General features: G+C 70.1%; 128 protein-coding genes and 5 pseudogenes (2 of these 133 cut by a window edge). 73 read left to right on the forward strand and 60 right to left on the reverse strand.

What is annotated here, in order from left to right:
* The 4 genes in view from OHS71_RS08945 to OHS71_RS08960 are tightly spaced (at most 42 nt apart) and all read right to left on the reverse strand, a layout consistent with a single transcriptional unit that may run on beyond the window.
* Positions 1 to 636, reverse strand: partial view of an amidase family protein gene (locus tag OHS71_RS08945; protein ID WP_328478594.1) — the start only. Its footprint begins 777 nt before the window's first position; the window shows 636 of its 1,413 coding nt (coding positions 1-636); it begins with the start codon at positions 634 to 636; its stop codon lies beyond the left edge, outside the window.
* On the reverse strand, positions 633 to 1,841 hold the full coding sequence (locus tag OHS71_RS08950) for an MAB_1171c family putative transporter (protein ID WP_328478596.1): 1,209 nt from the start codon (positions 1,839 to 1,841) through the stop codon (positions 633 to 635). The genes OHS71_RS08945 and OHS71_RS08950 overlap by 4 nt, the downstream gene beginning before the upstream one ends.
* A complete protein-coding gene (locus OHS71_RS08955; protein WP_328478598.1) occupies positions 1,838 to 2,350 on the reverse strand; it encodes a hypothetical protein in 513 nt (170 codons plus the stop codon). The genes OHS71_RS08950 and OHS71_RS08955 overlap by 4 nt, the downstream gene beginning before the upstream one ends.
* 42 nt (positions 2,351 to 2,392) lie before the next feature.
* Positions 2,393 to 2,833 (reverse strand): XRE family transcriptional regulator, encoded by a 441-nt coding sequence (locus OHS71_RS08960; protein ID WP_328478600.1) that lies wholly within the window; start codon positions 2,831 to 2,833, stop codon positions 2,393 to 2,395.
* A gap of 1,161 nt (positions 2,834 to 3,994) precedes the next feature.
* On the opposite strand from OHS71_RS08960, the gene OHS71_RS08965 reads away from it, so the two are divergent.
* The 10 genes from OHS71_RS08965 (at position 3,995) to OHS71_RS09010 (ending at position 12,293) form a co-directional block, all read left to right on the forward strand.
* Positions 3,995 to 4,900, forward strand: coding sequence for a helix-turn-helix domain-containing protein (locus OHS71_RS08965; protein WP_328478602.1), 906 nt, complete (start codon positions 3,995 to 3,997; stop codon positions 4,898 to 4,900).
* 5 nt (positions 4,901 to 4,905) lie between these two features.
* Entirely contained in the window at positions 4,906 to 5,598 is a 693-nt protein-coding gene (locus tag OHS71_RS08970) for a zinc finger domain-containing protein (protein ID WP_328478604.1), read from the forward strand.
* Positions 5,599 to 5,744: 146 nt separating this feature from the next.
* Positions 5,745 to 6,380: a WhiB family transcriptional regulator gene (locus tag OHS71_RS08975; RefSeq protein WP_328478606.1), complete on the forward strand. Its 636-nt coding sequence runs from the start codon at positions 5,745 to 5,747 to the stop codon at positions 6,378 to 6,380.
* Positions 6,377 to 8,083, forward strand: a complete 1,707-nt coding sequence (locus OHS71_RS08980) for a hypothetical protein (protein ID WP_328478608.1) — start codon at positions 6,377 to 6,379, stop codon at positions 8,081 to 8,083. The genes OHS71_RS08975 and OHS71_RS08980 overlap by 4 nt, the downstream gene beginning before the upstream one ends.
* Positions 8,080 to 8,271 (forward strand): hypothetical protein, encoded by a 192-nt coding sequence (locus OHS71_RS08985; protein ID WP_328478610.1) that lies wholly within the window; start codon positions 8,080 to 8,082, stop codon positions 8,269 to 8,271. The genes OHS71_RS08980 and OHS71_RS08985 overlap by 4 nt, the downstream gene beginning before the upstream one ends.
* Before the next feature lie 120 nt (positions 8,272 to 8,391).
* Entirely contained in the window at positions 8,392 to 8,607 is a 216-nt protein-coding gene (locus OHS71_RS08990; RefSeq protein ID WP_328478612.1) for a hypothetical protein, read from the forward strand.
* A gap of 128 nt (positions 8,608 to 8,735) precedes the next feature.
* Positions 8,736 to 9,266, forward strand: coding sequence for a plasmid mobilization protein (locus OHS71_RS08995; RefSeq protein WP_328478614.1), 531 nt, complete (start codon positions 8,736 to 8,738; stop codon positions 9,264 to 9,266).
* Positions 9,263 to 10,987: a relaxase/mobilization nuclease domain-containing protein gene (locus OHS71_RS09000; RefSeq protein WP_328478616.1), complete on the forward strand. Its 1,725-nt coding sequence runs from the start codon at positions 9,263 to 9,265 to the stop codon at positions 10,985 to 10,987. Before OHS71_RS08995 ends, OHS71_RS09000 begins: the two co-directional genes overlap by 4 nt.
* Positions 10,988 to 11,069: 82 nt before the next feature.
* Entirely contained in the window at positions 11,070 to 11,507 is a 438-nt protein-coding gene (locus OHS71_RS09005; RefSeq protein WP_328478618.1) for a hypothetical protein, read from the forward strand.
* Positions 11,508 to 11,600: 93 nt separating this feature from the next.
* Entirely contained in the window at positions 11,601 to 12,293 is a 693-nt protein-coding gene (locus tag OHS71_RS09010) for a hypothetical protein (protein ID WP_328478620.1), read from the forward strand.
* Between the two features lie 78 nt (positions 12,294 to 12,371).
* Here the strand turns inward: OHS71_RS09010 and OHS71_RS09015 are convergent, their stop codons facing one another.
* From OHS71_RS09015 to OHS71_RS09040, 6 genes are all read right to left on the reverse strand, one after another.
* On the reverse strand, positions 12,372 to 12,869 hold the full coding sequence (locus tag OHS71_RS09015) for a hypothetical protein (protein WP_328478622.1): 498 nt from the start codon (positions 12,867 to 12,869) through the stop codon (positions 12,372 to 12,374).
* 107 nt (positions 12,870 to 12,976) lie between these two features.
* A complete protein-coding gene (locus tag OHS71_RS09020) occupies positions 12,977 to 13,444 on the reverse strand; it encodes a hypothetical protein (RefSeq protein ID WP_328478624.1) in 468 nt (155 codons plus the stop codon).
* 181 nt (positions 13,445 to 13,625) lie between these two features.
* Positions 13,626 to 14,312 (reverse strand): DUF317 domain-containing protein, encoded by a 687-nt coding sequence (locus OHS71_RS09025; protein ID WP_328478626.1) that lies wholly within the window; start codon positions 14,310 to 14,312, stop codon positions 13,626 to 13,628.
* A gap of 78 nt (positions 14,313 to 14,390) precedes the next feature.
* The gene (locus OHS71_RS09030) at positions 14,391 to 14,672 is read right to left on the reverse strand and encodes a hypothetical protein (protein WP_328484449.1); all 282 of its coding nucleotides are present in this window, start codon (positions 14,670 to 14,672) and stop codon (positions 14,391 to 14,393) included.
* 104 nt (positions 14,673 to 14,776) lie between these two features.
* Positions 14,777 to 15,148 carry a DUF317 domain-containing protein gene (locus OHS71_RS09035; RefSeq protein WP_328478628.1) on the reverse strand — a complete coding sequence of 124 codons (372 nt, stop codon included), beginning with the start codon at positions 15,146 to 15,148 and terminating at the stop codon, positions 14,777 to 14,779.
* A gap of 382 nt (positions 15,149 to 15,530) precedes the next feature.
* Entirely contained in the window at positions 15,531 to 15,791 is a 261-nt protein-coding gene (locus OHS71_RS09040) for a hypothetical protein (RefSeq protein WP_328478630.1), read from the reverse strand.
* Positions 15,792 to 15,868: 77 nt separating this feature from the next.
* Between OHS71_RS09040 and OHS71_RS09045 the strand changes: the two genes are divergently transcribed.
* The 4 genes from OHS71_RS09045 (at position 15,869) to OHS71_RS09060 (ending at position 21,845) form a co-directional block, all read left to right on the forward strand.
* On the forward strand, positions 15,869 to 16,000 hold the full coding sequence (locus tag OHS71_RS09045) for a hypothetical protein (protein WP_328478632.1): 132 nt from the start codon (positions 15,869 to 15,871) through the stop codon (positions 15,998 to 16,000).
* Positions 16,001 to 16,510: 510 nt separating this feature from the next.
* Positions 16,511 to 17,176, forward strand: a complete 666-nt coding sequence (locus tag OHS71_RS09050) for a hypothetical protein (protein WP_328478634.1) — start codon at positions 16,511 to 16,513, stop codon at positions 17,174 to 17,176.
* A gap of 27 nt (positions 17,177 to 17,203) precedes the next feature.
* Entirely contained in the window at positions 17,204 to 18,703 is a 1,500-nt protein-coding gene (locus tag OHS71_RS09055) for a DNA polymerase Y family protein (protein ID WP_328478636.1), read from the forward strand.
* The gene (locus tag OHS71_RS09060) at positions 18,696 to 21,845 is read left to right on the forward strand and encodes an error-prone DNA polymerase (RefSeq protein WP_328478638.1); all 3,150 of its coding nucleotides are present in this window, start codon (positions 18,696 to 18,698) and stop codon (positions 21,843 to 21,845) included. The genes OHS71_RS09055 and OHS71_RS09060 overlap by 8 nt, the downstream gene beginning before the upstream one ends.
* A 63-nt stretch (positions 21,846 to 21,908) precedes the next feature.
* Here the strand turns inward: OHS71_RS09060 and OHS71_RS09065 are convergent, their stop codons facing one another.
* From OHS71_RS09065 to OHS71_RS09085, 5 genes are all read right to left on the reverse strand, one after another.
* Positions 21,909 to 22,229 (reverse strand): GFA family protein, encoded by a 321-nt coding sequence (locus tag OHS71_RS09065; protein ID WP_328484450.1) that lies wholly within the window; start codon positions 22,227 to 22,229, stop codon positions 21,909 to 21,911.
* A 91-nt stretch (positions 22,230 to 22,320) separates the two neighbouring features.
* Positions 22,321 to 22,470: a hypothetical protein gene (locus OHS71_RS09070; RefSeq protein WP_328478640.1), complete on the reverse strand. Its 150-nt coding sequence runs from the start codon at positions 22,468 to 22,470 to the stop codon at positions 22,321 to 22,323.
* A 59-nt stretch (positions 22,471 to 22,529) separates the two neighbouring features.
* Positions 22,530 to 23,735, reverse strand: a complete 1,206-nt coding sequence (locus tag OHS71_RS09075) for an MFS transporter (RefSeq protein WP_328478642.1) — start codon at positions 23,733 to 23,735, stop codon at positions 22,530 to 22,532.
* A 7-nt stretch (positions 23,736 to 23,742) separates the two neighbouring features.
* Positions 23,743 to 24,210, reverse strand: coding sequence for an ArsI/CadI family heavy metal resistance metalloenzyme (locus OHS71_RS09080; protein WP_328478644.1), 468 nt, complete (start codon positions 24,208 to 24,210; stop codon positions 23,743 to 23,745).
* 27 nt (positions 24,211 to 24,237) lie between these two features.
* Positions 24,238 to 25,611, reverse strand: coding sequence for an NAD(P)-binding domain-containing protein (locus OHS71_RS09085; protein ID WP_328478646.1), 1,374 nt, complete (start codon positions 25,609 to 25,611; stop codon positions 24,238 to 24,240).
* 108 nt (positions 25,612 to 25,719) lie between these two features.
* On the opposite strand from OHS71_RS09085, the gene OHS71_RS09090 reads away from it, so the two are divergent.
* Positions 25,720 to 26,781, forward strand: a complete 1,062-nt coding sequence (locus OHS71_RS09090; RefSeq protein WP_328478648.1) for a flavin-containing monooxygenase — start codon at positions 25,720 to 25,722, stop codon at positions 26,779 to 26,781.
* Between the two features lie 48 nt (positions 26,782 to 26,829).
* Positions 26,830 to 27,207 (forward strand): ArsR/SmtB family transcription factor, encoded by a 378-nt coding sequence (locus tag OHS71_RS09095; protein ID WP_328478650.1) that lies wholly within the window; start codon positions 26,830 to 26,832, stop codon positions 27,205 to 27,207.
* A gap of 21 nt (positions 27,208 to 27,228) precedes the next feature.
* On the opposite strand, the gene OHS71_RS09100 is transcribed toward OHS71_RS09095, so the two are convergent.
* The 4 genes from OHS71_RS09100 to OHS71_RS09115 all read right to left on the reverse strand — a co-directional run bounded on the left by OHS71_RS09100 (position 27,229) and on the right by OHS71_RS09115 (position 30,680).
* Positions 27,229 to 28,467, reverse strand: a complete 1,239-nt coding sequence (locus tag OHS71_RS09100) for an MFS transporter (RefSeq protein WP_328478652.1) — start codon at positions 28,465 to 28,467, stop codon at positions 27,229 to 27,231.
* A 67-nt stretch (positions 28,468 to 28,534) separates the two neighbouring features.
* On the reverse strand, positions 28,535 to 29,602 hold the full coding sequence (locus OHS71_RS09105) for an ArsO family NAD(P)H-dependent flavin-containing monooxygenase (protein ID WP_328478654.1): 1,068 nt from the start codon (positions 29,600 to 29,602) through the stop codon (positions 28,535 to 28,537).
* Entirely contained in the window at positions 29,599 to 30,375 is a 777-nt protein-coding gene (locus OHS71_RS09110) for an MIP/aquaporin family protein (protein WP_328478656.1), read from the reverse strand. Before OHS71_RS09110 ends, OHS71_RS09105 begins: the two co-directional genes overlap by 4 nt.
* Positions 30,372 to 30,680, reverse strand: a complete 309-nt coding sequence (locus OHS71_RS09115) for an ArsR/SmtB family transcription factor (protein ID WP_328478658.1) — start codon at positions 30,678 to 30,680, stop codon at positions 30,372 to 30,374. Before OHS71_RS09115 ends, OHS71_RS09110 begins: the two co-directional genes overlap by 4 nt.
* A gap of 91 nt (positions 30,681 to 30,771) precedes the next feature.
* Here OHS71_RS09115 and OHS71_RS09120 point away from each other — a divergent pair, with 91 nt between their 5' ends.
* The 6 genes from OHS71_RS09120 to OHS71_RS09145 all read left to right on the forward strand — a co-directional run bounded on the left by OHS71_RS09120 (position 30,772) and on the right by OHS71_RS09145 (position 35,444).
* Complete coding sequence (locus OHS71_RS09120; RefSeq protein WP_328478660.1) at positions 30,772 to 31,185, forward strand: arsenate reductase ArsC; 414 nt, start codon at positions 30,772 to 30,774, stop codon at positions 31,183 to 31,185.
* The gene (gene trxB / locus OHS71_RS09125) at positions 31,182 to 32,165 is read left to right on the forward strand and encodes a thioredoxin-disulfide reductase (RefSeq protein WP_328478662.1); all 984 of its coding nucleotides are present in this window, start codon (positions 31,182 to 31,184) and stop codon (positions 32,163 to 32,165) included. Before OHS71_RS09120 ends, trxB begins: the two co-directional genes overlap by 4 nt.
* A gap of 20 nt (positions 32,166 to 32,185) precedes the next feature.
* Positions 32,186 to 32,509 (forward strand): thioredoxin, encoded by a 324-nt coding sequence (gene trxA, locus OHS71_RS09130; protein ID WP_328478664.1) that lies wholly within the window; start codon positions 32,186 to 32,188, stop codon positions 32,507 to 32,509.
* Between the two features lie 83 nt (positions 32,510 to 32,592).
* Positions 32,593 to 34,038 (forward strand): FAD-dependent oxidoreductase, encoded by a 1,446-nt coding sequence (locus tag OHS71_RS09135; protein ID WP_328478666.1) that lies wholly within the window; start codon positions 32,593 to 32,595, stop codon positions 34,036 to 34,038.
* Positions 34,039 to 34,093: 55 nt separating this feature from the next.
* Entirely contained in the window at positions 34,094 to 34,789 is a 696-nt protein-coding gene (locus tag OHS71_RS09140; protein WP_328478668.1) for an arsenate reductase/protein-tyrosine-phosphatase family protein, read from the forward strand.
* On the forward strand, positions 34,782 to 35,444 hold the full coding sequence (locus OHS71_RS09145; protein ID WP_328478670.1) for an arsenate reductase ArsC: 663 nt from the start codon (positions 34,782 to 34,784) through the stop codon (positions 35,442 to 35,444). The genes OHS71_RS09140 and OHS71_RS09145 overlap by 8 nt, the downstream gene beginning before the upstream one ends.
* Positions 35,445 to 35,647: 203 nt before the next feature.
* Here the strand turns inward: OHS71_RS09145 and OHS71_RS09150 are convergent, their stop codons facing one another.
* The 21 genes from OHS71_RS09150 to OHS71_RS09250 form a co-directional block, all read right to left on the reverse strand.
* The gene (locus OHS71_RS09150) at positions 35,648 to 35,812 is read right to left on the reverse strand and encodes a hypothetical protein (protein ID WP_328478672.1); all 165 of its coding nucleotides are present in this window, start codon (positions 35,810 to 35,812) and stop codon (positions 35,648 to 35,650) included.
* A gap of 128 nt (positions 35,813 to 35,940) precedes the next feature.
* Entirely contained in the window at positions 35,941 to 36,240 is a 300-nt protein-coding gene (locus OHS71_RS09155; RefSeq protein ID WP_328478673.1) for a hypothetical protein, read from the reverse strand.
* A 486-nt stretch (positions 36,241 to 36,726) separates the two neighbouring features.
* Positions 36,727 to 37,605, reverse strand: coding sequence for a hypothetical protein (locus OHS71_RS09160; protein ID WP_328478675.1), 879 nt, complete (start codon positions 37,603 to 37,605; stop codon positions 36,727 to 36,729).
* Positions 37,606 to 38,022: 417 nt separating this feature from the next.
* Positions 38,023 to 38,895 carry a DUF317 domain-containing protein gene (locus tag OHS71_RS09165; protein ID WP_328478677.1) on the reverse strand — a complete coding sequence of 291 codons (873 nt, stop codon included), beginning with the start codon at positions 38,893 to 38,895 and terminating at the stop codon, positions 38,023 to 38,025.
* A gap of 45 nt (positions 38,896 to 38,940) precedes the next feature.
* Complete coding sequence (locus tag OHS71_RS09170; RefSeq protein WP_328478679.1) at positions 38,941 to 39,594, reverse strand: HAD family hydrolase; 654 nt, start codon at positions 39,592 to 39,594, stop codon at positions 38,941 to 38,943.
* Positions 39,591 to 40,754 (reverse strand): MFS transporter, encoded by a 1,164-nt coding sequence (locus OHS71_RS09175; protein WP_328478681.1) that lies wholly within the window; start codon positions 40,752 to 40,754, stop codon positions 39,591 to 39,593. Before OHS71_RS09175 ends, OHS71_RS09170 begins: the two co-directional genes overlap by 4 nt.
* Complete coding sequence (locus OHS71_RS09180; protein ID WP_328484451.1) at positions 40,751 to 41,971, reverse strand: ATP-grasp domain-containing protein; 1,221 nt, start codon at positions 41,969 to 41,971, stop codon at positions 40,751 to 40,753. Before OHS71_RS09180 ends, OHS71_RS09175 begins: the two co-directional genes overlap by 4 nt.
* 234 nt (positions 41,972 to 42,205) lie before the next feature.
* Positions 42,206 to 43,444 (reverse strand): MFS transporter, encoded by a 1,239-nt coding sequence (locus OHS71_RS09185; protein WP_328478683.1) that lies wholly within the window; start codon positions 43,442 to 43,444, stop codon positions 42,206 to 42,208.
* Positions 43,441 to 43,956: a hypothetical protein gene (locus OHS71_RS09190; protein ID WP_328478685.1), complete on the reverse strand. Its 516-nt coding sequence runs from the start codon at positions 43,954 to 43,956 to the stop codon at positions 43,441 to 43,443. The genes OHS71_RS09185 and OHS71_RS09190 overlap by 4 nt, the downstream gene beginning before the upstream one ends.
* Positions 43,953 to 44,843: a winged helix-turn-helix transcriptional regulator gene (locus tag OHS71_RS09195; protein ID WP_328478687.1), complete on the reverse strand. Its 891-nt coding sequence runs from the start codon at positions 44,841 to 44,843 to the stop codon at positions 43,953 to 43,955. Before OHS71_RS09195 ends, OHS71_RS09190 begins: the two co-directional genes overlap by 4 nt.
* 30 nt (positions 44,844 to 44,873) lie before the next feature.
* Positions 44,874 to 45,296, reverse strand: a complete 423-nt coding sequence (locus OHS71_RS09200; protein WP_328478689.1) for a hypothetical protein — start codon at positions 45,294 to 45,296, stop codon at positions 44,874 to 44,876.
* A gap of 11 nt (positions 45,297 to 45,307) precedes the next feature.
* On the reverse strand, positions 45,308 to 45,751 hold the full coding sequence (locus tag OHS71_RS09205; protein WP_328478691.1) for a hypothetical protein: 444 nt from the start codon (positions 45,749 to 45,751) through the stop codon (positions 45,308 to 45,310).
* Entirely contained in the window at positions 45,748 to 46,203 is a 456-nt protein-coding gene (locus OHS71_RS09210) for a hypothetical protein (RefSeq protein WP_328478693.1), read from the reverse strand. Before OHS71_RS09210 ends, OHS71_RS09205 begins: the two co-directional genes overlap by 4 nt.
* A 117-nt stretch (positions 46,204 to 46,320) precedes the next feature.
* Positions 46,321 to 46,647, reverse strand: coding sequence for an SH3 domain-containing protein (locus OHS71_RS09215; protein ID WP_328478695.1), 327 nt, complete (start codon positions 46,645 to 46,647; stop codon positions 46,321 to 46,323).
* Between the two features lie 198 nt (positions 46,648 to 46,845).
* On the reverse strand, positions 46,846 to 47,568 hold the full coding sequence (locus OHS71_RS09220) for a hypothetical protein (protein ID WP_328478697.1): 723 nt from the start codon (positions 47,566 to 47,568) through the stop codon (positions 46,846 to 46,848).
* Positions 47,569 to 47,624: 56 nt separating this feature from the next.
* Positions 47,625 to 48,314 (reverse strand): hypothetical protein, encoded by a 690-nt coding sequence (locus OHS71_RS09225; protein ID WP_328478699.1) that lies wholly within the window; start codon positions 48,312 to 48,314, stop codon positions 47,625 to 47,627.
* Positions 48,311 to 48,784 (reverse strand): GNAT family N-acetyltransferase, encoded by a 474-nt coding sequence (locus tag OHS71_RS09230; protein ID WP_328478701.1) that lies wholly within the window; start codon positions 48,782 to 48,784, stop codon positions 48,311 to 48,313. Before OHS71_RS09230 ends, OHS71_RS09225 begins: the two co-directional genes overlap by 4 nt.
* Positions 48,785 to 48,813: 29 nt before the next feature.
* A complete protein-coding gene (locus OHS71_RS09235) occupies positions 48,814 to 49,530 on the reverse strand; it encodes a DUF3631 domain-containing protein (RefSeq protein WP_328478703.1) in 717 nt (238 codons plus the stop codon).
* The gene (locus tag OHS71_RS09240) at positions 49,527 to 50,012 is read right to left on the reverse strand and encodes a hypothetical protein (protein WP_328478705.1); all 486 of its coding nucleotides are present in this window, start codon (positions 50,010 to 50,012) and stop codon (positions 49,527 to 49,529) included. Before OHS71_RS09240 ends, OHS71_RS09235 begins: the two co-directional genes overlap by 4 nt.
* Positions 50,009 to 50,623: a DUF4913 domain-containing protein gene (locus OHS71_RS09245; protein ID WP_328484452.1), complete on the reverse strand. Its 615-nt coding sequence runs from the start codon at positions 50,621 to 50,623 to the stop codon at positions 50,009 to 50,011. Before OHS71_RS09245 ends, OHS71_RS09240 begins: the two co-directional genes overlap by 4 nt.
* Before the next feature lie 206 nt (positions 50,624 to 50,829).
* On the reverse strand, positions 50,830 to 51,585 hold the full coding sequence (locus tag OHS71_RS09250; protein WP_328478707.1) for a DNA-methyltransferase: 756 nt from the start codon (positions 51,583 to 51,585) through the stop codon (positions 50,830 to 50,832).
* 525 nt (positions 51,586 to 52,110) lie between these two features.
* Here OHS71_RS09250 and OHS71_RS09255 point away from each other — a divergent pair.
* The 33 genes from OHS71_RS09255 to OHS71_RS09415 all read left to right on the forward strand — a co-directional run bounded on the left by OHS71_RS09255 (position 52,111) and on the right by OHS71_RS09415 (position 77,681).
* Positions 52,111 to 53,226 carry a C40 family peptidase gene (locus tag OHS71_RS09255; RefSeq protein ID WP_328478710.1) on the forward strand — a complete coding sequence of 372 codons (1,116 nt, stop codon included), beginning with the start codon at positions 52,111 to 52,113 and terminating at the stop codon, positions 53,224 to 53,226.
* Positions 53,227 to 53,367: 141 nt separating this feature from the next.
* Positions 53,368 to 53,733, forward strand: coding sequence for a hypothetical protein (locus OHS71_RS09260; RefSeq protein ID WP_328478712.1), 366 nt, complete (start codon positions 53,368 to 53,370; stop codon positions 53,731 to 53,733).
* A 254-nt stretch (positions 53,734 to 53,987) separates the two neighbouring features.
* Positions 53,988 to 54,296 (forward strand): DUF6112 family protein, encoded by a 309-nt coding sequence (locus tag OHS71_RS09265; RefSeq protein WP_033530972.1) that lies wholly within the window; start codon positions 53,988 to 53,990, stop codon positions 54,294 to 54,296.
* Positions 54,296 to 54,982: a hypothetical protein gene (locus OHS71_RS09270; protein WP_328478714.1), complete on the forward strand. Its 687-nt coding sequence runs from the start codon at positions 54,296 to 54,298 to the stop codon at positions 54,980 to 54,982. Before OHS71_RS09265 ends, OHS71_RS09270 begins: the two co-directional genes overlap by 1 nt.
* A gap of 39 nt (positions 54,983 to 55,021) precedes the next feature.
* Entirely contained in the window at positions 55,022 to 56,389 is a 1,368-nt protein-coding gene (locus tag OHS71_RS09275; protein ID WP_328478716.1) for an SCO6881 family protein, read from the forward strand.
* A gap of 86 nt (positions 56,390 to 56,475) precedes the next feature.
* Complete coding sequence (locus OHS71_RS09280) at positions 56,476 to 57,948, forward strand: SCO6880 family protein (RefSeq protein ID WP_328478718.1); 1,473 nt, start codon at positions 56,476 to 56,478, stop codon at positions 57,946 to 57,948.
* A gap of 58 nt (positions 57,949 to 58,006) precedes the next feature.
* Positions 58,007 to 58,477, forward strand: a complete 471-nt coding sequence (locus tag OHS71_RS09285) for a DUF6238 family protein (protein ID WP_328478720.1) — start codon at positions 58,007 to 58,009, stop codon at positions 58,475 to 58,477.
* Between the two features lie 23 nt (positions 58,478 to 58,500).
* Positions 58,501 to 59,040, forward strand: a complete 540-nt coding sequence (locus OHS71_RS09290) for a hypothetical protein (protein WP_328478722.1) — start codon at positions 58,501 to 58,503, stop codon at positions 59,038 to 59,040.
* A 45-nt stretch (positions 59,041 to 59,085) separates the two neighbouring features.
* Positions 59,086 to 60,600, forward strand: coding sequence for an ATP-binding protein (locus OHS71_RS09295; RefSeq protein WP_328478724.1), 1,515 nt, complete (start codon positions 59,086 to 59,088; stop codon positions 60,598 to 60,600).
* A gap of 173 nt (positions 60,601 to 60,773) precedes the next feature.
* Positions 60,774 to 61,268: a hypothetical protein gene (locus tag OHS71_RS09300; RefSeq protein ID WP_328478726.1), complete on the forward strand. Its 495-nt coding sequence runs from the start codon at positions 60,774 to 60,776 to the stop codon at positions 61,266 to 61,268.
* A gap of 247 nt (positions 61,269 to 61,515) precedes the next feature.
* On the forward strand, positions 61,516 to 62,034 hold the full coding sequence (locus OHS71_RS09305; protein WP_328478728.1) for a hypothetical protein: 519 nt from the start codon (positions 61,516 to 61,518) through the stop codon (positions 62,032 to 62,034).
* Between the two features lie 51 nt (positions 62,035 to 62,085).
* Positions 62,086 to 62,538: a hypothetical protein gene (locus OHS71_RS09310; RefSeq protein ID WP_328478730.1), complete on the forward strand. Its 453-nt coding sequence runs from the start codon at positions 62,086 to 62,088 to the stop codon at positions 62,536 to 62,538.
* Positions 62,535 to 62,885, forward strand: a complete 351-nt coding sequence (locus OHS71_RS09315; RefSeq protein ID WP_328478736.1) for a hypothetical protein — start codon at positions 62,535 to 62,537, stop codon at positions 62,883 to 62,885. Before OHS71_RS09310 ends, OHS71_RS09315 begins: the two co-directional genes overlap by 4 nt.
* Positions 62,886 to 63,232: 347 nt before the next feature.
* Positions 63,233 to 63,730 (forward strand): hypothetical protein, encoded by a 498-nt coding sequence (locus OHS71_RS09320; RefSeq protein WP_328478738.1) that lies wholly within the window; start codon positions 63,233 to 63,235, stop codon positions 63,728 to 63,730.
* A gap of 109 nt (positions 63,731 to 63,839) precedes the next feature.
* On the forward strand, positions 63,840 to 64,262 hold the full coding sequence (locus OHS71_RS09325; RefSeq protein ID WP_328478740.1) for a hypothetical protein: 423 nt from the start codon (positions 63,840 to 63,842) through the stop codon (positions 64,260 to 64,262).
* Positions 64,259 to 65,029 (forward strand): hypothetical protein, encoded by a 771-nt coding sequence (locus OHS71_RS09330; RefSeq protein ID WP_328478742.1) that lies wholly within the window; start codon positions 64,259 to 64,261, stop codon positions 65,027 to 65,029. The genes OHS71_RS09325 and OHS71_RS09330 overlap by 4 nt, the downstream gene beginning before the upstream one ends.
* Entirely contained in the window at positions 65,026 to 65,931 is a 906-nt protein-coding gene (locus tag OHS71_RS09335) for a hypothetical protein (protein WP_328478743.1), read from the forward strand. The genes OHS71_RS09330 and OHS71_RS09335 overlap by 4 nt, the downstream gene beginning before the upstream one ends.
* A 22-nt stretch (positions 65,932 to 65,953) precedes the next feature.
* A complete protein-coding gene (locus OHS71_RS09340; RefSeq protein ID WP_328478745.1) occupies positions 65,954 to 66,664 on the forward strand; it encodes a hypothetical protein in 711 nt (236 codons plus the stop codon).
* A 29-nt stretch (positions 66,665 to 66,693) separates the two neighbouring features.
* Positions 66,694 to 67,452 carry a hypothetical protein gene (locus tag OHS71_RS09345; RefSeq protein WP_328478747.1) on the forward strand — a complete coding sequence of 253 codons (759 nt, stop codon included), beginning with the start codon at positions 66,694 to 66,696 and terminating at the stop codon, positions 67,450 to 67,452.
* 44 nt (positions 67,453 to 67,496) lie between these two features.
* Positions 67,497 to 68,117, forward strand: coding sequence for a hypothetical protein (locus tag OHS71_RS09350; RefSeq protein ID WP_328478749.1), 621 nt, complete (start codon positions 67,497 to 67,499; stop codon positions 68,115 to 68,117).
* A 20-nt stretch (positions 68,118 to 68,137) separates the two neighbouring features.
* Positions 68,138 to 68,560: a hypothetical protein gene (locus tag OHS71_RS09355; protein WP_328478751.1), complete on the forward strand. Its 423-nt coding sequence runs from the start codon at positions 68,138 to 68,140 to the stop codon at positions 68,558 to 68,560.
* A gap of 25 nt (positions 68,561 to 68,585) precedes the next feature.
* On the forward strand, positions 68,586 to 68,957 hold the full coding sequence (locus tag OHS71_RS09360; RefSeq protein WP_328478753.1) for a hypothetical protein: 372 nt from the start codon (positions 68,586 to 68,588) through the stop codon (positions 68,955 to 68,957).
* 306 nt (positions 68,958 to 69,263) lie between these two features.
* Positions 69,264 to 69,656, forward strand: coding sequence for a hypothetical protein (locus tag OHS71_RS09365; protein WP_326759176.1), 393 nt, complete (start codon positions 69,264 to 69,266; stop codon positions 69,654 to 69,656).
* Positions 69,653 to 70,459: a DUF317 domain-containing protein gene (locus tag OHS71_RS09370; RefSeq protein ID WP_328478756.1), complete on the forward strand. Its 807-nt coding sequence runs from the start codon at positions 69,653 to 69,655 to the stop codon at positions 70,457 to 70,459. The genes OHS71_RS09365 and OHS71_RS09370 overlap by 4 nt, the downstream gene beginning before the upstream one ends.
* Before the next feature lie 163 nt (positions 70,460 to 70,622).
* Positions 70,623 to 70,976, forward strand: a complete 354-nt coding sequence (locus OHS71_RS09375) for a hypothetical protein (RefSeq protein ID WP_328478757.1) — start codon at positions 70,623 to 70,625, stop codon at positions 70,974 to 70,976.
* Positions 70,973 to 71,791 carry a DUF317 domain-containing protein gene (locus OHS71_RS09380; protein ID WP_328478758.1) on the forward strand — a complete coding sequence of 273 codons (819 nt, stop codon included), beginning with the start codon at positions 70,973 to 70,975 and terminating at the stop codon, positions 71,789 to 71,791. The genes OHS71_RS09375 and OHS71_RS09380 overlap by 4 nt, the downstream gene beginning before the upstream one ends.
* Positions 71,792 to 71,859: 68 nt before the next feature.
* Positions 71,860 to 72,468: a hypothetical protein gene (locus OHS71_RS09385; protein ID WP_328478759.1), complete on the forward strand. Its 609-nt coding sequence runs from the start codon at positions 71,860 to 71,862 to the stop codon at positions 72,466 to 72,468.
* Complete coding sequence (locus OHS71_RS09390) at positions 72,465 to 72,986, forward strand: DUF317 domain-containing protein (protein ID WP_328478760.1); 522 nt, start codon at positions 72,465 to 72,467, stop codon at positions 72,984 to 72,986. The genes OHS71_RS09385 and OHS71_RS09390 overlap by 4 nt, the downstream gene beginning before the upstream one ends.
* A 48-nt stretch (positions 72,987 to 73,034) precedes the next feature.
* Positions 73,035 to 74,831: a type IV secretory system conjugative DNA transfer family protein gene (locus tag OHS71_RS09395; protein WP_328478761.1), complete on the forward strand. Its 1,797-nt coding sequence runs from the start codon at positions 73,035 to 73,037 to the stop codon at positions 74,829 to 74,831.
* A 114-nt stretch (positions 74,832 to 74,945) separates the two neighbouring features.
* Positions 74,946 to 75,110, forward strand: coding sequence for a hypothetical protein (locus OHS71_RS09400; RefSeq protein WP_328478762.1), 165 nt, complete (start codon positions 74,946 to 74,948; stop codon positions 75,108 to 75,110).
* On the forward strand, positions 75,107 to 75,292 hold the full coding sequence (locus tag OHS71_RS09405) for a hypothetical protein (protein ID WP_328478763.1): 186 nt from the start codon (positions 75,107 to 75,109) through the stop codon (positions 75,290 to 75,292). The genes OHS71_RS09400 and OHS71_RS09405 overlap by 4 nt, the downstream gene beginning before the upstream one ends.
* A 5-nt stretch (positions 75,293 to 75,297) precedes the next feature.
* Entirely contained in the window at positions 75,298 to 76,563 is a 1,266-nt protein-coding gene (locus OHS71_RS09410; protein ID WP_328484453.1) for a DNA cytosine methyltransferase, read from the forward strand.
* Positions 76,563 to 77,681: a DnaB-like helicase N-terminal domain-containing protein gene (locus tag OHS71_RS09415; RefSeq protein ID WP_328478764.1), complete on the forward strand. Its 1,119-nt coding sequence runs from the start codon at positions 76,563 to 76,565 to the stop codon at positions 77,679 to 77,681. Before OHS71_RS09410 ends, OHS71_RS09415 begins: the two co-directional genes overlap by 1 nt.
* A gap of 591 nt (positions 77,682 to 78,272) precedes the next feature.
* Here OHS71_RS09415 and OHS71_RS09420 read toward each other — a convergent pair.
* Positions 78,273 to 79,232, reverse strand: a complete 960-nt coding sequence (locus OHS71_RS09420) for a hypothetical protein (RefSeq protein WP_328478766.1) — start codon at positions 79,230 to 79,232, stop codon at positions 78,273 to 78,275.
* A 348-nt stretch (positions 79,233 to 79,580) separates the two neighbouring features.
* Between OHS71_RS09420 and OHS71_RS09425 the strand changes: the two genes are divergently transcribed.
* Both OHS71_RS09425 and OHS71_RS09430 read left to right on the forward strand, forming a co-directional pair.
* Positions 79,581 to 81,209: an ISAzo13 family transposase gene (locus OHS71_RS09425; protein WP_328478768.1), complete on the forward strand. Its 1,629-nt coding sequence runs from the start codon at positions 79,581 to 79,583 to the stop codon at positions 81,207 to 81,209.
* A 94-nt stretch (positions 81,210 to 81,303) separates the two neighbouring features.
* A complete protein-coding gene (locus OHS71_RS09430; RefSeq protein WP_328478770.1) occupies positions 81,304 to 81,537 on the forward strand; it encodes a hypothetical protein in 234 nt (77 codons plus the stop codon).
* A gap of 325 nt (positions 81,538 to 81,862) precedes the next feature.
* Here the strand turns inward: OHS71_RS09430 and OHS71_RS09435 are convergent, their stop codons facing one another.
* Positions 81,863 to 82,753, reverse strand: coding sequence for a DUF5655 domain-containing protein (locus OHS71_RS09435; RefSeq protein ID WP_328484454.1), 891 nt, complete (start codon positions 82,751 to 82,753; stop codon positions 81,863 to 81,865).
* Positions 82,754 to 83,508: 755 nt separating this feature from the next.
* Here OHS71_RS09435 and OHS71_RS09440 point away from each other — a divergent pair.
* Entirely contained in the window at positions 83,509 to 83,784 is a 276-nt protein-coding gene (locus OHS71_RS09440; RefSeq protein WP_328478772.1) for a helix-turn-helix domain-containing protein, read from the forward strand.
* Between the two features lie 351 nt (positions 83,785 to 84,135).
* On the opposite strand, the pseudogene OHS71_RS41305 reads toward OHS71_RS09440, so the two are convergent.
* The 3 pseudogenes from OHS71_RS41305 to OHS71_RS41310 all read right to left on the reverse strand — a co-directional run.
* Positions 84,136 to 84,310: pseudogene (locus OHS71_RS41305) on the reverse strand (IS110 family transposase); the annotation flags it as partial.
* A 32-nt stretch (positions 84,311 to 84,342) separates the two neighbouring features.
* Positions 84,343 to 84,558 (reverse strand): annotated as a pseudogene (locus tag OHS71_RS09445) (integrase core domain-containing protein); the annotation flags it as partial.
* Positions 84,552 to 84,709: pseudogene (locus tag OHS71_RS41310) on the reverse strand (IS3-like element ISMyma3 family transposase); the annotation flags it as partial. The pseudogenes OHS71_RS41310 and OHS71_RS09445, both read right to left, overlap by 7 nt.
* Before the next feature lie 1,137 nt (positions 84,710 to 85,846).
* On the opposite strand from OHS71_RS41310, the gene OHS71_RS09450 reads away from it, so the two are divergent.
* Genes OHS71_RS09450 through OHS71_RS09465 form a run of 4 tightly spaced genes read left to right on the forward strand, consistent with a single transcriptional unit; the run spans position 85,847 to position 90,323 of the window.
* The gene (locus tag OHS71_RS09450; RefSeq protein ID WP_328478774.1) at positions 85,847 to 86,665 is read left to right on the forward strand and encodes a GAF and ANTAR domain-containing protein; all 819 of its coding nucleotides are present in this window, start codon (positions 85,847 to 85,849) and stop codon (positions 86,663 to 86,665) included.
* 31 nt (positions 86,666 to 86,696) lie between these two features.
* Entirely contained in the window at positions 86,697 to 87,422 is a 726-nt protein-coding gene (locus OHS71_RS09455) for a GAF and ANTAR domain-containing protein (protein WP_328478776.1), read from the forward strand.
* Between the two features lie 25 nt (positions 87,423 to 87,447).
* Positions 87,448 to 89,859: a phosphoketolase family protein gene (locus OHS71_RS09460; protein ID WP_328478778.1), complete on the forward strand. Its 2,412-nt coding sequence runs from the start codon at positions 87,448 to 87,450 to the stop codon at positions 89,857 to 89,859.
* Positions 89,856 to 90,323: a cation-transporting P-type ATPase gene (locus tag OHS71_RS09465; protein WP_328478780.1), complete on the forward strand. Its 468-nt coding sequence runs from the start codon at positions 89,856 to 89,858 to the stop codon at positions 90,321 to 90,323. Before OHS71_RS09460 ends, OHS71_RS09465 begins: the two co-directional genes overlap by 4 nt.
* A gap of 64 nt (positions 90,324 to 90,387) precedes the next feature.
* Here the strand turns inward: OHS71_RS09465 and OHS71_RS09470 are convergent, their stop codons facing one another.
* Positions 90,388 to 90,630, reverse strand: coding sequence for a hypothetical protein (locus OHS71_RS09470; protein ID WP_328478782.1), 243 nt, complete (start codon positions 90,628 to 90,630; stop codon positions 90,388 to 90,390).
* 98 nt (positions 90,631 to 90,728) lie between these two features.
* Here OHS71_RS09470 and OHS71_RS09475 point away from each other — a divergent pair, with 98 nt between their 5' ends.
* Entirely contained in the window at positions 90,729 to 90,962 is a 234-nt protein-coding gene (locus OHS71_RS09475; RefSeq protein WP_328478784.1) for a hypothetical protein, read from the forward strand.
* Between the two features lie 74 nt (positions 90,963 to 91,036).
* On the opposite strand, the gene OHS71_RS09480 is transcribed toward OHS71_RS09475, so the two are convergent.
* The 4 genes from OHS71_RS09480 to OHS71_RS09495 all read right to left on the reverse strand — a co-directional run bounded on the left by OHS71_RS09480 (position 91,037) and on the right by OHS71_RS09495 (position 94,737).
* Positions 91,037 to 92,017, reverse strand: a complete 981-nt coding sequence (locus OHS71_RS09480) for an SPFH domain-containing protein (RefSeq protein ID WP_328478786.1) — start codon at positions 92,015 to 92,017, stop codon at positions 91,037 to 91,039.
* Between the two features lie 218 nt (positions 92,018 to 92,235).
* Complete coding sequence (locus tag OHS71_RS09485; protein ID WP_328478788.1) at positions 92,236 to 92,463, reverse strand: hypothetical protein; 228 nt, start codon at positions 92,461 to 92,463, stop codon at positions 92,236 to 92,238.
* Positions 92,464 to 92,899: 436 nt separating this feature from the next.
* Positions 92,900 to 93,337 (reverse strand): DUF5994 family protein, encoded by a 438-nt coding sequence (locus tag OHS71_RS09490; protein ID WP_328478790.1) that lies wholly within the window; start codon positions 93,335 to 93,337, stop codon positions 92,900 to 92,902.
* Positions 93,338 to 94,452: 1,115 nt separating this feature from the next.
* Entirely contained in the window at positions 94,453 to 94,737 is a 285-nt protein-coding gene (locus tag OHS71_RS09495) for a hypothetical protein (RefSeq protein ID WP_328478792.1), read from the reverse strand.
* A 476-nt stretch (positions 94,738 to 95,213) separates the two neighbouring features.
* Between OHS71_RS09495 and OHS71_RS09500 the strand changes: the two genes are divergently transcribed.
* Positions 95,214 to 95,804 carry a DUF5994 family protein gene (locus OHS71_RS09500; RefSeq protein WP_328478794.1) on the forward strand — a complete coding sequence of 197 codons (591 nt, stop codon included), beginning with the start codon at positions 95,214 to 95,216 and terminating at the stop codon, positions 95,802 to 95,804.
* A 111-nt stretch (positions 95,805 to 95,915) separates the two neighbouring features.
* Here OHS71_RS09500 and OHS71_RS09505 read toward each other — a convergent pair whose 3' ends face one another.
* Entirely contained in the window at positions 95,916 to 96,890 is a 975-nt protein-coding gene (locus tag OHS71_RS09505; RefSeq protein WP_328478796.1) for a magnesium transporter CorA family protein, read from the reverse strand.
* Positions 96,891 to 97,032: 142 nt separating this feature from the next.
* On the reverse strand, positions 97,033 to 97,563 hold the full coding sequence (locus tag OHS71_RS09510; RefSeq protein WP_328478798.1) for a DUF5994 family protein: 531 nt from the start codon (positions 97,561 to 97,563) through the stop codon (positions 97,033 to 97,035).
* 279 nt (positions 97,564 to 97,842) lie between these two features.
* Between OHS71_RS09510 and OHS71_RS09515 the strand changes: the two genes are divergently transcribed.
* The 3 genes from OHS71_RS09515 (at position 97,843) to OHS71_RS09525 (ending at position 99,014) form a co-directional block, all read left to right on the forward strand.
* A complete protein-coding gene (locus tag OHS71_RS09515; RefSeq protein WP_328478800.1) occupies positions 97,843 to 98,385 on the forward strand; it encodes a DUF5994 family protein in 543 nt (180 codons plus the stop codon).
* 4 nt (positions 98,386 to 98,389) lie between these two features.
* Positions 98,390 to 98,614, forward strand: a complete 225-nt coding sequence (locus tag OHS71_RS09520; protein WP_328478802.1) for a hypothetical protein — start codon at positions 98,390 to 98,392, stop codon at positions 98,612 to 98,614.
* Between the two features lie 85 nt (positions 98,615 to 98,699).
* The gene (locus OHS71_RS09525) at positions 98,700 to 99,014 is read left to right on the forward strand and encodes a hypothetical protein (protein WP_328484455.1); all 315 of its coding nucleotides are present in this window, start codon (positions 98,700 to 98,702) and stop codon (positions 99,012 to 99,014) included.
* Between the two features lie 515 nt (positions 99,015 to 99,529).
* Here OHS71_RS09525 and OHS71_RS09530 read toward each other — a convergent pair.
* The 5 genes from OHS71_RS09530 to OHS71_RS09550 all read right to left on the reverse strand — a co-directional run bounded on the left by OHS71_RS09530 (position 99,530) and on the right by OHS71_RS09550 (position 102,621).
* The gene (locus OHS71_RS09530) at positions 99,530 to 100,096 is read right to left on the reverse strand and encodes a transposase (protein WP_328478804.1); all 567 of its coding nucleotides are present in this window, start codon (positions 100,094 to 100,096) and stop codon (positions 99,530 to 99,532) included.
* Between the two features lie 351 nt (positions 100,097 to 100,447).
* Positions 100,448 to 100,990 carry a hypothetical protein gene (locus OHS71_RS09535; protein ID WP_328478806.1) on the reverse strand — a complete coding sequence of 181 codons (543 nt, stop codon included), beginning with the start codon at positions 100,988 to 100,990 and terminating at the stop codon, positions 100,448 to 100,450.
* Between the two features lie 312 nt (positions 100,991 to 101,302).
* The gene (locus OHS71_RS09540; protein WP_328478808.1) at positions 101,303 to 101,758 is read right to left on the reverse strand and encodes a hypothetical protein; all 456 of its coding nucleotides are present in this window, start codon (positions 101,756 to 101,758) and stop codon (positions 101,303 to 101,305) included.
* A 243-nt stretch (positions 101,759 to 102,001) separates the two neighbouring features.
* Positions 102,002 to 102,328, reverse strand: coding sequence for a hypothetical protein (locus tag OHS71_RS09545; RefSeq protein ID WP_328478810.1), 327 nt, complete (start codon positions 102,326 to 102,328; stop codon positions 102,002 to 102,004).
* Positions 102,325 to 102,621 (reverse strand): hypothetical protein, encoded by a 297-nt coding sequence (locus OHS71_RS09550; RefSeq protein WP_328478812.1) that lies wholly within the window; start codon positions 102,619 to 102,621, stop codon positions 102,325 to 102,327. The genes OHS71_RS09545 and OHS71_RS09550 overlap by 4 nt, the downstream gene beginning before the upstream one ends.
* Before the next feature lie 930 nt (positions 102,622 to 103,551).
* On the opposite strand from OHS71_RS09550, the gene OHS71_RS09555 reads away from it, so the two are divergent.
* From OHS71_RS09555 to OHS71_RS09575, 4 genes and pseudogenes are all read left to right on the forward strand, one after another.
* The gene (locus tag OHS71_RS09555; protein ID WP_328478814.1) at positions 103,552 to 104,256 is read left to right on the forward strand and encodes an RDD family protein; all 705 of its coding nucleotides are present in this window, start codon (positions 103,552 to 103,554) and stop codon (positions 104,254 to 104,256) included.
* Between the two features lie 158 nt (positions 104,257 to 104,414).
* Entirely contained in the window at positions 104,415 to 105,062 is a 648-nt protein-coding gene (locus OHS71_RS09560) for a hypothetical protein (RefSeq protein ID WP_328478816.1), read from the forward strand.
* A gap of 415 nt (positions 105,063 to 105,477) precedes the next feature.
* Positions 105,478 to 105,904 (forward strand): annotated as a pseudogene (locus tag OHS71_RS09570) (metallophosphoesterase); the annotation flags it as partial.
* Positions 105,905 to 105,953: 49 nt separating this feature from the next.
* Positions 105,954 to 106,271: pseudogene (locus OHS71_RS09575) on the forward strand (SLC13 family permease); the annotation flags it as partial.
* 262 nt (positions 106,272 to 106,533) lie between these two features.
* Here the strand turns inward: OHS71_RS09575 and OHS71_RS09580 are convergent.
* A complete protein-coding gene (locus OHS71_RS09580) occupies positions 106,534 to 107,124 on the reverse strand; it encodes a TetR/AcrR family transcriptional regulator (protein ID WP_328478818.1) in 591 nt (196 codons plus the stop codon).
* A gap of 120 nt (positions 107,125 to 107,244) precedes the next feature.
* Here OHS71_RS09580 and OHS71_RS09585 point away from each other — a divergent pair, with 120 nt between their 5' ends.
* Positions 107,245 to 107,892 (forward strand): peroxiredoxin-like family protein, encoded by a 648-nt coding sequence (locus tag OHS71_RS09585; protein ID WP_328478820.1) that lies wholly within the window; start codon positions 107,245 to 107,247, stop codon positions 107,890 to 107,892.
* A 32-nt stretch (positions 107,893 to 107,924) separates the two neighbouring features.
* Here the strand turns inward: OHS71_RS09585 and OHS71_RS09590 are convergent, their stop codons facing one another.
* A complete protein-coding gene (locus OHS71_RS09590; protein WP_328478822.1) occupies positions 107,925 to 108,494 on the reverse strand; it encodes a DM13 domain-containing protein in 570 nt (189 codons plus the stop codon).
* A gap of 371 nt (positions 108,495 to 108,865) precedes the next feature.
* Here OHS71_RS09590 and OHS71_RS09595 point away from each other — a divergent pair, with 371 nt between their 5' ends.
* Complete coding sequence (locus OHS71_RS09595; RefSeq protein WP_328478824.1) at positions 108,866 to 109,399, forward strand: TerD family protein; 534 nt, start codon at positions 108,866 to 108,868, stop codon at positions 109,397 to 109,399.
* A gap of 347 nt (positions 109,400 to 109,746) precedes the next feature.
* On the opposite strand, the gene OHS71_RS09605 is transcribed toward OHS71_RS09595, so the two are convergent.
* Positions 109,747 to 110,610, reverse strand: partial view of a sensor histidine kinase gene (locus OHS71_RS09605; RefSeq protein ID WP_328478826.1) — the 3' portion only. The gene runs 249 nt beyond the window's last position; 864 of the gene's 1,113 nt are visible here — the last part of the coding sequence; its start codon lies off the right edge, out of view — the gene reads right to left on this strand; the stop codon is at positions 109,747 to 109,749.

Genomic DNA, 110,610 nt, shown 5'->3' on the forward strand with positions numbered 1-110,610 from the left:
GCTGGTGAGCCAGCCCGGCGGCCGGGGAACGTGGCCGCGGGCCGGGACGAGTCCGTGTGTCGGCCGCAGTCCGTACACGCCGCAGTAGTGGGCCGGCAGGCGCAGCGAGCCGGCAAGGTCGCTGCCGAGGTCGGCGGGGGTGAGGTGGGCGGCGACCGCCGCGGCAGGTCCACCGGAGGAGCCGCCGACCGTCCGCGCTGGGTCGTGCGGGTTGAGGGTGGGGCCGAAGAGGGCGTTGTCGGTGTGGAGGTCCTGGCAGTAGGCGGGGGTGTTGGTCTTGCCCATGATCACCGCGCCTTGGTGGCGGAGCCGCGCGACAGCGTCGGCGTCCTGGTCGGGGATGTGGTCCGCCAGTTCCTGGGCTCCGCTGGTTGTGCGAAGGCCGGCCGTTTCGAAGCTGTCCTTGATGGTGATCGGGAGGCCGTCGAGGACCCCGCTGGCCTCGCCGCGGGCCCGGCGCTCATCGGAGGTGTAAGCGGCTTGCCGGGCCACGTCGTCGTCGCGGGTGATGACGGCATTGATGGTGCTGGCGTCGATCCGGTTGAGGTGGAGGTCGAGCAGCTCGCGGCTGGAGATCTCGCGGCGGTCCAGGGCGCGCAGTTGGAGGTGCGCGGGCTGGCGGGTCAGGTCGGTCATGCGAAGGCTCGCTCGGGGTGGGGGGTGCGGGCACGTTGATGGGGAAGGTGGCGGGCGACGGCGAGGAGGGCGTCGATGTCGTCCATAGGTCGGCTGGTCTCGGGGGCGGTATCGGCGAAGTCGGTGAGCCGGTCGGGATGGGGGCGCTCGCCCGTCTTGCGGGCGGCGATGCCGGCGAGTATCTGGTCGGCAGTGACAGCGGCGTTCAGTTCCTCACCCGAGAGCCCTCGGCTCCTGTGGTGGGCTTCGCTGCTTTCACGGACGCCCGTTTCGAGGTACTGACGGATCATGAAGCGGCCGTCGCGGATTTCGACCGCCCGTCGGTAGAGCTTGAACCCGATGCTGCGGAGGCGGCGGCTCTGGGCAGGGTCGCCCCGGTCGACCGGCAGGCGGATCTCGGGGGCTTCGCTGTAGAAGGCCAGCCACAGGGGGCGCAGGCGGTAGTAGCTGAGGTACTGCCTGAACCGGTACTGGACGTTCTTGGCCTGGTCGGTGATCGTCGGCACCAGCCACCCGATCAGCGTGAGCATGGCGCCGACGTCGCCGCAAGTCCAGGCGAAGTTCTCCCAGCCGGCGAGGGAGATGCCGAAGGCGCCCGCGATGACGTTGCCGGTCCGCACGCCGCTGTATCCGAAGGTGACGATGGCGCCCAGGGCGACGACCCGCAGACCGACACGGACGGAGGTGCGCTTACTGCGCCGGGCCAGGTGCCAGCAGCCGCGGGCAAGGAGCACCTCGCCGATCGTGTAGGCGGTGACGTACAGGGTCAGGTACGCGGCGTACATGTTGTCGTGCGCGTAGTACAACGTGAAGTCGATCGGCCTCGGTGCGCTCGGCGTCAGCAGGGCGAAGAGCACCAGCAGCCCCGCGAACACTGCGAGGCCGGCGCTGAGCCAGGCGCGCGCTCTCCTGCGGGCGATGTCCGGGGGCGATCCCCAGTAGGTGAGAACCACCTGCTGGCAGGCGATCAGCGCGATCACGCAGCCCTGGGCCAGGGGAACAGAGAGGTTCACGGTGCCCAGGACGCGGTCGAGGTAGTTCCACATCGGCGTGATGGAGAACAGGAACGATAGGCCCGACAACAGGAAGACGGAGGCCAGGGCCGTGGTGGCGGGATCGCGGCGACGGGCGGGGATATCTCTCAGGAGGCAGAGGAATCCGAGGATGGCGACCACGAGGCTGATCGGGTGGAGCAGGTCCTTCACGGTCGGGCCTCCCGCCTGCGCAGCAGGGTGTGGGCGACGCGGTCCTGGACCTCGTCGCCGGAAGACTCGTCGCTGCGCAGCCACCGGTCGATGATCCGGCGCTGGAGGAGCGAGGCGAGGAGCTCGGTCTCGTGCTCCTCTGCGTCGTCGTACTTGGTCCGCCCCAGCATCATCTGCACGATGGCCGGGTCCATGGTGGTGATGAGCGCCGGCGCCAGAGCGGACAGCGGGCGGGCCTCGTGGTGCCCGAGGAACAGGTGCATGAACTCGTGAGCGATGATCTGATCTTGATGCAGGCAGCTGGTCCGCGGGTCGTAGAACACGTAGATGACGGCCTCCAGGACCGCACATGCCCCGCAGACCGACGGCGCCTGCTCTTGGGGCTGCAGGACCACCTCGCGCCCCGTACGGCGGGAGACCTCGTCGCGGAGGTCGCGGATGTTCGTGACGTCGGGGAGCTTCAGCGCGGCCAGGGGGTCATCCTGGCGCCACCTACCCGTGGACCACATTGTCATTCCTTGATCATTTGCTGAACTATAGGTGGAATACGGCTAGTTGGAGGGCGGAAGCCCCTCCATCTTTCGTACGCCGTCCACGAGACCGAGTACCGCTTCCTTTCCGTCCGCTGAGACATCGGACAGACGCAGGAGCACGTTTTTGACCTTCGAATCGCGGAGCAATTCCAGCAACTTCAGTTCCTCCGCAGTCTTTTCGGCGACCTCATCGTCGAACCAATAGGCGGCAGGAACACCGAAAAAGCTTGCCAGGGCTTCAAGATGACGCTTCGTCGGATTGTCTCGGCGGCCGGTGCGCAGCATCCAGAGATAGGTGGACGTCACGGTTTCGAGCCCTCGCTCAGCCATCAGCTCGGCCACTTCAGAGTTGCTGTACGGGCCGCGGCCAGGCGGGTGTACCACGTCAAACAGGCGGTTGAGCCGGTCACTGAGCTTCTTCGCGTGAAGACTCGTCGGCCCCTCTGCTGGCTCTTTCATGATCCTTCCCAAGGAGTGTGGCTTAACGGGCGTTCAGCCACTGTACTCCGCGATTAACATCAGTTGACGCACCGATCTTGCGTATGAAAAGTTCTACCTCGCAAACACCTCCCGCGTTTGCACGTCCACCCTTCAGGACGGTCTGTCCGTTTCTACCGATAAGCGCGTATGGCGTGCGTGACACGCGTCACTTTTACCAAGCGGCATTAGTTGCGCCTGTAATTACAGGACGACTTTGATCTTCGAATGGAAGGCGCAGAGGCAACAGTGGGAAGGCTCGATCCCCTTCGCGATGCCCACGCGAACATTTCCGTCGGGTCATTCGGGCACTGCCATGCGCGGCCAGTCCTCGCCATGCTCGTGGACGGAGGGCTGACTCTGCGCGGCCGCGCCCGCGCCCGCGCCGGAATGGCACAGCCGTCTGCACCAGCGGTGCGGGTCGCTACCCTCGCCGCCATCGCCCACATCCCTGACGCCAGTCGGCGGTACGCCGCCGACTGGCGCGGCATGGCGAGTAGCGCTGAGCGCGCCGTCAAGGTCGGTGCCGCCGAACCAGCACGGCTCGCCACTGCGCCGCGTTGCGGCACAGAACACGAGGGGGCGCAGTGAAGGTCATCTTCGAGTACGTCGGGGCGATCCGCCTACTGCCCGTATCGCGGCCCGCTGCCTCCACCCGTAGGCACAGGTGCCGCCGCCCTCCGGTGCGACTTGTAGAGAGTCCTTTAGCAAGGTCTGGATCTTGCCGCACGTCCTGCATATGTTCGTCGTCCCCCACCGGGCACCCTGCCCGGCGGCAGACGACGCTAGGAGCCAGCTGCGCAACGCGCGATCCAGCCAGGTGAGATAGCCCCGAACACAGCGACGGCGTCCAAGGAGCGGTAACTCCCGGACGCCGAACGCCAAATGGTACTCCTGCCCCGGCAAGGGCGGAGATTTACCCACCTTTACCGCACCGGTCCTTTCCTACGAGGCACACCGGCGCGGGTTTCACTACGGAGGAGAGTCTTACATGCCGCCTGCCCTGCGCAAAGGGCCGGTGCTCCCGGCTCGCGCGGCAGCCGTCCTCGCTTCGCCGCCTGGCTCCCTCGGCGCGTACCGGTTGCCCGGCGCCCTCGCGCCGGAGCCGGCCCCCAGCGCCCGGCCCGTTTGGGCGGTGACCCGATGAGCCGAGACACCCGCGAATGGGCGTGGGAGTACAGCGCCAGCCGCGGAAACGCGCGCCTGGTCCTGCTGTCGATCGCCGACCGGATCCCCGACGAGCAGTGCGTCGCCTGGGCGTCCCTCACCTCGCTGATGAAGCGTACGAACGCGAGCCGCAACGCCGTGCGCGGCGCCCTGGTCGCGCTGTTCGAGAGCGGCGAACTCGAGGTGCTCGACGACCTCGGCGGCCCGCAGCACAGCACGGTCTATCGGCTCCCGCGCGCCGCTGCATGGCTGGCCAAGATCGCGGCGGCCCGGGAGAACGACCCCGGCGCGTACGTCGAGCCCCTGACGGACGCCGACGCGGTACCCGAGTTGGACGACGAGCGGCTGCGCAAGCACGGCATCTGGCCGAAGACGGGGTCCGAATCCGACCCCCGTCGTCAGGATCTGACCGGGTCAGAATCTGCACCTCCTCGTCAGAACCTGACCCCTCCCCGGGTCAGAATCCAACCCCCCTCCGGGTCTGAACCTGACCCCCAGAACCGTAGTGAACCGAAGGTGAACCGTAGGTACAGCAGCAGTGGTGCTGCTGACCTCACCTCCGCCGCGGACTGGCAGGTCGACGACGCGAGCCTGTCCTGGGCTCAGCAGCAGGGGCATCTCGCCCGCCTCGGCGAGCACGGCGTCCAGGCCGCTGACGCAAAGTGGCGCCACCACCGCAGCACCTGGAGCCCTCGCTCCGCCGCCGCCTGGGCTGCCGACTGGCGGGCCTGGATCGCCCGCGAGCACAGCCCCGCCCCCCAGCGCCCGAACCTCTACGCCCTGCCCGGCGGCACTCCCGCGCCGCAGGCAGGCATGACCCGCGCCGACGCGCACATGGCCGCCCTGCTCGCTGCCGTCGATGAACCGACTGGAACGGAGTAACTACCTTGGACCGCCGCGAAGTTGCTGCCGTGCTCACCTATGTCGGCCGCCTGGACCCACGCACCATCCGCACCGACGCGGGCGAGGCCCGCGACCAGCTCGCCATGTGGCACGAGCTGCTCGGCGACGTCCCGATGGCCACCGGCCAGGGCTGGGACGTCCGCGAGATCGTCCGCAAGCGCATCGTGAGTTCGCCGTACCCGATCCTGCCGGCCGATGTGACCCGCGAATGGCAGGCGCACCGCCGCGACCGTCTGGCCCGGCACACCGACCCGACCCCGGCAGCCGACCCGGACAATCCGGAAGCCTGGCGGGCGGAGCTGCTGGCGGCGCGAGATGCCGTGGCTGCCGGAGTGGCCGCACCCTCGGCTCACCGCGGGATCACCACGGGGCGACACCGGCCGGGGCTCAAGGACCAGCTTGCCGCCGTCGGCTCCTACATCCCGCCGGCCGTGCGTGCCGAGCTGGCCCCGTACCGCCCGGCCCGCGCCGCCCGCGAAGCCGCCATCGCCGCCGGAGGACCCGACGTCTTGAGCGTGCCGTGCGACTGGTGTCACGCCGACAAGGGCGAGCCCTGCCGCCGCCGTCGCATCAGCCTCGACGGAAGTGCCCGGGGCAACGCACCGCGCGTCACGGCCCACCCCGGCCGCATCGACCGCGCCCTGGCTGAGCAGGCCCAGCAGGCATCCGCCGCCTGACAGCAGCCCCCTTCTCCACCAAAACGTTCCGACTCCGGTACGGCCCCACGCCGTACCCCGAGCCCGCCTCGAAGCGCCCGCCGCACCCCTGTCCGCCACCGGTGCCGAGCGACCCGCACCCACCGAGGCGACTTCCGGAGACCGTCATGCGCCACATCACCACCAACGACACCCCGCCCCCGATGATCCGGGGCATCGCCGACCACAGCTGGCAGGAACGGGGCTTGTGCCACGGCCTGCCGGTCAAGGAGATCGACGAGCTGTTCTTCCACGCGGCCCGCGACCGCGCGGCCATCAACGCGGCCAAGGCGATCTGCGGCAACTGCCCGGTGAAGAAGGCGTGCTTCGACTACGCCCTCGACAACGAGATCCGCCAGGGCATGTGGGGCGGCCTCACCGAGGACGAGCGCCGCCCCTGGCACGCCCGAGTCAACAAGCGCCTGGACTACAGCCGCGTCAAGGCCGCGTTCGAAGGCCGCGACGTCCACCTCAGCGACGCCGAGCGCGACGCCGTCACCCGCCACGCCTACGTACGCGGCTGGAGCCCCGAGCGCCTCGCTTACGCACTTCGGCTCGACCTCGACTGGGCGCGCGACCTGATGCGCAACGCCGCACACGCCGTCGCCGACCGCGACCGCTACTGGGGGCAAGTCGACCCGGCCGAGGCAGCCGACGACGAGTACGTCGAGGACGAAGCCGCCGAGGACGCCGCCTCACCGGTGCAGGTGCCCCGCCAGGCGCAGACCCACGCCCTGATCGCCGCTCTCCGAAAGGCCGCATGACTCACCCCATCGCCATGCCCTCCCTCCCCTCTGGCATCGACCCCGTCCACCTCGTCGCAGCCGTCGGCGTGCTCGCCCTGGTGCTCGGCGGATGGTCGATCCGGCGTAACCGGACCCGGGCGAGCGGCCCGCGCGCCGGCACCCCCGCGGTCTGGGTCGCGGCCCTCGCCGCCCTCAACTGCACCGCCTACAGCGCCGACACCAGCTGGCGGTTCGCCGCCGACTACCTCGACATGGCCGGCGCCATGGAGCGGGCCATGATGTTCAGCGCGGCCGAGCTGGCGCTGTTCGCGACGGCGCTGATGGCCCGGCAGAACCTGAAGACCCAAGGAGCACCCGGCCTGCCGGGTGGCCTGGTCTGGGTGATTACCGTGGTGCAGGTCATCCCGGCGTACGCCGAGTCAGGCGCGGTGGGCGGCACCGTGCGGGCCTTCGTCGGCCCGATCATGGCGGCCGTGCTCTGGCACCTGGCCATGGGCATCGAGCTACGGCTGCACAAGCCGGACGCCGCCTCCCAAGGGCTCCTGGCCACGCTCGGACGTGAAGTGCGGGAGCGTCTCCTCTCGCGCCTGGGCGTCGCCACCCGCAACCGAGATGCCGCGCAGATCACCAAGGACCGCGCGACCCGGCGGGCCGTGGCCCTGGCCTCCCGGCTGGCCGGGATACCAGAGAAGGAGCGTGAGAACGGCCGTGGCAGCCGGATCACGCGGCGGCTCCAGTCGGCTCTCGCGCGATCCGGTGTCGGCACCGACCCGCAGCAGCGTCGCGCGCTTCTGGAGCAGCTGGCCGCCCGTCGGCACGCCACGGCGCTCGCCACGGTGGTCCTGCCATCGCCCTGGATTCAGCCCGCGCGAGACCAGGACGCCGATCACGGGGACCGGTCCCCTCTCCCAACGTCGATCGTGACTCCGTCGGCGAACGGGACGCAGGCGAGTACATGGGTGAGCGCGGTCCCCGGCGACGGTCCCCGAAGCACCGCATCGATCGGGGACCGTACAAAGGGGGACCGTCCGCAGGCGGGGACGGGACGTGAGCCCGACGGGGACCGTCCCCACCCGGACTCCGTCGGCAACGGGGACCGAGCCGCCGAGTCCGGCTCGAGCCTGCTGCGCGAGGGCCAAGAGGCGGCAGTTGGAGACCAAGACACCGTGCCCGCCGGGACCGAGGAGCCCGACGACGGCGCGAGCGACAGTGCCGCAAATGTGCGCGAAACCGCTGCTCAGGCGGGCACAGGCCCGTCCTCGGCGGCCACCACCATCGGGGACGAGGACCGGGAGCACCTGGACGGCGAAACGGGGACGGAGCGCAACGGGGACCGTCCCCACACCGTCCTCAACGACGACGGGGACCGCGAACACCCCGACACCGAAACGGGGATCGAACCCAACGGGGACCGTCCCCACACCGTCCCCGTACGGCGGACGCCGAAGGCGAGGGCTTCCCGGAACCGGCCGCACGGAGGTCAATCCCAACGGTCCCGGAAGCAGCCGAAGCTGAGCGTGGAGGAGATGGTCGAGCGGGTCCGTCCCCATGTGCCCGCGCTGCTGGAGCGGGACGGCAACGAGTCGCTGACTCGGGTTCAGCTGCGGGAGATTCTCCGTTCCCAGCAGATCCGGGGAGGGCGGAACGAGCGTCTGACGCCGGTTCTGCAGCGGCTCCGCGACGAGGCGGGCACCGCCACGACCCGGAGTACGGCCCGATGAAGACCTGCCAGCGTTTCGCACACATCAAGGCCGGCTTCGAGCAGGACATCCGCTTCCTGCGCGGTCATGCCGAGCGTCACCAGGGATCCGCGCCGGCGAAGACCAGCGCGAAGAACGCCATGTCGGTGAAGCGGAACATGGCGCGGGCCTTGAACCGGCACCTCGATCGCTGCCCCGAGTGCGGCTGACGGTCACAAATAAGCAGGTAAGGAGCCTACTTCCGCCGGTCCGTCTGGTGGCCCGGCCTCGGCCGGGCCACCGCCGTAGCACTGGAGGGACCCGCTATTCCTGTCCGTCACCACCTGCGTATGCACCCACCGTCCACCGCCGAGGCCGCCGCCTGGGCGGAGGTGCTCGTAGGCCACCAGCTCCTGTACGCAGCCGTGCTGACCCCGGTTGGCCAGTGGCTCGTCCAGCACCGCGCCGAGTCCCTTGTCCACGTCCTCGACGGCCCGACCGCGATGGTCGATCTGGCCGCCGAAATCCAGCACCGCATCCGCACCACGAGGAACCGCACCCGATGACGAACCCGACGACAAGCCCCGCTCCCGCGCTAGGTGAGCCGGAAACCAACTCGACCTCGTCGCGAGCAAGTTGGTGCAAGAGCATTGCTCCCGGTGGGAGCAATGCTCTTGCGTCTCCCGCCCCTGGGGTGGCGGGAGCGGATCGGCACCAGGGGGCGCCGATCCGTCAGGATGCGACCGAGGGCGGCTCGCATCCTGAAGAAGGGGAGAGCCACTCCTGCCACAGCACCGACCGCGCCCACACCATGCCGCCGAAACCCCACGTTCAGCAGCGTGAGCGCCTGCGCGACGAGAAGAAGCGCATGCACCAGCCGAGCTGCCGCATGAACGATGACGAGTACCAGCTCCTCGTCCGTGCTGCTGCCGCCTGCAATATGAGCATCGCCAGCTACCTTGCCCGCGCCGCGCTCAAAGCCGCCCGCAACCTCGACCGCACCGCCGCGGAAATCGCTGGCGAACGCGAGATGCTGAAGGAGCTGTTCGACCTGCGAATCGCACTGAACCGGATCGGCAACAACCTCAACCAGGTTGCGGCAGCCCTGAATTCGGACGAGCCCGCGCCGCAGGCCACGGCGGTCCTCTCTGCCCTTGACCGGATCTCGCTGCGTGTGGACGCCTTCCTCCGGCGCTACCTGGACGGCGAGCGTCCGGCTGCATGATCCCCAAAGTCCACGACATGGGCACGGACACCCGCGGCCTGGTGGCCTACCTGTACGGCCCCGGCAAGGCCGAGGAGCACATCGACCCCCACCTCGTCGCGGCGTGGGATCGCCTGGCTCCCGACCCCGGCCGCGACCCCGAGGCGACGTACGGCGACCTGCAGCGTCTGCTCGACCAGCCCGTCATAGCACTGCCCGAAAGCGCCAGGCCCGCCGAGCATGTGTGGCACTTGTCCGTACGCGCCGCCCCCGAAGACCCGATCCTCACGGACGAGCAGTGGGCGGACATCGCCCGCCGCATGGTCGCCGCAACCGGCATCGCCCCTGAAGGCGACGATGCCGCCTGCCGCTGGGCGGCTGTCCGCCACGCCGACGACCACATCCACATCATCGCCACCGTCGTCCGCCATGACGGCCGCCAAGCCCGCATCCGCCAGGATGGCGCCCGCTCCCAGGCGGAAGCCCGGAAGATCGAAGTGGACTACGAGCTACGCCGGTTGAACGCCGGCGACGGAACCGCCGCCAAGCGCCCCACCAGCGCCGAACGCCATAAGGCGAACCGCCAGGGCAAGGAACGAACGCCACGCGAGGAACTGCGGGAGACGGTGCGCCGCGCCGCCGCCGGCGTCGCCAGCGAGCAGGAGTTCTTCGACCGCCTGGCCGCCGCCGGCCTCCTGGTCAGCCAGCGCGTCGCACCCTCCGGCGATCTGCTCGGCTACAAGGTCGCGCTGCCCCACGACCGCAACGAGGACCAGGAGCCGATCTACTATTCGGGCTCCACCCTCGCACCCGACCTCTCCCTACCGCGCATCCGCGAGCGGTGGGCCGCCAACGGCTCCGGACCCGGCCCCGAAGCCGCCGCGGACCGCTCCTCCGGCTCGGCGCGTGTCAACCCGTCGACCGCGCGGCGCCAGGCGACGACGGCGGTCTGGCGGGCCGTACTCGTCGTCGACCAGAGCGACGACGGGCAGATCGCCGCGCAGCTCGCCGCGGCCGGCGAGGTCCTCGACGCGCTCGCCAAGACCTCGGCCGCGCACACCCGGCGCGAACTGCGAGATGCCGCCTGGGCGTTCGAGCGGGCCTCCCGCTCCCACATCCGGGCCGAACGGGGCCACGACCGTGGTCTGCGGCAGGCTGCCCGTGACCTCGTCTACGGCGGGCCGGCGCTCGGTCGTGGGGAAGACGGCGCCACCACCGCCATGTTGATTGACATGGTGTTCTTCCTGGTCACCGCCGCCGCCCACTGGCACGGGAAGAAGGAGCACGCCCAGCAGGCCGCTGCTGCCCGCCAGGCCGCCGAGCACCTACGCGCCGCTTACCAGGCCGCCGCGCCGATGTACCTGTCCGTCATGCACCAGCGCGGTCGGCGTCTGTCCCAGCCCCTGCAGCGCAAGCAGGCCGCCTACCTGCGCCAGGCCGTCCCGGAGCTGGCCGAGCAGGTCCTCACCGAGCAGGGCTGGTACGCCCTTGCCGCCACGCTCGCAGATGTCGAGCACGCTGGGCACGACCCGGCCGCGCTCCTGGCCGAGGCCGCCAAGCGACGGGAGTTGGACACCGCAGACTCGATCAGCGACGTACTCGTGTGGCGGCTGCGGCGCATGGCCGATCTGCCCGCCGACCCTTCCGCCATGCCCGAGCACACGGCCACCGCGCCCGCCGCCGCCCGCGGTGCTGCGCAGCGTCCGACGCACCGCACCGACCGTCCCGCCAAGTCTCGCTGAATTCAACATTCTTAGAGTTGCAGCAGGTCAGGGACTTGCGGCACTCTCCTCGTGCAGGCGAGACGACAGAGATGGAGACGGCATGTTCCGACGCAATCATGCGGACCGAGAGTTCCGTGAAGCCCAGCGTGCCGGCCAGGCGGCGCTGGCGATGCACACCGAGCTGCCGCTGCCAGACACACCCGGCCCTGTCGCTGCCTCGGCTGCGCCGGCGGCCACGGTGGTGCCCGACTTCCTGCCGCCGGACTTCCGGGCGCCGTCCCGCCAGGACGTCTCGGGGTTCATGATGCGCTGGGACCTGCCGCTCGTCATCGACGGTGAGGTCCACGCGTGCCACTGCGGTGCGTACCGAAACTGGATCGTCTTCAACATGCGCGACGACTCGGTGTGGCTCCGCTGCCCGGCCGGCCACGAGACGGAGGAGACCCGACTGGACACCGCCTGGTACAACCGCAACTCAGGTCCGGTCGACCACTTCCACCCCACCCTCGAAGACGGACTGCACCACCTCGGCCACTGAAGCCCCGAAACCCCTTCTCCCCCCCCCGTTCGTCGGCACCCGGAGGGCCGACCCGGTCAGACCATCCGTCTCGCATCACCAAGGGGTTTCCGCATGCGCCGTTCCACCACGACTGCCCTCGGCCTCAGCACCGTCATCACCGTCCTCGCCCTGACCGGCTGCTCCAGCCACACCGAGCCCGCCGACGCCTCGGCCGCATCCTCCGCACCCGCGCACCGGGGCGGCAGCTCGGCATCCGCGCCGCTGTCCTCGGCCCAGCTGAACCAGCGGCTGCTGAACGAGAGCGACCTGGGCGAGGGCTACACCCGCAAGCCCGAGCCCGCTCGCAGCAACGACGACGTCACCGTCATCGGCTGCCCGGCGCTGGAGGAGCTCGGCAGCGACGCGGCCACCGGCTCCGGCCTCGACTTCACCCGCAAGGCGAAGGCGTCCTTCACATACACCGGCAGCAGCAGCTCCGAGGTGAGCGAGGAGCTGTACAGCGACAGCGCCGCGAAGTTGTCCAAGGGCATCGGGACGGTCTTCGACGCGATGCTCTCCTGCCCCTCCTACCAGGTGACGTCGGGCAGCACCGTCGTCGACATGGGCACCGAGAAGACGTCCGCGCCAGACCTCGGCGACGAGCAGTGGAGCCAGTTGCTCACCTACTCCGCCAGCGGGCAGCGCAGCGTCGTCAAGCAGACGGCGATCCGCACCGGCAGCATCCTGGTCATCGTCTCCGGCTCGCCGGGCCTCGTGGACGCCCACCTGGGCGAGGCGGTCGCCAAGGCGCGCATTGCACGCTGACCCGCTCCTCCACCTGCCCCGGTGTCCGGGCCTGTCCGTCTGACAGGCCCGGACACCGGGTTTCGTCGTATGCGGCGATCAGCCGTCGAGACGGAGTTCACCCGGCTCGTAGCGGAGTTGGAAGGTCTGCGCGTGCTCCCCGTCCATCCAGTACAGGGTCATGGTCGACAGCATGCTGCGCTTGACATACCGGGTTCGCGAGGGCATTCCTTCGTCCTGCTCGACGATCCAGGCTTCCACCCGCTCCGGCAGCCCGAACCGCAACGCGTATGCCTCGGGGTGCTCCGCCGAACGCAGTTCCCAAACGGGATGTGACGCTGCCTGATTGATGCGACGCAGACGCACCGCATGTGTGGCATGCGCCCTCGCATAGTCCACGAAGGCATACAGATCATCCGAGGCCAGTCCCAAGACAAACGGCGCCGCCGGAAAGGCCAGAACAAGACCCAGCTGCGACCGGCTGTGCAGGGCCTGCGCCAGGTAATCGAGTCGACCGCGAAACGTATCGGACAGGTCCACATCGTCGGCGTACACATCCAGCAGCGGCCCGCGAAGATACGCCCGTATCTCGCGCACCTTCGGCCGCTCGGCCGCAGGAGTTACCTCGAGGGCTGCGTGAATGGTGTCGGCCGTGATCTTGACGAGATTCCGCAGGACGGCGAAGTCCGGTGCGGAGAGGTCGATCAGGGATATCTGGTGGCCAGCGCGTAGTCCTGTGCCTCCGGGCTGAAGCCAGACGTCGAGAAGATCGCGTAGCTATATCGGTATCGCGTCCGCGGCCGGCCGGTCCCCGGGGCGGTGAGCGTGGTGGTCTCGCCCTCGTTCACGTCGTGGATCACACCGTGGCCGTTGCGCACGGTGGGCAGACCAACTGGTGTGGTGGTCAGGTACTTTGCCTCGACGAACAAGCGGACCGGCAGGGAGAACGGCGGGACGTACCGGAACTGTCCGAGCGCGTCGACCTGGTGCCATGCTCCGCGCCCGCGGACCAGCAGGCCGTTCTTGTCCTCCTTCAGCACCTTCCACGGCTCTTTGTCCTTGTCGTCGTCGACCGTGAGGACTTCGAAGCCGCTGGACCGCAACAGCCAGGCCAGCACCTCTTCCAGGAGGTAGCCGCGCAAGGGTCCTTTGCCGATTACTTTGCCTGCCACGACGGGGATCCTATGCGCGGTCTGGATCTTGGTTCCAGGGTGCCGTCAGGTTCGCTGATGCCGAGGGTACGGCGAAGGCCCGGTGGTTCCACTCCCGTCAAGGGAGTGGAACCACCGGGCCTGGAAGAGGGGCATCATCCCGTCGATCCCCCCGCCTCGGTCGCGGGCTATGAGCAGCCCGTCAGCCGCGGCGGACGACGGTGAGACGGTCCTCCGCGCCTTCGGGCAGCGTGCGGCGCGGCACCGGGCCGGGTGCGGCGAGCGATGAGGCGAAGGCCGCGACCAGCTCGTGCGGGGTACTCGCGCTGAAGCTGGCGCACCACAGGTACGGTGCCCCGAGCACGGGCTCCGCCCACGCCTGCCAGCCCAGCAGGTCATCGCGGGGGTCGGCGTCGTGGATGAGCGGCGGCAGCATCTCCAGCGAGACGTTCGTGGAGAAGCCCGGGTCGGTGGCGGTCGTACGCGGGCGGTCCATGTCGCGCAGCCAGCCCCGGGCACTGAGCGCGGTGAGCACCGATTCGGCGTTCTCGAACCCGACGTCGGGACTGTCGCTGGCGTCGAGCGCGAGCAGGAAATCGGTGAGCGCCTCGTGCGGGACGCCGGCGGTGAAGTACGCGTTCCACTCGGTCAGGGCCGAGGCAGGGTACGGACGGGCCGACAGCTGCCAGGCCACCGGGAGGCCGCCCAGCTCGAACGGGTAGGCGGCGAGGATCCACTCGGCGCCGCGCAGGCTGTCGGGGCTCACATAGAGCAGGGTGTTGCGGGAGGTCGGCCACATGCGCCAGCCGAGGTCGGTCAGGGTGTCGCCGATCCGCTCGGCGAGGACGCCGTCATCACCGGCCAGGTGGCGCGGGGTGACCCAGTACATCGAGTCCGGCGAGTGGGGGTGGGAGGGATCGATGGAGTGGTGCGGGTGCAGGGGCGCCTCCGTCAGTTCGAGGTTGGATCACTGGCTGGTGTTCGGCCCGGTTGCGCCGCGTCGGCGGCGCGAGGGTCCCTCGGCCGGCGGTTGCCAGGTCAGAGCGACAGCCACGGCGGGCGGCAGAGGGCCGAACTGCTCGGCCTCCAGGGACTCGGCGATGTAGACCATCGGCCGGCCGTGCTCGTCCACCGCTTTCTCCACGCCGCCCAGACGGTGGGCCATGGGAAAGAAGGGGTTGACGGCGAGACGGACGGGCGTGTCGCGGTCGCAGACGGACAGCAGGTCGAGAATGTCACCGACCGTCATCTCGGGCGAGTGCGGGTCCAAGGCGTTCTCCTAGCGGTATCGGACGGGGCCACGAGAGCAGGGGCAGGGTACGCGGCGCGTACGAGGGGAAGCGGACGTGCCGGTCACAGGGGCTGAGAGGTGGCCAGGATCTGGGCCACGACAGCAGCGATGATCTCCGCCGGGGTCTCCGTACCGAAGGACATCCGGTAGCCGGGGACGTTCGCGGTGCCGGTGACCGCGATCACCCAGCCCTCGCCCGTCACCCAGTCCTCGTCCGCGCCGCCGGGCCGGCCGTTCGGGAAGTAGCCGAGGTAGAACCGGCCGTCGTGCGAGCTGACGTGCACGTCGGCGCGGTCGTCGACGATGTGGGTGAAATCGGCCTCCGAGAACTGGTCGACCACCTCCATCGCCTGACCGGCACCGAGCTTCCAGGAGCGGAGCCGCAGGGCCGCGACCGTGGTGGCGAATCCGGGTCGCGCCGCATCCAATGCCACAGCATCACCTCTCTGACCTGGGATTTTTCGGAAGGTCGTTCAGGTTGACATGCCGTTGCAGCGTCCACCAGCCCTTTGGGCGATCTTCTTGTCTGCCACCGGCGAACTTGTCCTTGGACAGTGAAGCCAGTCGTCTGCCGCGCCCTGACCCGCGACGACTAATTTGATTGGCAAGGAGCTCGACATGATCGCCCCGCCGCCACCGGGCACCGGGCACCGGGCACCGGGCACCGGGCACCGGGCACCGGGCACCGGGCACCGGGCACCGGGCCAGGATGGCGCGCCAGCCCGCCGTAGTGGCTGGCGGTTTCCTTGGCGCGCTCGGTGACGCTCAGCCGCTCCCCGACACGAACGATGGTTCTCGTCTCGGCAGCGGCGTCCGTCAGGAGATCGTGGTCCGCCAGGACGCGCCGAGTTCCGCGAGCTGCCCACGAAGTACGCCGCGCTGCTCCTCCAGGTCCTGCGAGGCCGGCGAGGCCGGCGACAGAAGATAGACGTTGTCGCGGTACAGGCGGAACCCGATGCGCTCCCACCCCTGGGCGATCTTGGCGTTCACGCGGTCCCACTCCGATCTGTCCGTCAGACGCTGACTGCTGAGGTCCGTGATGCCGGGTGAGCAGGCGATGGCCCGGCATCCGGGCATGCCGGTGGATCGCCTCGATGCCGAGTACGGCCGCTAGGCCGTGCCCGCGCCACTGCGGATCCAGCGTCACTCGATCCATGACGAGCAGTGCGGAACCGACGTACTCCAGCAGCTCGCCGACCTCGCTGGTGAAGGAACCCGTCTGCGGGTCGAGGAGGACCTGGGCGGTCTCGTACAGCTCCACGGACTCCTCTTCCATGGCCCAGTAGGCGTTGCGGCCGCGGTCGAGATGCACCCGGTAGAAGGTCATCTCCCCGACGGCGACATCCTCCGTCGTGCACGACGGGCAGTCCACGGTGTGGCAGGCGCCGCTCGCCGCCGGGCCTTGAGCTCCGTCATGTGTACGTCGGCGGTGCAGGATGGCGACGTTCCACCGCTCCAGCGTGTCGGTCTGCGGGGTATCCCACAGTTCGTCCTCGAAGGAGATCCGTAGGTGGAGCTCGGTGGGATCGCCCGGCAGCGAGGAGGACTCGATCACTGCGGCAGCGTAGCGAGGCACGTGCGGCACGCCTGTCCCTCAGCGAGACCGCAGGAGCTGCCGCCGACGGCGGGCATGCGCCGGGCGACTTCGGGCGGGGCGAGGCGAACGGGCTTACGCGGCATGGTCGTTCACGACCGCCGCTCCTTTCGTCGGAGCTGTCGACCGCAGTCGGTCGCGAGGCTCGTGCGAGTGGTGTGGCGTTCGCCCGCTTGCATTTCTCGCACAAGGAATCGAACATGTGTTCATGCACGTCGTTTCGCCTGGTGAGCGAGGGACTCCGGAGGCGACCGGAGCCAAGTCCGGCACGCTCTCCAGCCTGCTCCCGGGTGGGAAGCTGCCCCGCGGTGCGGTGGTGAGCGCTGGGGGCGACCTGCCCCTGCTGATCGCGTTGGCCGCGGAGGCCGCCGCCGACGGCGGCGCCTGGGCAGCGGTCGGTCTGCCGCAGCTCGGCGGGCTCGCTGCGGCGGATGCCGGTTTGGACCTGGCGTGCGGGCTGGCCGTACCTGAGCCGGGAGGACGGTGGCCTGATGTGCTGGCGACGGTGTGCGAGGCGGCGCCGGTGGTCTTGCTCGGCCCCGTGGGGCAGGTGGCCTTGCGTACGAGCCGTCGCATTGCGGCCCGCCTGCGGCGCTCCGGCACAACGCTGCTGACCTGGCAGGACTGGCCGGAGGCGCAGCTGCGGCTGCGGGTGGCCGAGGCCCGCTGGGACGGGCTCGGGGACGGCTTTGGTCTGCTCGCCGGCCGGCGTGCCCGGCTGGTGGTGGCTGGTCGGGGTGCTGCGACGCAGCCGCGGCATGCCGAGGTGTGGCTGCCGGGGCCGGACGGCTCGGTGCAGCTGATCGCCGAGCCCGCGACCGTCGCGGGCGCGGATGTGGTGCCGCTGCGGCCTGTCACCGCGGGGTGAGCGGAGTTGCGTGCGCTAGCGATCTGGATGATGGACTGGCCCGTGGTGGCCGCGGGCGCGGATCACGACGAGCCCGTGGCGATCATCGCGCGGGAGCGGGTGTTGGCCTGTTCGAGGGAGGCCCGCCGACAGGGTGTAAGGCGCGGGATGCGGGTACGCCAGGCATCCGGACGCTGTCCGCGGCTGAGGCTGCTCGACCGGGACCCCGAGGCGGAGGTGCGCGCGTTCGAGCCGGTGCTGCGTCTGCTGGAGAAGCGCGTCGCTCCGCACATGGAAGTCCTGCGGCCCGGCCTGATCGCCGTGCCCGCTCGCGGCCCCGCCCGCTACTTTTGCGGCGAGCCAGCCCTGGTGGGGCACATCACCACCGTGCTCACCGGTGCCGAGGTCGAATCACGGACCGGCGCGGCGGACACCGTGTTCGCTGCCGCCCTGGCGGTGCGGGCCGGGCAGGCCGGGGTCCTGGTGCCGGCCGGGCAGACCGGGGACTTTCTGGCCCCGTATCCGGTGGGGGTGCTGGGCCGCCCGCGGCTGTCTCAGCTGCTGCCCCGCCTGGGCATCACCACCTTGGGGGCGTTCGCGGCGCTGCCGGGTGAACGGGTGCTGGCCCGGTTCGGACACGACGGCGCCGCGGCACAACGCACCGCCCGCGGCCAGGAGGCCCGGCCGCTCAATACGTCCGGGGCGGATAGCGACTACAGCGTGGCCGAGGCGTTCGAGCCGCCCGAGGACAATCTCGAGCCGGTCACGTTCATTGCCAAAGCCCTCGCCGAACAGCTTCACGCCCGCCTCGCGCGGGCCGGTGCGGTGTGTGCCAGGCTGCAGGTCGAAGTGGGCCTCACGAGCGGGCTGCGCCTGTCGCGGCTGTGGCGACACGAGGGTCGGCTGTCGGCGCTGGCGGTGGCCGAACGGGTGCGGTGGCAGATCGCCGCCTGGGCCGAGACCGGGCAGCTCGACGCCTCCGCGGCGGGGATCACCACACTGCGGCTGGTCCCGGAGGGATTGTCGGCGGCGACCGGGCGGCAGTCGTTGTTGTTCGGGCCGCGGATCGCGCCGGAGGAACTGGAGCACGCCGCGGGGCAACTGCAGGCGATGCTCGGACACCGCGCGGTGGTACGTCAGGAACTCGCCGGAGGCCGCGGTCCGGGCGAGCGGATCGTGGACATCCCGTACGGCGATGCGCGCTCACGCCCGTTGGTGGAGGGAACGTGGCCGGGGCGGCTGCCGGCCCCGCACCCGGCCGTCGTCTACCGCACGCCGCGCCCTGCCCAGGTGATGGGGGCAGATGGCGGCCCGGTCGGGGTGAGCGGACGCACCCTGCTCACCCAGGCCCCAGCCGCGTTGTCCATCGACGGCGCCGCGCCGGTGGGGGTGACCGGGTGGACCGGACCGTGGCCGGTGCTGGAGGAGTGGTGGATACCCGCCCAGGCCCGCCGCCTTGCGCGCCTGCAGGTTGCCTGTGCGGACGGCCGCGCCTGGTTGCTGCACATCCGAGACGGCCGGTGGGCGGTGGAGGCGCTCTATGGCTGACCGTCGCGGGAAGGTGCTGCACTTCCCCGGCAGGCGCGCCGCGCCGACGCCTGTGGGCGGCGGCTGGGCGGAGTTGCACGTGCACTCCGCCGGCTCGTTCCTGTTCGGCGCCAACCACGTGGAGGCGTTGGTCGCCGAGGCCGTCCGCCTCGGTATCGAGGCCCTGGCAATCACCGACACCAACGGGCTCTACGGCGCGAGACGTCTGGCGGAGGCCGCGAGCGACCACGGCATCGGCAGCATCTACGGCGCCGAACTCACCCTGGACCAGGGCCTCGGGTCGATCGTGGTGATCGCCCGCAGTCTGCTGGGCTTCACTCGGCTGTCTGCGGCGATCAGCGCCGGGCAGCTGGCCGGCGCCAAGAACGCCCCGCTCTACGACCTCGACGCGCTGTCGGCTGCCGCACACGAGGGCCAGTGGGCGATCCTCACCGGCTGCCCCGTCGTCGGCGAGGCGGCGTACGACACTGACGCCATCCATGCCCGGATGGACCGGCTGGTGGACCTCTTCGGCCGCACCCACCTGCACGCCGAACTCGTCGATCACCGGCTGCCCGAAGACGGCCCGCGCAACGCCGCCGTGCACGCGAGGGCGCAGCGATGGCGAGTGCCGGTGGTGGCCACGAACGCAGTGCGGTACGCGGCCCCGCGTTCTGCGCGGCTGGCGGCGGCGCTGACCGCGCTGCACCGCCGCGAGAACCTCGACACCGCGATCGGGGAGTTGCCGCCGGCCCCGACGGCGCATCTGCGCACCGCCGAGGAGATGCGCATCCTCATGGCCCGCTACCCGCAGGCCATCGCATCCGCCGTCGATCTCGCCCGCGGCAGCGTCATCGACCTGAGCAAACTGCGCCCGCAACTGCCGGACTTCGAGGTGCCCGCCGGGCACACCCCCGGCAGCTATCTGCGCCACCTCGCGGAAGAAGGCTGCGCCCGCCGGTATGGGCCGCGCACCGCCCCGGCAGCCGGGGCGGCGTGGAAACAGCTCGACTACGAGCTGTCCGTGATCACCGGCATGGGCATGCAGGGCTACTTCTTGATCTGCTGGGACATCACCCGGTACGCGGCCGAGCAGGGGATCTGGTGCCAGGGGCGCGGCAGCGCCGCCTCCTCGGTGGTCTGCTACGCGCTGGGCATCACCTCCGTCGACGCACTCAAGCACGGCCTGCTCTTTGAGAGATTTCTGCACGCCGAAAAGACCGACCCGGACATCGACATCGATTTCGAGAACGACCGCCGGGAGGAGGTGATCCAGTACCTGTACGCCAAATACGGCAGGTCACACTGCGCGCAGGTGGCGAACCTCATCACCTATCAACCCCGCCTGAGTGTGCGGGATTCCGCTCGCGCCCTCGGTTATCCCATGGCGCGGATCAATGAGATGACCCGCCATATTCACCACGAGCCGCCCGGGCCAGAGGCCGACATCCCCGCCGATGTACGCTCCCTCGCAGGACAACTGCACACCCTCCCACGGCATTTGGGTATCCATGTCGGAGGGATGGTGCTGACCCGCCAGCCCATCGGGGAAATCATGCCAGTCGAATGGGCCACCCGAGAAGGGCGCTCGGTACTGCAAGGCGATAAAGACGATGTGGCCGCCGCCCATCTTCTCAAAATTGACATCCTGGGATTGGGCATGTTGGCCGCCTTGCACACCGCATGCGATCTCATTGCCGAACACCACGGAGTCAGCCTGGACATGGCCTCGATTCCGCAGGACGACCCGGACGTGTACACCATGATTGCCGCAGGTCAGACCATCGGCGTGTTCCAGGCCGAGTCAAGGGCGCAGGTCTCGACCTTGCCGCAGCTTCAGCCCCGATGTTTCGAGGACCTCGCGGTGGCCGCCTCAATCATCAGGCCGGGCCCAATTCAGGCCGGCTCAAAGCATCCGTATTTGCGGCGACGGGCCGGCCTGGAGCCCGTAACCTATCCGCATCCGCTCGCCGAACCAGCGCTTTCCAAAACTCTCGGGGTCGCTCTGTGGCAAGAGCAGGCCATGGCCCTGGCCATCGACTGTGCGGGTTTCACACCGGGCGAGGCGGACCGTCTCCGTAAGGCGATGGCCGCCAAGCACTCTCCCGAAAAGGTGGCACAGCTGCGCGGACGACTGCTTGCCGGGATGGCCGCCAAGGGCATCGACCAAGCCGCCTCCGAACGCATTGTGGGGATGATAGAAGCGTTTTCGGATTACGGATTCCCGCAGTCTCACGCCCAATCGATGGCGGGCATCATTTATGCCAGCGCCTGGGTGAAGTACCACTTTCCGCACGCCATGCTGGCGGGGATTATGGCGCATCTCCCTATGGGTTTCTACGACTCGCAGACGCTCATCCAAGATGCGAAGCAACATGGCATCGAGGTCCGAGGTGTCGACATCCAGCGCTCCGGCGTCCACGCCACGCTTGAGCCTCACTCCGATCAGCCGGAGCGGCGGCCGGCGATCCGCCGCGGACTGACCTCCGTGACCGGGATCAGCGAGGAGATCGCCGAGCGGATCCTGACCGCGCGCGGCACCGTGGCCTTCCGCTCGGTGGCCGATGCCGCCCGCCGCACGCGGCTGTCGGCGAAGCTGATGGAACAGCTGGCCACCGCCGGGGCGTTCGATGGCCTCGGCGTGGACCGGCGCACCGCCCTGTGGTCGGCCGGCGTCTATACCGGCGAGATCCAGGACGTCCTTCCGGGGTTGGACGACCTGGCGCCCGCACCGGAGTTGCCGGTCATGACCGCGGCCGAGGCCACCGCCGCCGACCTCGACGCCTCCGGCGCCAGCGCCACCACCCACCCCGCACAGCACCTCCGTGCTCTGCTGGCCTCACACGGGGCGCAGCCTGCGCGCGAGGCCCGTGACCTGGCCGACCAGACCCGGGTGCGGGTCGGCGGACTGGCCAAGTACATCCAAAGGCCCCCGACGGCCAGGGGAGTTGCGTTCGGCGCCCTGGAAGATGAGACCGGCATGATCAACCTGGTCTTCTCTCCTCCGGTCTGGGAACGCACGCGAGAGGTAGTCCTCGGTGCCCCGGCGGTGCTGCTGGAGGGGCACATCGAACGTGACCGCGGCTCGGTCAACATGATCGTGCACCGCGCGCACGCCCTGGCGGGCCCTGGTCGGGTCCATCATCCGGGGCGATTCAGGTGACGATCTGCGGGAAGCGGAGGTTCGGCCGCTGCGCCCGCGGCAGGGTCATCGTGATGCCTGCCGTCACGTGCGGCGCTGCGGGTCGGGCGCGAGCGTGATGGACATCCAGTGCGCCGCCGCTTCGCGATAGCTGTGTCCGACCGGGGCCAGTTCGCCGCTGCGGGTGAGGCTGAAGATTGTCACCATGATCATGTCCGAGCCGTCCGCGACGGAGGTGAGCTGGGTGCGGCAACGGCTGCAGGACCCTCGGTGCAGCGTCGGCCAGGTGGAGAAGTACGTCGGCTCGCCTGCGGGGCCCGTCCACTCCAGGGCGTCCCTACGGAACCCGACCCATGCCATCGCCGGCGCCCCGGACAGGCGCGTGCAGTGCTGGCACGAGCACAGTTCCCTGTCAAGTCCTTGTGTTCAGCTCGGCGGACTGACTGAGAGTTGGCTGCGCTGCTGTTCGGGCGTCGGCAAGCGCGGGCAGCGGATCCTACGACGCGCTGATGCACGAAGAGCTCAAGGCCGAGAGCAAGCGCTGCGTGAAGAGGGCGACCGCCTCGCCCTCCAGGTCCAGCAGTTCATCCGCGTTGTGCAGATCTTGGAGTTGGAGAACGAGCAGCTGCGGCAGTCCAGCAAGCACCCGGTGTTCCGGACCCTGCCTCGATGCTGACCGGTTGCTGCCCACGCGCGGCGACCGCGTCACTCTCGGGAGTAGCTCGACAGCGCGAGCACCGCGGCCAGCCCTGAGACGGCGGCGAGGGTGGCGAACAGTTGCGGGTAGCCGCCGAGCGCTGCCGCCAGTGCCGTGCCGGCGAAGGGCGCCAGCGCTGCGGCCGTCGTCGCCGGTGCCGCCAGCAGACCCGACAGGCGCCCGTAGTGGGTAGTGCCCCACCGGTTGGTGACGGCCGTGGCCTGAAGCAAGGTCAGGTTGCCACGCACAATCCCGGCCGCCACCGACATGGCGACCAATAGTGCGTACGGGCCGGGCACCGCCGAGAAGGCGGCGGTGGTGATCCCGCCCAGCGCGACCACGACCGCCGTGCGTGCCGTCACGCTGGCGCGGCGGGCGAGAGCGGCGTACAGGGTGCGACCAACGGTTTGTCCGGCACCGCCCAGGCCGAGCGTCCAGGCGGCCTGAGTGGTGGTGTAGCCGCGCTCGAGCAACAGCGGGACCAGCGCGACGACGACGGCGTACATCGCGAACGCTGAGAGCATGAACACCGACGCGAGCAGCCAGAATGTCCGGCTGCGCGTCACCGCCCCGCCGGATGCGTGAGGAGGAGCCGGCGGCGCCTTGGGCCAGTCGCCACGCAGGGCGAGGGCGTGGGTCGGAATCGTGATGACGGCGAGCATGGTGGCAAGAAGTACGTACGTGCCGCGCCAGCTGAAGTGCGCGGCGAGCAGAGCGGTCAGGGGCGCGAAGACGGTGGAGGCCAGGCCGCCTGCCAGGGTGACGATTGTCAGTGCCCGGACGTGGTCCGGAGCCCACCAGCGGGTCAATGCCGCGAAGGCGGGCTGGTAGAACGTCGAAGCCATCGCAAGCCCGGCCAGCATCCAACCGGCGAAGAAAGCTGGCAGGTTGGGGGCAGCCGCCACGATCACAAGGCTGATGGTGCCAAGGACCGATCCGGTGGTCATGACCATGCGCGGGCCGCACTGATCGAGGATCCGTCCCACGCGAATGCCCGCGACCGCAGAGATGATCAGCGCCGCAGAGAACCCCGCCATGGTCGCGCCTGCGGACCAACCGGCCTGGGCGGTGATCTGCGGGTTCAGAACGGGGAAGGCGTAGTAGACGATTCCCCAGCTGGTGATCTGGGTGGCGCACAGGGCGGGCAAGGCGGCGCGAGGCCGTGACCGGTCTCCCGTCCCGGTCACGGCCTCGCTGGTGTGGAGGTTGGTCATCGGCGGATCAGCAGCAGCCGCCCGCAGGGACCGCTTCCTTCGCGCCGGTGTCGGCGGAGGCCGTGCCGGTGCAGCAGGTGCTGCCTTGCTGTTTGGCCAGGGTGTCAGCGTCGGCCTTGACGACGTACACCTCCCAGGGTTCCTGGCCCGGGCCGTGGACCCAGACCTTGTCCTGGAGGGCATAGCAGCAGGTGGTGTCGTCTTCCACGTCGGTGGCCAGGCCGGCTTCGCTCAGACGGGTGGTGGCGGCGTGGACGGCTTCGGTGCTGTCGACCTCGACGCCGAGGTGATCCATCCGCGTTTCCTGCCCTGCCGTGCCTGCGATGAGGACGAGCTTGAGCGGGGGCTCGGCGATGGCGAAGTTGGCGTAGCCATCGCGGAGTTTGGCGGGCTCGGTACCGAAGAGCTTGGTGTAGAAGGCGACCGAGGCGTTGAGGTCGGGGACGCGGAGGGCGAGCTGTACGCGGGACGACATGACGAACCTCCTGGGTGGGTGGGGACTTCAGCAGCCGCCGGAGGAGACCGGGGCGCCGATGCCGATCTGGAGCGTTGCGGGGGCCGCGCAGCATCCGCCGCCTTCGGCGCCCTGTGCGGCCTCGGGGTCGTCGAAGAGGCCCGCGCCGCCGCACACTCCGGTCTCCGGCAGGGTCAACTCCACGCGCTCGGCGGCCTCCTGGTCCCCGGCGAGCGCCGCAGCGATCGAGCGGACCTGCTCGTAGCCGGTCATCGCAAGGAAGGTGGGGGCGCGGCCGTAGGACTTCATTCCGACGAGGTAGACGTCCTTCTCCGGGTGGGAGAGCTCGTTGACGCCGTGCGGGTAGACGGTGCCGCAGGAGTGCTGGTTGGGGTCGATGAGCGGGGCCAGAGCGGTGGGGGCCTGGAGGCGTTCGTCGAGGCCGAGGCGGAGCTCGGAGAGGAAGGACAGGTCGGGGCGGAAGCCGGTGAGGACGATGACCTCGTCGACCGGGTCGAGGCGGCGGCCGTCCTCGCCGACGAGGACCAGGCGGCCGTCGTCGTTGCGCTCGATGGCGTCGGTGCGGAAGCCGGTGACGGCGTCGGCGTGGCCGTTGTCGACGGCGGCCTTGGCGGCGAGGCCGAGGGCGCCGCGGGCGGGGAGCTGGTCGGCTTCGCCGCCGCCGAAGGTGGAGCCGGAGATGCCGCGGCGCAGGATCCACACGCCCTTGGTGCCGGTGCCGTCGTCCGACGTGGCGAGGTCGGCGAGGTAGGCGAGCGCGGTGAAGGCGGAGGCGCCGGAGCCGATGACCGCGGTGTGCTTGCCCGCGTACCGCGCCCGCACGGCCGGGTCCTTCAGGTCCGGCACGCGGTAGGTGATCCGGTCGGACGCGGCCTTCTCACCGAGGGCCGGAAGGCCACTGCCACCTGCCGGGCTCGGGGTGGTCCAGGTGCCGGAGGCGTCGATGACCGCACGGGCGAACAGTCGCTCCTCCCGGCCGTCCGCGTGGGCGACGTGGACGACGAACGGCTGGGTCTCGCGGTCGGCATCCACGATCCGGTCCCGGCCCGCACGGGAGACGCCGGTGACGGTGGCGCCGAAGCGCACCTGATCGCCGAGGACGTCGGCGAGCGGCTGAAGGTAGTGCTCGGCCCAGTCGCCGCCCGAGGGATAGGTGGCAGCGTCCGGCTTCACCCATCCGGTGGGGGCCAGCAGCTTCTCGGCGGCCGGATCGGTGACCTCGCCCCAGGTGGAGAACAGTCGCACGTGCGCCCACTCGCGCACCGCCGCGCCGGCAGCCGGGCCGGCTTCCATGACCAGCGGGGTGAGGCCGCGGTCGACCAGATGGGCGGCGGCAGCGAGTCCGGCGGGACCGGCTCCGATCACGACGACGGGCAGGTCGGTGGTGGCAGGCGCGTTCACGGTCGACTCCTCGGTGTTTCGACATCCGTCGATGGCTTGCGCAGCCAGCATGCCACCTGATTCGATAAGCGTCAACATAGACATTCATCGAATCCAGGGGGTTTGTTCATGGAACACGTCGACGTGGCCGTGATCGGCGGCGGACAGTCCGGGCTGGCTGCCGCGCACGCGCTACGGCAGTGGGGCATCGAGCCCGTGGTGCTGGAGGCGTCCGGCCGGGCGGCGGGGTCGTGGCCGCGCCACTACGACAGCCTCACCCTCTTCTCGCCCGCCCGGTACAGCTCACTGCCCGGGATGCCGTTCCCCGGCGCCGACCCGGCCCGCTACCCGCACCGGGACGAGGTCGCCGCCTACCTCACCACGTACGCCGCCCGGCTGGACGCCGACATCCGCACCGGCCGGCGCGTCACCGCCGTCCGCCGGATCGGCGAGGGGTTCGACGTGGAGCTGGCGAGCGGCGGAGGGTTGGCGGTACGCGCCGTCGTCGCGGCATCGGGGACCTTCGGACGTCCGTACCTTCCGGCATTGCCGGGCCTGAAAGGCTTCACCGGCACAGTGCTGCACGCTGGCGACTACCGCAGCCCGGACCGGTTCGCCGGGCAGCGGATCGTCGTGGTGGGTGCGGGCAACTCGGCCGTGCAGATCGCCGCCGAGCTTGCCACGGTTGCCCGCGTGACGATGGCCAGCCGCGCACCGGTGAAGTTCGCACCTCAGCACATCAGGGGCCGAGACCTACACTTCTGGTTGAAGCGGACCGGGCTGGACATCGCCCCACTCGGACGGCTCGTGCGCACCCCGCCGACCCAGCTCGTCATCGACGACGGCCGCTACCGTGCCGCCCTCACCGGGTCGGCGCCGGACCGGCGGCAGCTGTTCACCGGCATCGACGGCGCGAAGGTCATCTGGGCGGACGGGAGCCGGGAGGAGGTCGACACGGTCCTCCTCGGCACCGGCTACCGACCCGACCTGCCCTACCTGGCCGGCCTCGATGGCGCCCTCGATGCGGCGGGACATCCCCGGCACCGCGACGGCACCTCACTCACCCACCCCGCCCTGGCGTTCGTCGGGCTGGAATGGCAGCGCAGCCTGGCATCCAACTCCCTGCGTGGGGTAGGCCGGGACGCCGAGCGCGTCGCACGGCGGCTGGCGCGCCACCTCTCCCAGAGCTGACCATGGGGAGCCTCCGCACGTTGGTTCGATGTGTGTCAACATAGATGCATGTCGAATACGAAGGTGCTGCCCCTGCTCGAGCCCGAGGCGTCCGAGGCCGTGGCCCCCTGCTGCCCACCGCTGACCGAGCGCCCGTTCAGCGCCGAGGAGGCCGAGACGGCCGCGCGGATGTTCAAGGCACTCGGCGATCCGGTACGGCTGCGCCTGTTCTCCGCGGTCGCCTCGCACGAAGGCGGCGAGGCGTGCGTCTGCGACATCTCCGACGTCGGCGTCTCGCAGCCGACCGTGTCCCACCACTTGAAGAAGCTCAAGGAGGCCGGCCTGCTCACCTCCGAGCGGCGCGGGACCTGGGTGTACTACCGCGTGGAGCCGTCGGTGCTGGCGGCCATGGGCAAGCTGCTGACCGCCGCGCCGGCCACCGTCTGATCAGTACTCGCAACGGCGTGGTCAGGCGGCACGCCGGGCGGCGGTAAACCGCAGCCCCGCCAGGGCGAGAACCATCCACGCCGTGAGGTAGGCGAAGGCGACCGCCGGGGAGAACGCGGTCCACAGAACGCCGGCCACGGTCGAAGCCGCGAGGTTCCCCAGGGACTGCACAGTGGCCAGCAGCCCGAACGCAGAACCGCGCAGGTCGGTCGGGGCCAGCGCGGCGACGGCCGAGTGCTGAGCCGTTTCCACCGCGCCGATGCCGACCCCGGCGAGCAGGAACGGGATCGCCAGGACCATCAGGCCCGCGCCGCTGACCGCGAACAGGCCGTAGGAGAGGGCGAACGCCGCGACGCCGCCCGCCAGGACGAGCACCGGGCCGCGCACGCCGAGCCGGTCGGCCAGGCGTCCCGCCGGGACGGACGCGAGGGTCGCGGCGACGTTGTAGGCGGTGTAGAGGCCGAGCGCGAGGGTCGTCGCACTCTGCGTACCGTGTCCGGGGGCGAGCAGGTCGCTCGCGCGCAGGATCAGCAGGGTCGCGGCGACGTTGCCCGCCTCGAAGGCGGCGACCGCAGCCATCAGCCGCCCCAACTCGCCGCGCAGCAACGGACGTACGCGGATCTTCAACGGCACCTTGTCACGGCTGGTCGGCTTCGGGGTGTGACGGATCGCGTAGACGATCGCGACGGCTGCCAGCACGCCAGGGATCACCGACAGTCCGATCGCCCACTGCACGCCGAGCCAGGCGACCAGCCCGAGCGCGAGGAGCGGGCCGAAGATGGCACCGAGGTTGTCCATCATCCGCTCGAAGCCGTACGCCCGCCCGTACGCCTTGGCCGGGACGATGTCCGCCAGCAGCGCGTTGCGGGCCGGGACCCGCAGCCCGCGGGCGGTCCAGGCGGCGGCCCGCAGCACGCCGACCTGCCACACCGCTGTGGCGCCGGCCGTGGCGGCGCCGAGGACGGCGGTGGTGGCGTAGCCGCCGACGGCGACCTTGCGGCGCCGGGCCGGGTCATCAGCCAGGACACCGCCGCCGAAGCGGGCGGCTCCGGCGAGCGCGTCCGAGACGCCCTCGATCGCGCCGAGTGCGGCTGCCGGTGCGCCGAGCGTGGAAGTCAGCAGCGATGGAAGCAGGGCTGTTGGGATCTCGTGGCCGACATCGGCCAGGAAGCTCGCGGCACCGATCCCCCGTACTCCTGGCGTCAGCCATCGCTCCTGTTCAGGTATCGGAGAGCGGTCGGAGTCGGGCGTCGTCGTCATGGCCGCCAGTCTTTAGCACACCGCGTCTGCCTCGACACTGTGCGATGCCACCATCCTCGCGCTGCGCTCACGTCGTTCCCGCCGCAAGCAGCGCACTGATCTCGCGGGCAGCATCGCGTGCCGGGCGGCCGACGCCGATGAGTGTGGCGGAGGCGGGGCCGGTCCAGTCGCCGTAGCCGAGCAGGTGCAGGCGCGGCTCGTCCACCGCACGAGTGCCGTCGGTGGCGATGTGGCCACGCCGGCCACGGAGTTGGAGCGGGGCGAGGTGAGAGAGGGCGGGGCGGAAGCCGGTGCACCAGATGATGGCGTCGGCCGCGGCACGGGTGCCGTCCGCCCATTCGACTCCGCCGGGGACGAGGCGGGTGAACATCGGGGTGGCCTTGAGCAGGCCACGGTCGCGGGCTGCGCGGACGGGCGGGACGGCGACGATGTCTCCGAGGGAGGCGACGCCTCCGGTGTCGGTGCGGCCTTCGTCGAGTACGCGGCGGCGGGCGGTGGCCGCGTCGAAGAGGGCGCGGCCGTCGATGTCGTCGGCCAGGTAGCGGGGCGGGCGCTGGGTTACCCAGGTCAGCTCGGTGTCGTAGGCGAGGTCGGCGGCGATCTGTGCGCCGGAGTTGCCTCCACCGATGACGAGCACGCGGCGGCCCGCGAAGTCCTGTGGGTTGCGGTACTCGACCGTGTGCAGCTGACGACCGTCGAAGTCCCCACGGCCTGGGACGGCAGGGAGGAAGGGCCGCCACCACGTGCCCGTCGCGCTGATCGCGGCTCCGGCGCGCCAGGTGCCCGAGTCGGTCTCCACCCGCAGGAGTTCACCGTCCCGGTGCACGCCCTGTACGCGCACCGGCCGCTCGACCGGCAGTTCGTACCGCTTCTCGTAGTCGCGCAAGTAGGTCACGACGTGGTCGGCGTCCGGGTGCTCCTCACCGACCTGGGGTGGCATGAACCACCCGGGCAGCGAGGAGTAGGCGGCAGGGGAGAACAGGTGCAGCGAGTCCCAGGTGTACTGCCAGGCTCCTCCGGGCTCGGCCTGAGCGTCGAGGATGACGAAGTCGAGGCCGAGGCGGCGCAGGTGGTAGCCGACCGCGAGCCCCGCCTGCCCGCCGCCGACGACCACCACCTGCGTCCTGCGGCTCATTCGGCCGATCGTCCGCGGAAGATGAGGGCCACCAGCGCCAGCCCGACCACACCACCCACGATTTGCATCCCGATGAAGCCCAGGAGCGAACCCGGCGCGATGCCCGCGAAGGTGTCGGTGAAGGCGCGGCCGATGGACACCGCCGGGTTGGCGAAGGACGTCGACGAGGTGAACCAGTAGGCGGCGCCGATGTAGGAGGCGACGGCCACGGGCGCATACCGCAGCTGGTCGGTGCGGGCCAGGCCGAAGATCAGCAGGATCAGGCCGGCCGTGGCGACGACCTCGCCCAGCAGCAGGTGTCCCGCCGACCGGTCGTGCGTGGACCACTCCACCAGCGGCTTGCCGAACATCGCGTCCGCCAGGATGGCGCCCGCGATCGCGCCGACGATCTGCGCGGGTACATACACCGCGGCCTCACGCAGGGTGACGCCGGCGCCGCCGCGGCGGGCGGTCCACCACTCGGCGAGGGTGACGACCGGGTTGAAGTGCGCGCCGGAGACCGGGCCGAGCAGGAGGATGAGGATGCCGAGGCCGAAGACGGTGGCCGTGGAGTTGGCCAGCAGTTGCAGGCCGACGTCCTTGGTCAGTTCGGTGGCCTGGATGCCAGAGCCGACCACGACCGCCACCAGCAGTGCCGTGCCGATGAGTTCGGCGGCGGCCCGGGCGACCAGGGGGTTACGGGGCGGGGTGGCGCCGGGCGCGGGTGCGACGGAGACGGGTGCAGTGGCGGGTCTCGCGGACTCCGCGGTCGGGGCGGCTTCGGCGGGGGTCATGGGCAGGCCCTCTTGTTCTCGGCGGCGGTGCGAGCGGACTCGGCCAGGTCGGCGAACTGGCCGGCGAGCAAGGCGATGACGTCGGGCTTGAGCCGGTAGTAGATGTACCGGCCGCACGGCTCCGTCTCCACGACCCCCGCTTCGCGCAGCACCTTCAGGTGGTTGGAGAGGTTGGTCTGGCGGGCACCGGTCTCCTCCACGAGGTGGGTGGTGCACAGCGTCTCTTTGGCGAGCAGGGTCACGATCTGGAGCCTGAGCGGGTCGGCCAGCACCCGGATCAGGTCAGTGTCGACTGACGTCATCATGTGCTGATACTGTCACATCAGTGGTGGCTGACACCACCGGGTGCTGACGTCATTCACACCTGATGTCGTCGTGAGACAAGAGAGATCTCTGATGTCCGACAAGCCCTCCGTGCTCTTCGTCTGTGTCCACAACGCCGGCCGTTCCCAGATGGCCGCCGCGTGGCTGACCCACCTGGCCGGGGACCGCGTCGAGGTCCGCTCCGCCGGCTCCAACCCAGGCGCTGGCGTCAACCCGGCCGCCGTCGAGGCCATGCGCGAGGTCGGCATCGACATCTCCGCCGAGGTCCCGAAGATGCTCACCGTGGACGCGGTGAAGGAGTCGGACGTCTGCATCACCATGGGCTGCGGCGACACCTGCCCCGTCTTCCCCGGCAAGCGGTACCTGGACTGGCAGCTGGAGGACCCGGCGGGCCAGGGCGTCGAGGCCGTCCGCCCGATCCGGGACGAGATCAAGGTGCTGGTCGAGGGCCTGATCAAGGAGATCGCGCCGGAGCCTCAGGCGTGAGCACGGCCGCGGACATACGCAACGTCATCGTCATCGGCTCGGGCCCGGCGGGCTACACCGCCGCCCTCTACACGGCCCGCGCCTCGCTGAAGCCGCTGGTCTTCGAGGGCGCGGTCACGGCCGGTGGCGCGCTGGTGCAGACGACCGAGGTGGAGAACTTCCCCGGCTTCCGCGACGGCATCATGGGCCCGGACCTGATGGACAACATGCGGGCCCAGGCCGAACGCTTCGGCGCCGAGCTTGTCCCTGACGACGTCGTCGCTGTCGACCTCACTGGAGAGGTGAAGACCGTCACGGACAGCGCGGGTACGGTCCACCGGGCGAAGGCCGTCATCGTGGCGACCGGCTCGCAGCACCGCAAGCTGGGCCTGCCCGGCGAGGACGCGCTGTCCGGCCGGGGTGTGTCGTACTGCGCGACCTGCGACGGCTTCTTCTTCCGTGAGCACGACATCGTGGTGGTCGGCGGCGGCGACACGGCGCTGGAGGAGGCCACCTTCCTCTCCCGCTTCGCGAAGTCCGTGACGGTCGTCCACCGGCGCGACACGCTGCGGGCCTCCAGGGCCATGCAGGACCGTGCCTTCGCCGACCCGAAGATCTCCTTCGCCTGGAACAGCGAGGTCGCCGAGGTCCACGAGGACGGCGGCAAGCTCGCCGGGCTCACCCTGCGCGACACCGTCACCGGCGAGACCTCCGAGCTGGCGGCGACCGGGCTGTTCGTCGCCATCGGCCACGACCCGCGCACCGACCTGGTCACGGGCCAACTGGACCTGGACGACGAGGGCTACCTCAAGGTCGCCTCCCCCTCCACGCGCACGAACATCCCCGGCGTCTTCGGTGCCGGTGACGTGGTTGACCACACCTACCGGCAGGCGATCACCGCGGCCGGCTCGGGCTGCGCGGCGGCGCTGGACTCCGAGCGGTACCTCGCCGCCCTGAGCGACGCCGACGCCGCGGGCCAGCCCGTCCCGGCTGCCGTCTGACCAGCGACTGGAGCAACACCATGGCTCTCAAGAACGTCACCGAGGACTCCTTCGAGCAGGACGTCCTGGGCAGCGACAAGCCGGTCCTGGTCGACTTCTGGGCTGCCTGGTGCGGCCCCTGCCGTCAGCTCGCCCCCTCGCTGGAGGCGATCGCCGCCGAGCACGGCGACAAGATCGAGATCGTCAAGCTGAACATCGACGAGAACCCGGCCATCGCCGCCCGCTACGGCGTGATGTCCATTCCGACGCTGAACCTCTACTGGGGCGGCGAGGTCGTGCAGACCATCGTGGGGGCCAAGCCGAAGGCCGCCCTGGAACGCGAACTCGCCGACCACCTCGCCTGACGCGCGACGCCGGTGGGGGTGCCCGCAGCGCCCCCCACCGGACCCCTTCTTCTCCGATCTCCGACTTCGACGGAGGTATCCCGGTGGTCAGCAAGCGCATCGTCGCCATCGGCGGCAGCGACGCCGGCATCAGCGCGGCCCTGCGAGCCCGCGAGCTGGATCCCGAGAGCGAGGTCACCGTGGTGGTGGCCGATGCCTACCCGAACTTCTCCATCTGCGGCATCCCGTACTACGTCTCCGGCGAGGTCGGCCACTGGAGCGATCTGGCCCACCGCACCCTGGCCGACCTGAAGGCCACCGGCATGCAGGTGCGCACCGACACCCTCGCCACCGCCATCGACGTACCGGGCAAGCGGCTCGCCGTGCGCGACGCCGAGGGCCGCGTCGAGGAACTGCCGTACGACGCACTGATCGTGGGCACCGGCGCGGTCAGCGTCAGCCCGCCCATCGAGGGCCTGACCGGGCCCGACGCGCTCGGACCGGCCGACGGCGTCCACTTGCTCCACAGCATGGGCGACACCTTCCAGATCATGCAGACGCTCGCCGCCCGCCAGCCCCAGTCCGTGGTCGTCATCGGCGCCGGCTATATCGGCCTGGAGATGGCCGAGGCCCTGACCACCCGCGGTCTCCAGGTCACCCGGATCGAAGCCCTCCCAGAAGTCCTGCCCACCGTCGACCCGCAGCTCGGCGCCCTCGTCCACGCCGAACTCGAAGAACACGGCGTCGAGGTCATCACCAACACCCAGGTATCCGCGATCACCCGGGCACCCGAGGGCAACGCCCTCCGTGTCCAGGCCACCGCCAAGGACGGCGAGACCCTCACCCGCCACGTCGACCTCGTCCTGGTCGTCGTCGGCGTACGCCCCGACGCCGCCCTCGCCGCCACCGCCGGAGCCCGGCTCGGCACCAAGGGCGCGATCGAGGTCGACGAGTACATGCGCACCTCGCTGCCCGACGTGTACGCGGCCGGGGACTGCGCCGTCACCCACCACCGCCTTCTCGGCAAGACCTGGCTCCCGCTGGGGACGACCGCCCACAAACAGGGCCGCATCGCGGGCGAGAACGCCCTCGGCGGGCACCGGTGGTTCGCCGGCAGCCTCGGCACCCAAGTCGTCAAGGTCTTCGACCTCGTCGCCGCCCGCACCGGCCTGCGCGACCACGAAGCCGCAGCCGCCGAGCGAGGCTGGACCCCAGCCACCACCGCGACCCGCCCCGACGACCACAAGGCGTACTACCCCGGCGCCACCCCGATCTCCATCCGCGTCACCGGCGACACCTCCAGCGGCCTCCTGCTGGGCGCCCAACTCGTCGGACGCCGAAGTGCGGAGATCTCCAAGCGCGTGGACACGTACGCCGCCGCCCTCTTCCACGGCATGGACGTCGACGGCATCAGCGAACTCGACCTCTCCTACACCCCGCCCCTGGGCTCCCCCTGGGACGCCGTCCAGGTCGCGGCGCAGGCATGGATGAACGAGCACCACCTCGACGTGCAGCGGCGCATGGTGGACGACCTGCCGCGCAGCCCCTGATTGATCTTCGCCCGCTGCATTGACAGCCGAGATTAGCTCAACGAATATTGAGTCAATGAACGTTGAGTGGTCTGCATCGGTGATGGCGCGAGCGCAACGGCACGCGGCACTGGGAGAACCTGCGCGCCTGGCGATCATCGACCGGCTGCTGCTGGGCGACGCCTCACCCGGCGAACTCGGCCAGGAACTGGGCCTGCCCAGCAACCTCCTGGCCCACCACCTCAAGCTGCTCGAACAGGTCGGCCTGATCGAGCGATCCCGCTCCGAAGGAGACCGACGGCGCACCTACCTGCGCCTGCGCACGGAAACCCTGGCCGACACCATGCCGACGCCCCTACGTACGGCGCCTCGCGTGGTGTTCGTCTGCACCCATAACTCCGCCCGCTCACATCTCGCTGCGGCGCTGTGGAGGCGTCACAGCGCCGTGCCCGCCACTTCGGCGGGAACCCAGCCCGCCCCCCACGTCCACCCCCGTGCCGTCGCGACGGCACGCAAACACGGTCTTTCCCTGGCCCCGGCCCGTACCGCCCACATCGACGAGACGCTGCGTCCGGACGACCTGGTGGTCGCCGTCTGCGACAACGCCCACGAACAGCTCGGCCCTCAGGTTCCCGACCGCCTGCACTGGTCGGTGCCCGATCCCACCCGCACTGGCACCGACGAGGCCTTCGCCGACGCCCTGAGTGATCTCGCCGACCGGGTCGACCGGCTGGCTCCCGCCGTTCGCCCTCCTGGAGGCAGCGATGACTGAGACCGCGCCCGTCCCGCACCGCAACCTGAGCATCGACCAGCAACTCGCCCTGCGCACCGCAGCCACCCACCTCGCCCGCGAGTTCGACGGGGTCTTCGGCCAGGAAACCATCGAACGGTTCCTGCACACCAGCTACGACCAGTTCGCCGGCCGCAGCACCATCCCCAACTACCTCCCCCTCATCGCCGAACGCTTCGCCCGCCAGCGCCTGCGCGCCCTGGCCAAGGTCGAAGGCCACCACACCGACGGCAAGCCCGTCGTCCTCTTCCTCTGCGTCCACAACGCCGGCCGTAGTCAGATGGCCATGGGCTTCTTCCAGCACCTCGCGGGCGAGGGCGCCGTCGCCTGGTCGGGTGGCTCCGAACCCGGGAACGAGGTCAACCCCGCGGCCATCGCCGCGATGAGCGAGCGCGGCATCGATATCTCCCGCGAGTTCGCCAAGCCCTGGACCGAGGAGATCGTCCGCGCCGCCGACGTCGTCGTCAGCATGGGTTGCGGCGACGCCTGCCCGGTCTTCCCCGGCAAGCGGTACCTCGAATGGACCCTGGACGATCCCGCAGGAAAGACCGCCGACGACGTCCGCCCCATCCGCGACGACATCGAGCGCCGCGTCCGCGGCCTTCTCGATGACCTCGGTGTCCCGGCACAGCACTGACCGCGCACAGGGCATCCGGAAGGCGAGGCGGCCTTGGGGCAGTTCATCCAGCCGAGACGGCAGGCACTCCGCGCCGCCGCCTGGTACCTGAGCTCTCAGTCGCGGGGCGGGCGGAAAGAGACGACGTTTCCGGGGGCAGTGTGGTCCTTGCCGGTGGACGTCCGGAGGATGAGGACGGCGGCCGCGAGGACCACCTGCTCCGCTCAGTGCCGGGATTCGGCCTCGGCAATCCGGGACTCCTTGAGGGCTTCCTTCAGGCGGACTTCTTTGCGAAGTCGCTTTTCGACTTCAGGCGTTTGGTGCGTCTCTGCGTGCACTCGCGCGCAGAACTCCTCCTGGAGGTCGGCGCGGCGCTTGTGCAGAGCCATGCGATGAACATCGGCTTCTGCGGCGCGGGCGACCTAGATGAGGCTGCCGTTGGACCGTGTGAGCTGGCCGGACAGGAGTCGGTTCATGGCCGCGCGGATGCGGGAGCGCTCGTCTTCGTGCTGCTGGTTCATGTGAGGGCCTCTTCGGCGGTCTGTGCGGCGTCGTGGGCCTCGGCGAGACCGCGGAAGCGGCCGACGGCGAGGCGGAGCCGGTCTCCCAAGGGCTGGGGCTGGTGGCATGGCTTCGTGTCGAGCCGATCGGCGTGTTCTCGCGCCGCCCGCGCATGCCTGTCGGTGCGGACCGCGTTCCCGCAGTCGAACTGGCAGGCGAACTGGTTGGGTGCCGTCGCCCCGGGGTCCGGATCGCAAAGGGCTGTGTCGCGCTTGAAAGCGCAGATGAGGAACGAATCCGGGTTGTCGAAGAGCACGAGTCCGTCGCGCGCGAGAAACTTGGCAGCTGCCTTCGGGGTGGTCAGGGCTCCCTAGAAGCGGGGCATCGAGGTTGCTCCGACGAGTGCCCGTCGAGCGGCGGGACCGGAGATCTTCTTCCCGGCGGCGGTGGCGTCGCGCAGCCGGGCCGCGGTCTGTGCGGCGGCGAGAGCGGTCTCGACTTCTAGCTCCCCGTGGAACCGCCGACGGCCGCGGCTGATGGTGACTCCGCCATTCCCGGCCGCACTCAGCGGAGTGATGGACTGGAGGGGGTCGGCTCGGGGATCTTCGCAATGGCCGCTGGGGCCCAGGCCACCGCTCCGGTCACCGTGGCAACGGTGACGGCCACGGCGGGCAGGCGGCGGCAGGCGGCGGCAGGCGGCGGCAGGCGGCGGCAGGCGGCGGGCAGAACGTATTGCGAGAAGTAACTCTCCTGGAGGGGACGCGGGCAGGGGTGTCCGTCGCCGCAAGCGGGGTAAGGCTGGTCAGCGGGTACGGGCGGGCGGCGGCTGGGGCGGCGGGGCCGGGCGGGTTTGCCAGGGATGGTGCGCAGGGGCGTCGATCGTGGTTCCGCGGGCGGCGGTCCGGACGAGGTGGTGTTGGTCTTCGATGGGCAACGTCGCGATGTGCGTTAGGCCCTGCGCGACGGAGGCACCGCGCAGTGTGCCCGCTGGCAGGCCGGCGGCATGCACGATCCGGGCTGCCGCCTCGGCTTCTATCAGGAGGCCGAACGCCGGTGGAATGTTGAGCAGTTGGGCAGCGTGCTCGCGGCTGCCGGTCAGTGCTTGAGTGAGGGGAAGTCCGTCGTCGAGGACGCTGTCGACGATGTCCAGCCAGACCGACGTGGCCTGGTGGAGGCGGGTGAGGAAGTCGGCGTCTGTGAGCCAGCATCCCCGGGACGGCTCAGGATCCGTATCGAGCTGAGCCGGTCGCCGCCGTGCGCTGTCGGCGCTGCTGGGCGGGGACGGTTCGGGCGTCCAGACCTTCAGGTAGTCCTGGATGGCATGGCTCAGGGGTATGACGGCGGCGCCGATCCAGGGTGAGGTGTCGTCGTGGTGCCAGTCCCGTACGACGCCGTAGCCGTCATGTCCGGGCTGTTTGCCGAGGCGGGCGTCCCGGACGGCGAACGTGCCGTGGTCGGCGAAGGACAGGTACGCGTGGTCGAGGTCGCCGCGGTCCGGGTGGAGGATGCTCAGGCGCAGTCCGCCGTACTCACGTTCTCGGATGGTCTGGGCGAACTCGATACGCAGCCGCAGCGGGGAGTCGGGCGAGACGACGGCGTAGCAGGCGTCGCCGACCACTCGTCGTTCGTGGACGGGCAGGCCGAGCAGGTCGCTGAAGAAGTGCTGGGCGTGCAGGGACAACTGTGGTGGTGCTCCTCGGCAGCAGACGGTTCTGCGGGGCGGTTACCTGGATCGGCCGGCCGACGGGGCGGGACGGACGGTCGGCGCGGGCCCGGTGCCCGGGGCGCTGACCCCGGCGTGCGCGGACGGCAGGGTCGGCGACGAGGGCGTCTTGGGGGCGGACGTCGTCTGGGCGCAGCAGGTTACGTTCGCCCCGTCTGTCCGCCTCGCACAGCGCGAGCCTTCGGCATACAGGTCGCGAACGAGTTCGACGGGGGTCCTGACGTCGAGCGCGTCGACGAGGTCGTGGATGCCGGGGTGGCGAGGTGGCGGGGCAGGACCTCGACCACGTCGTGGTCGTCGAGATCGTCCAGAGGGCTGAGTGACACAAGGTCCTTTCGGCGGGGGGGGGAGTTGCTGGTCGTGGGCATCGGCGGATCAGCGGCGCGCTGCCGTGCGTGGGGCGGCGGGCGCCGGAGGAAGGGTGGCCGTGCTCCAGCGGGGGACGCTACGGGTGCCGAGTGCTGGCGAGCGGCGGGTGAAGGCGCGCTGGACGTCGAGCGGGGTCGGAGCTGGGGGCGCGGGCGGTGTGACGGGAGTGAGCTGTGCGGCCTCGCGCAGCCCAGGGAGCATCGAGTCCCTCCAGCGTGGCAGGGGCGCCGGGTCGGACACGCTCTGGGTGATGGCCTTCACTAGAACGGTGGGGGTGTTGGTGGTGGCGGTGGCGTACCAGCGGGCATACCCGTTCTTCGGTCCTCCCCACAGGTGCCAGCGGGCCTCCAGGGTGGTGAGTTCCTTCTCCGGATCGAGGCGGCCGGTGGTGTACTCACAGGTGGCCATCCCGTCCGGGGACTGCAGTTCCATCACGCCCCAGCGCGGGTGCTGAAACTGCCAGCCGTTTTTGATGAGCGGGACGACGGCGTCGAAGGCGCCGAGCTCGGGGTCCTTGAGGTCGGGCTCGGCAAGGTAGATGTCGGGGCCGGCGGTGTACGCCTGAGCGAGGGCGGTGGTGAAGGCGGTGACGAACTCCGTGGGCGCGGTGTCGTTGAAACTGACGCCCCACGCGGGCGGGGCGAAGCGGTCGCGGTAGGCGTTGATCCGCCACAGGCCGTCGTCGTCGCCCTCGGGCAGGAATCCGAGTCGGACGCGGTGGTCGGGCGCAGTGACGTAGGCGTTGGCGAGGTTGTCGTGATGGAGGTCGAAGCCAAGCGCGAGGAGCGGCTCCAGCGCGGGGTCTGCATCGCAAGTGCTGCCTGCGAGGTAGCGCGGGGATACGTAGTTGTCGCCGTCGATCTCTTCGGTGTCGGGCACGAAAGTCCTGAGGTTGAGGATGGGGGGATGAGCACGCGGTTCTGGTCAGGTACGCGTGCTGTTCGCAAGTGCGGGCAGCAACTGGTGTTCCAGGTCTGCGGGTTGGCCGGCGTAGTGCAGGGCGCGCAGGCCCAACTCGGCGGCGGCCCTGCAGTTGTCCTCGCGGTCGTCGACGAACAGCACGCGTCCCGGGTCGGCGACGCCGGTGGCCGCCAGGGCGTGCTCGTACACGGCCGAATCGGGCTTGCACCGGCCCAGGCGGGCGGAGTACAGGGCGTCACTCATCAGATCGCGCCGCCAGTTGGTGGCGTCCAGAACGTCGCTGAGATGGGCCGGGGCGTTGGAGAGCAGCACCAGAGGCAGCCCCGCGGCCCGGGCGCGGTACAGGATGTCGAGGACGCGCGGGTCGGTACGGGTCCACATGGCGGTATCGGCGGCCCGCAGCGTGCGCAGCCACCGCGCGCCGGGATGGTGCCCGAGCACCTTCGCCCAGTAGGCGAGATCGCTCAGTTCGCCTGCGTCGTACGCGTTCCGGGGGGCCCAGAAGGCTTCTTGGAAGGAGGGAAGGTGTCGGTCGGGCCACTCGGCGAGGTCGGCGAGGCGGGTCCACATGCCGGTGCTGGGCTGGAGTCCGAGGACTCCGTTGTAGTCGAGGAGTAGGGCGTCCACGCCGTTCGGGGAGACGGAGGTGTGGGTCAAGGGGTGGGTTTCTCCAGGGCTTTGGGAGCGAGGGCGGCGACGGCGGCGGCGAGGAGGGCGGGCAGCAGCAGCGCGTGCGGCAGGGCGGTGATGGTGGCGAGCGCGCCGATGAGGGCGGGTCCGGCGAGCAGGCCGACGTAGCCGGTGACCGCGACGGTGGCGACCGCGCGGGGGCCGCCGATGCCTGCGGCGGTGATCAGGCTGGGGATGGTGACGGACAACCCCAGGCCGAAGGCCGCCCACCCCAGGAGGGCAAAGGCGATGGTGGAGCCAGCAAGCCCGGTTGCGAGGCCGAGCGCGGCCAGGGCGGCGCCGGCCCGGACAACAGCGGGAGCGCCGAAGCGGGCCGTGAGCCGGTCTCCGGCGAGGCGACCGGCGGCCATGGCGGCGCTGTAGACGCCGTACGCCACGGCGCTGGTCGCGGCGGTCGCACCGAGGTCGTGCAGGTGGACGGCAGCCCAGTCGGCAGCGGCCCCCTCGCCCAGCAGGGTTCCGGCCGCCAGTGCGCCCAGCAGCCACAACCGGGGCCGCGACAGCCCCCCGCGCTCGTCCAAGCCCGGTGCCACACGGTTGTGGACGGGCTCGAGTCCAGGGCTGGCAAGACAGCGGGTAAGGCGCGTCGCTGCACCTGCCGCCGTGGCGGCGATGGCTGCGACGCCGGCGAACAGGACGGTGTGCGGGGTGTGGGCGGTGGCTGAGGCCAGCGCGGCGCCTGTGAGTCCGCCGAGGCTGAAACTCGCGTGCAACCGGCCCATGATCGGGCGGCCGTGAGCGTCCTGGCAGCGGACCGCAGCGGCATTGACTGCGACGTCGAGGACGCCGTGCGCGGCGCCGAAGACAAACGCCGCCACCAGGAGGCTCTCCATGCTGCGGCATACCCCGAGGATGGCAAGGCAGACGGCGAGAGCGATGGCACCGCCGGTCAGCAGTGCGGGCAGGCGGGCCGGGTGGGCGAGGCGTCCGCCGGTCTGGAGTCCAGCGACCATGCCGAGGGCAGCGGCCAGCAGGACCAGTGCGAGCCCGGCGGTGCTTACCTCGGCGGTGTTCTGAACGGCCGGCATGCGTGCGCCCCAGACGGCCATCACCACACCCAAGCCGGCAAAGTACCCGGTCAGCAGACGGCGGCTGCGCGCCAGCTCGGGCCCCGCAGTCTGGTTCACGCGGCGTGCTCCCGGGCGAGCGGGGCCGCCTGCGCGACCGTGGCCACCTGGACGTCGAGGTTGCGGTACGCCTCCTGGGCGCGGGCTTGGGCGATGGTGGCGGTCTGCCCGGTGGTGATCAGGTAGCCGATGCGAGCGGTGAACAGATCGCCCCCGTCCTGCGGCAGCACAAGCTGGTCGCCGGCCTGTCGCTGGAAGCGCACGCGCTCCACTTCCCCGGTGGGTTCCGTGACACAGCGAGCGGTGAGGGTGCCGGAGTAGGCCGGGTAAATGAAGCGGATCGCCGCGGCCTGGTGGCGAGTCGGCGTCAGGTCGGGAGTATGTCCGCAGGCGATGTCTGCGCCGGCACGGGCGAGGTCGACGCCGGTGGCCAGGTGGACGAGGTGGCTGATCATGTCGCCGGCGATCCGGGCGTTGACCTCGATGAGGCGGGGGCGGCCGTCGACCACGCGCATCTCGACGTGGCTGACGCCGTCGGTGACATCGAGGGCGTCGAGTGCCGCGACGGCGGCCGGGGCCACGGTGGGAAGGAGCGGGTCGTTCGCATCGACCATGTGCGCCAGCTCCTCGAAGTGGGGCGGCATGCCGACGGTCTTGCGGGTGACAGCGACGACAGTGGTCTGTCCCTGGTGGGTGACGCACTCGACGCTCACCTCCGGGCCGTCGAGGTATTCCTCGACCAGAACCTGGGTGCTCTCCACTCCGTAGCTGGCGGTCTTGGCGGCGAAGGCGTACGCGGCTGGCAGCTGGTCGGCGGTGTCGACGCGGATGACGCCCATGCTCGCGGCGTGCGCGGCGGGTTTGAGGACGACGGGGAAGCCGATGCGCCGGGCGGCGGCCTCCGCTTCGTGCTCGGTGCGCACGCTGACGGAGGCGGCGGAGGGCACCCCGTGGCGGGCGAACAGGCTGCGGCTCGTGTGCTTGTTGCGGCAGCCCTGGAGGGCCTCCGGAGCGGTGGTGGGCAGGCCGAGCCGACGGGCCAGGCGGGCGACGGGGATGAGATACCACTCGGTCCACGTCATCACGCCGGCCAGCGCGTGCCGATCGGCCAGCGCGTGCCCGGCCGCGGTCAGCGCGGCCTGATCGGCGGGGTCGGCGACCTCGTAGTCGAGGAGGAACTCCTTCTCCCAGGTCGGCTCGGCGCCGGAGATCAGGACGACGTCGTAGTGGGCGGCGACGTCCTGAAGGCAGGTGCCGCGATACGCCTGAGCCTCCATGTCGGTGGCGGCAACGACCAGGACGACGGGGCGAGAGGACAACAAGGCTCCAAACAGTGCGGGGGAACGGAGAGCTGATGCAGGGCGCCTGGGTGGGGGTGCGGCGGCGTCGCAGCTCGAAGGCGGACGCCCACTGGGGGTGGTCCTCGATCAACTTGCGGGCGTACAGGGCGGTGAAGGAGTTGTTCAGTCCGCGCACGCCCGCGGGCAGCTGCCAGCCCAGGTCCCAAGAGGTCAGGTGAGAGAAGTTCGCAGGGCGGGGGTGGCGCGCAGCCGGGCGAAGGCGGCGAAGAGGCCCAGGGCCTGCAGTGCGGCGCAGAGGGTGATCACGTGGCCGAGCTGGGCGGGCGGCACGGTGGCGACGAGGACACCGGCGATGGGGAAGGGCAGCAGGAGCAGCAGGATGGTCAGCGACAGGGTGGCGCCGAACACCGGTGCGGGGATGAGGCGGGAGCGCAGCGTGCGCAGCACGACGGTCATGCCGCCCTCGCCGGCCATGAGGACGGCGATCAGGGTGAGATAGCTGCCGTAGGTGTCGGCGAAGGAGACGGCCAGGCACGCCAAGGCGGCGATCGTGGCGGACACGGCGCCGACCGGCCACAGGCCGAAGCGGTCGATCGCCCGGCGGCACAGGGCGACCGCGAGGAGAGAGGCGACGGCGGCTGCCGACCAGATGAGCCCGACGTTGGCCGTGGAGTGTCCGAGCTGTTTGACGATGATCACTGGGGTGGCGGCCTGCAGCAGGCCGACGGTTAGGTTGGAGACGGTCAGTCCGGTCACCAGCCAGCCGAGGGCCGGTAGCGCGCGGAGGGTCGACCAGCCGGTGTGCAGCCCCTTAAGGACGGGCTGCGGCGCGGCGGGTTTGCTCCGGTGGCGCTGGCGCGGGGCCAAGACGCTGGTGAGCAGCGAGAAGACGGCGATCACGATCAGCATTCCGGTGGCGCCGGCCCACTGCAGGAGCAGCCCGGCGAGTGCGGGGCCGACCAGCGTGGCGAACTGGTCGATGCCGAGCAGCACCGACTGAACGCGGTGGGCGCGGGCGCCGGCCTCGCGGCCGGCGACTCCGCCCGCGGTCTCGGCCGCGATGTAGGAGCATTCAGTGAGGATCCCGGTGGACGCGGCGAGCAGCATGACGGTGACCGTCGCGCTGAGGCCCGCCTGCGTTGGCAAGATGAACGCGGTGGCCAGGACAACCACGGCCCGGCCCGCAGAGGCGAAACGGAGCACGGCGGTGGTCCCGTGGCGGTCGACCAGAACCCCTGCGAAGGCGAACGAACCCAGTCTCGGCACCCATTCCAGCGCGAACGCGAGGCCGGTCAGGGTGGCCGAGTTGGTGGTGGCCAGTACCAGCAGCGGAATGCCGTAGGTGGCCATGGCGAACGCGGCAGCGTCCGTGCTGCGCGGCAAGTAGATGCCGCGCAGCAGAGTGGGGACCGGGCGACGGGCATGCCAAGGTCCGACACGGGATCTCACGCAGCGCGCCCCGATTCCTCCGCCGCACAGGAGGAGCGGGCGATGTCCTGGTGCAGGACGCGGGGGTACGCCGTAAGCCACTCGGACAGCGCCGCGCGCGGAGCCGACGGTTCGGTCGCTGCGCGGGAGTGCCCCGGGCCGTCGTCCTGCATCTGGAAGGCGTGCTGGACGCGCGCGACGAAGTCACTGGTACGGCTGGGTAGTTGGTTGCTTCGGGCCCAGCGTGCTGCGGTGTCGTACACCTCGGCCAGGTCCTTGCCGCTCGCGGTGAGCTGGTAGCGGGCCAAGGCGTGTCCGCGGGCGTGGATGAGGCCGAGGTCGCGTGCAGTGTCGATGGCGTGGCGCAGTTGTCCGCTGGTGAGGTCGCCGAGGGCGCCCTGCAGGCTGCCGCGTTGGCGACTGATAGGGCCGTTGTCGTCGATCTCGGTGATCAGGCGTATCAGGCCAGGCAGGGACAGGGTCCGGATCGCTCGGCGTTCGCGCAGGACGCTGGCGGGCAGGGCGGCGGTCATCGGCGCCGCCCTCCCGCCGGTGTGATGGGGCGGGCGGGTATCTGGTGGGAGAAGAGGTCGCTGGACTTCCACTCCAGGCCGTTGGGCGGCGGGGTGGCGGCCAGGGCAGGGACAGCAGACTGCGCGGCCGGAACTGCGGGCGCAGGCAGGCGCGTCGGGGTGGTCGCCCACGGGCCGGAGCGGGTCTGGGACGGGGCGGTCCCCGGTCGGCGAAACGGCTCGGCCCCGCCGGACGGGAGGACAGCCCACGCAGTGATGGCCTGGAAGACGGGGGCGAGCGCCTGGCCGCTGGCGGACAGCTGGAAGTCGCCGCTGCCGGTGGCCGTGACGAGGCCGTCGGCGACCAAACGGTCCAGGGGCTTGTAGACGGCGTTCAGCCCGTAGCCGGGCATGGCTTCGGTGGCCAGGGCCTTGGCGCTCGCACGACCCCGGACCTGCAGGGTCATAAGGATCGGGGTGGCATGCCGCGGGGCGATCAGAGTGATCGTGTCGTCGATGTTCTGGGCCGGGGGGATCCGCTCGGGCTCCAGCTCACCGATGGCCTTGCTCGTGACGAGCTGCTTCTCCAGGTAGGTGTCGCCCCAAGAGGCGATCACGGCCAGGACGGGGAGCAGCTCGGCGCCGCGGCCAGTGAGGCCGTAGGTGACGTGGCGCGGGGCGTACTCCGTGCGTTCGACCACGCCGGCGTTGGTGAGGTGGCGCAGCCGGGGGTGGAGCTGGCCGTCGGCGAGCCACGGCAGCCGGGGTTTGATCTCGGCGTAGCGCAGCGGCTGGGAGGAAAGGGTCATCAGCACCCACACACTCCAGCGCGGGGCGAGCAGATCCAGCGTCTTGGTGACGCTGGAGTAGTCGTTCGGGGTGGTGGGGGGCTGAGCGGTGGTGGCCAAGGATGGGGCTCCTCAAGCAGTGCGGGCAGATCAGCGGGTGCGGGAGGCGGCGGTCGCCGGGGCGGCGGGTACGGGCACAGCCGGCGGTGGGGTGTCGGGGGCCGGTGCGCGGCGCAGTCCCGCCAGGACCGCGCCGGTGTTCTTGGCGTAGGCGTCACGGGCGGCGACGGACTCGGCAATGCGGCGGGCGCAATCAACGATGTGACCGGCGGCAAAACGGCCGATCTCCCGCTCAGGGGCGATGAGTTCGCGCAGCCTCTCCAGCTGGAAGGCGATGTTGCGCTCAGCGAGCACCAGGTCGCTGTGACTGCCGGTTAGCGCGGCGAGCAGGGTGGCATCGGGGGTGCTGTCGGCGAGCGCTTCGAGCTCACCGAGCGACTGTCCGAACAGCGCCTCGATGCGCTGGGCGATGATCTCGGAGATGGCGTGGGCGGTGGCGTCGGGCTCGGGCAATCGGCGGGCTTTCAGGGACGGTGGGTCCGCACCGCCCCGGCACGGCCGGTTGCCGGGGCGGGCGGAGCAGTGGTGGTGATCTTCGGTTGGGCGAACTGCACCGGCTGCGCGGGGCGTTGATCGGGAGCGGGCATGGTCCGCAGGAGGTCGTCGAGGGCGGCGACGTAGCCATCCCGGCCAGCCAGGGCCGCTTCCAGCCACTGGGCGTCCCAGCGCAGGTCCTCGGCGGACAGGTCGCAGAGGTCGCGGTCGCAGGACATCGAGGCGTGGACGCGATCACGTACGCGGACGACCTGTTCTTCGGCGACCGCGAGAAAGCTGCGCAGTTCCAGCGCACGGTGGAGGGCGGCGCAGACCTCAAGATGGGCTGCCTGCGCATACAGTTCGGCGACGGAGGCACCGAACGCCTCCTCCAGCGCGGTGTCGCGGCTGGTGGACTTGTCGATGACGCTCATCGCGTCACCCCGCGCGTCGGGATACCCCGCTCGCCGGGCAGTGCGGGCGCCGAGGTGGGCAGCGCCGGAGCGCGGCGCGCGGCGGGGCTGGCACCACGCCAGGCGCCCGGCCCGCGCTTGCCCGGGGCGAGGGGGTCGAGGAGGAAGTTCACGACCATCACGCGACCGTCACGTGCAGTGACAGCGGCGTTAACCTGGTGCGCCAACTCCATGACAGCGTCGTCAAGTTCGCCCGGGTGCGTGCCGAGCGCCTCGACGAGCGCGTCCTCTGCGGTGTCGAGTGCGTCCTGGGTTTCGGCGAGCAGGCCGTACCAGTGCACGACACTGGTGGCGTCGGGGTTGGCCTGTGGTGCCGCCTGAACCGCCCGGCGCAGATCGGCGAGAGGCATCTGGAAGCGGTCCTCGATCCGCTCAGTGACGACGCCCATCACGTCCTCGCTGAACTCGGGCACGGAGAGGCTCCTTTCATTCGCTGTTCGGGGGGGGCGGAAAAATGCCCTGCAAATCCGGTCCGTGCGGGAGCGGTCCGCGAACCCGGATGCCGGATAGGGGAACTGCGGGCCGGTCTGCTAGTCCAGGCACATGGCTGTGTCGCGGTAGACGTACGTTCCGGACACCCACCCCTTTACGCCGGTGGTCTTGTCCGTGATGTAGCGCCAGTTCCCGCTGCTCTTGTGGACGGTGAACTTGTGGCTGCGGTAGAGCACGCCGAGCGCCGTGGACTTGGAGGACGCCTTGGAGCGGATCGTTACAGCCTTCGCGTGCACCTTGTACGGGAGCGGCTTTGCCGAGCAGCTGCTGACGGTGGTTGCGGCGCTGGCGGTGGGGATGGAGACGAGCGGGAGAGTGAGCGCGCCGAGAACGGCGGCGGAGACGGCTATGCGGCTGGTGCGCATGGGGAATTGACCTCCACGAAAATAGGGAAGGGATTGCGGAAGCGGACCCGGGCTGATGCCGTGCGGGCCGAGAACAAGAGTCCGGAGAATCCCCGGTTTCGGTAACCGGGGATTGCGTGCTATGTTCCGCGCCGTCTAGCTCAGGGCAGGCGGCATTTCACCAGGCGAGGAGGGGAAAGCCGGTGGGTAGCCGCGAATTCAGCGGCTCGGACCGCGCGGTGGAGCGGGGTGCGCGGGCAGAGCGGGGACGCCTGGAGCGATGGTGTGGCGGGCTGGCGGTGACGTGGCTGGCAGCGGGATCGCCTCGCCGTTCCAGTGCGCTTCCCACCACTGGGTGGCTGCCTCGAAGGTGGCGAAGGCGCCCTCGCGCAGGGTGTGCGTCCACGCGTCGGTGTCGACCTCTTCGAGCAGTACCCGGAACGGCAGTGGCGCCTTCTCGTCGATGGCGCGCAGCAGCACGGTGGTCTCGATCGGCTCGGCGTCGTGCGTGTAGCTGGTCAGCAGGGCGAAATGGTCGCCGTCGCTGCGCAGTCGCTTCTCCAGGGCGCGGGTGGCCTGGTTGGCGGGCGTGGTGCCCATGCCGTCGGGCAGGAGGATCTTGTCCTCGGGGCAGCCGCGGGCGATCAGCCAGGACTGGGCCATGGACGGCAGTGGCAGTTCCTTGTGCGTGAAGCGGAAGGTGCGCGCCGCCGAGTCGCGTTTGAGGTGCAGGGCGACGATCTGTGGTTCCCCGGGGATGCCCCAGGTGACGGCGCGGTTGTGCATCACGTAGAAGCTGTGCTCGCCGTCCTCGGTGTGGTGCTCGGCCAGCCGGGTGAGCATGTCCTGCTCGATGGTGATGTGCTGCCAGAACTGGTCGGCGACGTGGTCGTTGACGGCCTCATATCCGTCGAGGCGGAAATCTGGTTCGTAGGTGGGCATCGGTGCTTTCGGTGCGACGACGCCATGGGCGTCGTGGGCAGGGTGTGTTCAGCTGTTCACCGACGCAGGTGTGCGGGAGCGCGTGATGGCGCTGGCCGGGGCGACGGCGTGGTGCCGGGCGGGCCTGCGGGGCGCGGGGCGGCAAGGACGGCGCGGCCGGCGTCGGTGAGGGTGACGGGCTGGCCGGCGTGCACTGGGTGGGAGGTGTCGCGGTCTACGAGGCCGCTCGCCTGTAGGCGCTGCAGCTGGGCGTAGGAGATGCGGGTGCGGGAGGGGGTGACCACGGCGAGCCGGTGGGTGAGGAGGTTCTCGTGGAGCTTGGCGCCCTGGGCGATGGCGAGCAGGGCCGCGAAGTCTTTCGTCGGCACCTGCCGTGGCGCTCTTCGCGGGGCGGCGCCTTCGATCGGCTCCAGCGCGGCGGCGGCCTTGGCCTGCTCGGTGTCGCGCTCGTCGATGGCGTGCGCCAGCTGGTCGACCGTGCGCTCGATCCGGACCAACAGCGCCTGATCGACGGGGAACTCGCCGGACACCAGGCGGGCGAGACGGGCGCGGTGGAAGGTGACGTCCCGCTCGGCCCGGAAGAGGTCGCGGTGGGCGTCCGCCAGCGCCGAATGGGGTGCGTCGAGGAGACCGGCCTCGCGGTGCCGCCACAGCGTCTCGATGCTGCACCCTGCGGCCGTCTCGATCCTGTGGTCGAGCACCGTGCGCGGGTGGCGATCGGGCGAGGGTGCGGACGGTGAGCTCATGTCGGAGCGGTTCCTGTGTGCGGGAGAGCGTCCGGGGCGCGCGCGTCCAGGGCGATGCGGACCTCGACGTAGGGGCCCTCGCGGGTGCGCCGAGTGGGCCCCAGACGCTCCAGGAGCCGGAGCATCGGCGCGTTGGACGCCTGCGTGAACGCGGTGAGGGTGTGTGCCCCGCGCGTGCGGGCCACTCGGGCCGCCTGCCGGGCCAGGGCCGTTCCGATGCCGCTGCGGTGGTGGTCGTCGGCGACTTGCAGTCCGAGGTCGACGACGTCCGGCTCCCGGCTGACGGGCCCGACGCAGACGAGGGCCAGTGGCCGCTCGTCCGCGTCGAGTCCGATCCAGCACTGCGCCTGGGCGAGCAGCCGTGTCAGGTCGCGCGGCGTGAGGCGGGTTCGGCCCCAGCGGCGCAGCAGGTTCTGTTCAGAACACTGCGCGTGGAAGGCGTCGACCAGGTCCCAGTCCGCCGCCGTCACCTCGCGGGTACGCGCGAGGGCGGGGTGGGTCAGCAGGAGCAGTCCGGGCGGGCGGCCTGCAGGTCGCCGCGCCGGTAGGCCCGGTAGCGGCTGCCGTCGACGTTGCGCGGCTTGCGGGACTGGACTCCGTAGGGGCGCAGGAGCAGAGCGAGGCGGACCGGGGTGAGGTCGGCGTAGCGCCAGCATCCATCGGCCTCGCCGGGCAGCTCACGCAGGCGCGCGACCAGCTCCGCGGTGCTCACATACTCCGCTGCACCCAGGACGTCGAAGATGTCAAGGCAGGCGTGGACAATCGTCCTCGGCCGGCTCGGGCAGGTCAGGAACTCCCCGCACGTGGCCTCGTGGAGGTCATCGAAGCCGTCGAGGTCGTCGGGACCCTCCAGATCCTCGAAGTCGGGATCGAGGTCCGGATCGAAGTCGGGCTCTTCGTCCTCCACCGGCTCGCACTCGCTGGGCGGTTCGTGCTCGTACGCAGCCGCGCAGCAGCAGGAGTTGGACAGCAGCGCGCGCAACTCGGCTCCGGCTGCCATCCGTTCGATCAGCAGGTCGGTGAGCGTGTCGAGCTGCTCGGTGGCACTGACGCCGACGGGACGGTCGGCGCCGGACAGAGCGGCGAGCTGCCGGTCGAGGTCCTGGATCTCGACGAACACATCGACGATGGCGCGGTGGTGCGGGTTCTCGGTGACCTCGGTCGGCGCCAGTACGGCGGCGGCGACCTGGTCGATCAGGGTGGGGAACTGCGTCAACGAATGGGGCCCTTCAGGGTCGGGGGCAGTGCGGGTCGGGGAAGGTCGGGCATCGCGTACGGCGGTGGTCCTGGCTTGGGGATGGGCTGGCGCGCTCCCAGCTGCGGTGAGCGGGTGCGGGCCGCGTGGGTGCGCTCGCCCAAGGACCGCCGGGTGATGCCGAGGCGGGCGCGGGCGGTGTCGTACACGTCGTGGGCTTCCCGCGGGCGTACGGCCACGACGTGGATATCGGTGGTGTGCGTGGAGTTGGCAGGCGCCGGCCGCTGGGCGTAAACGATGCGCCACGCATTGCGGTGATCGACGTAGACCTTGCGGCATCCGGCGAGATCGCGGGTGAGTTTGGCGCCGAACAGGCGGGCGTTGACGACGTCCTGGAGCTGGGCGAGCGCCAGGTCGCGGATGTCGCTGGGGGCCTGGAGAAGGTCGGTCAGGGCGCGCGGGTCGAAGGAGAGACCGAAGGCGGGCCGGTCGTGGCCGCTCATCCGTCCCCCTGGCCGGGTGCGCCGTTCTCCTCGGACTCTGCGGTTTCGGCGGTGGTCCGGCTCGACGGCGGCGGTCCGGGCAGCAGGCGGTGGGCGGGGCGGTCCGGATCGGTCATGCACGCGGAGAGCGGCCCGCCAGCAGCTCTGACGGTGGCCATGGCGTGGGTGAGGAAGTCCCGGTGCCAGACGAACAGGCCGGACAGACCGGCCTCGGGATCCTTGTGCTGCTGGTAGGCCAGCCACAGGGCGTGGAGCCAGGCGACGACGTCGGCGTGTTCCTGCCACTGCTCGCACCACGGGGCGGCGGTGGTGACCTCCGCCCCGTAGACCCGGACGAGGAAGTCATCCACCCAGTCGGACAGCGCGTCGAGTTCGTCTTCGTACTCCTCGCCCTCCAGTTCCAGGATCGGGCGGGGCTCCGGCGGGGCGCTCTGCGGCGGCAGGCCCGCGAACCCCGGCATGCCGAAGGCGCCGAACGGTGAGTCCCTGGGCGGCGGTGCGGAGGCGAGGCTGTCGAGCTGGCGGGCCTGCTCGGCAGATTGGTCCAGCAGTCTGCGGACGCTCGCCTCAATACTCTCCAGATCGGACTCCGGCAGCCGGACCGGTTCCATCTCCCCGTCCTCCGGGGGGTCTATGGATTCAGGCACGAAAAGGGGCCTCCTTGAGCCGCGGCCGTTGGGCGTGAATTGCGGCTCAAACCATCCGGAGAATCCCCGGTTTCGGTAACCGGGACTGTGCTGCTATAATGCCCCGCGCGGCACGGCCATGGTGTGACGGGCCACGCACCACAGGCCGTGCCCGCGCTGCACGACAGGGCTCAGGATGTGAGGGTCAAGTCGTCCTGGGACAAAGTCTGTTGCAGCGTTTCGGTGAGCCGGTCGGCGGCTATCTCGGCGTAGTGCTTGGTCTTCTCGACGCCGATGAAATCACGGCCCTCCAGCAGGGCCGCGACTCCCGTCGAGCCCGAGCCGCAGGTGAAGTCGAGGACCGTGCCGCCGGGCGGGGAGATCTGCACCAGCTCCCGCATGACGGAGACGGGCTTCTGCGTGATGTGCTGTCGACTCTTTCCCGACGGCTGCGAGGCGCTGTACAGACCGGGCAGGTAGACCGGGTTCCTGGAGGCGTCGATCGGTCCGTTGCTGGCCCAGACGACGAATTCACAGTTCTGGGTGAAGCGCCCCTTCTGAGGCCTGGCCTGCGGCTTGTGCCAGGCGAGCACGCCCCGCCAGAGCCAGCCGGCGGCCTGGATGGCATCCGTGGTGATCGGCAGCTGCCGCCAGTCGGTGAACAGCAGCGCCGTGCCGCCAATCTTGGTGAGCCGGTGAGCCTCGGTCATGATCTGGGTCAGCCAGAAGCCGTAGCTCCGCTGATCCATGTTCTCGCCTGTGAAGTCCGGCAGTTCGTGACCTGCGTCGGCGGAGGTGTACTTCTGCTTCGCGCTGCGGGAGGTGCGCTCCTTGGCCGTTCGCCCGCCGCTGTTGTACGGCGGGTCGGTGATGACGGAGTCGACGCAGTCGTCCGGCAGTTCGGCGAGGACGCCGAGCGCGTCGCCCTGGTGCAGGGAAAAAGGCAAAGAGATACCCCAATTCGGGTCGGGTGAGGTGAGGGAGAGACGCTCCGGCCCGCCTGGATAACCCGCGGGACCGCATGCGGGCAGGAAGGCACTGCGGGCCGCGCAGCGGCGGGGGCGAGGGGAGGAGCCAAAACTGTAGGGCACGATCCCCGGTTGAGCGCTATCGCCGCCGAAAACCCCGAAAATGGAGCCTTGATCAGAGACGATTTCGGCAACCGGGGATCCGCCCTTAGTGTTTTGGAACTGCCCGGCGGACCACGCCGATGGCGCATCCCCGCCCCTGCCTTCGTGGAGGTATCCCCATGTCCTGGCACACCTGACCCGACGCCCCGTGCCGGTGCGAGCGGCAACTCGCGCACGTGTACCTAGGCCCCGATTTACCCACCACCCGGCCGTCGCGCCCTTTCCTCAACGACGCACGCGCCGCCGGGACTTCACCAAGGACCTCGTTGTGACATCGCTCTACCCTCCCCTGCCCGCGCACCGGTCTCCGGCTCGTGACGGCCGCCCGGGAGGCGTCCCCGATTGAAGGGCGTAGCCGCCGGCATCGGCGTCTTCGTCCTCTCTCCTCTCCTCCTCGCCGGCACGGCCATGCTGATGGCCACCAGCAGCGAGGCCGCCCAGACCACCTACTCGTCCTTCAGCTGCGTGGGCGACGTCGACACCGACACGGTCGTCGAGCAGGTCACCAAGATCCTCAACGGTGCGACCGCCAAGGACGTGCACGTCGAGGGCCTGTCCCTGCCCGAGGAACAGATCCCCAACGCCCGCACGATCGTGGCCACCGGGATCGGCCTCCACGTGCCTAAGAAGGGCCAGATCATCGCGCTCGCCACCGCGATGCAGGAATCACGGCTGCGCAACCTGAACTCTGGCGACCGCGACTCGCTGGGTCTGTTTCAGCAACGGCCGAGCCAGGGCTGGGGCACCGCTACGGAGATCCACGACCCCGTCTACGCGAGCGAGCAGTTCTACAAGCACCTGCTCGCGGTGGACGGTTGGCAGCAGCTGACCGTCGCCCAGGCCGCGCAGAAGGTCCAGCGCTCCGGCTACCCCGACGCCTACGCCGACTGGGAGGAGCTGGCGACCGCCCTCCAGAAGGCGATCGCCGCGACGTTCCCCGACGCCGACCAGGACACCAGCGAGACGAACACCACTTCCAGTACCGCGCCCTGTGCGGCGGCCGAGGACGGCTCCGGGTACGGCACCATCCCGGAAGGGTCGGTACCGAAGGGCTACGCGATCCCGAAGGACGCCGATCCGAAGGCGCGCAAGGCGATCGCCTGGGCGATGGCGCGGCTCGGGACGATGTACCAGTGGGGCGGCACCTGCACGGCGCCGCACGGCCCCGACCCGATGGGCCGCTGCGACTGCAGCTCGCTGACCCAGCAAGCGTACAAGCACGCCGGCGTCCAGCTCACCCGCACCACGTACACCCAGGTCAACGAGGGCAAGGCAGTGTCCCCCAAGGCACTCAAGCCCGGTGACCTGATCTTCTCCCGCGGCAGCGCCGCCCGCCCCGAACACGTCGGCATGTACATCGGCTCGGGACTCGCGATCGAGGCCCCCCGTACCGGAAAGCCTGTGCGGATCACGCCGCTCGCGGACTGGGACATCCTCGCCGCCCGCCGCGTCACCTGACCCCCGGTCGGGGCGCGACATCCCCGGCACACCCCCTGACCGGGATACCCCCCGGGGCCTCTTCCGCACTCACCTCGGACGGGCCCCGCAGGACCCGCCGTCCTGCCCACCCTCATTCCCCTGACATCACGGAGCACCTACTTGATAACCCGCCACCGCACCCAGCGCGCCCTCGCGGCAGCCTCTCTGGGCCTGGCCGTCGCCGCCGGCGGCCTGGCCACCGCCAGCACGGCACAGGCGTACGACACCGGCACCACCACAATCAGCTGCAGTGCGGTCAAGATCCGCAAGGCGCCGTCGAAGACGTCCACCGTCGTGGGCATCGGCTACCGGCACGACAAGGTCGTCTACGACCAGTGGGCCTACAAGAAGGCCGAGAAGACCTGGTACACCCACGGCACCGTCACCCGGAAGTCCGACGGCAAGAAGATCCGCGGCTACATGATCTACAACTGCGCGAACCCCTACAAGACCAACCCGGCACCGAAGCCGTCGATCCCGAAGTAGTGCACCCCGGCAGCCGGTTCGGAGCCTGAGCCGAAGCGCCATCGACAGCGGCCCCCGCCCGACCTGTGGCCTCGTCCAGCCTCGGCACGAAACCTGCGTGACCTCGGGCACGCCACGCCGCCCCAACGCGGGCGCCGATCGGGCCAGCCGTCTCCCGCACCGCTGTCGGCCTTCCTTCTCGAGGCAGTTGCCTCGCCCCCTCCCCCTTTCTGTGATTCCCGCGCGCCGGGCTTCGGCGTGCCCAAGGAGCCTCATTGCACCTGCTCGAAACCGTGCAGTATCTGGCCTACGACCCCGGCATCACGCCCTCGGGCGGTGGCCTGCCCGGCCTCGCCGTGCTCAAGAACGTCGTCAACTCGATCAACCTGTTCGCGATCGTCGCCGTGGTCGGCGCGCTCGCCGTCTCCCTCGGCGTGTGGGCGTGGGGCCACCACACCGGCGGCCACCAGGCCGAGGCCAACGGCAAGAAGGGCGCGGTCGTCGCGGCGGGCGCCGCCCTTGGTCTCGGCGCCGCGAACGGGGTCGTGGCGTTCTTCTCCGCCCTGGGGTCGCAGGTCCACTGATGCCGAAACCATTCCCCTCCCTGTCCGGCTACGGCCTCGGCTGGTCGACCCGCCAGCGCATCACAGTCCTCGCGACCGGCCTCGCCGTCCTGCTGGCCCTCGCCGTCGTCGTCGCCCTGCTCACCGGCCGCACCACAGCCGGCGACAGCCAGGCCGCCGCTCCGTCCTCCGGGCCCAGCAGCAGTACCTCCGCGTCCGCCGGCCCGACGGCGTCGGCCGGGGCCGGTTCGGTGGCCAAGCCCCCGCAGCTGGCGGACCCGGTCGCCTTCGCCAAGGCCGCCGCCGCAACGCTGTGGGCGTACGACACCCGCACCACCAGCCGTGACCAGCAGCTCGCCGGAATGAGGGCGTGGCTGACGGCGGAGACGAAGTACGCCGACTGGTCCTCGATCGCCACACAGGTGCCGGATCCGGTGCTGTGGTCGCGGATGGCCGACCAGGACCAGTACGCCACCGCCACCGTCACGGAGGCCCACTACCCCTCGGCGTTCAAGCAGGCCCTGGCGGACGATCCGTCGGCGATCACCGAGGCGTACATCTACGCCGTCACCGTCACCGGCAAGCAGCAGATCGCCTGGAAGAAGGGCGGGGCCGGCGCCGAGGACCGCTCCATCACCCTCGCCGTGCAGTGCCGCCCCAACGCGAACTGCTCGCTGGTCTCCATCGCCCCCCGCGTCGTGCCCTGACCTGCCCCCAGCCCACCTGAGAAAGGAGGGGATTCCCCCTTGGGCTTCTGCGACCTCCCCCTCGCGGACAAACTCTGCGCCGTCGGCGACGCCGTCGATTTCGCCTCCGACCCAGGCACGGCCATCGGCAACTGGATGGCCAAGAGCGCGGGCGAACTCGCCGCAGCAGCAGCCGACTTGGCAGCCGAGGCGGTCAACACCACCACCAAGGTCGACCTCAACGCCGGGTGGTTCCGCGACAACTACGAGATGATCCTGCCGATCGGCCTGGTCGTCCTCGTCGCCACGTTCTGCGCCCAGCTCGTGCGCGCCGCGATCCGCCGCGACGGCCAGGCGCTCACCCAGGCATTCACCGGCACCGCCACCGGCGTCCTGTTCGCCTTCACCGCAATCGCCTTCACCACCGTCGCCATCGAAGTCGTCGACGCATTGAGCGACGGACTCTTCAAGGCCGCCAACCTCGACATCGCCACGGCAGTGCGGCGGATCGTCAAGGTGGGGCAGATCGCCTCCCTGTCCGGCCTGGGCTGGCTCGTCACCGTCTTCGTCGGCGTCGGCGCCGCGATCGGCGCCTTCCTCTACTGGTGCGTGATGATGGTCCGCAAGGTCGGCATCCTCGTCATGGTCACCCTCGCCGTCTTCGCCGGAGCCGGCGGCGGCTGGGAGGTCGCCCGGCGCTGGCGCAAGGGCTGGATCGAAGCCACCGCCACCCTCGTCGTCAGCAAGTTGCTGATGACTGTGATCTTCGTCCTGGGGATCGCCGCGATGGGTAAGACCGAGGCGAAGGACGGCATCGCCGCCCTTGCCGACGTGATGGCCGGCATCGTCATCCTGGCGCTGGTCCTGCTGTGCCCGTATGCCACGTTCAAGTTCGTGCACTGGGCCGCCTCCGAGGGCTCCGACGCCGAGACCCTGCACCGCTCCGGCGGAGCCGGTGCGCAGATGGCCCGTCAGCACGCCGAACGCGCCGGGCGCAAGGCCGCCGCCGCGGTCGCCACTGCCGGAAGTGGCGGTGCCGCGGCCGGAGCGGGCGCCGCTCCCCAGGGGCCGGACTCCGTGCCGGGCGGCTTCCCCGGCGACATCGCCGCCAACCCCACGCCGGACACCGGCAAGGAAGGCGGCAGCTCAAGCACGCCGTCGTCCGGGGGCGAGGGCATCACGAGCGGTCTGGAGAAGGCCGTCCAGCCCCCGCCGACCAGCCCTCGTGACGACACCAATGGTCAGGTCGGCGGTGCCCCCGGACAGGGTGGCGGTTCCGGATCGCCCCCCAGCGGCGGCAGCGGCTTCATGTCGCAGCCCGGCGCAGGCATTTCAACTCCACCGCCGCAGGGCGCCCCGCCGGCACCGAACTCGGCCGGCACCTCCAGCGGAACCGGGGCACCGCCGCCTCCGCCCACCGGCCTGTGACCTTGCCCGACTCCGGGACGGACGCGCTGCGCATTCCTCGCCGCGTGCCGCCCCGGCCACCGCCCCGCGCACCATCGGAACGGCCCTTGTCTGATCTCACCGTCCAACCGCTCACCGTCAAATTCCCCCACCGGTCCAGGCGCGGCATCCTGCTCGGCCTCTCCCTGCCCCAACTCGTCCTCGTGTCCTGCGCGTTGGCTCTGCTGCTGGTCACGGTGGTATCCACCGGGCTGCTCGGTGCCCTCGCCCTAACCCCGCTGTGGGCCGCGGTCACCGCCCTGGTTGTCGTCCGCCGGCACGGCCGCTCGCTGATCGACTGGGCGCCGATCGTCCTGCGCTTCGCCCGGCGGCGGTGTACCGGCCAGAGTCTGTGGCTCGCCCGGCCCGTCACCCGTCCCCGCCAGGACGGCATCCTGCACCTGCCCGGCACCGCCGCCTCACTGCGCGTCGTCACGCCCGGCGATTCCGCCAACCAGGCCGCCGCCGTGCACGACCCGCACGGCCAGACCCTGACCGCCGTCGCCCGCGTCTCCAGCAGGGCCTTCGCGCTCCTCGACCCGGCGAGTCAGAACCACAACGTCAGCAGCTGGGGGCGGGTCCTGGCGGGCATAGCCCGCACCGGACACGTCGCCACTGTGCAGGTCCTGGAGCGCACCGTGCCCGACAGCGGCGACACCCTCACCCGCTACTGGGCCCAGCAGGGCCACCCCGAAACCCCGGTCGCCGGACAGGTCTACAGCGAACTTGTCGCCTCCGCCGGCCCGGCCGCTGCCCCGCACGAGGCGTACCTGGCGATCTCCCTCGACCTCAAGGCCGCCAAGCGCCTCATCAGTCAGGCCGGCGGCGGACTGCCCGGCGCCTTCACTGTGATGGAACAGACCACGTCCTCCATCGCCCAGGCCGCGCGCAGCGCCGGACTGATGGTGACCGGCTGGCTCAGCGCCCGCGAGATCGCCGCCGTCATCCGCACTGCCTACGACCCCAGGGCGCTGTCCGCGCTGCAGCAGTGGTCCAACTCCGGCCGGGCCGAAGCCGACCCGGCAGCCGCCGGGCCCGTGGTCCAGATCGAGGAGTACGACCGGCTCGCCACCGACTCCGCCCGGCACGCCACCTACTGGGTCGAGGACTGGCCCCGCACCGAAACGAGCGCGGGCTTCCTGCACGGCCTGATGTTCACCGCCGGGGTCCGCCGCACCCTCTCCCTTATATATGTGCCGCAGGGGCTCGAGTCCGCGATGCGCGACGTGCAGCGCAAGAAGGCGGCGGTCATCGCCGACGCCAACGAACGCTCGCGTCGCGGGCAGGTCGACTCCGAAGCCGACTCCGTGGAGTACGCGGACGTCAAGGTCCGCGAGCGCCAGTTGATCGCCGGACACGCCGACGTGTCGTTGACCGGGTTGCTCACCGTCTCCGCGGAGACCGACGCCCTGCTCGACGCCGCGTGCGCGCAGATCGAGACCGCCGCCGTCACCGCCCAGGTCGATCTGCGACGGCTCAACTTCCAGCAGCCCGACGCCTTCACGCTCGGCGCCCTCCCCCTCGCCCGCACGGCCCTGTAACCCCCACGTCGGCCGCGGCCGACGTCCTGCCACCACGGCAGGAAGGAAATCTCCCCCTTTGACCTCTGCCATCCCCGTCGGCGACGCGTACCCGTACCTGCGGGCCGCCAACGCCGGTATCCGCCACCACACCCGCGCCCTCACCCCACGCACCCAGCACATCGCTTCGCCCGCGGACCGCGTGCACCTCGACGTGCTGCACGCCCATCTGACCGCGCTGCACCGCCTGCTCGACCAGCTCGCCGAATCCACCCGGCCGCCGCATCCCGCCGCCGGACGGCACCTCGCCACCGCGCACACCCGGCTGTGGCAGTCCGCCGCCGCGGTGCACGACGCCTTCCACCTCCTGCCCGTCGCGGGCGATACCCCGACGGACACGGAATGCCACCCCGAGCAGCTGCCCGAGGGTCCACCCGTCCTGACCATCTGCCAGCGCCACCTCGCCGCAGGTCACGTCGTCCGCCGCAAGACCACCCCCAGCGACCTCAACGCCCCGCTGCACGGCCACACCACCTCCTGCAGCCAGTAACCCCAGCCACCGAAAGGCCCTGAATGCGCGCCCTGAAGCGCTCCACCTCCGCCGCCGTCGTTATCGCCGCGCTCGCCGGCACAGCCGCCCTGGCCACGACCACTCCGGCATCCGCCGCCAGCTACCACTGCAAGACCAGCAACCACAGCGTCGACGACCCGAGCTATAACGGCCCCGACTCCGACAACTGGGACTTCGACGTGACGCTGTGCGCCATGCGATCCGGCGGCTACATCTACACCACCGCCACCGTGTACTGGGACGGCCCGTACACAGCCAAGAACCGCAGCACCCTGACCTTCAACAAGGCCAAGTTCCAGCTCCAGACCAAGCGGAGCGTCAGCGGCACGGACCCGGTCGTGAAGTCCGGCGCCTACACCGGCCTGGAGCACGCGCTCGAACACAGCAGCGGCAACGGCAACGGCTCCTACTCGACCGGAACCCTCAAGTCCAAGGCGGGCTCCAGCCGTTACCTCGCCGACGGCTACATCCAGCTGGACTGGTCGGGCGACGGCAAGAGCTATCGCAGCCCGATTCTGTTCACCGCTTCGCCGGTCGTCTGACCCCGCGCCGCGTCCAGACCGCCGTCACGTGAAAGCCGCCCCGTCATGAGCCACCGGCCTGCGCGCCGAGCCCGCCGAGCCAGCGCCAGCCCCCTGTTCACCCCGCACGGCACCGATCGCGCATCCCGCAAGGCTGCCCGCCGGCAGCTCGCCGAGGCCGCCGCGAAGGCCCGCCTCGAAGCAGCCGCCCACACCAGCGGCGCTGGCGTAGCAGAACAGGAGATGCCGGCGCCCCTCTTCCCACCCGCCGGGCGACCCGGCCCCGCGTCCTCCCGCAACAACAGGCTCAAGCTGCCCGCCCACCGCATGACCACGGCTACCGCGAGCGGGGCGTACCCGTTTCTCGCCGAAGGCGGCCTCGGCGCCGAGGGCATCTACATCGGCCGCGACGTCCACGCCGAAGCCAGTTTCTGCTTCGACCCGTTCGCGCTGTACGGCAAGGTCGAGGGCTTCACCAACCCCAACGTACTCCTTGCCGGGGTGATCGGGCAGGGCAAGTCGGCGCTGGCCAAGTCCTTCGCGTTGAGGTCGATCGCCTTCGGGTACCGGGTCTACGTCCCGTGTGATCCGAAGGGGGAATGGACGCCCGTGGCGCAGGCGCTGGGCGGTACCTCCATCGCGCTCGGGCCGGGCCTGCCCGGAAAGTTGAACCCTCTGGACGCGGCGCCGCGGCCCAACAGCGTCTCCGAGGCCGACTGGGCTGGCGAGATCCGCAAGCGCCGCCTGCTGCTGCTCGGCTCGCTGGCCCGCACCGTGCTCGGGCGGGACCTGCTGCCGATGGAGCACACCGGGCTCGACGTCGCGCTGGATGCCGTCGTCACCCGCGCCGTCGCGACCGGTCGTACCCCGCTGCTCGGCGACATCGCCGCCACCCTCAACAACCCCGACGAACTCGATGTGGCCGGCGGCATCATGTCCGGCCGCCTCGGCGACGCCTCCCGCGACCTGGCCCACGCCATGCGCAGGCTGGTCCACGGCGACCTCGCCGGGATGTTCGACGCCCCGAGCACGGTGGCCTTCGATCCCAACTCGCCGATGCTCACCATCGACCTGTCCCGCCTGGGCGGATCCGGCGACGACACCGCCTTGGTCTTGGCGATGACCTGCGCGTCCGCGTGGATGGAATCTGCACTGTCCGACCCGAACGGCGGCCGGCGCTGGATCGTCTACGACGAAGCCTGGCGCCTGATGCGCCACCCCGGCCTCCTGCAGCGCATGCAGTCCCAGTGGAAGCTGAGCCGCGGCCTGGGCATCGCGAACCTGATGGTGATCCACCGGCTGTCCGACCTGCTCACCGCGGGCGATGTCGGATCCCGCGGCCGGGCCCTGGCCGAAGGTCTGCTCGCCGACTGCTCCACCCGAATCGTCTACCGACAGGAGACTGACCAACTCCATGCCGCAGCAGCCCTGCTGGGCCTGGCCTCGGTGGAGACCGACGCGATCTCCCACCTCAACCGGGGCCGCGGCTTGTGGAAGGTCGCGGGGCGCAGTTTCATCGTGCAGCACCTCCTGCACCCCCACGAGCTGGCGCTCTTCGACACCGACACCCGCATGCACTGAAACCCCGCAAGCCGCGGCCGCACGAGACCTGGAGCACCCCTGCAGAACCCCGACTTCGAGCCGTACGACAACGTCGGCCGCACCGCCGACCAGATCACCCGCCGGTAGAACCCCGTCCCCGCATCAAGGAGTTGCCACTGTCCGATCCCGACCAGCGGATGCTGCTTCACGACGTGGCCGACCGGCTCAACACCGTTGCCGACCACCTTCCGCTCCCCGACCAGATCCGCCCGGATCCGGCACTGAGTGAGATCCTGGACGACGAAGTCCGTCACCTGGCCCGCCTGCTGGGATTCCTGGCCGGCGAGAGCGCCTTCCGCCATCGCGCCGCCGCCCGCTCCCCGGCTCGGCCCACGACCACGGTGCGCCGCACGACCCTCGCGCTCGCGAGCGCCGCCGAACCCACCGGGCTCGCGCTCGCCGCCTTCAGCGCCGCGGTTCATCACCTCGGCCATCTCGCCGACCTCGCTCACCAGGCCCCTGACCCCGCCCGGGACCGGGCGATCACCACCGAGCACCAGCGACTCGAAGACCGCCTTGGCGACAGCCGCATCTACCTCGCCCGCGCCGCGAAGCACCTGCGCGCCGCTGCCGACACCCGCACACCACCGGCCGCGCCGGCAGTGCCCGCCCCGTCGACCACCACAACCCCATCCCGATCCCGCTGATCCCCTCCCCGGAGCGCCCTCATCCGCTCGCACACCCCCGCCCGCCGCGCCGCCCTGCTGCTCACCACGCTCGCGACCGTCACCCTCACCGCGTCCGCCTGCGTGACCTCCGACACCAGCAGCCACGACGCCACGACGAAGGCCGCCCCGTACCGCCTTATCGGCTACATGTGAGCCATCACAGACGCCTCCGGACTGACGACCCGCGTGTAGCGCCGCGGCCCGGCTCCACGCCCCGAGGAGTTCCTTGTCCCTGCCCCACCCCGACTTCGACCTGTACGACAACGTTGGTCGTACCGGCGAGCAGATAAAAGACCACCGCGGCAACCGGCCCACCACCGACGACCTGCACCGCTGGGCCGCCTACGACGCCAAGCAATTCGCCGACGGCCTCACGATCGAGGACGCCGGGCAGAGCGTCATCGCCTGGACCCGCCGGCTGTACCAAGTGCGCACGACTGCCGAGTTCCAGGCCGTCACCACCGCCGTCCTAGGCGACGGACACAGCGCTCTGAGTGAGCTGCACCAGTTCCTGGAGACGGCCGCCGAGTGGTGCAAGCGCAAGCACGAGCCGAAGATCGCCGAACGGTACCGCCGGCACGCCGAGCAGCTGTCCGAACTCGGAGACGAACTCAGCTACTTGACCGACGACCACCTGGCCGACACCTACCGGCGCACGCACCCGTCAGCCCCGGCCCAGCCCACAAACGGCCCCGCGGCGGCACCCGCGCCACCGGCCGCACCCGCACGCCGCCCCTCCCGCTGACCCGCCCCGCGCTCCGCGGCAATACACCGCTGACCACTCAAAGAAAGAAATTTGCCTCTGTCTGACCACTTCCGCTTCGGCGCCCATCCCGACCACGGCTTCGTGGCCGCCGCCACCGCGAACATCCCCGCGCACCTGGCCGACTGGTTCCTGCTCCGTGAACAGTTCGAGCCGGTCCCCGAGACCCCGGGCCTGTACCGGCTCACCCACCCCCAGCAGGACGGGGTCCGCCGTACTCGCCAGGCCGTCCTCGACCTTCGCCGACACGGTTACGAGGTGCAGGCCGACTACCCCCTCGACCCCGCCCTCACCGCCGGCCCACCGCAACCGGCCGTGCGTATCAAGCTGATGGAGCGACGCAACCCCATCGCGCAGGCAGCGGCCACCCGCTCCCCGCAAAGGCTCACCGCCCCGACAGCCACCCTCCCTGAGTTTGTGCCGCAGACCGCCGCTGTGCCCGTGGGCGACCGAGCACAGACAGCCGGAAAGGGGCGGAGCCGATGAGCGACGAAGCGATCCGCATCACCCGCGGCCTGGGCGGCGAAGTCGAAGTCGATGGCCCGGTCGATGCCTTCGCCGCGAGTGTCCTGGCCCGTGCTGGATTCGACACTTATCCCACGCTGCGCGGCGTGTGGATCCGGTTGTCGTTCGACCTGGGCCGCACCTGGGAGAACGAACACGCCACCTGGGCTGCGGAGATGCTCACCACCGCCCGCTACAGCGTCGACCTCGACCCTGACCTGTGCCCCACTTCCGCCGCAGCCTCCGCACCGCCGACGCTGCGCCGCACGAAGACCGCCATGACCGCGCAGCCCTCGCCCGCCGGCACCCCGCGGCGGCCACGGCGCTAACCCGGCTGTCCCAAGACGAAAGCCCGCTGCCCTGACTTCCTCCGCCAAGATCACCCTGCACCTCGCCGCCAGCAACACGATGGTCGCGCGCCCCAGCGGGGAGCGGCACCGGTGGGCCACCACCGCCCTTTAACTGGCGGGATTCACCCGGCACCAGGACGAGGTCCACGCGCTGTCGACAACCCCTCCCCAGCACGTGAGGCTCACCAAGCTGCACCGGACAGACCGCGACTGCCAGGACAAGGTCATCGCCATGGGCCACTGCCCGTGCTAGCACCCCGCCCAGGTCGCGCCAAGCGCACGGAACACACCGAACCACCCCTGACGATAAGGAGATTCGCCCTCATATGGCCGTCCGAACGACGTGGAACATCGTCCACAGATGTGGACACGAAATCTCGCATGATCTTTCCAACCGCCCCGCCGACCGGCGGGCCGGATTCGCCCGCTGGCTGGAGGGACGCGACTGCACCGACTGCTGGAAGGCCGCCCGCGACGAGGACAGCGCCGGCAAGGAGGAGTGGCTGGCCGCCAGGCGCGCGGAGGAACAGCAGGCCGCCACCGAGTGGGCCGAGAAGTTCGACATGCCGCCGCTCGAAGGACCCGAGAAGGCTCTCGCCTGGGGTGAGCGCTCCCGCCACCAGCTCGTCACGACTGCGTACAGCGCGCTGGTGACCGAAGGCAGCTGGGACGAGGCCGACTGGGCTGCCCTGGAGGACACGATCCGCACCGTCACCCGCGTTGGGTGGTGGATCGATCAGCGCGACGCCGAGGGCACTGACCTGCCCGAACTCCTGGACGCCGCCACCAGCGACGACACCGGAACCGAGAATCCGTTCCGGTAGACACAGGGTCTTGTACCCGACGATCACCGGTTACCGAAACCGGGGATCGTCCGGATCCTTGTTCCTCCCACCGCCTCCCCTGCGCGTGATAGTGGAAGGAACCCCTGCTGTGCCCGACGCCGTTTTCCGCCATCCGCATGCCCCAGGTGACGTCGTCACCCCCGAACGGGATATCACCCACCAGCACTTCCGGCCCGGCGACCAGGTCGTCATCCTCAAGGGCATTTCCGGCAGTGAGCTGTGGGGAGACGCCTACAAGGTCGTCACGCCCTCGTGGCACACGCCGACCGACGAGGACGGGTGGCGGCTGTACGACCCGGCCGGCGGCGAGCGCACGTACCTCACCGCTCACCCGCGCTACCTCGTCCATCTCTCCAGCCGCTGCCCGGACTGCCTCATCTACCAGCAGGCGCTGCGTACTTACCTCGTCCCACGCCTGGCCGGCGCCGAAGGGGACGTCGACTGCGGCTGGTACTCGGTCAACCACCTCAATCAGGTGGTGCACGTCGCCGACGCCCGAGGCGGGCGATGACCCCCAGCCCTGAGCGCAACGCGGCCCTGGCTCGCGCGGCTTCGATCGCCATCGAGACGGTCGCCGGTACCCAGTGGCCAATGCGCCTGGCCGAGGCCCTGCGTGATCTGGACACGACGTGGCAGGAGTCAGCCGAGGTGTGCGCTGACGTCGCCTGGCAAGCCCGCGCCGCCGGGAACAGTGCGCTGGTGCTTCTCGACCCCGAGCACGTCACCGACCCCGGCCCCGGCCCGGTCATCTGGCGGACGTACCGGCACCTCTACCTGAGCGCCCTGCGCTACGACTTCCGGTGCCGCTCCATCGAATCCCTCCTGAACCAGGTGCCGTTGAGCGTGCTGAATGCGGACCCGCACAGCTGGGCGCTGTACGCCTTCGCGCGCCTGGGCCAGTCCCGCTCGGATGGCCTGGCCGTGATGGAACAGGTCCTCGCCACGGCATCGGATCACCCCAAGACGCTGCACGTCCTGCTGCATGGAGTGTGGCTGGGCGGTCTGCTTCCCGGCCGCGCGGACGCGCTGCTCGCCCTCGTGGACCGGCTGCCCGAGGGCGGTGGAGACGATCCGATCGCGCAGTTCCGCAAGGCTTCGGCGCTGCGCGCGCCGGGCCAGTACCGCCAGGCGCGCACGGCCATCGAGCGCGCCCTGGAACTCCTGCCGCCGGGCAACCTGGCCGTCCACTCCGACCTGGTGCGCGAACACACCCTGATCACCGCCGCGCACGACCTGACCCAACTCGCCCGTAGGCGCCGGAAGTCCACCTCACAATGATCATCCGTATCCATCCACGCGACATCAGCCCCAGCGAGCCGCTTGCCGAAGCCCTCGACCGCCCGGTCAGCGACCAAGAGGGTCTGACCGAGCACACGGTGGTCGCCCTCTGGCCGGGGCTGGACTATTACACGCTCGACGACGAGCAGAAGTCCTGGACCTCCGCCGAGTGGGCCGAGCACCTTGACGACCCCAGCTGGCAGCACCCCTTCGCGGCCGGTGCGCAGGACGACCGACGCGCCATCTGGCACGCGGATGTGCGCCTGCACGCCTGCGACCGCGACCTCACCGGCCCCGAGTGGTCCGAGATCGCCCACCGGATCGCCCGCATCGCGGGCATCCAGCGGCCGGGGGACGACCACGGCTGCCGCTGGATCGCCGTCCAGGCACAGCCCGGCCGCCTCGACCTGCTCGCCAACCTCATCCGCCCGGACGGCACATGGACCACGCAGCCCCAACGGCTGCTTCCGCTCCTGGCAGCCGAGTGCCGACGTATCGAGGCCGAGCTGGATCTCCGTTCTCCCCTCCTCGGCCCTGATCCTGGGCAGACCGCCCGCTTCTCGGAGCGCTCCACCGCGGCGGGCAACGGCGCTTCACCAGGCGCTGGCGACGCCACCACTCAACTCGCCGGACTGCTCCGCCAGCTCGCCGACGGGAACACCGGTCCGCTCGCGACCGTGCGCGGCCTCGTCGAGCACGCGGCCCACCGTCTCGATCGCCTCCCGCACGCCTACGGCCCGGCCGCAGGACACCAACTGGAGCTGATCGCCCGCCGCTTGTACGGCGTCCAGCAGGACCTCGACGCGACCGCCGCCGCCCTGCCCGCTACCGCACGGCCGGTGCCCCTCTCGACCCGGATGACCGCCGCGCCTCCCACGCCCGGCACCCGGCTGACCCACTGACCCCCCTTGAAAGAACAGCTTCTTGGCCTTTGCCGATCGCTTCCTGACCCTGGGGCGCGACGCGCACTCCGGAGAAGTCCTCGTCCGCGGCGGCGATCCGGAAGCCCACAGCATCCTTCAACGCACCGGCTTTGTCCCCGTCGTCCGCCTCCACGAGACCTATCACCGCCTGCCCATCGGTCTCGACATAGCCGAGGAGGAACGTCTCGCCACTCGCGCCGTGGCCCGGCTGCGCGCTGTGCGCTACCACGTCGACGCCGATGACGCCTTCGACACCGAGACGCGCGAGTCGCACTACCAGCCACTCGGCTCGCTGGTCGCCGACCTCGCCGAGCGGATCCGTGAAGCCACCACGAGCGGCGAGGTCGCCGACGCGCTGACCGAACTGACCGCCTCCCACGACGGAGTGCTCATCGCGCTGGGCGAAGTCCTCACCGCGACCGCCGCCTTCTACCAGGGTCTGGGCCAGGCCCCGGATCCGCACACCGCGAAGCGGCTGCAGTACCTCGGCGAGCACCGGCTCGGCGTCATCCGGTCCGACCTCACCCACATGCGCAACGACCTCGCCGACCGGCACCAGAACCACCCCCAGCGCCGCGCGTGCACCGCCGACGTCGGGCCGGACGAACGCGAAGCCTCCGCCATCTGCGCCTGTCCCGCGCCCTCGCCGCGCCTGACCACCAGCCCCGCCGCCGCACCCACCGCAGCAGCCCCGGCAAACAGGCGGCGCTGACCCCCGCCCCCTTCCTTTCTGAGGAGACCATGCACGTCCCCACCCCCGACACCACTCTCGGCTCGTTCGCTGCTGTCCTCGCCGGCGAACTGCCCGGCGCCTGGACCAGCACGTACCACCCGGACCGCGGCGGCAACAACGATCACGCCGCCCTCACCGACCACGTGTGGGACATGAACCAGGTCGCCGACACCCTGGCCAAGCACACCGTGGACCACTGCGCCGTGCTGACCCGCGACGACGGCAGCCGACTGTTCGTCGCGGACCCGCTCGGGCACGGCGAGGGCTACCTGATCGCCGCAATGGCCCCCACCGACGCACCGGCCGAAGCGTTCCGTGGCGTCCGCGAGCCCGACGGAATCGCGGTGGACGCCGATCCGTTCAGCGCCGCCGAGGACATCCATTTCGACCTGCTGCCCCGGTACGACAAGGCCCTCGCCCAGGTCCGCACCAACGCCGCCCGCCTCACGACGCCGCCGGCCGCTGAGCCGGAACACGTGGTGATGACCTGGTCCGGCGACGCCCTCGTCGTCGACAAGCCCGACCGCGACGACATCGTCCAGGCCCTGACCGAGGCCGGCTTCGCCCTCGACGCGGAAGACGACGTCTTCGTCCTGTCCGGTGACGACTCCGCGCACCAGGCCGCGTCCGTACGAGCCGCCGGCCAGCGCTTGTCCGAGCTGGGCGTCGGCGTCGTCCTACGTAATCCGCCCGCCCGGCCCGCCCTGGGCACCACCTCGGTAGCGCCTCCGAGCCCGCCGGTCACCTCTCCGCACCGGGGCCGGTGACTCTCGCCCACGGGGACGAGCCGACGTTCCTCGTCCTGGATTACGTGACCATTTCCCGGGACCCGAAGACCGCGCTGGTCGTCGCCATCGGGGGCGACCAGCGCGCGGCCGGCCTCTTGCAGACCGCTGGCGGCTTCCGTTCCGCCCCAGGCCCACGCGGCGACTACCACCGTCTGCCGCACGCCCTGCCCGTCGAGGAGCAGCGTCAGGGTGCCACCGCCGCAGCCCATGCCCTGCTTCTGGCCGGGTACAGCGTCCATCTCGACCCCATGCTCAACACCCTGGCCACCCAGGGCAGCGACCGGCAAGCCGCCCACCGCCATCTCGAACAGCTCACCTCACTCGGCAGCGATGCCGACAATGACCGGCAGGTCGCGGCGGTCCTGACCGAGATCGCGGCACCCGACGACGGCCTGCTGCCCCGCCTGACGCAGTCGCTGCTTGCGACCTGGGCATCGTGGGGCCGGCGTCTCAAGGACACCGGCGGTGACCCGCAGGTGGCCATGCAGCTGGGCACCATCGTCAACCAACTGTCCACCCTCACCTGGCAGATCGAGCAGGTCCGCAACGACGTCGACCGGACCGGCCCCGCACTACAGACCTACCCCCGCCCAGTGTCCACAGCGCCCTCGCCGCTGGCTGCGCCCGCCGTTCGACAGCGCTGACCTGATCCCCGAACAGGAGCATGCCGTACGTGGGAAACCGCGCCGACGACGAAGGCACCGACGTCGAGATCTACATCAGACCGCTGACCGACACGGTCCACGCCGACACCCCCACCGATGCGCCCGAGAAACTCCTGGCCCTGCTCGACAGCCTCGGCTTCGAACGCAAGACGGCGGCGACGGCCGGGCCCGTCTATGTCTGGCACGAGGTCCCCGACCGCCTCACCAAGGCCGAGAAGAAGAGGCTCGCCACCAGCGCCGTCCCCTCGCTGCTCGTGGCCGGATACCTGGTCAACATCACCAACGCCGTCTGGGACGCCGCCGCCTATCAGGAGGCCGCAGAGGCAGTGCGCCGCCAGCCCGGCGCCGCAGCCGCGCCGCACACCGCGACCGCCTCCGTCATCCGGGCCCACAGCAGTCCGGCGACACCTCGTCGGCGGTGAGCCACGATCGAAAGGAGTCCCGCTCGTGAGCCTGGCGGACGAGCACGAGGTCGACGTTGAGTTCTATCACCGCGACGGAACGATCTACGTCGATACCCGCACCAGCGCCCCGGAGCAGCTGCTCGTCCTGCTCGACGGCCTCGGGCTCGAACGCCACGGCGGCGAGGGCGAGATCTGGCATCAAGTCCCCGACCAGATGGACGAGATCGCCATGAAGGACATGGCCGATCGGGCTGCGTGGCTGCTGACCGGCCACGGCTTCCAGGTCTCCATTGATACGGGCCTCTTCGGCGGCACCGCCTACCGCGCCGCCCTCGCCGCATCCCCAGCACACCGGCCGGCACCCGCGCCCGCAGCGCCTGCCCCGAGCGCGTCGCGCCCTCGCCGTACGCGCTGACCACCCACCGCGCCGACCCCACAGGGGGGCGGCCCAGACCTCACCTGGAGTACCTGTCACCCGCGAAACCGACCGCACCCCACCGCCCATCACAGCCGACCGCAAGCCGCGCCTGGTCACCGCCCTCTTCCGCCGCTACCTGCGGGCCGTCACCGCCGACAGCCGCAACCGGACCAACCTGCTGGCCGGCGGGCACCCCGAAGCGGCCCTCGACGAAGCCCGGCGCCGGCACATGTTCCCTCTCGTCGACAGCCACCACATCCGCCACCACAACTAGCAGCCCGACCTGGCCCGTTCAGGAGGCCCATGACCAACCCCCCGCCCCTCACCTCGGTACGGCTCGCTGACGACATCGCACGCCAGCTCAGCCAGCTCACACAGCTCTTGGCCCAATCGCCGCCGCACGAGGCCGCCCAGATTCTCGGCAAGGTCCTCGACTACGACGAGGGCCTGCTCGGACGAGTCACCAACCTGGTCGCCACCGGATCACGCTTCGCCCAGGACCACTCCCAGCGCGGCATCCTGCACCCCGAGGTATGGCTGGCCCTGGGCCGCGCGGCCAACGAACTCGACAGCGTGGGCGAGGACCTCAACGAGCACACCGGCACGATCAAACAGCTCGCCACGCCCGCCACCCCGTCCACCAGCCCGGCTGCGCGGCCCGCCGGATCGGCGATGGTCGTCAGGCGGCACCGGTGAGACAGAACAAGCAGTGGTCCGGCTGGGGCGCCGCCGGTCAGCAGGCCCAGCAGCACTACCTCGTCGAGCCCCGCTATCTCGCCGGCGGCGGCGACCTGCGCCACGTCACCGAGTACCTGCGCGCCTCCGGGTGGAAGGACAAGTCCAAGAGCGGCGGCCCCATCGTCTTCGACAGCCCGGACAAGTCCGTGCACATCGGATACGACCCGTTCACCCAGCCCGGCGGCTGGACCATCAGCGGGAAGCAGACCGCGCACCAGGAGGCATGGCACGCCACCTTCGGCCGGCAGACGCCCGTCGAAATCGTCGCCAGTATCACCGACGCCCTGTTCAAGGAGCGCAAGGCACACGCCCCCAACGTGTGGGAGCCCCTGCAGCAACAGGGCTGGGAGACCGAGCGAGGCCAGCACTTCACCGCCCGCAGCCCGGACGGCGATGCCTTCGTCCGCTTCCACCAGTCTGGCCCAGGCCAGGCACACTGGTGGGTCGGTGCTCGCAACGAACACGGCCGTGTGTGGGAGGCGATGTTCACGCCGACCACGCCGATGCATCTGGTGCAGGCATTCAGCACGGCGCTCGCGGACCCGCAGCCCGTGCTGCGGCCCCTCGGCCGCGTCCCGCCCTCCCAGCGGATCCGCACCACCTCCGTGTCCGTCCTGCCGTCCCAGCTCAGCGCCTGGCAGCAGGCCCGGATCACCGCCGCCAGAGCGGCCACATGGGCCCATAGCTCCTTCGCCACCAACCGGGCCCGCTCCAGCCCCGGCGCTCGCCCGTACGCGACGTCCGACGGCCGACGCCGCTGACCGGCCTCGGGTGAATACGCCCGCTGCCCTGTCCCCAACTTTCCTCGATGGCAAGGAGGTTCATCACCGATCTGAACTGCGACGACACCCTCGCCACAGGGGATATCCACAGGGCCGTCCACAGCCTGGCCTGCTCACCACCACGTTTCACTCAAGGACGCTGATGCCCAACCCCTCACACCCCAGCTCCGACCAGATCGCGCAGGCGACCGCAACCCTGACCCAGCTCAAGGACTATCTACGCACCAACCCGCCCGTCACCGACGTGCTGCCGCTGCTGGCTCGCCTCCTCGACGAGGACACCGGCGTCCCCATCCTGCTCGGCGACGTCCTGCGCAACGCCGCGCACCTCGTCTCCCAGCAGGCCACCAGCCCCCAGACCGACGAGATCCGCCTGATCATCGACGGGCTCCGGGACGCCGCCCAGGAGGCCACGGACTGGCACGTCCTGCACTGGGACATCCAGCGCGCGGGCGGCCAGGCGTTCGCGCCCGCAGGTCCGCCGACGACTTCGTGACCCGCCCCTACATCGCCAGCAAAGCCGACGACCCCTGGTCTCGTATCTGGTTCGACACCAGTCCCCGTCATCTCGCCGGGCCCGGCGACCCGCGCCATGTCACCCAGGCGCTGCGGGCCGGCGGCTGGAAGAACTACGCCGACCCCGACTTTCCCCATGTCGTCCTGGCCAGCCCCGACTTCCGCCACACGCTCGTACTCGAACCCGCTGCGGACACGTACTCCGCCTGGTGGCGGATCTCCTCACAGCGCTGGCACGCGTCGTTCGGCGGCAACACACCCGCCGAGATCATCGCCGGAATCACCGACGCCCTCCTGCACCCCGCCCCGGTCGCGGAGCCAGATGTGTGGCCGACCCTGCAAGCGGCGGCCTGGACCTACGAGCGCGACGAGCGGGGCAATGAGAGTGCGCGCCATCCGGACGGCATCACCACCATGGAGCGGCGGGCGACGCTGACGAGCGACTACTTCAGCTGGAGCGCCGACGTCGCGCTCCCCACAGGTCTCGGCGGCCACCAGCGGCTGTGGCACGCGTACTTCGACGACCGCACACCCCGCCACCTGCTCGCCGCCTTCGCCACCGCCCTCACCGACCCCGCGCCCGTGCCGCGCGGCCGCTACGACGTCCCGCACTCCCACCTGGTCACCCAGGTGGAACGCGGCGCCCAGGGCGAGCAACTGGCCGCCGCCCACGAGGCGCGCCTGAAGGCCATCCGGGCCGCCGCCCGCAAGGCCCGCCGCAGTGGCGCGCCGACCACGCACCCCGTCCTGGCACCCGCCGCCGAGTTGGCCGCTGCTGCGGCCCGGGGCCGCTGAACCACGCGGCGCGGCCTCGGCCGCGCCGCACCCCCTCGCCGTCACACCTGTATGCCCGAAGGCCCTTCTTGACCATTCCACTGGAACCCGCGAGCCCAGAGCACCGCCTCCATCTGAGCCAACTCGCCATCTACCTGAGGGAAAGCAGGCAGATCCTCGCCGCCTGGGACGCCTACTCCGACCAGCACTCCGACCCCGAAACGCACCAGCCCTACGACGAGGACACCTACGGCCTGCGCCAGCGCCAGCGCGACTCCGACACTTTGGTCTCTTTCGGTCGGGTATATGACCACGCCGACGAACTGGTGCACGTCGCCGAACAGCAGCTCGCCCAGCTGCCCACCTCCGCCCGGACCCGGCGCTACGCCTGGCAGGTGCGAGAACTGCGCGACAGCACCAAGGGGCTGTACGCCGTCCACGACGACTGGCTCGCCGTGCGCCGCGCACTGCCCGCGAGCGCCCGGCCCGGGACCGCGGCGTTCGATGAACCGCTCGCCGAAAGCTACGCGGAAGCCTGGCACTACCTCGACCAGTGGGCGATCCACGGCCAAGCGCTCTTCGCCATCAACGCGCTGGCGCAGAAGCGACCGAAGGCATCCGCGCCAGCACTGGTCACGACGCCGCCCATGCCCAGGGCCGCCGCAGCGTCGTCTACGGCCCGGCGGTGGTGCGCGTGAGCGACACCGTCGAGCAGGCGCTCATCACCCCGCGCTATCTCGCGGGCGGCGGAGACCCGGGGTGGATCACCGTGCCGCTGCATCGCGCCGCTGGCCGGAGCTACGGACACGAGCCGCTGACGCCGCGCGTCCTGCTCACCAGCCTTGACCAGCTCATCCAGCTGCGTCTGGACCCCGACCCGGACGATCCGGGCTGGTGGACCATCCGGCACACGCGTACCGCGGATCACCCCGGCTGGACGGCCACCTTCGACGCCCGCACCCCCGTCGAGATCATCGCCGCCTTCACCGACGCCCTGACCGATCCATCCGGCCCGCCCACCGCGCCCGATCCCTGCGATCCGAGCTGGATCCCGGGCTTGGCCCGCGACCGCATGACCGTGCACACCCATCACGTCGCCGCGCCGGACATCGCCTTCGCCCTGGAGCGACGCGTCAGCGCCCTCGCCGCCCGGCACCGCCCAGCGACCACTGCCCCGCCCGCGCCGCACGGCCGTTCGCCGCGCCGCACCCGCTGACCGGCCCCGCCCGCGCCGCGCTCCTGACCCACGTACCTGGACCAGCCCTTGCCCCAGCCCTCCTCCACCTCGTCCACCGACGGCTACGACATAGCCTTCCGCGTCCTGGGCGTCGTCCTCGCCATCGCCGTCCCCCTGTCGAACCTGGCGTGGCTGGGCGGCAACCTCACCTCCTGGGCCACCGACACCGGTCCCCGTGCGCCGTATCAGCCCGTACAGGCCCTGCTCCATCCCGATCAGCTGTGGCCCCGCCTCGGCGACACGTCCCTGCTGCTGGGCACCCGCATCCTGCCCGGCACCGTGCTACTCGCACTCGGGATCACGGCCGCCGTGCTGTACAAGCGGCACAAGGACAGCAACGGCGGACGCAGGAAGCGCGTCGCCGGGATGGCCAAACAGCGGGACATCGAGCCGCTGATGTCCAAGGCCATCACCGCCAAGGCAAGATCATTGCGCCCAAGCCTGAAGGACGCCAAGCACCTCAACCCGGCCGACACCGGCATCCTGCTCGGCAACCTCCAGGGCACGAAGCACGAAGTGCGCATGGGGTACGAGGACGTCGCCGTCGCGATCATGGCGCCGCGCTCCGGCAAGACCACATCGCTGGCGATCCCCTCCATCCTCAACGCGCCAGGCCCGGTCCTGCTCACGTCCAACAAGGCGGCGGGCGACGCCTACACGGCCACGCTCGACGCGCGGGCGGCCGTCGGCCGGACCTGGTCGATGGACCCGCAGCAGATCGCCCACGCCGAACGGGCCATGTGGTGGAACCCCTTGTCCGACACCAAGACCCTCGACGGCGCCGGCAGGCTCGCCGGCCACTTCCTCGCCGCCAGCGTCGACGCCTCCCAGCAGGGCGACTTCTGGTCCAAGGCGGGATCCAACATCCTCTCGCAGCTGTTCCTGGCCGCCGCGCTCGCCGAACGGCCAATCACGGACGTGATGCAGTGGCTGGCATTCCCCGCCGACCGGACCCCGCTGGACGTCCTGCGCGATCACGGGTTCGCCGCCGTCGCCGCGCAGTTGAAGGGCACCGTGGAGGGCCCGCCGGAGACCCGCGACGGGATCTACGAGACCGCCCGCCAGTACGCCGCCGCCCTGCTCAACAGCGAGATCGCCGCATGGGTGACCCCGCAGAAGAACGTGGCGGAGTTCAAGCCGAGCGAGTTCGTCACCTCGAAGGACACGCTCTATCTGCTGTCGAAGGACGGCGGTGGCGGCGCCTCGGCCCTCATCGCCGCGTGCGCGGACTCAGTCATGCGGGCCGCGACCGCCCAGGCCGAACGCGCCGGAGGACGCCTCGACCCGCCCATGCTGGCGATCCTCGACGAGGCCGCCAACGTCTGCAAAATCTCGGACCTGCCGGACTTGTACTCCCACCTCGGCAGCCGCGGGATCATCCCCATCACGATCCTGCAGAGCTACCGGCAGGGCCAGAAGGTCTGGGGCGACGCCGGCATGGACGCCATGTGGTCCGCCTCCACGATCAAGGTCATCGGGTCCGGCATCGACGACCCGGACTTCGCCGACAAGCTGTCCCGTCTGATCGGTGACCACGACGTCGAGACCACCTCCACCTCGACCTCCGAGTCCGGCAAGTCCACGTCCGTCAGCATGCGGCAGGAACGCATCCTGGCCGCCGACGCCATCCGCGCTCTACCCAAGGGCACCGCGCTCGCATTCGCCACCGGCATGCGCGCGGCCATGCTCGACCTGCGCCCCTGGTATCTCGAACCCGGCGCAGGCGAACTCTCCGCCGCCTCCGCCCGGGCGTCCAAGGACATCACCGAGCGTGCTGTGGCCAAGGCTGCCCCGAAGCAGACCGACTTCGGCACCGCCGCCTAGTCCCCGCCCCCTTCTCCCCACTCAACTCGCCCACGGAGGCGCCCATTCACACCTACGAGCCCGCCGACCTGGACGACATGGAGCCGCACGAAGCAGGCCACACTCCAGAAACCGGTGGATGCGATCGACCAGCACAGCCGCCTGCGCGTCCACCTCGACGACGCCGGTCAGACCCTTCCCTCGGCCCGCGCCTGCCTTGCTGTGCCCGGCCGTCCCGCGACACCGAGCACGACCGCTCCCGTGCCCGTGCTGGCCCCGACCGTACGGCGCCCCTCATGACCACGCCGCCCACCGAATCCCTGTTGTTCGACGTGCCGCCGCTGACGCCCCTCTCGCGGCTGCTCCGCCTCGCCGATCAGTACACCCGGCACAACGACGCGCTCGACGGCCACGACATGACCGCAGGCGATCTCCGGCATGAAGTAGAGCCGGTGCAGGGCCACTTCGGGCTAGCTTCTTGAGCCGGATCATCCTCGACCTGTTCGCCGGCCCCGGTGGCTGGAGCCACGCGCTCACCGTCCTTGGCGTGCGGGACATCGGCCTGGAGTGGGACGAGTGGGCCTGCAAGACTCGTGTCCAGGCCGGACAGTTGACGATCCGGACCGATGTCGCCGCCTATCCGGTGTGGATCTTCTCCGGCCGAGTCCTCGGGGTGATCGCCTCCCCTCCCTGTCAGGCGTGGAGTATGGCGGGCAAGCGCCTCGGTCTGGTCGACCAGCCGCTCGTCCACCAGGCCGTTGCCGACCTCGCCGCCGGACGCGACACCCGTGAGCAGCTGCTTGGCGCGTGTGTAGACGGACGGTCTCTCCTCGCAGCCGAACCCATGCGCTACCTGCACGCCCTGAACCTGGTGGGCGAGCCCGAGTGGGTGGTGATGGAGGAGGTCCCCGACGTCCTGCCGCTGTGGCGGCAGTACGCGGCCATCCTGCGGACTTGGGGATTCTCCGTGTGGACCGGCATCCTCAACGCCGCCGACTACGGCGTCCCGCAGACCCGAAAGCGAGCGATCCTGCTCGCCTCCCGCGTCCGCACCGCCCAGCCCTCGCCGCCGACCCACGCGCCCTCCGCCGAGCCGGAGTCGCTGTTCGGGCCCGGCCGCGCCCGCTGGGTGTCGATGGCCGAGGCCCTGGGCTGGGGCGCCACCGACCGGCCCGTGCCTACCGTGTGCGCCGGCGGCGGACCAGGCGGCGGCCCCGAACCTTTTCCCTCCGGCTCCCGCAAAACCCTTGCCGACGCCCGCGCACGCGGCACCTGGACACCTCACCCCGACACTGAGACCGTCCTGACCTCCCGTAGAGACGGCCCATACTCGGCCGCCCGGCCCGGTGAGAGCCGCCTCGCAGATGCTCCGGCCCCCACCTTGATCGCTGAGGCGCACCGCTGGTCATGGTCACTACGCAGCAACAACCAGACCAACGCCACCGTGCGCCGTGCCGACGAGCCCGCCGGCACCCTGTTCTTCGGCCATCGGGCCAACGAATGCACCTGGGTCGCCGACACGGCCTCCGGTCTTCCGAACGGCGAGCAGCGAGCGGTGCCAGCCCCGATCAAGATCACCGCTCGGGAAGCGGGCGTGCTGCAGAGCTTCCCCGCCGACTATCCGTGGCAGGGCAACAAGGGTCAGCAGTTCTCGCAGATCGGCAACGCCGTCCCCCCGCGCTTGGCCGCCCACCTGCTCGCCCCGCACCTCAACAAGCCCTTCAACCCCGCCGACTTCACCCTCGCCGCCTGATGCCCCACACCCCCGAACCCGACGAGGACGACGACCTCGACCTCACGCCGGCACCGAAGCCGGTCCACTACGCCGAGCAGGCCCTGCTCGGCGCCCTCCTCCTCGAACCGGCGCGCCTGGCCGACACCGAGCCGCTGATCGCCCACCACTTCGACAGCCACAACCACGCCGCGCTGTTCACCGCGATCCGCACGCTCCCGCCGCCCGACCCCGCCGACCACGCCAAGGACACCGCCTGGCTCAACGCCGTGCTCGACCACGCACGTCCGCACGCTCCCGGCCTGAACGCCTCCTACCTCCACGCCCTCGTCCAGTTCTGCCCACGGCCGAAGCACGCCGCGGCGTACGCCAGGATGATCCTCGCCGACAATGCCCGCCGGATCCTGCGAGCCCACGCCGAGCGCCTCGCGTCCACCGCAACCGACCCGGGCCTGCCCAGTCCGGCCGCCTCGACGCTCGGCCTGGCCGACGACATCGGCTGTGTCCTGGACGCTCTCGCCAAACAGTTCGCCCCGCACCCCGGCTCCTTCCCCCGCACGACACTCCCCGTGGATGTCCCCCGGCAGGCCGGCGAGGAGGACCTCGACGAAGAACGCCTGCTCCTGGCGACGGCCACCGCCTATCCGGCGGAGGTCCAGAAGATGCGGTGGCTCGTCGCCGAGGACTTCCTGCTGCCGCTGCACGCCGCGCTCTGGCAGTCCATCACCGCGCTGGTCCACCGCGGCGACATGGTCGACCCGGTCACCGTCCTCGGCGACGCGCAGCACCGCGGACTGATCACCGACTCCCTCACCCCCAAAGACCTGATGGCCCTGGTCTCCACCCCCGCCGGCTCCCCCGAGTACTGGGGCGAGAGGATCCTTCGGCGGGCCCTCCTCGCACGCGCTCAGACCGTCGCGGTGCGGATCGCCGCCTACACCGACGACCTCGCCAACACCCCCCACCAGCTCATCACCGGCAGCCGACGGGCGCTGGCCGACCTCAACGCCCTGCGCACCCGTTGGAATCGAGCCACCGCGCCCACGCCCTCTGCCAGTGCACCCGGGCGGTCGGCGACGCGACCTCAGGCCGGACCGTCACACTGGCCGACCGTCACCGCCGCGCGCGCCCACCGATGACCGCAACCATCGGGCCCGGCCGTCTCCACGGCTGGGCCCGGACTCGATGCGAGCCCGCCTACATGCCCTACAGCCCCTCCCCCCTCACTCTCCGGAGCCGCCCCAGAACCGACACCGAACGGCAGACCGTTGAAGCCCGCGCCACTCGGAACCTGCCCGGCACCGCTACAAACGCGGTCGCGCAGCCCATCGAGAGGGGTGCCCCGCCTACGCCGCCGACCCCGGCGATCACGAAGCCCTCCTCGACGACTTCCTCACCGAGAATGACGACGGGGAGAAGTACCGCACCTTCCCTATTGGATCAGCGTGTTGATGCTGGTCTGACAGGGTGGCTTGATGGGTAAGTGGCGTATTTTGGGTGCCGAAGGCGGCGATGACGGTGCCTTCAGGGCGACCAGGGTGGGCCGATCTCTCGGATACCAACTGACCCTGGCTCGCCGTTGAGCGCGGTCAGGTACTTGTACAGGCGGCGTGTGTGGAGCGGCGATTCGTCACGCAGGTCCGGTGTTGTCATGGCGCGAACAGAGCGGGCGGACCGTTCGTTGCCGTCCACCGCCAATGTGAGCGCGTACGCCGTGACGGGGACGGGTATCACCATCGGCCAGCCAATTCCTCGTCCTCGATGCGGCGTCGGCAGTCGCCGCATAGGGTCTGCGCAGTCCCGTCGTCGTCACCCTCATGGGGCCAGAGGCATCCACACCCCCCGCAGCTTGCCAACTCTTCAAGGCTGTAGCGGGCTTGGCAGGTGAAGCAGTAGTGCATCTCCTCACCAGGGCCGTCCATGAATGCGAAACAGGCCAGTGTCGAAGCGTGGCACTGCGGGCATTCGTTGGCCGGATGGCCAGGCTCGAACTCCTGGAAGACCAAGGCCAAGTCCTCGGCGCTCATCGTGGTGACGCAGAAGTGGCAATGAGCGCCGTTCGGAATGACGGCGAGAGCCCACTGCCCGCACACTGAGCAGGGCAGAACCGAGTCGGTCGTGCCCTTGAGTTCGTTGCCCCGCAGTCGGTTCATGCGTTCGTTGACGAACGCCTCGATGGTGTTCAGGCCGCTGCGTACTCGCAACATGTCTTCTTCGATACTCCCGCGCTCCGGCGCGTCGAGCAGTGGGAGCAGTTCGGCGTCGAGGAAGCGGAGCAGGAAGTCGAGCACTGCACCGGCTCGTGACTCCACAGCCTCTGCGCTGTGGGTCAGCCCGTAGTGCTGTAGAGCGTTCCGGTCCTTGCCGAGGTCCCTGAGAGCCGCGGCGTCCTTCTTGTTGATGTCGAGGCCGCAGATGTTCCTCAGACGTTCCACGGCGGCGTCCGTTCCACAGCTGTTGAAGTCGGAGGCGCCGAACTTCTCTGAGGTGGCCCTGGCAGGGTCGCTGAACACCAAGCTCCAGTGTTCCCGTAGCAGGCGCGACTTCAGCAGGACCTCGGCTGCGGCCTGGAGGTGCAGGACGGCGTACTTGATTTCGCGTGGGCCGGTGTGAGTGTCGGCGTCCAGATGCTCCACGACGCTGATGAGGTAGTCGATGCCGTTACGGACCGGCGGGAAGTCGACTTGCATGGGGCCGGTCCGGCGCCACCTCGGCCGGAACAGCTGGCGAGACGCTATAACGCTAGATTCTTCTGATACCACTCAAACCTACCCAGGTCATGCGGCGTTTGGCGTTACACCGACGATCACCCGAGCACGCTACAGGAATGCCGTAATTCTCTTCTGGGCGATAGCCATGGCGCTCGCGACTGCGTTCAAGTCCATGCACTCTTTGTCTTCTGCCTACTGGATTTGGCCATCGAGACGTTGCCCGTAGAAATGCGGCGCGTTCGGGTGCCGGTCGAGTTTGCGCCGCTCTCCTAAGGGCTTGCAGATCATCAAGGTGTTGCTTCCCGTCCCATGGCTCGTTGACGTGGTATGCGCATCCCGGACGAGGTCCGTACCCAACTCACCACGAGGTTCGCGGTGTTGTTCCCGCATCTGGATGAGCGGCAGCGACGGCTGCTGATGGCCGCGGAGGCCCGTGTTCTGGGACACGGTGGTGTTCGGGCCGTCGCGCGGGCGGCCTCGGTGAGTGAGACCACGGTCCGCAAGGGCGTGTTCGAGCTGGAGGCCGGCGACGAGCCGCTGGGGCGGGTGCGGCGGCCGGGCGGGGGCCGCAAGAGGGTCGCAGATCTCGATCCGGGGCTGCGGCCGGACCTGCTGTCGCTGGTCGAGCCGGACGAGCGCGGTGATCCGATGTCGCCTCTGCGGTGGACGGTGAAGTCGACCCGCACACTCGCGCGGGAGCTTGCCCGGACCGGGCACAAAGTCAGTGCGGACACCGTCGCGGACCTGCTGCGGGAGGAAGGCTTCAGTCTGCAGGCCAACGCCAAGACCATCGAGGGCAGCCAACATCCCGACCGGGACGCGCAGTTCCGCTATCTCAACGAGCAGGCCCGCGATCACCGGGACGTCGGCCAGCCGGTGATCAGCGTGGACACCAAGAAGAAGGAACTCGTGGGCGACTTCAAGAACAACGGCCGCCAGTGGCGGCCGACGGGTGAGCCGGAACCGGTGAACGTCCATGACTTCGCAGACCCCCAGCTCGGCAAGGCCGTCCCCTATGGGATCTACGATCTGACGGCGAACACCGGCTGGGTCAACGTGGGCACCGATCACGACACCGCCGCGTTCGCGGTGGAATCGATCCGCCGCTGGTGGTCCGGCCAGGGCCGGGCCGCCTACCCGCAGGCGACTCGACTGCTCATCACCGCCGACGCGGGCGGCTCGAACGGCTACCGCACCCGGGCCTGGAAGCTCGAACTCGCCCGGCTCGCGGCCGAAACAGGATTGACGATCACCGTGTGCCACCTGCCGCCGGGCACATCGAAGTGGAACAAGATCGAGCACCGGCTCTTCTCGCACATCGCCATGAACTGGCGCGGCCGCCCGCTGACCAGCCACGAAGTCATCGTCCAGTCCATCGCCGCGACCACCACTCGTACCGGACTGCGCGTCATGGCCGAGCTGGACACCAACCTCTACCCCACCGGAGTCCAGATCGGCGACGCGGAGATGGCTGCCCTGCCGCTGACCCGACACGCCTTCCGCGGCGACTGGAACTATGCCCTGCACCCCCGGCCCTGCCCAGCCATCCCAGCACCCCGGGCTCCGCAGAGGCCGGCCCCGGCGTGGGACCACGCTCTCCTGTCCGACCCCGCCCTGACCGGCATGTCCCGGCAGCAACTGAGCGATCTCACCGACACTTTGGCCCTCGACGGCGACGTCAAGCGCGGCCGCCCGCCCCGGCTCACCTTCCCCGACCAGGTCCTGGCAGCCGTCCTTCACCTCCGGGTCGCCCTGGCCGCGGAACCCCTCGCCGTACTGTTCGACAGCAGCCGGACCGCGATGCACCGCACCCTGCTAAAGATCAGGAGACTGTTCGATGCCCACGGCATCAGCGTCCCCCCGGCGACCACTCCACCCGCAGCCCTCGCACCCCTCCATGCCCAGGTCATCACCCTGACCAACGACCCCAACAGCAAGATCAAGACGCCATGTTGATGATCTGCAAGCCCTTAGGAGTTGCTGCGAGCTGATGTCGCCACCTGCTGCGGCGACTGCGCGCGGCCCTGATCGAGGCTCTCGGGCCAGACTGGTGCGCGGTCTCCTGGGCACGCTGTACAACCGGGCCGTGGAGGAATGCCCGCACGTGGTCGGCTGCCCGATGGCCAAGTACGTGAACAATCCGCCCGCGGCTCATCTGGCACGGCTGTATCCGCAGCACCTGGCGTACTCGCCGAAGGAGTCGACGAGCGAGCGCAAGATCGAGCTGCTCGGGTTCGACCCGCTCGCCCAGTGGCGCCCCGCCCGGCCCGGCACGTCCAACTAGAGGCGGGCCATCTCCTCGATAACGGCGATGGAATCATCCGACCACGCACCACGCACCACGTGCACGGCAGGCCGCAAGCTTTCCCGGCCCCCAAGGCAGAATCGGCAGCCTCTGGCGAACGGCCATCCCCAGCTCTGGGACGCCAGTCGATCCTCACGCCCACCAATTCAGGCGCGCTATATAGCGGCGGAGTCCCGGTTACCGAAACCGGGACTCCGCCGCACCATTGGTGGTCCACCGCCACGACCTGCCCGTACGTCGAAAGCGACACCCGACCACCACAGACCCGACGCCCTGCGCTCATGGCCAGGGTGCCGGCGAGCGATCACGCCGCCGCGTAGCTGGCGCGGAACAGATCCTGCGCCCGCCCTACATCCCTCGGCGTGCGGAGCTGGACCTCCAGGTCACCCGTCCCGTGGTGGCCGAGACCGGACACGTCCCGGGTGAACCCGGGAAGGAGGTCGACGCACTTTGGGTCGACCTTCAGGTAGACCAGGAGCTTGCTCCGCTGGGGCGGGCACACGCAGGCGAAGTTCCGCAGTCGCTGATACGCCCGGTACTGCTTGCGCTCAACGCGGTTGACGCCGTCGCCAAGCCCAAGCAGCACCTCGTCGACCGCGTTCGCCAGCTCCACCATCGACGCGCCCTGCCCGTCGGCTGCCGCCGGTGCGCCGGCCTTACGACGCACTCGACGGGCTACCTGCATGCCGCCGCTCACGGACGCCACGGTCTCAAGCCCGAGCAGGTCACTGCCGAAGAGTCGGTAGCGGACCAGGTCGATCGACCTTCGGTGCTCACGCACGGCGTGTACGTCGTAGTGCGTGAAGTCGCCCGCGATACAGATCAGGCGCGGTCCGCTCCACAGCACCTGGGACGCGGCCGTACCCCCGAGCCGGTCGCGGACCAGGTGCTCGAACTCGGCCCGGTGGTCCATCAGCCACGAGAGGTAGAACAGGCCCTGGTTGATGACGCCGGCATCGACGCCCCGCTTGTACTCGACGATGACCGGCGAGCCGTTCTCGTCCAGCCCGAGCGAGTCGATCCGGCCCCTGTGGACCGGTCCGGTGCCGTACTCGCTCGCCAGGAAACGGACGCCCAACAGCGTCTCCATGTGCGTCTCGACAAGGCCCTGCACATCCGCCTCGGCATCAGCGAGACGCGGCGCAACCTCGGACACACCACTACTCGTCGCGTGGAACAGCTTCAGACCCGACACCTCCCCCTCCTCGACTCGAAGATCGAGAACAACAAGGAGGGGCGCGATTGTTTCCGCGAGGGGCTGCGGGCGTGTGAAGGAAACGTGAGAGGCCGGAGCCAGCGCGACCCGCTGCGTCCCACGAACCTCCGGCATCACCTCACCCCGCATACGTCCCACAAAAACACTGATACGCCGCCAGCTGGGCACGAAGACGCTGGCCAGAACGCCCGCGAGGCGGATAGGCCAGGCTTCTTCCAAGCGCCCATCCCATGCTCCCCCTCCCTCGCGTGAGTGCTAATTCGACGGCCCTGCTCCGGGACAACACGGCAGCCTCGCCGCGCCTTAACCGCCGTCTCCGGCAGGTCACAGCTCCCCGCTGCCGGCGATCACGTCGCCATCAAAGGAAACGATCAAGTTGCACCCGTAAAGGGTCTGCTCCGCGCCGACCCGATGCTGAGCGGGCCCCTCATCTGTCTTGGGAAGCCGCCAGGAACCCCCATTAGGGAGGCCACCACCCAACTGTCAAGGATCGCCACACACTCCACGTGATGCGTCATCGGAAACACGTGGAGACACTGCCGACGGCCCCAAGCAGCGATGCTTCCGCCGATTGGGCCCTATGCAACTCACCTCCAACGCTGAGCGGAGCAGGGTATCCGTCAATGGCCGGTTACCGAAACCGGTGATTCTGCGGACTATTGGCAGTCCACCGCGTCTCCCCGCTTCCCCACTGCCGCGGAAGCAACTAAGCCCGAAAGGCACTGTTGACAGGAATGCCCAGTCCAAGCGGCGAAACGCCTCACGGCCAGTTCAGCCCCGAGTACATCCGCGCCACCTGGAGTGGGACGGCGAGCGTCGAGGACGCCGCCCAGGCGTTCGGCTTGTCGAGATCGAAGAGCTACGACCTCGTTCGCCGCGGAGAATTCCCATGCCGAGTGCTACCGATAGGCCGCACCGCCCGCGTCGTCACAGCCTCGCTCCTCCGCGTACTCGAGAGTGGCGAACCGGAGTACAACGGAGCCTCCAGTGCAAGCCCCAATTCGCCATGACCAACTGCACGACGACGCCCCGCCGCAGCAAGAAGCCGGCGGGGCGTCGTCGTATCAGGTCCCGTCTACGCAGGACCCCCGCCGGAAGCAAGCCGACGGGGGTCCTCACGTGTCACGAGCGATCACAGGCGGGTCACCAACCCCGCGGACGCACGCACGCCACAGGGCTCTGACCTGGACTTATGTACTCACCCTGGACCAACTGGACGCCCGTGGACGGCTTCTACGACATGTGCCACGTAGTACCCAGGGAGGGGCCCAGGATCAGGACAGGTGCGTCTTCTGGCCCGTCGAAGCGGTATTGCAGGGTGTTCGGTGGTGTCTCACTCACCCGTCAGACCCTCTCATCTCTCACGACTGCCCCTGTGACGGGGGGCATGACTGTATGGTCCTGACCAGGTGGGACCTCCCTGGCAGCGTAGCGTTTGAGGCATCGAACGATTTCGCGTCGCGTCTTGCCCTCCTTGATGCGGCGTTCGCAGCAGTCCTGGGTGCGCAGGTCGACGCGAAGGCGGGTCTGCACGATGAACCGCTCCGGGATCGGTGGAGGCTCTTGACTCCAGCGGCTGGCTGGGGCTGGTGTTGAGCGTAGTGGTTGGTCTCGTGCTCGTGGGGTGGGATGTCTCCGATCGCTGTGTGGAGGCGCTGGTTGTTGAACCAGTCGACCCGTTCCGCGGTTCCGAGTTCGACGTCGGCGAGGCCGTGCCAGGGCCTGCGGGGCTTGATCAGCTCTGTCTTGTAGAGGCCGATCTGGGATTCCATGAGCGCGTTGTCCAGGTCTTGAACTCGTCGATGAACGCTACGAGCGCTTCGACGGCCGGTCGAGCTCGGCTGCGAAGAAAGCCGAAGCCGCCCTGAGGATCTCGTTCGCCCGCCGCAGTTCGGCGTTCTCCGCCTTCAGGCGCTTGATCTCAGCAGCCTCGTCCGGAGTCTCAGATTCGGCTCGCGGATTTCGACGATGCCTTCCGCTGCCGCCCGGTTGTCAGATTCCGGCCTGTTCGGACCCACCGCGGCGAAGGGCCGGGGACTATGCTGATGAGCGGACGCCCAGGACCCCGGTGGACGCACGGCCTGCTGACCACGATGCCACGGGAGCGGATTCTCGTCCGGACCCGTCGCATCTCCGAGGAGATCCCTGTCGGGCACCGAGTCCCGGAGCGCGGAACCCCGACCTGGTGACCCACTCACGTCCTCGTACGCCCCGGCCTCGGTCGCACCCCGCCGGGTACGAAGCCCCGCGCCTCGCGGACGGTGCCCGGTGGCGGTCCCGAGAACACCTGAACGGCTGGAACAGAGGTGTCATGCCTTATTCTGCGGCTGCCCATCCGCCTGCGGCTGCCCATCCGCCTGCGGGGCTCGCGTCCGCTCGCGCCGCCCTCGTCCCTTCCAGCGGGGCGGGGCGCCATGATCATCTCTCGGGCCCGCGGTCAGCCGTGGAGCGGAGGCGGTTGCGAGCAGCCCGCCGTGGAAGCGATGTGCCCGCGCCGGCTCAGCCGCCGACAGCCCGCCTGTTGCCGCGGGGATCTCACGGGTCCGTCGCGGAGTCCCGCGCAGCGGCGTCCGGCGAAGATGCGCGCGAGCCGAGCCCGGAAGTCCGACCAGGACGTCTCGCCGTCGCCGTACGGCAGCCCGGAATCTCCGTGGTGGTCTCGGAGGCCGCGGCCCTGGAGGGCTGCGGGTTCGGATCTTCCCCGGGGTGGCGGCGCCGGCGGCTCCCCCACGCGGCCCCAGCCCCCCGTGCCGTACGAGGTGACGGCTTCGGGCGGCCGGGATTCGACGGAGCGCTGCCACCTGCCGTCGGAGGGATCACCGGCGCCGGCGCCGACTTCACCGGGCTCCTGGTTCACCCGCACGAGCGGCATTGGGATGTGACCCGACGGTTGCGGGAACCGCTCCTCTCCGAGCGCCAGGCATCACCCGGTGTCGCCTTGGCGGACCGGGCCGACGAGCCGATCGTGGCCTCCCTCCGCTCCTGGCGCAGGAAAGGCGTCGGAAACGTCCGCGGGCCGGCCGACGGTGCCGTGTTCCTGGCGCTGATTCCCCCCTTGATCCGGTGGTCACCGTGATCCCCGCCAGCCGGTCGGCGCGGATCCAGGCTCTCGTGGCCGAGCAGGCGGCCCTGCGCGGCGCCCGGGTCGGCCTCCTCGACGTGTGTACGGCGGCGGTGGCGGCGCTGCCGGTCGGCGGGGCCGGGGTGTCCGCGATGTCCCGCGGCCGGGCGAGTCATCCGCTGTGCAGCACCGACTCCGTCAGTCAGCAGCTGGAAGAACTCCAGCTCACACTGGGCGAGGGGCCGTGCGTGGATGCCTTTGTCCTCGGATCCTCGGTCCTCTGCACCGACTTGTTGGCCGGTGAACTCCAGCGGCATTGGATGGTGTTCGCCGACGCGGCCCTGGAAGCCGGAGCCAGGGCGGTCTTCGCTTTCCCCCTACAGATCGGTGCCATCAGCCCCGGCGTACTCGACCTGTACTCCAGCAGCTCGGTCGAGCTGGACGCGGACGAGGTGGCCGATGCGATGGCCCTCGCCGACACTGCCACGCTGCTTCTGCTCGACGCCGGGATCAGCGAGACGGGTGTCCCGTCCGGCACCGGCGCCTCGGGCACCGACATGACCGGCACGGACCGGCCGGACGCCGCGCCCTTCGACGACCTGGGCGGTTACCGGGCCGAGATCGACCAGGCCACCGGCATCCTCATGGTCCAGCTCGGCGTCGGCGTCGAGGAAGCCTTTATCCGGCTGCGCGCCCACGCGTACGCCCGGGGGACACGGATCTCGGTGGTCGCCGCCGACGTGGTCGCCCACCGGCTCCTCTTCCCCCCGGAGACGACAGCGTCCAACCCGCAACCGCCGGATGCGCGGCCGCCCGACGAGGAGCCCTGATGCTCACGCCCCACAAACAGAGGTGTGCACGATGAAGGAACAGCTGATGGCCCGGACGTTCGTCGAACTGGCGGACAGTCTCGTCGCCGACTTCGACCTCATGGACTTCCTGCGCATGCTCACCGACCGCTGCGTCGATCTGCTCGACGCGAGTGCGGCGGGCGTCCTGCTCGCCGACCGCGACGGAGTGCTGCGCGTCATGGCCGCCTCCGACGAACGGGTGCGCCTCCTCGAACTCTTCCAGCTCCAGAACCACGAAGGCCCCTGCCTGGACTGCTTCCACACCGGGACCACCGTCTCCGTTCCCGACCTGCGCGACGAAGCGGCGCGCTGGCCTCTGTTCACCGCCCAGGCGCAGCGCCTCGGCTTCACCGCCGTCCAGGCGCTGCCCATGCGCCTGCGCGACGAGGCCGTCGGCGCCCTCAACCTCTTCCACACCACCCCGGCGCCCATCAGCCCCGCCGCCACCCCCTTCGCACAGGCCCTCGCCGACGTCGCCACCATCAGCCTGCTGCAACAACGCACCACCGAGCGCGGCACCCTCCTCAACGAACAGCTGCAGACCGCCCTCAACAGCCGCGTCCTGATCGAACAGGCCAAGGGGAAGCTCGCCGAACGCCGCCACACGGACATGGAGCGGGCCTTCACGACGCTGCGCGCCTACGCCCGCGCCCACAACCGCCGCCTGGCGGACGTCGCCCGCGCGTTCATCGACGAAACCGAGCACCTCCCCGGTCTCAGTCCGGGAAATTCCTGATCATCCCCTGCGAGAAGGGTTCGTCATGCCACTCGGCCCCACGACCGGGACCACCCTCGACACTCCGGGCACGCCCGACCGCCTCGACCGGGAGGAGCTGAGCGCTCTGGACGCCCATTGGCGGGCGGCGAACTACCTGGCCGTCGGGCAGATCTACCTCATGGCCAACCCTCTGCTGACCGAGCCATTGGCGCCTGAGCACGTCAAGCCGCGACTGCTCGGGCACTGGGGCACCTCACCGGGCCTGAACCTGGTCCACACCCACCTCAACAGGGTCGTCAAGGCGAGGAATCTGGACGCCATCTGTGTCTGGGGGCCCGGTCACGGCGGGCCGGCCGTGGTGGCGAACTCCTGGCTGGAGGGCAGCTGCACCGAGACGTACCCGGACATCACGCGGGACGCGGCCGGCATGACCCGCCTCTTCCGGCAGTTCTCCTTCCCGGGCGGCATCCCCAGTCACGTCGCACCCGAGACCCCCGGGTCGATCCACGAGGGCGGCGAGCTGGGCTACTCCCTCTCGCACGCCTACGGGGCCGCGTTCGACAATGCGGGGCTCCTGGTGGCCTGCGTGATCGGCGACGGTGAGGCCGAGACCGGCCCACTGGCCGCCTCCTGGCACTCGAACAAGTTCCTCGACCCGGTACGGGACGGTGCCGTCCTGCCGATCCTGCACCTCAATGGCTACAAGATCGCCAATCCGACGGTCCTGGCCCGGATACCGGAGCCCGAACTCGACGCCCTGCTCAGGGGATACGGCCACGAGCCCCTCCATGTCACCGGGGACGACCCTCACGCCGTTCACCAGACGATGGCTCGCGCCATGGACGAGGCCCTGGACCGTATCGCCGCCTTCCAGCACGCCGCCCGCACCGGTTCCGTCATCACCGAACGCCCACGCTGGCCGGTGATCGTACTGCGCACACCCAAGGGCTGGACCGGGCCGGCCGAGGTCGACGGCCTCCCGGTGGAGGGCACCTGGCGAGCGCACCAGGTGCCGTTGCAGGCCGTACGCGAGAACCCGGACCACCTGCGGCAGTTGGAGCGATGGCTGCGCTCGTACCGGCCCGAGGAACTCTTCGACGAGCACGGACGCCCCCGGGAACAGGTCCTCGCCTGCGTCCCCGACGGCGCACACCGCCTGGGCGCCAGCCCGCACACCAACGGCGGCCTGCTGCTGCACGACCTGCCCATGCCGCCCCTGGAGCGGTTCGCCGTCCCGGTCGACAAGCCGGGCGCGACGGCGCACGAGCCGACCCGCGTCCTCGGCGACCTGCTGGCGCAGGTGATGGCCGACACGGGCGAGCGGCGCGACTTCCGGCTGGTCGGGCCGGACGAGACGGCCTCCAACCGCCTTCAGGCCGTCTACGAGGCGAGCGGCAAGGCGTGGGAGGGCCAGGTACTGCCCACGGACGAGCACCTGGAGCGCGGTGGCCGGGTGGTGGAGATCCTCTCCGAACACACCTGTCAGGGCTGGCTGGAGGGCTATCTCCTCACCGGCCGGCATGGCCTGTTCTCCTGTTACGAGGCTTTCGTCCACATCGTCGACTCCATGGCGAACCAGCACATCAAGTGGCTGCGCGTCGCCCGCCGGCTCCCCTGGCGCCGCCCGATCGCCTCCCTCAACTACCTGCTGACCTCGCACGTGTGGCGCCAGGACAGCAACGGCTTCTCACATCAGGACCCCGGTTTCGTCGACCACGTACTGAACAAGTCGCCGGAGGTCGTGCGGGTCTACTATCCGCCGGACGCCAACACCCTGCTGTGCGTCGCGGATCACGTGCTGCGCAGCCGCGACTACGTCAACGTCGTCGTCGCGGGCAAGCAGCCCTGCTTCGACTGGCTCGACCTCGACGCCGCCCGCGCGCACTGCGCCCGCGGCGCCGGCATCTGGGACTGGGCCGGCACCGAGTCCGAGCCCGGCGAGCCCGACGTGGTGCTCGCCTGCGCGGGCGACGTACCCACCCTCGAAGTGCTCGCCGCGGCCTCGCTGCTCCGTCACCACCTGCCCGAACTCGCGGTACGGGTGGTCAACGTCGTCGACGTCGCCCGGCTCTTGCCCGCGGAGGAACATCCGCACGGGATGCCCGACAGCGAGTACGACGCGCTGTTCACCCCCGACAAGCCCGTCGTCTTCGCTTACCACGGCTATCCGTGGCTCATCCACCGGCTCGCCTACCGCCGTGCCAACCACCCGCACCTGCACGTACGCGGCTACAAGGAGGAGGGCAGCACCACGACCCCGTTCGACATGGTCGTCCGCAACGACCTCGACCGGTACCGGCTGGTCATGGACGTCATCGACCGAGTGCCCGGTCTCGCGGTCCGCGCGGCTGCGCTGCGGCAGCGGATGGCCGACGTCCGTTACCGCCATCACGACTGGATCCGCGCCCATGGGGCGGACCTGCCCGAGGTCGCCGAATGGACCTGGAGTCAGTGACCACGGAGTCAGTGACCACCCGTACGGCAGAGCTGCGGGTGGGGGACGCCGCCGCCGAGGACGCGAAGGCCGTGCTGGCCGCGCTCGCGAGGAGCCCCGACGGCCTGTCGGGGGGCGAGACGGGTGAGGCGGCCGAGCGGCTCGCGGCCTTCGGGCCGAACGCCGTACGCACGCACCATGTCCGCGTCCTGGCGGTCCTCGGGCGGCAGCTGCGCAGCGCCCTGCTGATCCTGCTGGCGGTGACGGCCGGGGTCTCGTACTTCTTCGGCGAGCGGACCGGCGCGGTCATCATCGCGGGGATTCTGGTGCTGAGCGTGGCGCTGGGATTCGTGAACGAGTACCGGGCCGAGAAGGCGGCACAGGCCCTGCACTCGCGGGTGCGGCACACGGCCGTCGTGGTCCGGGGTGGCCCGGCCACCGAGGTCGACGTGACCGAGTGGTGCCGGGCGATGTCGTGCATCTGACGCTGGGGCAGGTGGTGCCCGCGGACCTGCGCCTGCTGGAGTGCACCGCGATCAACAACCTCCTCTACGACGCAGGGCAGTTGGCCATCCCCACCGACCACGTCGACCCGGAGCGGCTGCGCGCGCCCTCGCACTGGGACATCGCCTTCATCCGTCGCTTCATGCTCTTCTTCGGGCCCGTCAGCTCCCTCTTCGACTTCCTCACCTTCGCGGTCATGATCGAGGTCTTCCACACCGGCGCCGAGCTGTTCCGCTCCGGTTGGTTCGTGGAGTCCCTCGCCACGCGGGCGCTGGTCGTCTTCGCCATCCGCACGCGCCGGGTGCCGTTCTACCGCAGCCGGCCCAGCCACCCCCCCCCTGCTGGTCAGCGCCATAGGTGTCGTCACCGTCGGTGTCGCACTGCCGATGTCCCCGCTCGCGGGACCGCTCGGCTTCCAGTCCCTGCCACTCGGACTCATCCTCGCCCTGGCCCTGATGGTCGTGCTCTACCTGGTGCTGATCGAGGGCGCCAAACACGTCTTCTACGCCCGCGCCGACGCACGGGCGGCGCTTCCACCGGGACGCCACCGCACCCTCCGGCACCGCATCCAACGGCGTGCCGGCCGCTTCAGCCACCCCGGACCGCTGCGACCCCGGTGACAGGCTGTCACCGGGGCCATCAGCGGCACCGCGTCGCACCGGGACGATCGTGTCGCCCCGGGCGGCCGGGGCCATCAGCCGCTCAGTGCCTCCTCGGCGTCCCGCCGCGTCGGCCAGTTGTCCCGCCGCTGCCGGGCCACCTCCGCACGGCTGCCGGCCCGCTCTCCGGGCAGGGAGACCGCCGGAGCGAGGGCCGGTGCGGGGGTGGCGGGCTCGGGGATCACGGCCCCTGCGGAGAGCGCGGCGTGCCGGTCGCTCCGGCGCACGAGCCGTCCGTCGGACTCGCCGTCGCTGTCCCTGCTCTGGTGCTCGAAGAAGCGGAGCATCTCCACGGGGAACGGCATCACGAGGGTGCTGTTCTTCTCGGCGGAGACGTCCACCACGGTCTGGAGCAGCCGTAGTTGGAGGGCTCCGGGGGTGTCGGCCATGGTCGCGGCGGCGTCGGTCAGCCGCTGGGACGCCTGGAACTCCCCATCCGCGGCGATGACCCGGGCGCGACGTTCCCGCTCGGCCTCGGCCTGCTTGGACATCGAGCGCATCATCGACTCCGGAAGGGCTATGTCCTTGATCTCGACGCGTTCGATGCGCAGCCCCCAGGGCTCCTCGGTGGGGGCGTCCATCACCTTCTTGAGTTCCGCGTTGATGTGGTCGCGGTCGGAGAGCAGCGTGTCCAGGTCGGCCCTTCCGATGACCGAGCGGAGCGACGTCTGCGCGATCTGGGAGACGGCGGCAGGATAGTTGCGCACGTTCACCAGGGCCTTGACGGGGTCGATGACCTTGAAGTAGACGACCGCGTCGACAGTGAGCGTCACGTTGTCGGCGGTGATGGATCCTTGCGGCGGGATGCCGAGGACCTCGGTCTGGACGGACACCTTCCGCATCCGGTCTCCGATCGGCCGGATGATCCGCAGGCCCGGCCCGCGGATGTCCGGCAGCAGCCGTCCGAAGCGGAACACCACGCCCTTCTCGTACTGCTGGACGTTGCGCACGCTCAGGGCGAGCAGGACCAGCCCGGCCACGGCGCACACCGCCAGCACGGTGATCAGAACACCCATGGTTCTCACTTTCCTTACGTCGATGGCGGTCCCGGACCCGAGCGGTCCGGGAAGCACACGGCACGGGAGGACCCCGGCCTGTCGTCTGCGGTGCGGCCGGGGTCTCGGGCTGCTTTTCTCTGGTGTGTCGGGCCCGGCTCAGCCGGGAGCACTCTGCGGTACGCCGGTCCGGGCTCCGCCGACTGTGGCCCCGGTGGCCGCTGGAGTGGGTACGGCCCTCACCTCGTCGTCGGCGGAGCGGAAACCGCCGGGATCTGCGGGCGCGCCGCGGGATCGCGGACTTCGTGGTCTTCCTCGGAGTCCCAGGCAGCCTGAACGGCCGAGTCGGTCTCCGACATCGTGCGCAGAAGCGCCGCCTCCACCATCAGCCGGTTCACGTGCGAGGTGCGCAGGCAGTCCCTGCCGGCGGCCATCAGCCAGAGGGCCGAGACGGGCGTCGGCTGCACCTAGCCGCCGAAGAGCACCGCCCCCAGGCCGGCCGGCCAATACGGGCGGTTCGTCAGGCCCCCGGTGATCAGCCCCGACAGCGGATCGGGCACGGCCGTCAGCGAGGAACCGGGAGGAGTGGAAGGGATCCCGAGTGACGTAGAGCAGGCCGGACTTCCGGGGATCGGCGTGGGAGAAATGGTCGCAGTCATGACGCGGACCCTGCTCCGGGCAGACCGGAACCGGCCCGGCGTGATCAAATCGCCGAAAGTGACAACGACCGGAAGCCGGTGCACGGAATACCCTCGGTAACACCAGCGTACTCCGTCGACGGTCCGAGCGGACTCCCCGTCCGGGTAGCGCGGCCGGTTGAGGGCCGGGCACGTGGAGCCTCCCCGGCCGGGTCCGGTGACAACACCCCCGGGCTCGCACCCGGGGGTGGTCCGAAGGCCACGGTCAACGGACTGCGACTCCCAAGCCCACTCTGTCCCGCACGACGGCGGCCATACTCTCCATGAGCCGCCCGGCCTCCGCGTTCGTGGCGGCGGGCGGCACCACCAGCAGGTCCCACCGGCCACGGCCGGGCGCCAGCAGGCAGACGGTGGACGGGGAGCGCTGGGTGGTCGTCCGGCGCAGGCGTACGACCTGGTTGGCGACGAGCAGCCGGCCCGGGAACGGGGACCATACGGCCTCATCCACGAGGACGCTGGTGACCTGTCCCCAGGCGTGCGGCAGGACGCCGAGCAGCCCGGGCAGTTCGGACGCCAGGTCGGGCGACTGGGGCCACCAGACGCCGTCGATGCGCCGGGCGATGTGGCCCTGTGCCGGCTGGGGCACCAGGCGCAGGCGGACGGCGGACGGGGAGGAAAGCGGGGGCGGTGGGGCGAGTGTCATGGGAACTCCTGAAGGGGATGCGGTCGCTCGGGTTCGCACGCGGCGGGCGGCGATACGGTCCGGGGTGGGCCAGCGCACGTCCCTGCCGCCGATCAGCCACCCCAAGGCGAAGGGCAGAGCGAGGGTGAGCACACACAGGGCCGGGCAGGCCCGGGACACGGCCCGGATGTCACGGTCGGCCAGCGGGTCGGGAGCGATGGGGTCCCCCCGCGCGAGCGAAGCCGAGCGTGGGGGAGCGTCGCGGGCGTGGGGTCGTTGCGGAACAGCCAGCCGACGTGGGCATCCAGCAGTCCCCGCAACTGGCCGCATACAGACGTGCCGTAGCGATACGGAGAGTGAGGATCGCCCGGCCGGTCGGTGAAGGCGTGATGGCGGCGATGAATGGCGACCCAGCCGATCACGTCCCCCTGGAAGCTCATGGATCCGGCCACCGCGAGCGCGGTGCGCAGCGGCCGTACGGCCCGCTAGTGCCGCGGCGGGCAACGTTTGCCCGTCAAGGAGCGGCGTCCGGTGCGTGCTCTCGGCGTGCCGGCCGGAAGTCCTCGTACTGGACGTACCTGGGCTTTCGGCCGGTGCGGCGAGAGTGCGTGCCGGGCGTCGCGACGGGGCGAACGTTGCCTGTCGCGGCACTAGCTGCCGTGCGTCAGGCCACGGTGGAAGCCGACCGTGACGCCGAGGCCCGTGACCGTGTAGAGCACCGCGGTGAGCAGGACATCGACGGAATGGATCAGGCGCCCCCACAGCAGCCAGACGGCCGGACCGAGTACCAGGAAACGGGAGAAGGACGATCAACGCCGAGATCGCCAGGGACAGCCGCTCGCTGCCGGTGCGCCCGGCAGCCGTTCCCTCGCGCGGGAAGGCCGCCCTCCCGTCGTACTCCGGGGACGGCGGGGCGCCTTCCGGCGGGACGGCGGACGATGAGCGGAGGATATGGAGAGACATGCGCGGTCCTTGACCTCGGTGACGACAGTGCGGCCGGGGTCTTGGGCTGCGCCTCTTCGACGTCGGTGCGTAACGGCATCGCTGAGAGCGGATGCGAGTCGCACGGACGGTGGATACGGGAGCTACAGGGGCTTGGGGGCTGGTGAGGACGTGGAGAGTGGGTGGCGGGGCCGTCAGGCGGTCTCGCCCTGGTGGGTGCGATCGGCGGGCGGTCCGTTGGAGTCGAGCGAACCGGCGGCGCGCGATGCGTCCAGCGTGAGGTGCAGCCGCGTGCCGGTACCCGAGGGGCCGGGATAGCTGCGCTGTTCATCGCCGGCGAACAGCAGCCGGAGCGCGTCCGCGACGCGTCGGGCCGCTTCCGGGTCCGCGGAGATCAAGCGGACCTCCACCCGGGCCTGCCCGCTCGGTTCGTGCTCGGCCTCAGGACGGGGTGGGCGGTGCGGGGCTTCGGATGTCATAGGGCGGAACCTGGCCCGGACCTGAGCGGCCCACATCTCTCTTGCGACGAGGACGAGACCGGTCCGGACACCGGCGTACGACGTGCCCTCGACGTCTTCAGCCTACTCCTGCCGTTCGGGGCAGCCGCCGCCGTACATCTGAAGTGGTGCGGTGACGGCCGAAGCCACCGGCCGGCGCCCGATGACGGGATGACGGGTCGCTCGATCATGAACAGCTCCCCGGACGACGACGTGACAACCGCGCCAGCCTCACCGATGACCGTGGTGCAGCGAGACCGGTCTGATCACCTGCGACGGCCCCCGGTTCCTGTCGGCCCACTCCTGCCGGTACAACGGCCACCGCAGCCGAGTGCCGGAAGGAGTACGGTGAGGACACCGAGGGCATTTCGCACACCGGCTTCCACGCCGGGTCGTTCTCGGCGAGAGATGAAACCCGGGCCGTAACCCCAGGGGCGGCCCGGAGACGGGTCCGCATCATGACCGCGACCTTCGAAGCAACCCTGCCGCGGCCAACACCCATCGCGGACCACCCTCCCGCCCGCCTCATACTGAAGACGGACGGCCCCTCCCGTGGACTCCTGGACGGCGCCTGGTGGCCGCGCTCGCGTGACCTGTTGCGCGAACTGCCCGCACTGACCGACGCGCTGGACCCCGTGTGGGGCCGCATCACCCGTGTCGCCGTCAACCCCGAGCACTGGCCGGTCATCCCGCGCAAAGTTCCCGTCAACGGCCACGTCGTGAAGGTCGGCTGGTTCACGCCGGAGATCGACCCGCACAAGCTGCTGCTGCTCTCCTACGGCACCGGACGCTGGGATCTGCTCATCATCCCACCCGAGACCGGGGCGCAGTCGGCGGCCCGCCTGATGGCGGCCGCCTCCGAGTACGACGGCCCGCCGCTGACCGCGAGCACACTCATCGCCGCGGATCAGGCCGGGCGCGCAGGCTCCGCGGCCGACCGGCCACTCGATCCGGACGAGGCTTGGGAGTACGAGGGCGGTACCTGCGTGACGCCCGCAGCGGTGCCGGCAAAGGCCGGTAACGTCAGCCGCCTGATCATCGGCATGTGAGGCAGCGCAACCCAGTTCCAGGGCACAGCCCGAAGTCTCGGGAGCCCTGGGAGCCGACTTCTGGAACCGGCTCGCAGCCCCGTCTGCCGACGAGCGCGCAGGAGCGTGTGGTCAGAGCCAGTCCCAGTGTTTGAAAGCGAAGTACAGCGTCAGGGAGGCAACGACGATGACGGCGCTGGAGACGATGAATCCCGACTGGTGTGCGAAGCCGGGATAGGGAAGGTTCTGTCCGTAGAAGCCGGTGATCGCTGTGGGCACGGCGATGATCGCGGCCCAGCTCGTCACCTTCTTCATGATCAGGTTCATCCGGTTCGCCTGCACCGACAGGTTGGTCTCCATCACCGAGGCCACCAGGTCGCGCAGCGACTCCGTCCACTCGCCGGCACGCAGCACGTGGTCGTACACGTCTCGGTAGTACGGCAGCAAGGGTCCGTCGACGACGTCGAGGTCGGGGCGCATGAGGGCGTTGACGACCTCCCGCATGGGCAGGACCACGCGACGGAGCCGGACCAGTGATTTCCGCAGGGCGTAGGACTGGCGCTGTACGGTCTGGATCTGCCGGCCGCCTTCGGCGAAGATCAGAGCGTCCAGTTCCTCGATACGTTCGTCGAGCTGCCGTACCGCGGCGAAGTGCCCGTCGACGACATGGTCGAGCAGGCCGTGGAGCAGAAAGGCGACCCCGTGCGCTGCCAGAGCCGGGGTACGGTCCCAGCGGGCGACCAGCTCGTCGAGGGCGAACGCGGCGTCCTTGCGGACCGTGATCAGCGCCTGTGGCGTGAGGATGACCGCGAGCTCGCTCATCGTCAGTCCCGCGCCGTCCGGGTCGACGGCGACCGCGTAGACACTGAGGAAGTGATGGGTGCGGTAGTTGTCGAGTTTCGCCCGCTGTCCCTCGTGCAGCGCGTCCTCGAGAGCCAGCTCGTGGAGGCCGAGTTCCTCGCCGACCGCCGTGAACTCGGCGCGGTCCGGGCGGTACAGGTCCAACCACACGGTGGTGGACGGGTCCTCCAGATGCCGGGAGATGTCCCGGACCGGGAAGTCCTCCTCGACCAGGGAGCCGTCGCGGTACAGCCGGGTACGGGCCATGTCGCGCACCCTAACGGCACCGGCGGAACATCAGGGGACAACACTACCGGGCATCCACTCCGACGGGCGGCGCCTCGATCGCGTTGAACTCGGGGGGCCGCCCGGCAAGGACAGCCCTGCCGGCGCCCGGACCTGGCAGAGGTCATTCCTCGGGCTCGTGACGTGTCTCGCCGGTCCGAGGGTCCTCCGTGGGGATCGGGTGTGCCTGATGAGTGCCGGTGGCGATGAGGATCTGTGCGGCATCGGTGACGTTGTCGGCCCGGACGGCCCTGGCCATCGCGGCAAGGGCGGCGTCGGGTGTCGCGTGCGGCGGGACCACGAGAAGGGAGAAGTGGTCGCCGTCGCCCCGAGTGATCAGGACGGTGTCATCACCGACCGGGAAGGAGTCGATATGGACGACCTGGTCGTCGATGACCAGGCGCGTGGGAAGTTCATCCCAGGCGGTGGCGTCCAGGCCGACACGCGTGATGGGGCCGAGGTGCCCGGTCAGCACGTGGATGAGGCCGGGCAACTCCGCGCCGATGTCGCGGGAACGCGGCCACCTCGCGCCGTCGAAATTGCCTTCCCGGGATTGTGTCGTCCGCAGCCGCAGAAGTACCGTCCCGGGTTTCGCGGCCCGGTGGATCGCGTCCGGCAGGAGCCCGGGGGCGCGAGGGGTGTCGGATTCTTTCATGGCGTGTCCGCCTGTCTGCGGGCTTCGGTGTCACCGCCGAACGCGTGACCTCCTCCTCTCAGCGTAAGTCGTGCGCGGCCGCACCGGCTGCGTTCGCCGGTGGTACCGGACTCGCTGCCTCTCGGTAAAACTCCTGCTCACGTGCACGTTCCGGGGCCTCGGAACGGCGTAGAGTGAAAGGACCGGGAGTACTTCGCACACCAGGCCGCCGTGTCGGTGTCGTTCCCGGCGAGCGACAACACCGGCCTCCGAGAGGGGGCCCGGGGACAGGTCCGAGTCATGACCGCGACCATCGAACCTACGATCATCAAAGAGCGGCCGCCTTCGGCGTCGGCCCGGCTGTCCCTGACCCCGGTCGGCCCGGTTCCAGGTCTCCTGGACGGTGCCTGGTGGCCCCGCTCCCGTGATCTGCTCCGGGAGATCCCCGCTCTGACAGACGCACTGGACGCATGCTGGGGCCGGATCACCCACGTCACCGTGAACCCGACCCACTGGCTCGTCATCCCGCGCAAGGTGCCCGTCACCGGCCACACGGTGCATGTCGGCTGGTTCACCGACGAGCAGGACCCGAACAAAGTGATCCTCCTCTCCTACACGGTGGGCCGCCTGGACCTGCTGGTGATCCCTCCGGAGACGGAGCCGGCCGCCGCCGCCCGGCTGATGTCAGCGGCAACGGTTTCGAGAGGTATCCGCACCGCCAGCGGTCTGATGGCCGACGAGGCCCTCAGCCACGACGCGACAGATGTTCAAAGCCGGGAAGCGGTATGGGAGACCGACGGCGGAGCCGCGATCGGGATCTCGAGATCCGCCCCGAGGAGGTGAGGACGTGGAGACCGTCGTCACCGTCGCCGTGATCATTTTCGTGATCATCGCGGGAATATTCCTGATCCACCGGCTCAACGCACAGCATGACGAAAGGATCGGGGCGTTCCGTTACAGCGACGCCCTACCGGGAATCGGTCGGCGGACCCGTAAGAGCCCACGTGCCACCGTGCCGAAGGGCCCTCCTGCCGACGCCACACGCCATGAGCATCAAGAGGACAGCCGCTGATGACGCAGACCTGCTTCGAGCCAAGGGTGGGTGTGGGGCAACGGCCGTCGCACCCACCGGCACGTCGCCCGTGATCCACGTCGTCCTGAACGAGCAAGGGGTCACATCGAGGTCACTTGAACTGCCGTCGGCCGGGCACGCGGAGGTTCGTATCGTCGCCGCCGACCCGGAGGCGGCTCGCCGTGTCGCGGGGATTCTCCGCCGTTGTTTCGGCGCCACGGAAGCGCGCAGCTACCCCGCAGGCCCTGACGGCGGAACACGCCTCCACCTCACCGTGGACAGCACGCGCATGGCGGAGCCGGTGCAGGTCGACTGGGCCCGAGGAAACACACCCGGGATGGTCCCGCTGACGCACAACGGGATCCAGCTCATGGAGACCGAGGAGAAGGACTGTGACTGACGCTGCCCAGGCCACCCTCAGGGCCGCGGCCGGCCGCATGACGGCCATGTCCCGCCATACGACGAAATAGGATCCTGGGCATATCCTGGTGAGTGGGCCGGTGCACTCTCACGTGCAACGACCCGGAAGGGCGGCCCCGGTGTGTATACGCCGGGGCCGTTGCGTCACCGGCACATGCCACGGGGAGAAGGTGGTGATCCACTCGGTCGATCTCCGCGAGTGACGCAACTGCGACCTCGTCGACATGCAGGGCCGAGAGATGAGTCCGCCGTCCACGTGGACGGCGGACCACGTCTTGCCCGCCGCTAACGCCCGGAGGCTGACGCGGTGCTGTTTCTTCTGCTGTTCATGGTGACGGTCGCGCTCGGTGTCCCGGGGGCGCTCGCCAGGGGTCGAGAACGGCGTGCCGGAGCACATCAAGACCGCGTCGAACACCACACACCAGGCCCATCCCCGAACAAAGAAACCCCCGCCGGAGCCGGCCGACGGGGGCTCCTCACCTCTCACCGACGCCCCTATAACGAGGGGGCGCTGGACGCCGTCCTGACCAGGTTGAAGACCTCACGGGCGGCATATCGCTTGAGGCATCGAATGATCTCACGTCGGGTCTTGCCCTCCTGGGTGCGGCGTTCGTAGTACGCCTGGGTGCGGGGATCGAAGCGCAACCGGGTGAACACGATGCGGTACAGGGCGGCGTTCGCCTGCCGGTCGCCGCCATGGTTGAGGCGACGCCTGGTCCGGCGGCCCGAGGAGTACTCGATGGGACTGACCCCGCACAAAGCGGCGAAGGACGCCTCAGTGCTCAGCCGCTCGGGATTGTCTCCCATGGTGATCAGCAAAGTGACGGCACTGTCCGGGCCGATGCCCACCGGTACGAGCAGTTGCGGGGCATGGCGCTCGACGAGCCGGGTCAGGCACCGGTTCAGCTCGTCGATCTGCCCGGTGAGCTGCTCGATGCGCTCGGCGAGCATGCTCAGGGTCATATGGGTGGCCTGGGCCACCGCGTCCCCGTCGCCCCCGCCGTCGCGCAGGCCGAGGCGCGCGCATGTGCGGAACAGCTCGCGGTTGCCCAGACCAGACAAGCGTTCCCGTAGAGCGGGGTCGGCTATGACCAGGACGGCCTTGAGTTGGTTGATCGCCTGGGTGCGGGCCTTGACCGCGGAGTCCTTTGCGAGTTGAACATCCGGGCGCTGTGCACCGGACCGTCGCCGGATTTGGCCCGGGCCCGGGCGCGACCGCTGAGCACGGCCAGCGCAGCAGCCCGCGCATCGAGCGGGTCCGACTTCCCGAGCAGACGGCGGCCAGTACGGTCAGGCCGGTTCACTTCGTACATTTGGACGTGCTGAGCCAGCAGGTAGCGGGACAGGCCCGCTCCGAAGGTGCCGGTGCCCTCTACACCGGCCCGGCGCACCGTCCCCAGCTTGCCTTCGGGCTCAGCGCAGTTTCACCTCCCAGTCACCCGGGTTTTCGGCTGCCTCGCCGCTGGTCGGGCAGCCGTCCATCCAGGTACCGAAACCCGTGGGGTCCTTGCCTTCGGTCGACCAGCCGGCGTGCGTGAACGTCGACAGGTCGGCCACGTAGCCGGATGAGGTGGCGATCCGCAGTGGCAGGTGGACGGAGACGGTGTGGCCATGGACGATCGGCTGGACATCGACGGTTCCGCCCAGGACGTCATTTGTTCCGTGCACGGTCACGCTCCACATGGAGTCCAGCCACGTCAGGCTGACAGCGGGCTCGTCCATGTCGTTCGTTCCGTTTCCCAGCCAGGTGAAGTACTGCGCGTCGGAGATGCCGGAACCGGCCTGGGGCGGATCGGCGGCGAGAGTGTAGATCACGGTCACCCCATGGCCGTTGCGCACCACGCTCGCCTCCTTGATGCGGAGGTAGGCGGGGGGCGGCGTTGACGGGTCGGTGATGCTTCCCCCGGCGGCGGTGAAGTACATGTTCTTGGTCCTGCCCGTACAGGTGGCGGACACCTGAGGAAGTGGGCGGGTGGAATGGCTCGGTGAGGCGTGCGGGGCCGCCGAAGGCGTAGGGGTGGAGGCGGGCGCAGCCGACGCATGCGTTGCCGCACCTCCTGCGTCAGGTGCTTTGACGAGGGCAATGACCACGGCGCTCATACATGTCATGGTGAACAGAGTTCCCAGGCGTCGGATACGGCGGGGGGAAAGGAAGGGCGCGTGCAAGATGCTCGGGCTCCAGTTGTGTATGTGGGATCACGGCGATCGGAGTCACCGGGCCGGAAGTTCGGACGGGTGTGAGGATGACTGCTGTTTTGTTTTCGGCCCTCACTCCGTGCGGAACGTCGCCGCGGCCGAAGGCAGGTCCTCATCATCCGCCGCGTGGAGCTTTGCGTCCCCTTCCGACCTCCCGCGGTAATGTGCGGTGTACGCGACCGCGGACCCGCTGCCCACGGCGAGCAGCAGCGCTACGGTCCCCGTTCCCCATCCCTTCGCAAGGACGACGACCGGGGCTGCTGCGGCCACCGCGGTGAGGACTGCGGTCATCCACGCCTCAAGGTGACGGGACGGTACGAAGGGCCGCTGTTCACCCCAGAGGCGCACGATCGCGATGGCGAGGGCTGGAACTACGAGCATGTAGCCGGCGAACCACGCCCATCGCCACTCGGCGAGCACCCACATGACGGCAGTCCACACCAGCCAGCAGGCCAAGCCCGCGGCAGCGAGGCCGAGCAGGACGGCGCATCCCAGCGCCGAGTCACTGCGGTTGTCAGAGCGAGCCATGTTCCCTCAGTTTCGAACGACAGTGGCGCGGCGTCTCGGATGCAATGCGTGGGCGGCCTTCCCGGCCGGGTGCAATCCGAGGTTGACGTCGTCGTCTGTCCGATGTCGTCGTTGTGTTGATGTCGTCGTAGGCCCGGCGTCGTGTGCGGCGCAGGGGTCGACGCCGTCCACTTCCGCGGCGCGCGCTTTGGTGGATGCCCCGGCAGGGGGGCCCAGGCCGTAGCCGGTCGGACGGATGGCGTTCTAGCCGCCATAGGCCAGGGCCCCGAGAATGAATCCCGCCGTCATGCCGACGATCGAGAGGCACAGGGCGAGGGCCGCGTGCGGTTCCTTCCTGTGCAGGGCAACGGCTGACAGGGCGATCGCCGCGGGTCCCAAGACTATGGGGAAGAACAGGACCGAGACCGCCGCGCAGGCGAAGGCGGCCCACACCAGGCTCGCCGAACTTCCTCCGCCCGGCTCGCCGTAGGTGGTTCCGCACTCGGGGCAGAACGCCTTCGCCGTCTGCGTGAGGGTCCCACAAGCGGAGCAGAGTCTCGTCGGGGCCTGCCATGAGGACGCCGCGCTCACGCGAAGCTGCCCTTGGCCACCGAGAGGATCTTCTTGTTGGGGCTGGAGAACAAGGCAAAGATGTTGTCCACGTGCGCAGTCGAGCGCAGCGTCAGTTGCGTGTGTCCGGCCTGGGCCACCGGCACCACGGTGATCACGAGCTCGCCCCAGGTCGGATACTTTCGGTAGGTGCCGGCCACCTGTCCGAGGACCATCCCCGTCTGCACATCCTTGAACCCTGCCGCCATGAGGCCCTTAGCACACCGGGTCAGCCACTCGTCGCGTTCTCCGGCGACGACAAGCACCTCTTCCATGCTTTTGCGGATTGCCACTGAAGTCCCCCAAGGGATGAAATGTGAGATTGCCGAGAGGTCGATTGGTGACAGGCGGTCACCGGTGGGCTATCGCGAACGCGATGACTCGCCGCTCCACACCCACGCGCGCCGTCGCGGTGCGGCCCGGCGCTCTGACCGCCCGTGGACCGTCGGTTCGACCGGTCGTGAAACAGCTGAGCTTCCTCGGCCGCGCTCGCGTATCGCGAACGCCGGCAGATTCGCCGATCGCCGACTGCCCGACGACAGGCTGTAGCGCTCAGTCCGCCACTGTTCGTGTCGAGTCGGCGGCGTCCAACCCGCCAAGGCTGCTGTCGCGGGCAGTACGGGCCCTCAGACGTGGTGCCGGTGCACCCATCACAGCGGCGCCAACCGCCAAGAAGCGGTCAGGCGGCACCGCTGGTGACGACTAAGCGCACCCACGTCCCCGCGTGGGTCGCTTGCCCATCTCCCGTCATCAGACCTCTCCGGCGAGCAAGAAGGTGAAGAACTTGCGATGCATGTGTATATCACGCAAGTAGTTGAGGCGGGAACATGATCCCGGAGGGAGGGTGACCGGCCCCAAAGAGCAACCTGACCAGCCGTTATCCATAGGCGGCACTTAGTTGACTGTTTCACCGAACGTGTGGATCATCTCCACACCTCGTCCGTGATCCTGCCGTGCTCTGGAGCCACATGCCCTGCCCTTCTTGCGGCATACCCGTCCGCGATGACGGTGACCGGTTCTGCGCCGGCTGCGGCACAGCACTGCCTCGGTCGGGCCAGCCCGAGTCCTCGGCGCCATCGGCGCGAAGTGACCGCCCCAGCACGGCAGCACCGCCCATGAGCCACGGCGAGCGACGGGATCAGCCGGCGTCGCCGGAACCGGCGCCCTCTGCGCCCGCGCCCCCGATCGCCCCGACGGCTCCGCCCATGTTCGCGCCGCCGGCACCGTGGGCTTACACCCCGTTCGCCGGCCATCAGGCCGACGAGGGCCTCGGCGCCGGAGCAGGGGCACCTGGCGGAGGCCCGGCGGCCACACCAGTGGGCCCAGGGTCCTACGGCGGTATCGACGCCTACGGCGGCCCGGCCTCCGGTCAGTGGCACGTTCCACCGCCTGCCGGGGCCGCCTATGCGTTCCCCACGTCTCCGCAGCCGGCGACCTCAGGCGGACTCGGGTTTCTGACCGGCGACGCATGGCACGGTGTGCCGTTGGCGAGTTGGGGACAGCGGGCCGGGGCCTGGTTCATCGACGCGTTGGCCGCATACGTACCGATGGCACTGCCGCTGATCATCGCGGTCACCTCCGGGAACTCGATCGGTGCCGCCGGAGTGGTCCTCTTGTGCCTGGTGGCCATCGGTTGGCCTGTCGGCTACGTCGTCATCCAAGTCGCGGGCGAAGGCAGTACCGGACAGGGCCTCGGCAAGCGCCTGGTGGGTATTCGTGTCGTTCAAGCGAGCGATGGCCAAGTCATCGGCAGTGGGCAGGCGTTCGGCCGCCAACTGCTGCACCTCCTCGACTGGCTACCGTCGTGCTTGATCGTTCTCCCGCTCGGGTTCCTGTGGCCCCTTTGGCACAACAAGCGGCAGACCTGGGCCGACATGCTGCTCGGCACCGTTGTGATCAGGTCCGCATGACCGGGACCGTCCGAGGGGCCGGTGCCTGGCTGTACTGCGCACGCTGCGGGCAAGCCGGTATCACGAGTGGTCATGGGCCGTGCCCCGTCTGCGCGATCGCCCATTGGCTCCCCGATCACGGACTGATCGAACAGATCGGGCACCCCGAAACCGCGCTGGTGAGATCGTTGGCCGAGCTGCGCGGCCAGCAGTCCGCCGCAAAGGCCACGGCTCGGATTCTGGCAGACCCTTACGCACCCGACGGCTCGCCCGTCTCCCTCGCACGGTCGGTCCTCTACACCTGGCCCGCCGACGATCCGCCTCTGCATGTCTGCGGCACCAACCTCCTCGCCATGGCCACCGTCACCCAGCCCCTGCGCGCCTTGCTGGGAGGAGTCACCCTCCCGGTCGGACCTGGAGCTGTCACACTCGGCTTCGGCCAAGCCGGTCGGCAGGCCGACCAGCGGCTCTCACCTGTCGACACCGGTGCTCTGATCGTCAGCCTCGGCCAGGTCGCCTACTTCGGGCGCGCTCAGCGCTGGTCCATACCCGCACGTGATCTGCTGGGTTTCCAGCCCCAGCAGATCGCCCCACAGGTGGTGCGACTGGTCCTGCACACCACCGCAGCCATCCAACCCCACGCACTCGACGTTCTCCACGACGGTCACTCCCCCAGCGCGGCCTTCTACCTCGAATGGGCCCAGGCCCACGCACACCACCGGGTCACCGACTTCGAGGACCTCCTCGAGACCCGCCTGGCCGCGCTGCGCGCCGCGAACGCCGACGCCCGGGCCCGCTACGCCGCCAGCTCGCCTGTGTACCGCTGAGTTGCATGATTAAGCACCAACAACGAGGCCAGAGAGAAGCCGTGCCGGCGCTCCCGCCAACCGACTATGGCTGACGCAGCCCGTGTCTGCCTGGACTACGGCACCGAATACCAGCGGTCCGACGCCACCGAGCGTGACCTGCTGGAGATCCTGACGGCGTACTCCTGTCGGCGAAGTGCACGGTCTCGATGGCCAGGTGGTCGGCGACGGCATGGGTCGGGGTCCGCGGTACAGGTCCCATCCCAATGCCCGACTGACGGCGCACGGCCAACGACTCCTGATCGATGGGGTCCGGGCCGGTCGCCCCATCGCGCACGTTGCCGATGAAATGGGCATCCAGGATCGGCAGGACGTCCCCCAGGACGACCGGTTGCAGCGCGCGCGTCGGCAGTCTGGTTACTTGGGGAGGGGAAGCGTGACCGCCACCAGCGAGGCCCGATCCGCGGACGGTGCAGCACGCGACCGAGCAGAGCCGGCTGCGCCGCCTGATGCGCTACACACCTTTGATCGCCCCCGTCCTGCTGTGGACTGTGCCCTGCTGAGTGCTGCTGCACGCCGGTCAGCACTGGCCGCTCCCCGTGGCGCTGGGCGGCACTGCCCTGTTCGTCCTCGGTCTGATCGGTATGCCGCTCGCGACGGTGCGCGGCCACGACGGACGGCAGCAGGACTGGGCGGCGATCGTCGGGGACACCCTGCTGGGCACCATCTGGACCCTGTTCCCCTGGTCCGTCCTGCTCGGCGTCCTGCTGCGCCTCGCCCTGACCGTGACCGGCGTAGGCGACGGTCAGAACCGGGCCCGGATGGTCACCTGGGCGGTCCTCTGCGCAGCAACCGTGCCGCTTCCTGTTCCGTAAGTCCTTCGTCTACGACGAGGCACGCGCCGAGGAGGTCATGGCGCTGGAGGAGCGCGAGGCCATCAAAGACCCCCGGATGCTCGTCCAGGGGCTCGTGGTGCTCGCCCTGGTCGTCGTCGGCTTCGTGCTCCATCCGGTGCCGCACTACGAGCCCGGTGTCGTCGCACTGCTAGGCGCCGGCCTGCTGATCGCGGTGTCCGCCGTGGAGACCGGCGAGGTCCTCGGCGAGGTCGAGTGGCCCACCCTCGCGTTCTTTGCCGGGCTGTTCATCATGATCGGCGGTCTGATCGAGACCGGCGTCATCGGCGAGGTCTCCAAGTCCCTCGCCGACGCCATCGGCGACAACGAACTCGGCGGCTCCATGCTGCTGAGCGCGTCGGCCGTGCTGTCCGGCATCGTGGACAACATCCCCTCCGACCCACCGCTACATGCTCCAGACGGCCGTGATCGGCGCCCGGCTTCTGGACTGGCCGGCCAAAGACGTCTGACACCGCCCGCCGCCACGGCCGGCCGCCGACAGCGCGCACGCCGACCACAGCCGTCCCCCCGCCCTCGATGGCCCGCGTCCACTCACCTCGAGCTCCGACCCCGCTGACACGGCCTGCCGCACGGCCCGGCTACGCGGCCCTCAGCGCGTCGAGGGCCCCGGTCACCGTCCTCGTCAGCTCCCCGGCATCGGCGCCTGCACGGGAACGTAGATTGACTCCGTAGGCGAGCAAGGCCAGCAGGTCGGCCGCGGCCCCGGGGTCGGTGCCGGGTTTGAGCTGAGCCTTGGCCTCGGCGGCGACGAGTGCCGTGCGCAGCGCCTCCCGCAGCTCCCCGTGGTGCCGGTCGAGGACGGCCCGGATGTCGGGGTCACTGTTCTCGCCGCCGGCATGGGCGTTGGAGACCATGCAGCCCCATTGGGCGTACGCGCCTGAGCAGCGGGCCTCGATCAGCGCGGCGAAGAAGTCGTGAACGGCGGGCAGGCCGCGGTCGTCTCCGGCCAGGCGGCTGAACGCCGGATGGGAGCGTTGCTCGATGTACCGGCGCAGTGCGGCACGGTACATCTCCTGCTTGCCGCCGAAGGTGGCGTAGAGGCTGGAGCGGTTCAGGCCGGTGGCCGTCACGACGTCCTGGATCCCGGTCGCCTCCACGCCCTCGCGCCAGAACAGCCGCATCACGACGTCCAGGGCCGTGTCGGGATCGAAGTGTTTGACGTCCGGCATGTCTCAGTCCTCGGCATCTTGAAATGAGGGTTCCAAGATACCGCCCCGCCCGCTATCTTGAAACGGTCGTTCCGAGATAGCGGAAGACGACATGACCGGCGCCCCAGGAGGAACCTTCCGATGACGCTCAACGCCGAGCTGCACGCCTTCTACACAGCCCGCCAGCAGCAGATCCCCGCCGACATCCGGCAGATCATGCAGCGCACCGGCCAGGAACTCGCCAACTCCGGTCAGGCCGACCGCGCACTGGCCGTCGGCGCACAGGCCCCTCTCTTCCACCTGCCGTCCGCGGCCGGCAACCCCGTGAGCCTGGCCGACCTGGTCAAGACCGGCCCCGTCGTCCTGTCCTTCTACCGGGGCGCCTGGTGCCCCTACTGCAACATCGCCCTGCGCGCCCTCCAGCAGCACCACGACGAGATCACCGCACGCGGCGCACACCTCGTCGCGGTCTCTCCGCAAGTCCCCGACGAGTCCCTCTCCCTGGCCGAGAAGCACCAGCTCGCCTTCAGCGTCCTCAGCGACGTCGGCTCCGACACCGCCAAGCAGTACGGCCTCGTCTTCGACCTCCCCGACGACCTCGCAACCGTCTACTCCAAGCTCGGCTTCGACCTCCAACGCGTCAACGGCGGCCACCCGCGCACCCTCCCGCTGCCCGCCACCTACGTCATCGACCGCGACGGCGTGATCCGCTGGGCCTTCGTCGACGCCGACTACACCAAGCGCGCCGAACCCGCCGCCGTCCTGGCCGCCCTCGATGCCCTGGGCTGAGTGCCGACGTGGTGCGACTGGCCGCACCGCCGTCAGACACGGGCGAGTTCGGCGGCGCCGAACGACACGTCGAAACGGTCGCACCAGATGCTCACGCTGCGGTAGTTCGACGGATCCACGTCACGGGGCAGGGCGTAGTTCTGACTTCCCTTGTTGCCCTTCAGCTTGCCGAGGCTGACGTACTTCCCGTCGTCGAAAACACGCCATCCAGCCTTCCCCGGCTTCACCTGCGCGTCGGTCAACCAGACACGCAAGTCCGGACCGTTGCTGGTGTCGAGGTTCTCCAGCCGGACGACACGGGAGCCGTCAGCCAGCCGTACGAGCTTCACCGCGCCCGAAGTCGCATGCTCGTGGCTGATCAGCTCACCACTGGCCAGCACCTGCGGGCCGGTGGCCGGGGAGGGCGGCGCGAGGGTCTCTTCCGAGGGCGCCGCAGCAGGAGCGGACACGTCCGCGACCCCGGGCAGGGCCTCTTGGACGGTCTCGTCCTGCCACAGCTTCCAGGGCTGAAACCAGTACAGCCCGAAGCCGACTGCGCCGACCGCCACCACCACAACCGCGATGACCCACGGCCCGGTCAATGCCTTCCGCACGCGCCCCATCCCCGCTCGCCTCCTGAGATTTTCCTGTTGCGCTCCCATTCAACGGGCACGGGCGGCCGTCCTCCAGCCTGCTGCTGATGACGAAATACTTACGTCGCGCCGTCGGCAATAGGGGCGGGAGCGGGAGGCGTCCCACCTCCTTTTCGAGCGCTACTACCAGGGGCCGGCAGCGCACCGTCGCCGAGAGCCCCTTCGACAGCAGAAGAAGTCCGCGACGCTCTGGAGGGATCCTCCAAACGCCTCCACCGTCCACAGCAGGGCGAGCCCGATCGCGAGCTGCCGCGCGAGGCTTCAACAGGATGGCCGAGAGCCATACTTGCTCATGTAGGTGGCATAGCGTGGTGGCTTGAAATGAGAGAGGCAGCAATTCGGTGAGCAGCGACAGCCATGGGGTCGGGAAGGCCGAGGTACGGCTCAAATGGGACCCGAGCCCCTGGGATCGGCCACCCCATCATCTCGACATCATCGCCGCCACCTACTCGGCGGACGCCCCCTTCGGGCGGCCGGTGTACGTCGTCCACTTCGACAGCCGCTCACCGGACGGCACCATCAACATGAGCAGGCACAGCCAGACCGGCCAGGGCTTCGGCTACGTCGAAGCGATGACCCTGGAGCTCGATCGCCTCGCTTCCTCCTTCGCTCGGGTGGTGGTGGGTGTAGCGATCCACCAGAACAGCGGCCCCAAAACCTTCGGCGACCTGTCGAACGCCGGGGTTCTGGTCGTCGAGGGGTACAGGGAGCTACTGAAGGACGACTTCGCACAGCTCTCCGAACACACCGCCGCGACGGTCGCGGAGTTCACCAGGGACGCCTCCGGAACGTGGGAGTACCGCGAGATGGTCCGAGGATTCGACAGCGACCCCGTGATCTTCACCGCCGAGATGGGCAGCACCCCACAGCCCTGACCAAGCAGCAGCGCAGGAAGCGTACGACCGTCATGGTGGTGCCCTCGTGGACCCCTGGACCGAAGCGCCAAGCACCCGGACACGGCTGAAGCCAGTGGTGGGCGGTATCCCCGCAGATCCGCTCCCGGCGCGGCTCACGTCGTCTGCGGCCGGCCGGACTCCGGGCCCACAGGGACGCTCGCGGAGTGCGACCGCCTGGGCGACGGCCGGGCCGACTGCTCCGCCATGCACCGCCTGAATGGCGTGCACGTGCAGTTGCTGACCGATCGGGATGGCCGACCGCCGTCGATCTCAGCCCGGATGCCCTTCCGGTCGTCGGCGGATTCGCTTGGCTCAGGAGCCCCCGATCACGCCTCGGCCAGGGGAAGCGTCACTTCGAAGCGGCAGCCGCCGGGGACGTTGCGCACGGCGGCCCGGCCCCGGTGCGCTTCCACGATGCCCCGGACGATGGCCAGGCCGAGGCCCGCACCGGCGGGAGGAGTACGGGCATGGGTACCGCGCCAGCCGGTGTCGAAGACCCGCGGCAGGTCCTCCTCGGGGATGCCGCCGCAGCCGTCGGTGACGGACAGGACGACTCCGTCGGAGAAGCGCTCGGCGGTGACCGCGACGGTACCGTCGGAGGGTGTCCGGCGGATCGCGTTGACCAGCAGATTGCCCAGCACTCGGCTCATCTCCTTGCCGTCCACCTCGACCGGCACCGGCTCGACGCGGTCACCGACCAGCCACACCCCGTACTCGCGGGCGAGAGCGTCCGCTCCCGCGAGGGCGTCGCCCACAAGGTCGTACACCGACATGCGGGAGGGGGAGAGGGCGAGCGCACCGGCGTGGATGCGGGAGAGCTCGAAGAGGTCCCCGACCATGCCGTTGAGGCGTTCGACCTCGGTGCGCATCTGGCGGAGGTAGCGGTGGGGGTCGGCGGCAACGCCGTCCTCCAGGGCCTCGGACATGGCGCGCAGACCGGCGAGGGGAGTGCGCAGGTCGTGCGAGATCCAGGCGACGAGTTCGCGTCTCGATGTCTCCAGGGCGCGCTCGCGGTCGCGGGACTCGGTCAGCTTCGCACTGGTAGTGGCCAACTCGCGGCTGAGTGCGGCCAGTTCAGCGGTCGCCGGGCCGTCGGGAGCCGCGAAATGGCCGCCGTCGCCGAAGGAACGGGCGGCGGCGGTGAGTGCCCGGCTGCGGGCGACGACCCACCGGCCGAGCAGCAGCGCGGT

Source organism: Streptomyces sp. NBC_00377 (assembly GCF_036075115.1).
Classification (GTDB): Bacteria; Actinomycetota; Actinomycetes; order Streptomycetales; family Streptomycetaceae; genus Streptomyces.

Coding starts and splice junctions, on each gene's coding strand:
- OHS71_RS08955 (WP_328478598.1), bottom strand. CDS start 2,350: ATGTGGTCCACGGGTAGGTGGCGCCAGGATGACCCCCTGGCCGCGCTG.
- OHS71_RS08960 (WP_328478600.1), bottom strand. CDS start 2,833: ATGAAAGAGCCAGCAGAGGGGCCGACGAGTCTTCACGCGAAGAAGCTC.
- OHS71_RS08965 (WP_328478602.1), top strand. CDS start 3,995: ATGAGCCGAGACACCCGCGAATGGGCGTGGGAGTACAGCGCCAGCCGC.
- OHS71_RS08975 (WP_328478606.1), top strand. CDS start 5,745: ATGCGCCACATCACCACCAACGACACCCCGCCCCCGATGATCCGGGGC.
- OHS71_RS08980 (WP_328478608.1), top strand. CDS start 6,377: ATGACTCACCCCATCGCCATGCCCTCCCTCCCCTCTGGCATCGACCCC.
- OHS71_RS08985 (WP_328478610.1), top strand. CDS start 8,080: ATGAAGACCTGCCAGCGTTTCGCACACATCAAGGCCGGCTTCGAGCAG.
- OHS71_RS08990 (WP_328478612.1), top strand. CDS start 8,392: ATGCACCCACCGTCCACCGCCGAGGCCGCCGCCTGGGCGGAGGTGCTC.
- OHS71_RS09000 (WP_328478616.1), top strand. CDS start 9,263: ATGATCCCCAAAGTCCACGACATGGGCACGGACACCCGCGGCCTGGTG.
- OHS71_RS09005 (WP_328478618.1), top strand. CDS start 11,070: ATGTTCCGACGCAATCATGCGGACCGAGAGTTCCGTGAAGCCCAGCGT.
- OHS71_RS09010 (WP_328478620.1), top strand. CDS start 11,601: ATGCGCCGTTCCACCACGACTGCCCTCGGCCTCAGCACCGTCATCACC.
- OHS71_RS09025 (WP_328478626.1), bottom strand. CDS start 14,312: ATGTACTGGGTCACCCCGCGCCACCTGGCCGGTGATGACGGCGTCCTC.
- OHS71_RS09030 (WP_328484449.1), bottom strand. CDS start 14,672: ATGACGGTCGGTGACATTCTCGACCTGCTGTCCGTCTGCGACCGCGAC.
- OHS71_RS09040 (WP_328478630.1), bottom strand. CDS start 15,791: ATGCCCGGATGCCGGGCCATCGCCTGCTCACCCGGCATCACGGACCTC.
- OHS71_RS09045 (WP_328478632.1), top strand. CDS start 15,869: ATGACGAGCAGTGCGGAACCGACGTACTCCAGCAGCTCGCCGACCTCG.
- OHS71_RS09055 (WP_328478636.1), top strand. CDS start 17,204: ATGATGGACTGGCCCGTGGTGGCCGCGGGCGCGGATCACGACGAGCCC.
- OHS71_RS09060 (WP_328478638.1), top strand. CDS start 18,696: ATGGCTGACCGTCGCGGGAAGGTGCTGCACTTCCCCGGCAGGCGCGCC.
- OHS71_RS09075 (WP_328478642.1), bottom strand. CDS start 23,735: ATGACCAACCTCCACACCAGCGAGGCCGTGACCGGGACGGGAGACCGG.
- OHS71_RS09080 (WP_328478644.1), bottom strand. CDS start 24,210: ATGTCGTCCCGCGTACAGCTCGCCCTCCGCGTCCCCGACCTCAACGCC.
- OHS71_RS09090 (WP_328478648.1), top strand. CDS start 25,720: ATGGAACACGTCGACGTGGCCGTGATCGGCGGCGGACAGTCCGGGCTG.
- OHS71_RS09095 (WP_328478650.1), top strand. CDS start 26,830: ATGTCGAATACGAAGGTGCTGCCCCTGCTCGAGCCCGAGGCGTCCGAG.
- OHS71_RS09100 (WP_328478652.1), bottom strand. CDS start 28,467: ATGACGACGACGCCCGACTCCGACCGCTCTCCGATACCTGAACAGGAG.
- OHS71_RS09105 (WP_328478654.1), bottom strand. CDS start 29,602: ATGAGCCGCAGGACGCAGGTGGTGGTCGTCGGCGGCGGGCAGGCGGGG.
- OHS71_RS09110 (WP_328478656.1), bottom strand. CDS start 30,375: ATGACCCCCGCCGAAGCCGCCCCGACCGCGGAGTCCGCGAGACCCGCC.
- OHS71_RS09115 (WP_328478658.1), bottom strand. CDS start 30,680: ATGATGACGTCAGTCGACACTGACCTGATCCGGGTGCTGGCCGACCCG.
- OHS71_RS09120 (WP_328478660.1), top strand. CDS start 30,772: ATGTCCGACAAGCCCTCCGTGCTCTTCGTCTGTGTCCACAACGCCGGC.
- trxA (WP_328478664.1), top strand. CDS start 32,186: ATGGCTCTCAAGAACGTCACCGAGGACTCCTTCGAGCAGGACGTCCTG.
- OHS71_RS09140 (WP_328478668.1), top strand. CDS start 34,094: ATGAACGTTGAGTGGTCTGCATCGGTGATGGCGCGAGCGCAACGGCAC.
- OHS71_RS09145 (WP_328478670.1), top strand. CDS start 34,782: ATGACTGAGACCGCGCCCGTCCCGCACCGCAACCTGAGCATCGACCAG.
- OHS71_RS09150 (WP_328478672.1), bottom strand. CDS start 35,812: ATGGCTCTGCACAAGCGCCGCGCCGACCTCCAGGAGGAGTTCTGCGCG.
- OHS71_RS09180 (WP_328484451.1), bottom strand. CDS start 41,971: ATGGAGGCTCAGGCGTATCGCGGCACCTGCCTTCAGGACGTCGCCGCC.
- OHS71_RS09190 (WP_328478685.1), bottom strand. CDS start 43,956: ATGACCGCCGCCCTGCCCGCCAGCGTCCTGCGCGAACGCCGAGCGATC.
- OHS71_RS09205 (WP_328478691.1), bottom strand. CDS start 45,751: ATGAGCGTCATCGACAAGTCCACCAGCCGCGACACCGCGCTGGAGGAG.
- OHS71_RS09215 (WP_328478695.1), bottom strand. CDS start 46,647: ATGCGCACCAGCCGCATAGCCGTCTCCGCCGCCGTTCTCGGCGCGCTC.
- OHS71_RS09220 (WP_328478697.1), bottom strand. CDS start 47,568: ATGCCCACCTACGAACCAGATTTCCGCCTCGACGGATATGAGGCCGTC.
- OHS71_RS09225 (WP_328478699.1), bottom strand. CDS start 48,314: ATGAGCTCACCGTCCGCACCCTCGCCCGATCGCCACCCGCGCACGGTG.
- OHS71_RS09240 (WP_328478705.1), bottom strand. CDS start 50,012: ATGAGCGGCCACGACCGGCCCGCCTTCGGTCTCTCCTTCGACCCGCGC.
- OHS71_RS09245 (WP_328484452.1), bottom strand. CDS start 50,623: ATGGAACCGGTCCGGCTGCCGGAGTCCGATCTGGAGAGTATTGAGGCG.
- OHS71_RS09270 (WP_328478714.1), top strand. CDS start 54,296: ATGCCGAAACCATTCCCCTCCCTGTCCGGCTACGGCCTCGGCTGGTCG.
- OHS71_RS09290 (WP_328478722.1), top strand. CDS start 58,501: ATGCGCGCCCTGAAGCGCTCCACCTCCGCCGCCGTCGTTATCGCCGCG.
- OHS71_RS09295 (WP_328478724.1), top strand. CDS start 59,086: ATGAGCCACCGGCCTGCGCGCCGAGCCCGCCGAGCCAGCGCCAGCCCC.
- OHS71_RS09315 (WP_328478736.1), top strand. CDS start 62,535: ATGAGCGACGAAGCGATCCGCATCACCCGCGGCCTGGGCGGCGAAGTC.
- OHS71_RS09320 (WP_328478738.1), top strand. CDS start 63,233: ATGGCCGTCCGAACGACGTGGAACATCGTCCACAGATGTGGACACGAA.
- OHS71_RS09330 (WP_328478742.1), top strand. CDS start 64,259: ATGACCCCCAGCCCTGAGCGCAACGCGGCCCTGGCTCGCGCGGCTTCG.
- OHS71_RS09335 (WP_328478743.1), top strand. CDS start 65,026: ATGATCATCCGTATCCATCCACGCGACATCAGCCCCAGCGAGCCGCTT.
- OHS71_RS09345 (WP_328478747.1), top strand. CDS start 66,694: ATGCACGTCCCCACCCCCGACACCACTCTCGGCTCGTTCGCTGCTGTC.
- OHS71_RS09355 (WP_328478751.1), top strand. CDS start 68,138: ATGCCGTACGTGGGAAACCGCGCCGACGACGAAGGCACCGACGTCGAG.
- OHS71_RS09365 (WP_326759176.1), top strand. CDS start 69,264: ATGACCAACCCCCCGCCCCTCACCTCGGTACGGCTCGCTGACGACATC.
- OHS71_RS09375 (WP_328478757.1), top strand. CDS start 70,623: ATGCCCAACCCCTCACACCCCAGCTCCGACCAGATCGCGCAGGCGACC.
- OHS71_RS09405 (WP_328478763.1), top strand. CDS start 75,107: ATGACCACGCCGCCCACCGAATCCCTGTTGTTCGACGTGCCGCCGCTG.
- OHS71_RS09415 (WP_328478764.1), top strand. CDS start 76,563: ATGCCCCACACCCCCGAACCCGACGAGGACGACGACCTCGACCTCACG.
- OHS71_RS09420 (WP_328478766.1), bottom strand. CDS start 79,232: ATGCAAGTCGACTTCCCGCCGGTCCGTAACGGCATCGACTACCTCATC.
- OHS71_RS09425 (WP_328478768.1), top strand. CDS start 79,581: ATGCGCATCCCGGACGAGGTCCGTACCCAACTCACCACGAGGTTCGCG.
- OHS71_RS09440 (WP_328478772.1), top strand. CDS start 83,509: ATGCCCAGTCCAAGCGGCGAAACGCCTCACGGCCAGTTCAGCCCCGAG.
- OHS71_RS09455 (WP_328478776.1), top strand. CDS start 86,697: ATGAAGGAACAGCTGATGGCCCGGACGTTCGTCGAACTGGCGGACAGT.
- OHS71_RS09460 (WP_328478778.1), top strand. CDS start 87,448: ATGCCACTCGGCCCCACGACCGGGACCACCCTCGACACTCCGGGCACG.
- OHS71_RS09470 (WP_328478782.1), bottom strand. CDS start 90,630: ATGGCGAAGACGACCAGCGCCCGCGTGGCGAGGGACTCCACGAACCAA.
- OHS71_RS09475 (WP_328478784.1), top strand. CDS start 90,729: ATGTCCCCGCTCGCGGGACCGCTCGGCTTCCAGTCCCTGCCACTCGGA.
- OHS71_RS09480 (WP_328478786.1), bottom strand. CDS start 92,017: ATGGGTGTTCTGATCACCGTGCTGGCGGTGTGCGCCGTGGCCGGGCTG.
- OHS71_RS09490 (WP_328478790.1), bottom strand. CDS start 93,337: ATGACACTCGCCCCACCGCCCCCGCTTTCCTCCCCGTCCGCCGTCCGC.
- OHS71_RS09495 (WP_328478792.1), bottom strand. CDS start 94,737: ATGACATCCGAAGCCCCGCACCGCCCACCCCGTCCTGAGGCCGAGCAC.
- OHS71_RS09500 (WP_328478794.1), top strand. CDS start 95,214: ATGACCGCGACCTTCGAAGCAACCCTGCCGCGGCCAACACCCATCGCG.
- OHS71_RS09505 (WP_328478796.1), bottom strand. CDS start 96,890: ATGGCCCGTACCCGGCTGTACCGCGACGGCTCCCTGGTCGAGGAGGAC.
- OHS71_RS09510 (WP_328478798.1), bottom strand. CDS start 97,563: ATGAAAGAATCCGACACCCCTCGCGCCCCCGGGCTCCTGCCGGACGCG.
- OHS71_RS09515 (WP_328478800.1), top strand. CDS start 97,843: ATGACCGCGACCATCGAACCTACGATCATCAAAGAGCGGCCGCCTTCG.
- OHS71_RS09540 (WP_328478808.1), bottom strand. CDS start 101,758: ATGGCTCGCTCTGACAACCGCAGTGACTCGGCGCTGGGATGCGCCGTC.
- OHS71_RS09550 (WP_328478812.1), bottom strand. CDS start 102,621: ATGGAAGAGGTGCTTGTCGTCGCCGGAGAACGCGACGAGTGGCTGACC.
- OHS71_RS09555 (WP_328478814.1), top strand. CDS start 103,552: ATGTTCGCGCCGCCGGCACCGTGGGCTTACACCCCGTTCGCCGGCCAT.
- OHS71_RS09580 (WP_328478818.1), bottom strand. CDS start 107,124: ATGCCGGACGTCAAACACTTCGATCCCGACACGGCCCTGGACGTCGTG.
- OHS71_RS09585 (WP_328478820.1), top strand. CDS start 107,245: ATGACGCTCAACGCCGAGCTGCACGCCTTCTACACAGCCCGCCAGCAG.
- OHS71_RS09590 (WP_328478822.1), bottom strand. CDS start 108,494: ATGGGGCGCGTGCGGAAGGCATTGACCGGGCCGTGGGTCATCGCGGTT.